This window comes from Nocardia sp. PE-7 (genome assembly GCF_030486425.1).
Lineage (GTDB): Bacteria > Actinomycetota > Actinomycetes > Mycobacteriales > Mycobacteriaceae > Nocardia > Nocardia salmonicida_A.
In genome coordinates this window covers 1492067-1607409 of record NZ_CP129614.1, presented here as the reverse complement: position 1 = coordinate 1607409, position 115343 = coordinate 1492067, and the positions used below count along the sequence as shown (strand labels likewise).

Sequence of the window (115343 nt, the reverse complement as noted above, 5' to 3'; positions counted from 1 at the left end):
GTGTCGACCGCGTCGCGATCCTCGGACCAGAAGCGCGAACGCGACCGGCGCACATACCAATTGGTGAGCGCGTCGGCGAACCCACGCAACTCGTCGGCGGCACCGGCGATGTCGTAGGTCTCCAGCGCCTCGGTGACCACGTCGCGGGTGACCGCGAGCTTGGCGAGGATGTAGCGGTCGAGCACGTTCGGCGAATCCGTGCGCCACACACCGGGCTTGGAGGCGTAGAGCTGCAGGAACGTCCACGCGTTCCACAGCGGCCGCATCGCGTGGCTCACGCCCTCGCGGATGCCGCGCTCGGTGACGATGAGGTTGCCGCCACGCAGGATCGGCGAGCTCATCAGGAACCAGCGCATGGCGTCGGAGCCGTCGCGGTCGAAGACCTCGTTGACGTCGGGGTAGTTGCCCTTCGACTTCGACATCTTCAGACCGTCGTCACCGAGCACGATGCCGTGCGCGGCCACGGTTTTGAACGAGGGCGAGTCGAAGAGTGCGGTAGAGAGCACGTGCAGCGTGTAGAACCAGCCGCGGGTCTGCCCGTTGTACTCGACGATGAAATCGCCGGGGAAGTGGCTGTCGAACCACTCCTTGTTCTCGAACGGGTAGTGCACCTGGGCGTAGGGCATCGAGCCCGATTCGAACCAGCAGTCGAGCACCTCGGGCACCCGGCGCATGGTCGAGTTCCCGGTCGGGTCATCGGGATTGGGCCGGGTGAGCTCGTCGATGTGTGGGCGGTGCAGGTCGGTGGGGCGCACGCCGAAGTCGGCTTCGAGCTGGTCCAGCGAACCGTAGACGTCCACCCGCGGGTAGGCCGGGTCGTCGGAGACCCAGGCCGGGATCGGGCTGCCCCAGTAGCGGTTTCGGCTGATGTTCCAGTCGCGCGCACCTTCGAGCCACTTGCCGAACTGGCCGTCGCGGATGTGCTCGGGCACCCAGCTGATCCGCTGGTTGAGCTCGACCATCCGATCGCGGAACTTGGTGACCGCGACGAACCACGACGGCACGGCCATGTAGATCAGCGGCTGACCGGAGCGCCAGCTGTGCGGGTAGGAGTGCTCGATCGTCTCGTGCCGCAGCAGCTTTCCGGCGGCCTTGAGGTCCTTGATGATCACCGGGTTGGCGTCGAACACCATCAGGCCCTCGTACGGCGGCACCATCGAGGTGAACTTGCCCGCCGGATCGAGTGGCTGGACGATCTCGATGCCGTTGGCCGAGGCGACGTCCATGTCCTCTTCACCGAACGCCGGTGCGAGGTGGACGATTCCGGTGCCGGAGTCGGTGGTGACGTAGTCGGCGGTGAGCACGCGGTGCGAGTTCGGGTGGCCCACGAAGAAGTCGAACGGCGGGGCGTAGGACAGGTCGGCCAGCGCCGCGCCGTCGTACTCGCCGAGCACCTCCGGCTCCTCGCCCAGTTCGCGGCTGTAGTGCGAAAGACGCTCGGCGGCAAGCAGATAGCGCTTGTCATCGGCGCCGCGCACGTGCACGTAGCGCACGTCGGGGTGCACGGCGATCGCGAGGTTGGACGGCAGGGTCCACGGCGTGGTGGTCCAGATCAGCGCGTTCGCGCCGTCCAGCGCGGCGAGGGGGTGCTCGGCGGGGACGGACAGGCGCATGTCGACGGTGACCGCGGGGTCCTGACGCATCTTGTACGCGTCGTCGAGGCGGGTCTCCTGGTTCGACAGCGGCGTCTGCTCGTACCAGCTGTAGGGCAGCACGCGGAAGCCCTGGTAGATCAGCCCCTTCTCGTGCAGCGACTTGAACGCCCACATGACCGACTCCATGAAGTCGAGGTCGAGGGTCTTGTAGTCGTTGTCGAAGTCGACCCAGCGGGCCTGGCGGGTGACGTAGTCGCGCCACTCACCGGTGTAGCGCAGCACCGACGACTTACAGGCGGCGTTGAACTCGGCCAGCCCCATCTCCTCGATCTGAGCCTTGTCGGTGATGCCGAGCTGCTTCTCGGCTTCGATCTCGGCGGGCAGGCCGTGGGTGTCCCAGCCGAAGCGGCGATCGACTTTCTTGCCGCGCATGGTCTGGAAGCGCGGGATCAGGTCTTTGACGTAGCCGGTCAGCAGGTGGCCGTAGTGCGGCAGACCGTTCGCGAAGGGCGGACCGTCGTAGAAGACGAACTCACCCGCACCGTCGCGGTTGTCGATGCTGGCGCGGAAGGTGTCGTCGCGGGCCCAGTAGTCGAGCACCTGGGTTTCGAGCTCCGGGAACGTCGCGCCCGCAGCCGCGCCGAAATCGACCCGGGGGTATGCGCTACCGGTAGTTGTCTCGTCCGCCATCGCGGATTGCTCCTCGTGCCGCCGCGCCGTGAGCGCGGAATGTGGGCACGGGGACGATGTCGGCGCCGGTGCGCCGTACCGCGGTACCACCCCGTTTGCTCGCGCTGTCCCTCGCCGGGGAGCGGCACGAGCCTCTCGTTGTGTGAGCTGTGACGGGCTCACCCGTTCGGTTCTACTGAGCGCCGCGCGCCGTTCTTCCGAAGGCTCCCCGGTGATAGCCGGATCGGCGCCATGTGTAGTTCGATTCTAACCGGGTGCGTCCAGTCGATATTCCGCGCCCAGTCAGTTCCGCCGGGCGTGTCGACCGGGTGGGACCGGTTCGTTCTCGGGTTTTCGGCTGGTCAGCGCGCTCACGAGCAAACTCGCGGCACCGACGACACAGATCAGAATGCACCCCCACGCCCATACCACCGAACCGGTGGCGAGCGCCGCGACGAGCAGTGCGAAGCCGATCGCCGCAAGAACAAGCGTCAAGACGAGCATGGTGACTCCCAAGCCAACCGAGCAGCCCGACGATAACTGGGCATTCCCGAATCACGCGACGCGCTGCGTCGCGCGACTCGGGAACCAGTTTACTTGCCGCCCTTGGCGAAGGAAGCGGGAGCCAGACTGTTGGCCGAACCGTTGGTCTCGCCCGCGAACTCGCCGCCGTCGACCGGCACGGCCGACCCACGGTTCTCGAGCTCTTCCAGCTGCGATTCCAGGTAGGACTTCAGGCGCACGCGGTACTCGCGCTCGAAGGTCTTGAGCTGCTCGATACGGCTTTCCAGCACCGTGCGCTGCTGGGTGATGGTGGCCATGATCTCGGCGTGCTGACGCTCGGCGTCGGCGGTGAGCGCCTCGGCCTTGTCCTTGGCCTGCCGGATCTGGGTGTCGGAGCGGTTCTGCGCGTCGGCCAGCATCGCGTCGGACTTCTGACGCGCATCGGCGATCATCGCTTCCGAACGGGTGCGGGCGTCGCCGACCAGTCGCTCGGAGTTTGCTCGCGCGTTGGAGAGCAGTCCCTCGGCCTCGGTCTTGGCGTCGGTGGTGAGGCGGTCCGCCATCTCCTGCGCCAGGGTGAGCACCTTCGCGGCCTGCATGTTCGCGTCCGGGCCGCTGTTCTGCACCGGCGCCGCGACGGGCATCGGGGCGGGCGGCGCGACCGGGACCGGCTGCGGAACAGGTTCCGGCGCGGGAGGAGGTACCTGCTGCACGGGCGCCTTGACGGCGCTGACCGGGGCAGGTCCGCGGTTGTTCTTGGCGTCGGCCAGCTCGGTGTCGAGTTCGGCGACCCGCTGACGCAGGTCGGCGTTCTCCTCGATCAGGCGCGAAAGCTCCTGTTCGACGAGATCCAGGAAGGCATCGACCTCGTCCTCGTTGTAGCCGCGCTTACCGATCGGCGGTTTGCTGAACGCGACGTTGTGCACATCGGCAGGAGTCAGCGGCATCGAAGGATCCCTTCACGCGTCTTTTGGAGAACTAGCAAGCGGTCTACTCGTTTCATTGTGTCACACGGAGGTCACGGGCTGACCGAGCCTACCCACGATCGACATCAGGATGAAGACGAGGAAGAGCAGGACCATTATCGAAAGATCGAGACGAATCCCCCCAAGATTCACAGGAGGTATCAACCGCCTCAGCAGTTTCACCGGAGGGTCGGTAACAGTGAAGATCACCTCTAGGACGATCACCACTACACCAGTCGGGCGCCAGTCGCGCGCGAAACTGCGAATGAACTCGACGATCACCCGACTGATGAGCAACAGCCAGAAGATGAAAAGCACGAGGTACAGAACCGCGAACAGGGCCACGGCTTCACTCTGCCGCAAAATCGGCAGTGCGCAAAATGGCCGCGCCGCGCAGTGCGCGGGCGGCCATCTCGGTATCGGGTGCGCGTTGTCTATTTCTGGTTGTAGAAGCCGTTTTCGGCGATGCGGCGGCGTTCTTCCGCTGATACGTCGACGTCGGCCGGTGAGAGCAGGAACACCTTCGTCGCGACCTTGTCGAACGAACCACGCAGTGCGAAAGCGAGTCCGGCCGCGAAATCGACCAGCCTTTTGGCATCGGCATTGCTCAGGTCGACCAGGTCCATGATGACCGGATTCCCCTCACGGAACCGTTCACCGATGATCCTGGCCTCGCCGTAGTCGCGTGGACGCAGCGTGGTGATCTTGGACAAGGGACCTCCGTCCTCGAAGATCCCAGGACGCCGCGCGGGCGCGGGCTCGGGGCGCATGCGCTCCTCCAGCCTGCGCTCCTCGGCGTCGGGATCGACCGCGAGCGCACCACGAGTGGAGCCGCGCATACCGGGTGCGACACCGCCTGCCCGGAAGGACCGGCCCGACGACGGTGCCGTTTCGATCCTGGTGGGGCGACGCGGCGTCTCATAGCGATCGTCGGCGTAGGTGTCGGCGACATAGTCGTCACGACGCGCCTGGTAGGCCGACTTGTACGCCGGCTGTGGGAAGTCGTCGGCCTCGTCCTCGAAACGGTCGGAGCCGTACCGGTCTTCGGCATAACGGTCGTAGCCGCGCGGACGGACGCGACCCGCGCGCTCCTCCGCGCCGCGAGGGGCATGATCGTCGACGTAGTCGTCTTCGTACTCATCGAGCGGAACCATGCCGAAGTACGCCTTGAACTTATGCAGGGTACTCATCTGGTCGACCTTCCTTCGGCCCCGGTGGCGGCCGGGTGTTGAAGTTCTTGCTCAGCGCCTCTTCAGCCCAATCGTATGTGTCGAATGTGACTGGTGAGGTTTCTTTGCTACGCCGAGGTTATCGGTCGCGCGCCCATCAAGGCGGTTCCGACACGCACACACGTCGAACCGTGTTCGACCGCAATCTCCAAATCACCCGACATACCTGCAGAAAGGTCGGTGGCGTCGGCGTGTTGCGCAAGCAGCGAAGTGTGCAATGTCGCAAGATTCGCAAACGACACATCACTCGGGGCGTCAAGGGGCGGAATCGCCATCAGACCGGCCAGATGCAAGCCGGGCGCCTTCGCTACCAGGTCGGCCAGGGAGAGCAGATCCGCCGGTGCGACACCCCCGCGTCCGGGGTCGGCGTCCAAGCTCACCTGCAGCAGCACCCGCAGCGGCGCGATACGCTCGCCGGCTGCCAGTGCGTCCTGCGCGGCACGGTCGAGAGCGTTTGCCAGCCGTTCGCTGTCGACCGAAGCCACGGTGTGCGCCCACCGCGCCACCGCGCGTGCCTTGTTGCGTTGTAAACGGCCGATCATGTGCCATTCGACGTCGTCGTAGCCGAGCTGATCGACCTTCGCGGAGGCTTCCTGCTCGCGGGACTCGCCGAATTCGCGGCGGCCGAGGGCGTGCAGGATGGCGACATCGGTGGCGGGAAAGAACTTCGTCACCGGGAGCAGACTGACCGAACCCGCCGGGCGACCCGCCGCTTCGACGGCGGCGTCGATGCGGGCGAGCAGGCCGTCGAGACGAGCTGAGAGCTCCGCGGCGCGTCCCGTTTCGGTCACGCGGCCGAGTCCATCCAGATCACGCCGGCGATGCGGCCGGTGGGGGCGCCGCGGCGGTGGCTGAACAGGGTTTTGTCCTCGATGGTGCAGCGTGGGTCAACCGCGATTCCGCTGACACCCGCCTCGGTGAGCTGTCGGCGGATACCCGCCCGCAGGTCGAGGCCGGGGGTCTTGCGAACGGTGGTGGTCGCGCTGCCGGGGAGGTGTGCTTCGACGTCGGCGCGCATGGCGGCGGGGACTTCGTACTGGCGACCCGAGGCGGCGGGGCCGAGGAAGGCGCCGATGCGGTCGATCCGGGCGCCGACCGAGACCATCGCCTCGAGCACGCGCGGCACGATGCCGATCCGGGCGCCGATGCGCCCCGCGTGGACGGCGGCGATGACGCCCGCCTCGTCATCGGAGAGCAGGATCGGCACGCAGTCGGCCGTGAGCACCACCAGCGCCAGTCCCGGCACGGTGGTGACCAGTGCGTCGGTCACCGGTACCGGTTCGGCGCGCGGGCCGTCGACGATCTCGACGGTGCGCCCGTGCACCTGCTCCATCCACACCAACCGATCAGGGGTGAGGCCGATGCCTTCTGCCAGCCGAACCCTGTTGCGACGCACAGCTTCCGGATCGTCACCGACGTGGTCGCCCAGGTTGAACGAATCGTAGGGCGCGGCGGAGAAGCCACCGGCGCGAGTGGTGGTCACCCGGCGAACGGTCACGGTAGGAGGTGCGGAAGTCATGTGGTCGAGCGTAGTGCCGTGGTGAGGTCGCGCGGTCCACGCCCGGGGTGACGTCGGTCAACCCGGGTACGAGGTCCGCCGGTCATGCCGACGAATCGGCGCCGTCGAGATCGCCGAGCCTGCGGGCGATGCCCGCGCGGCCGGTCAGTCCCAGTTTGCGCAGGACCCGGCCGAGATGGTCCTCGACGGTGCGCGGACTGAGGTAGAGGTGCTCGGCGATGGCCTTGTTCGTGTGGCCGTGAGCGGCCAGCTCGGCGACCTCGCGCTCACGCCTGGTCAGGGCGGCGGGCGCGCCGACTCGCTGGGCGCCTGCGAGCCGACGCTGCGCGGTCGTCACCTCGTCGAGCAGGCGAACGGCGCCGGTCTCGGTGAAAGCCGCACGGGCGGCGGCGAATCGGCTGGTCGCCTCGCCGAAATCACCGCGTCTGCCCGCGATCGCACCGGCGAACAACTCGGCTTGCGCACGGTTGACCACCATCCCGGCACGCGCGAACGCCGCGATCGCCATCTCCGCCGCCGCGGCGGCCGCTGCGGTATCACCGATGGCCGCCGCGTAGTCGGCGCGTGCCAAGGCTGCCGCGCCGACCTGGCTGCCGAGTCCTTCGCCTGCCCGACTCGGCGGCGCTGCATCCGACACCGCGGGGTCGCCGGTGCGACAGGAGACGAGTGTCGGCTCGATGCCTGCGTTCGAGCGCTCGTCCGCGGCCGATGGCGACTCCGCGTCCACCGACGCGTCACCGACCGGGGCAGATGCGTCGGGGATGCGGGTAGGGCGGGCGCTCTGGGTGGTGGCAGTCGCCGCGGCGGCGGCCTCGGCTCGGGTGATCAAGGTGTCGGCGGTCGAGAGATCGCCGATGACAATCGCGGCGTGGGCCGCTCGGGCGAGGTGGGTCGGGTGGAGGGGACCCGGTCGGTCCTCGGTCGGCATCGGGCCGGGGAGGGCTCGGGCGGTATCGGCGAGGGTTGTCTCCACGACTTGTCGCCACCAGCGCATGGTGGGGCGTGGGAGGGCGGCGACGGTGTGCCACTGGGCGGCGACCGCTTCGGGCGCAGCGGTCAGTTGCAGGGTGCGCAGTTTCAGTGCGCCGGCGAAAGAGAGCAGGTCGGGGTAGTGGAAGGTGGTCGCGGCATCGGTGGCTTCGTCGGCGGCCGCGATGGCGTCGTTGAGACGGCCGAGTTTGGCCAGGCAGTAGGCACGGACAGTATGGAGTTCGGCCAGGGCGTAGGTGCGGCCGAAGCGTCGGCTCACCGCGATCGCGCGATCCAGCTGACGTAGGCCGCTCGCGTCGCGGTCGAGGAAGTACGCGCACCAGCCGAACACGGGAGCGGCGTGGACTACTTCGCGCAGTGCGGCGTCGGTGAGCCGGCCGAAGGCCCGGTCGCAGGGATCGTAGAGCTGTGCTGCCTCGACGATTCGCGCGTCGGCGAGCAGCCCGAGGCAGCGCAGAGCGGTCGCGGCGGCGCGCACAGCCGGGTCGTCGATGGCATCGGAGTCGAACAGGGCGGTGAGGCGGTCTCGGCCTTCGGAGTCCTGGTGGTCCTGCATTTCCAGGATCGCGAGTTCCAGTTGCACCGGTCCGTCACCGGGTCGGCGGGGCAGGGTCGCACCGTGGGCGAGCAGTGTTCGTGCCTGATCGATGCGCCCGAGCATGCGCGCGCAGCGGGCCGACAGCAGCAGCGCCTCCAGTTGGTGCCTGCCCGTGGTGGCCGCCGCCGGCTCGAGCGTCTCCCCCGCCTGCGCGGCCGCACCGGACAGCAACTGGGCCCGGCCGAGTGCCAGCGCCTCGGCGAGCGGGTCGTCGGTCGCGGGGGCGACGCGGGCGGCGGCCGAGAGCCAGCGCGCGCTCGCCGCCGGTGCGTCGGCGAGCACCTGTTCGGCGGCCAGTCGTAGTTCGGCGCCCGCGATCTCGTCCGCGCCGAGCAGGGCGTGCTCGAGATGGCGTGCGCGCGAGGGCATCGACGCGTCGCGGGCGCGCAGTGCGAGGGCGGCCCGGCGGTGGGCCATCGCACGCCATGCGTGGCCGGAAACGCGATAGGCGGCGGTGCGGATCAGCGGATGGGCGAACGTCACCGCGCCGTCGCCCACACCGACCACGCCGCGCCCGACCAGGCCGTCCACCGCCGCGACCACCACGGACTCCGTCAGGGCGGCTGTCGCGCACAGCAGTTCGAAATCGGGTGGAACCCCGCACACCGCGATGGCCTGCGCGACCAGCCGCTCGGTTTCCGGGAGTTGGGCCAGTTCGGCGCGGATCGTCCGATCCAGCGCCGCGAAGTCGTTCGACGCGGGGTCGGGTTCCTCGCCGCGCAGCGCCCGGTCCAATTCGCGGTCGGGTAGATCGGCGAGCAGCGTCAGATACAGCGGATTGCCATGGGAGGCACTCAGCAGTCGGGCCCGTCGGCGCGGATCCTCGCCCGGCAGCAGACCGTCGACATCGGCTTCGGTGAACGGCGGAACTCGCACCTGCACGGTCCGCACCCGCGGCGCCCGCACCGACCGGGCGATCGACGGCGGGCAACCGCCTTCGCGGAAGGCGAGCAGCAGCCGGAATCCGCGCACGGGGCGGTTGCGAATCAGAAAGTTCAGCAACCGCAACGATTCGAGGTCCGACCATTGGAGATCGTCGACGACGAGCAGGGTCTGCTTCGCGCCCAGCTCGCGTCGCACCCGGCGAGCCAGGTCGGCACCGTCCGGTGACGATGCCACGATCTCGCTGCTGTCCGGCATGCCTGCCTGTGGTGCGGCCGACGCCTCGTCCGAGCTCTCGTCCAGCTGCTCGACGATGTCGTCGGCGAGGTAGCGCGGCTGGGCCCTGGCGTCTTCGGTGCCGGTGACCATCAGCACTCGACAGTGGGCGGCGCCGACGAACTCGGCGATCAAGCGGGACTTGCCGATTCCGGCCGGACCGTCGACCAGCAGCAACCAGGGCGCGTCGGGGCCGGTGAAAGTCGTGGTCAGTGCGGCGAGTTCGGCGGCGCGGCCGACGAAAGCGCGTTCGAACATGACACTCCGTACCTCACTGGCGAAATCGGCCGTGCACGGCCGGATCAGAGCATAACGGTGCCACCGACCCGGAATTACCGTGGTTTCCCGGATGCTCGGCGGCCCGGGGTGAGGTTGGGTGATCGGGGCCTACACCGCCGAAGGGTCCGCGGTGAGGTTCTGCAGAAAGAAGGTTCGCATGACGTTCACCGGCAAGGGCATGGTTTCACGCTTCTCGCTCGCACTGCTGGCGGTCACGGCACTCGGTGCCGCGGGTTGCTCGGCCATCGACAAGGTCTCCGACGTGGCCAAGGACGCGAGCAAGTCCGACACCGCCCGCTCGAAGGTCGGTGAGTGCATCAACGTGATCTCGGCGTCGATGATCGACTCCAAGACCGAGCCGGTCGCCTGCTCGGCCGAGAACGCCGTCTACCAGGTCGTGCAGGTCCACGACAAGAAGGTCGAGTGCCACGAGGACTACACCTCCTACGAGGAGACCTTCGGCAGCGGCGGCACGGTCGCGTTCCTCTGTCTCGCCCCGAATTTCACAGAGGGCAGCTGTTACAACGAGGGCATGATGACCGGCTACAAGTTCGTGCCGTGCACCGCCTCCGACGCCAGCTTCAAGGTCGTCAGCCGCGTCGACGGTCAGGTCGACGAGCAGCTGTGCGGCGAGGACGCCGACCAGGTGCTCGTGGTCAATGATCCGAAGATCACCTATTGCCTGGGCAGCGCCAAGGGCTGATCCCGCGCACAACGCGAAAGCGCCCGGACTCGACAGGAGTTCGGGCGCTTTCGTGTCTGCGCATGCTTATCGACGCATGAAGTCCGGGACGTTGATCTCGTCGTCGTCGTCGCCGTCGTGCACTTCCGGGTTGTTGACGCGGTTCATGGCCGCCTCCGTCACCCGCTGACGCTCCGACTCCCGGTACCGCTCGGTATCGCGGTAGTTCGGCGCCGCGGCCCGACCACCGGACACCCCGGCCGTGGCGGGCTCGGTGGGACGCGACGGCGCCTCGGACGGACGTCCTTGGCCGATCTCGCCCGCACGGCCCGAACCGATCGGGTTCGCCCCGGTGCGGCTGCTGGTAACCGTGCTGGTCTCGGTATTGCGTCGAGACGGGCCGCCACCGTCGAAACCCGCGGCGATGACGGTGACGCGCACCTCGTCGCCGAGCGAATCGTCGATGACCGTACCGAAGATGATGTTGGCCTCGATGTGGGCCGCCTCCTGCACCAGCGAGGCCGCCTCGTTGATCTCGAACAGGCCGAGATCGGAACCGCCCGCGATCGAGAGCAGCACGCCGTGCGCACCATCCATGGAGGCCTCGAGCAGCGGCGAATTGATCGCCGTCTCGGCCGCCTTCACCGAACGACCCTCACCACGCGCCGAGCCGATGCCCATGAGCGCCGATCCGGCACCCGACATCACGCTCTTGACGTCGGCGAAGTCGACGTTGATCAGACCGGGGGTGGTGATCAGGTCGGTAATACCCTGGACACCGTTGAGCAGCACCTCATCCGCGGAGCGGAAGGCGTCCATCAGACTCACCGCCGCGTCGCCCAGCTGCAGCAGCCGGTCGTTCGGAATGACGATGAGGGTGTCGCACGACTCGCGAAGTAGGTTGATCCCTACTTCGGCCTGGTTCCCGCGCCGCTTGCCCTCGAAAGAGAACGGCCGGGTGACGACCCCTATAGTCAGGGCGCCCAACTTGCGGGCGATACTCGCGACGACAGGGGCGCCACCGGTACCGGTGCCACCTCCCTCGCCCGCCGTGACGAAGACCATGTCGGCGCCCTTGAGCACCTCTTCGATCTCGTCCTTGTGGTCCTCGGCGGCCTTGCGACCGACTTCCGGATCGGCTCCGGCTCCGAGTCCTCGGGTGAGTTCGCGGCCGACATCGAGTTTGACGTCGGCATCGCTCATCAGCAGGGCTTGCGCGTCGGTATTGACCGCGATGAACTCGACTCCCTTGAGTCCTTGTTCGATCATTCGGTTGACGGCGTTCACGCCGCCGCCGCCGATACCGACGACCTTGATCACTGCAAGGTAGTTGTGCGGGGGCGTCATGGGCTCTCGCCTTCCTTCGATCTTAAACCCTCAACCTCAACCATAGGGTTGGCGTTATGTCAAGTATCCGACTGCTGCGGAACGCTATTCGCAGCCACTGCGATCGCGGCGCAGGCGCGCCGAGATGAGAGCCAGAATCTTGTGCCACAAAGAATGTCGCTCACTTTACCGTGACCAGATTCGGACTCGAAACGTCGAACACGGTCCCCTCACGGGTCAGTAGCGGTAACACGACGGCAGCTTTGCGCTCACCGTCGCCCGTGCCGCCCCACACTACCTTCCTGCCATCGCGAAGGCTCAGCGAGACGTCCGAAATCGACCGTGCGACAACCTCGCCCACCTGCACCGACAAGGCGGGCGGCAGGGTGACCAGCACATCCACCGCCGCCCTGGCCGCCGCGGGCCCGGTGAACGAGCCCTCGGTGAGCAGTTTCGGCACCCCGATGGGCAGTTCGGGCTCGATCGCGAATTCGACGCTCTCGGCGTCGATCAGGTGGGCGCCGTCCGGGGCTTCGAAAAACACCACCGGAGTTCGCTCCACGACGGTGACCAGCACTGTCGAGGGGAATTTACGCTGCACTCTGACCGAGCGCACCTTCGGGATCGCGGCCACGCGCTGGGCGATCGCGGTGGTATCGATGCGCAACATCGAACGGCCGTCCGGAATTTCGAGTCGACCTCGCACATCGGCGTCCGGAACCGCCGACAGGCCGTCGATGCGCACGGTGCGCACCGACAGAGCCGGGGTGAACCAGGCCAGGGCCACCAGCAGGGTCACCACGACCACGCCGACCGCCGTCCAGAGACGGTAGCCGTGCCACCCGCGCGCGGCGGGCATCGGCAATCTCACCGGCCGCCGGCCTGCGGCCTGGCCCGCAGGCCGTCGAGGATCTGGCTGCCGAGCATCGTGACATCGCCCGCGCCCATGGTGATCACGACGTCACCGTCGCCCGCGAGCCCCGCGACCTGCTTGCCGACCTTGGACATATCCGGCTGGTAGTGCACGGGTTCGGTGACCGACTGGGCGACCAGCGCGCCGTTGACGCCGGGCAGCGGGTCTTCCCGGGCGCCGTAGACGTCGAGCACGACCACCTCGTCGGCCAGGCTCAACGCGGCGCCGAACTCCGCGGCGAAAGTGGCGGTGCGGCTGTAGAGATGCGGCTGGAACACCACGATCACCCGGCCGCGCTGCAGGCGGGCGCCGTCGCGCGCTTCCTGGGCGACCAGTTGGGCGGCGGCCTCGAGCACCGCGCGGACCTCGGTCGGGTGGTGGGCGTAATCGTCGAAGACGCGCACCCCGTTTTCCCGGCCGGTGAACTGGAACCGGCGATGCACGCCGCCGAATCCCTCCAGGCCCTGCACGATCTCGTCGATATCGGCGCCGGTGGCGCGGGCGGCCAGCAGCGCCGCCAGCGCGTTGAGCGCCATGTGCCTGCCGGGCACCGACAGTCGCAGCGACCGCGGCACGGTTTCGCCGTCGAGCTGGAACTCGACGATGCCGCCCACGTCTCGCGGTTGCCAGTCGAGCAGGCGGGCGCCGACGGGCACCGGAGCGTCGGCCAGATCGCCGGATCCGTAACCGAGAACCTCGATCCCGCGTTCGGCCATGCGCGGCGCGACCCGCTGGGCCAACGCGAGCGAGCCGGGATCGTCGAGGCACACCACCAGCAGGCCGCCGGGTGCGAGCCGGTCGGCGAAGTCGTCGAAGACCTGGATGTAGGCCTCGTCGGTGCCGAAGTAGTCGAGGTGATCGGATTCGATATTGGTGACCACGGCGACGTCCGGGTCGTATTGCAGCAGTGAGCCGTCGGACTCGTCGGCCTCGGCGACGAAGATGTCACCGCTGCCGTGGTGGGCGTTGGTGCCCGCCTCGTTGAGCTCGCCGCCGACCGCGAACGACGGATCGGCGCCGCAGTGCTGCAACGTGACGATCAGCATCGAGGTGGTCGAGGTCTTGCCGTGGGTGCCCGAGACCAGCAGGGTCCGGTGCCCGCGCATCAGCGCGGCGAGCACGGTCGGGCGCATCAGCACGGGGATGTCGCGCCGATTCGCCTCGACCAGTTCGGGGTTGGTCTTCGGGATGGCGGCGTAGGTGGTGACGACGACCGTCGGGCCGCCGGGCAGCAGATCGAGCGCGTCGGCGGCGTGGCCGATGCGGACCTCGGCGCCGCGAGCCCGCAGCGACAACACACCGCGGCTCTCGCGGGCATCGGAACCGGAGACCAGCCCGCCGCGCGAGAGCAGGATGCGCGCGATACCGGACATGCCCGCGCCGCCGATGCCGACCATGTGCACGCGTTGGAGTTCGGGGGGCAGGGCCGCGCCGGTGGAATCCCCGATCTCCTGTTCCGGCTTGCTCATCGGGCGACCTCGGTGACGATCCTGGCCACCGTGTCGGCGGCATCGCGATGGCCTGCGCCTGCGGCGGCGCGGCTCATCTGCGCGAGTCGAGCGTGGTCGAGCAGCAGCGGAATCACCTCATCGATCACGTATTTCGGGGTCAGCTCGGCGTCGGCCACAATTGTGCCACCGCCCTGCGCGACCACTGGTCGGGCGTTGAATTCCTGTTCGCCGTTGCCGTGCGGCAGCGGCACGTAGAAGGCGGGAAGTCCGACCGCCGACACCTCGGCCACGGTCATCGCGCCGGATCGGCACACCACCGCGTCGGCGGCGGCGTAGGCCAAGTCCATCCGCGACAGGTAGGGCACCGCCACATACGGCGCGGGCGCGTCGGCGGTGCTCACCTCCACGCTGTTCTTCGGCCCGTGCGCGTGCAGCACCGAGACGCCGGCGGCCGCGAGTTGCGGTGCGGCCGCGGAGACGGCCTCGTTGAGGCTGCGCGCGCCCTGTGAACCACCGAACACCAGCAGCACCGGTCCCTCGGCGGGCAGTCCGAAGTGCGCGCGAGCCTGCGCTCGCAAGGCGGGACGGTCGAGTTCGGTGATGGAGGCGCGCACCGGAATACCGACGACCTGAGCACCCGCCAGGCCCGAATCCGGGACGGCGGCGAGCACTTTCGCGGCGAGTTTCGCGCCGACCTTGTTGGCGATACCGGCCTTCGCGTTGGCCTCGTGCACGATCACCGGCACCTTGCGCTTGCGGCCGAACAGCCCACCGCGCGCGGCGAGATAGGCGGGCAGTGCCACGTAACCGCCGAACCCGATGATCACGTCGGCCCCCACATCGTCGATCACCGCCCTGGTCGCCTTCACCGAGGCGAGCACCCGGCCGGGTAGCCGCAGCAGATCGGCGGAGGGCTTGCGCGGCAACGGCACCGGCGGGATCAGTTCCAGCGGATACCCGCGTTCGGGCACCAGTTTCGTCTCGAGTCCCCGCTCGGTACCCAAGGCGGTCACCCGGATCGAGTCGTCGAGCCTGCGCAACGCGTCGGCGACAGCCAGCGCGGGTTCGATGTGGCCTGCGGTTCCCCCGCCTGCGACGATCACCGACAACCCGGATCGCGGGTTACTCACCTGGATCTACCTCGTTCTCTCTATCTCGAATCGATCTCGCGAAGGCGTGCGTCATGCGCCGCCACCTCCGCCGGTCCGCCGTTTCACCGGGCGGTGTGGCATCGGGTAGGTCGGCTCCCATGCTCGTGTCGACCGTAGCGAACTCGTGCCGCGGCTCTCCGGCGCGCGTCGCCTGCGGTCGGCGGGCGGCTGGCGGCGAGGGGCCTGACGTGGGCGTTCGGTTCTGGGGCGCGGCGCGACTTTTCGCGGCGCCGGCGGGCTGTACACCTCGGGCACCGGCAGTCGCAGCAGCCTGCTGAGTCGCCCGTCCTGGCCCGCCTTCAACGCCGAGACCGCTTCCGGCTCGTGCCGCGCGGCGCTGGCGATGATGCCGAACATGAACAACGTGATCGCCAGCGACGAACCACCGGCCGAGACCAGCGGCAACTGCAGACCGGTCACCGGCAGCAGCCCCACGACATAGCCGATGTTGATCAGCGCCTGCGCGGTGATCCAGGTGGTGGCGGTGGCGGTGAGCAGCCGAAGGAACGGGTCGACCGAGCGCAGCGCGATGCGGATGCCCGCGTAGACGAACAACGCCAGCAGCGCCAACACCAGCATGCAGCCGAGGAAGCCGAGTTCCTCGCCGATGATCGCGAAGATGAAGTCGTTGTGCGAGTTGGGCAGGTAGCTCCACTTCGCGCGGCTCTGTCCGAGGCCGCGGCCCCAGATACCGCCGTCGGCGAGGGAGTACTTGGCCTGACGCGCTTGATAGTTGGCGCCCTGCGGATCGTCACCGGGGTTGAAGAACGCGCGCACCCGGTCGGAGCGGTAACCGGCCGACAGCGCCAGCACCGACGCGGCCACCAGGCCGGTCACCATGATCCCGACGAACAGCCGCACCGGCAGCCCACCGAACCACAGCAGCGCCATCAGCACGATGCCGAGCGCGATGGTGGTCGACAGGTTCGGTTCGAGCACCACCAGCAGGCACACCAGCAGGCCGGCGGGCACCAGCGGCACGAGGATGTCCTTGAGCGCCGCACCGCGTCGCGAGGCGAGCAGGTGCGCGCCCCACACCACCAGGGTCACCTTGACCACTTCCGACGGCTGGATCGACAGCGGGCCGATGTCGAACCAGCGCCGCGCGCCACCGTGCATCGCGCCGATGCCGGGGATGAGCACCAGCACCAGCGCGAGCACCGAGATGCTGAAGACCGGAAACGACCACTGCCGCAACAGCCGCAGTGGCAGCCGCAACGCCACGTAGAAGGCGATCGCGCCCAGCCCGGCGAACATGGCCTGCTGGATGAACAGCGAGTAGGCCGAACCGCCACCGGCGTAGGCCTCGACGCTCGACGCCGACAGCACCATCACCAGACCGAGCACGGTGAGCAGGGTCGCGATGGTGACGATCAGATGGAACGACGCGAGCGGCCGGGCCAACCAGGCTCCGAAGCGCTCCCCCGCCCAATTCGGCTGTCCCGAACCGCGTCGGGTAGCACCCGCGCTCTTGCCGACCCGACTGCTGTCGACGCTGCCCCGGCTCTTACCCACGCTGCCCCCTCTCGGGCGGTGACGGGTCGGCCGGACGCGCCTTCGTCACAGCGCCCGCCCGATGTCACCGTCTTCCAGTGCCGTCACCGCATCCACGAAGCACCGTCCGCGATGGGTGTAGTCGTCATACATATCCAGGGAAGCGGCCGCGGGCGCGAGCAGGACGGTGTCTCCGGCGCGGGCCAGGCCCGCCGCGGCGCGCACCGCGCGGCCCATGACCGCCTCGGCTCGCTGGGATCTCGACGACTCCATGTCTGCATCGTCTCCCGCATCCAGCTCGATGACCGGGACTTCGGGTGCGTGTCGCGCCATCGCGGCGGCGATCACCGGCGCGTCGGCCCCGAACAACACCGCGCCGACCAGTCGATCACCGATCTCCTCGATCAGGTCGTCGACGCTCGCGCCCTTGAGCAGACCGCCCGCCACCCACACCACCTGCGGGTGCGCCATGATCGCGGCGCGTGCGGCGTGCGGGTTGGTGGCCTTGGAGTCGTCGATGAACTCGACACCACCCAGTTCGCGGACGAACGCGGTGCGGTGCGGGCCCACCTTGTGCTCGGCGAGACCTTCCTTGACGAACTGCGGCGCCACATCGATGGCCCTGGTCAGCGCGGACGCGGCCAGCGCGTCGGCGATGCCCGCGGGTCCCGGCGGGCTGATGTCGCTGGTCTCGGCGAGGATCGCGGCCTTGGTGAAGGCGCGGTCGAGGAGCTTGCCGTCGACCACGCCCAGCTCGCCGTCGGCGGGGACGCCGATGCGGAAGCCGACCGTGCGGCGGGCCTTGGCCTTACGCGCCAGGGCGCCCGCGACCGGATCGTCGAGGCCGACGACGCCGACGCGACCGGTCAGCGCGCGCGCTTTCGCGGCGGCGTAGGCATCGAGACCGCCATGCCAATCCAGGTGATCCTCGGCGACATTGAGCACGACGCCCGCCTCGGGTCGCACCGACGGCGCCCAGTGCAGCTGGAACGAGGACAGCTCGACGGCCAGGACTTGCGGACCGGGGTTGCGGCGCAGTGCGTCCAGGATCGGCAGGCCGATATTGCCGCAGGCCACGCTGGAGATGCCCGCGGCGCGCAGGATCGAGTGCGTCATCTGGGTGGTGGTGGTCTTGCCGTTGGTGCCGGTGATCACCAGCCACTTGCGGACCGGGCCGTAGATGCGGGCCTGATCGACCCACCAGGCGAATTCGACGTCACCCCAGACGGGTACGCCGTCGGTGACCGCCGAGACCAGCACCGGCGAATCCGGTCGCCAGCCCGGGCTGGTGATCACCAGCGCGAACCGGCTCAGGTCGGCGCCTTCGAGTTCGACGCTGGTGGCGATCTCGAGGCCGAGCTCGGCGGCTTCGGCCAATGCCTTGGCGCCGTTGTCGGTGACCACGGGGTGGGCGCCGATATCGCGCAGCGGTTCGATCAGCGAGCGTCCGGAGACGCCCCAACCGGCGACGAGAACGTCACGACCACGCAGGAATTCGAGCATCGGGCCCGGAGAACGCAGGGCGCGGGGCGAGTGTTCGACCATGTCTCTACTCACCCGACCTGTGACAGATATTCGCTGTAGAACAGGCCGAGGCCCACTGCGGCGGAGATGCCCGCCAAAATCCAGAACCGGATGATCACCGTGGTTTCGGCCCACTTACTCAACTCGAAGTGATGATGGAACGGCGCCATCTTGAACAACCGATTGCGCGTGGTGCGGAACACCGCCACCTGCAGCATCACCGACGCCGCCTCGGCGACGAACAGCGCGCCGATCACGGCCATCAGCAGCTCGGTGCGGGTGGTGATCGACAGACCGGCGATCAGACCACCCAGCGCCAGCGAACCGGTGTCGCCCATGAAGATGCGCGCGGGCGCGGCGTTCCACCAGAGGAAGCCGATGCACGCGGCGGCCGCGGCGGCACAGACCAGGGCCAGATCGAGCGGGTCGCGCACGTCGTAGCAGCCGGGGCCGGGATTGGTGGAGCAGGAATTGCGGTACTGCCAGAAGGTGATGATCACGTACGCGCCGAGCAGCAGGCTCATCGAACCGGCCGCGAGACCGTCGAGACCATCGGTGAGGTTCACCGCGTTGGACCAGGCCACGACCAGGAACAGCACCCAGACGACGAAGATGAGCGCGCCCATCGACACCGTGCTCCAGTCGCGTACATACGACAGGTGCTTGCTGGCGGGGGCGAGCCCGTCGGCGCTGCGGAACTGCAGGGCCAGTACCGCGAAGATGACCGCGGCGGCGGTCTGCCCGATGTACTTGCCCGCGGCCGAGAGTCCGAGGTTGCGCTGCTTGCGCAGCTTGATGAAGTCGTCGAGGAATCCGACGACGCCGAGCGCGGTGGTGAGCCCGAGCACGAGCAGACCCGACGCCGTCGGACCTTCCGCGTCGTAGCCGATACCGATCAGGTGCGAGCCGAGATAGCCCGCCCACATACCGATCAGAATCGCGACGCCACCCATGGTGGGGGTACCGCGCTTGGCCTGGTGGCTGGCCGGGCCGTCGACCCGGATCTCCTGACCGAAGCCCTGCCTGGCGAACACCCGAACCAGCAACGGCGTCAACAGGATCGACACCGCCAGTGCGATCCCCGCCGCGAACAAGATCTGCCTCATCGAGCCGTTTTACCTTCCGCTGCCCCGGTCAGGTGCTCGGCGACGGCCCACAGGCCCACCGCCTTCGACGCCTTGACCAGTACCACATCGCCTGCGGCGATCTCGTCGTCGAGCAGCGCGATCGCCGCGTCGATATCGGGAACGAGGATCGATTCCTCGCCCCATGAGCCTTCCATCACCGCTCCCTGGTGCATGCCGTGGGAGGGTCGTCCGGTGCCGATCACGATCAATCGGTCGACATCCAGGCGCACGGCCAGGCGTCCGATCGCGTCGTGTTCGATCACCGAGGTGTCACCGAGCTCGCCCATCTCGCCCAGCACGGCCCAGCTGCGCCGGTTGGCCGGTTTGGCGAGGGTGACCAGCGCTTTGAGCGCCGCGCGCACGGAGTCGGGGTTGGCGTTGTAGGAGTCGTTGATGACGGTGACACCCGCGGGGGTGGTCGTCACGTCCATCCGGCGGACCGAGGCCGCGGTGGCGCCGGACAGCGCCTCGGCCACGGTCGCCAGATCGGCGCCGCATTCGAGGGCGACCGCCGCGGCTGCCAGGGCGTTGCCGACCTGGTGTTCGCCGTGCACCGCGAGCTGGATCGGGATCGATTCGCCCGCCACGTGCAAGGTGAAACGGGCGCGGGCCTGGTCATCGGTGATCACGTCGGTGGCGCGGATGTCGGCGTCGCCGGACAGGCCGACCTTCACCACTCGCGCCTTGGTCCGCGATGCCATGGCCACGACGTTGGGGTCGTCGGCGTTGAGCACCGCGAGGCCTTCGGCGGGCAGTGCTTCGACGAGCTCGCCCTTGGCCTGGGCGATCGCCTCGCGGCTGCCGAATTCCCCGAGATGGGCGGTGCCGACATTGAGCACCACGCCGATCCGGGGCGGTGCGATGCGGGCCAGTTCCGCGATGTGTCCGCGACCGCGCGCGGACAGTTCCAGCGCGAGGAACTTGGTGTCGGGACCCGCGCGCAGGGCGGTCCACGGGTGGCCGAGTTCGTTGTTGAACGAGCCGGGCGGCGCGACCACCGCGCCCAGCGGCGCCAGCACCGCCGCGAGCAGGTCTTTGGTCGAGGTCTTGCCGGAGGACCCGGTGACGCCGACGACGGTGAGCCCGGTCCGTTCGGCCAGCCGCTCGGTGCTCACGCGGGCCAGTTCGGCCAGCGCCGCCAGCACGGCGGCACCGGAACCGTCACCGTCGGCGCTGAGCGCGACCGAACTCGCGGGCACCGAGCCCAGATCGGGCGCCACGACGATCGCGGGCACGCCGACCGGGCGGGCGGCCAGTACCGCGACCGCCCCGGCGGCCACAGCCGCGGCGGCGTAGTCGTGTCCGTCGGAGTTGGCTCCGGGTAGGGCGAGGAACAGATCGCCGGAACCGATTCGGCGCGAATCGAATTCGACCGAACCGGTCACCAGTGCCTGGGGGTCGGGTACGTCGTGCAGCTCGCCGCCGACGACGTCCGCGATCTCCCGCAGTGTCATCTCGATCATGAAACCGTCAAGTCCTCCGAGTCCGTGTGCGGACTGTGTCGTCTCCGTAGGGCATCCAGCGCCGCCGCGACCACCTCGCGGTCGTCGAAGGGATGCTTGACGCCCTTGATCTCCTGCCCCGCCTCGTGGCCTTTGCCCGCGACGAGTACCACGTCGCCCGAACGCGCCCAGTCGACTGCGGCGGCGATGGCCGCCGCGCGGTCACCGATCTCGCGGATCTCGCCGCGATCGGTGTCCGGGAGTTCGTGCGCACCGGCCACCACGGCGGACCTGATGGCCGCCGGGTCCTCGGTGCGTGGGTTGTCGTCGGTGACGATCAACAGGTCGGCGCGGGCCGCCGCGGCGCCCATGAGCGGGCGTTTGGCCACGTCACGGTCGCCACCGGCGCCGAGCACGACGGCCAGCCTGCCGACTCCGGCTTCGGTGAGGTGGCCGCGCAGGGTCGTGACGACCGATTCGATGGCGGCGGGCTTGTGCGCGTAGTCGACGACGGCGAGGAAGTCCTGGCCGTGCTCGACGCGCTGCATCCGGCCCGGCACATCGACAGCGGCGAGCGCCGGGGCCGCCACGGCGGGATCGACGCCGGCCGCGGCGCAGGTGGCGACGGCCAGCAACGCGTTGGCGACGTTGTAACGACCGGGCAGGCGCAGGCGCACCGTCAGTTCGCCGTCGGGTCCGACGGCGGTGAATTCCTGTTCGCCGCCGGTGGTCTTGACCTCGCCGCTGACCTGCCAGGTGGCCGCGCCGGTGGTCGACACGGTGACCGGCTCGACCAGGTCACCGGCCAGGCGGGTGCCCCATTCGTCGTCGACGCAGATCACCGTGGTGCGCGCGGCGACCGGCGAATCCGCGTCGAACAGGCGACGTTTCGCCGCGAAGTAGTCCTCGAAGTCCTTGTGGAAGTCCAGATGATCCTGGGACAGATTGGTGAACGCGCCGACCGCGAAGCGCACACCGTCGACCCGGCCCAGTGCGAGCGCGTGGCTCGACACCTCCATCACGACCGCGTCGACGCCCTGCTCGACCATCGCGGCGAACATCGCGTGCAACTGCGGCGCCTCGGGCGTGGTGAGCGCGCTCGGCACCCGCTGCCCGCCGATGCGGGTCTCGATGGTGCCGATCAGCCCGGTGGACAGTCCGGCCGCGGCCAGACCGGCCTCCACCAGATACGAGGTGGTGGTCTTGCCGGAGGTGCCGGTGATGCCGACGATGCGCAGCCGATCGCTGGGATGGCCGTAGACCTCGGCGGAGAGTTCACCGAGTACCGCGCGTGGCTGCTCGCGCACCAACACGGGTACCGCGACGTCACCGATCAGCTCGGCGCCCGCGGCATCGGTGAACACCGCCACCGCGCCGTTGGCGATCGCGTCGGCGGCGAATCGGGCGCCGTGCGCGTTCGCGCCGGGTAACGCCGCGAACAGGTCACCGGCGCGCACCGCGTTGGATCGTTGCTCGATGCCGGTGACGCTCACCTCGGCGGACGCCGGAGTCGCCGTCGTGGCGCCGGTGAGGTCCGCCACGGCCTGCAGCGACGTCGACATTGGAGTGGTTGGCCGGAGCGCGTGCGGGCTGGACTGCGCGGGCACAAGGCTCCTCTCTGAGAGTGATCGAGCGCGTAGGCGAGACGAGCAGTCAGGTTACCGACGCGCGGTGTCGGTCGGACAACGCGGGTTGAGTTAATTGTTGTTCTCGGCCCGCCCGCCACCGGACTGAGTGGGAGGCAGGCAAGAGGCGGGCAACCAGGGGCCGAGAACTGCGGCACCAGCCGTTATGTCACCGCCTCCAGCACCAGTCGCTTGGGCTCCGGGGACGGCGGCACGCGGTCGCGCTGCAACGCCCAGGAGGCGATGCTGTGGAACAGCGGGGCGGCGGACCCGCCGCCGGTGCCGTCGGAGCTGCGCACGGGCGCGTCGAGCATCATGCCGATCACGTAGCGGGGATTGTCGGCGGGCGCCATCCCGGCGAACGTGCTGTAGAACGACGAGGTCGAATAGCACCGGCACGCGGGGTCGACCTTCTGTGCCGTGCCGGTCTTGCCCGCCACCTGGTATCCCTCGATCGAGGCGGGGACGCCGGTACCCATCTGGACGCCCATCGGGTCCTTCTGCACGGTCGCCTGGAACAGCTCGCGCAGGGTGTGCGCGGTCTGCGGGCTCACCACGCGCACGCCGTCGGGCTGCAGTTCCTCGGTGCGGGTGCCGTCCGGGGCGACCTTGGCCTTGACGATGCGCGGCGGAATCCGCAAGCCGTCGTTGGCGATGGCCTGGTACATGGCGGTCATCTGCAGGGTCGTCATCGAAAGACCCTGACCGATGGGCAGATTCGCGAAGGAGCCGCCGGACCACTGGTCGCGGGCGGGCACCTGGCCGCCGCTCTCGCCGGGCAGACCGACGCCGGTGCGCTGCCCGAGCCCGAACCGGCTGACCATATCGGCGAACCGGTCCTCACCCACCCGCTGGGCGAGCATGAGAGTGCCGACGTTGGAGGACTTTCCGAAGATGCCGGTCGTCGTATAGGGCGCGACGTCGTGTTGCCACGCGTCGTTCACGGTGACGCCCGACATGCGGATCGAGCCCGGCACCTGCAGCACCTCGTCGGGAGTGGTCACGCCGTATTCGATGGCGGCCGCCGCGGTGACGATCTTGTTGACCGAGCCGGGTTCGAACGGTTCGGCGACCGAGGGGTTGCCCATCTTGCCCGAGGCCCAATGATTCGGGCCGAGTGCGGGATTGAAGGTGCCGTCGTTGGCCATCGCGAGCACCTGGCCGGTCTTGGCGTCGAGCACCACCGCCGAGGCCGAGGACGCGCCCGACACCTGTTTGGCCTGTTGCACCTGCTGCTGCACGTAGTACTGCAGGTCCGCGTCGAGGGTCAACTCCACGCCGTAGCCGTTCACGGCGGGCTGCAGGTCGCGGTAGCTACCGGGGATCACCGCGCCGTCGGAGCCCTGGTCGTAGGTGCGTGAGCCGTCGGTACCCGACAGCACCGAGTCCAGCGCCGATTCCAGGCCCATCTGACCGTGCCGGTCGCCGCCGATCGCGCCGACGACATTCGACGCCAGCGAACCACCGGGATACTCGCGCAGGTCCTGGCGTTCGGCACCGACCTCCGGGAATTTGGCGGTGATCTCGGAAGCTACCCGCGGATCGACATTCTTGGCCAGGTAGTGGAACTTCTTGTCGCTGCGCAGTTTGTCGAGCAGTTCCTGCTCGGTGGGTGCGCCGAGCTTCTCGTGGATGAACTTCGCGATGTCCTTCAGCCGCTGCTCGGGATCCGGTGCGCTCGGCTTGAGCTTCTTCGCTTCGGCCAGTTGCTCGCGCACCGTCACCGGCTGGAAGGTCAGGGCTTTCACGGTGAGCGTGAAGGCGAGCTGATTGCCGTGCCGGTCGGTGATGGGACCGCGCACGGCCGCCTCGGTGGCCTTGATGGTGCGCTGTGAGGCCGCCTGCGCCGACAGCGCGGGGGCGGCGAGACTCTGGATGTAGAGCAACTGCAACGCCACCACCGCGAGAGTGGCCAGCAGGGTGACCCGGCCGACGCCGAGGCGAAGGCGGATCGGCCGGTCCGGCGAGAGCGAGCCCGAACGACGGGCCCTCGACGAGACCGGCCCGCGTCGCTGCTGCGACGCGGGCCCGCTCTGCTTCATCGAGGACCATCCTGCGATTCGACGACCTGCGGCTGTTCGCTCGGCGGTCCGGCCGCGGGGGCTCGTTGTCCGGGGGCAGGCGCGGCGACACCCGGCACGGGTAACGGCGCGTCGACCGGGGCCGACGGGTCGGCCACGACACCCGGTGCGGGCGGTGGCGTGTCGGCCGAGACCAGCGGTTCACCCTGACCCGCGACGTCGATCCGATCGGGCACGGTCGTCGAGGCGAGCGGAGCAGGGGCACCGCCCTCCACCGGCGCGGGAACCTCACCGTCCGCCGGAGCGGGGACGGCCGCGTCGACCGGAGCCGGCGCGATCGGGGCCGGGGCGGCCGCCGGCTGCGGCGCGTTCACGGCGGGGGGCGTCGGCGCGGCCGGTGACGCGAGCACGTTCGACGGAACACTGGTGGGCACAGCGCCGCGGGGCGCGCTCGCGGTAGCCGCACCGGGCTGCACGGGCACCACGCGCTCACCCTGCGCCTGGGCGTGGCCCGGCGCCGGACTCGGCGTGGTGGTCGGCGGACCGTTCAGCGGCGGCACCGGCGCACCCTGTGCGGGCGTCGGGTTGCCGATCACGGTGACCTCGCCGTCGGGGCCGAGTATCAGCCGGGCCGGATCCTTCGCGGGGATCATGCCGAGTTCACGTGCGCGAGCAGCCAATTCGGGAGCCGAGTCGGCGGCGGCGACCTCGCGCTGCAGCGCGGCCCGCTCGTCGTCGAGCTTGCGGTTGACCGCCCTGGCGTCACCGAGCTGGTAGCTGTCCTCGGCGGCGCGGGTGGTGAGCAACAGGGTCAGGGCGAGGCCGCAGCCGAGCAGTCCGATGATCGCGGTGACGAACGGGATCCGCCCCGCCATCGTCGAGGACCGTTCGGGCAGTTCGATGCCGTCGAGCAGCTGTTCCCTGGTGCGCTTGCGGGCATAGGCCCGCTGTGCCGCACCGGACTTCACTCGTTCGGCCGCCTCCACGCGCCGGGCAGCCTTGCTCGGCACCGCGACTGTGCTCGTCCGCACGCTCATCGTGTCCCCTCCTGTGTCCTCCCTGACCTCTCCGCGATTCGTTCAGCCGCGCGCATCCGCACCGGCGCGGATCGCGGATTGACCTCGATCTCGGACTCGGTCGCTTTTTCCGCTCCACGGGTCAGCATCCGGAATTCCGGGCCCATGCCGGGCAGTTCGACCGGCAGGTCCATCGGCGACCGGGAGATGATCCGTGGCGCGAGTTCGTGTTTGACCAGTCGGTCTTCGAGCGACTGGTACGACATGACGCAGATCCGTCCGCCCACACGCAGTGAATCCAGCGCCGCGGGCAATGCCTCCCGCAGCGAGTCGAGCTCACCGTTGACCTCCACACGCAGCGCTTGGAACGAGCGCTTGGCCGGATGTCCGCCGGTGCGGCGCGCCGCGGCCGGAATGGTCGCGTAGAGCACCTCGACGAGTTCGGCGCTGGTGGTGAACGGCTTGACCGTCCGCCTGCGCAGCACCTCCGACGCGATCTTGCCCGCGAACCGTTCGTCGCCATAGGTTTTCAGGACCCGGGCCAGATCGCCGTGGCTGTAGGTGTTGAGCACGTCGGCCGCGGTGATTCCGGTGGTCGGGTCCATCCGCATGTCCAGCGGCGCGTCGACGGAGTAGGCGAAGCCGCGCTCGGCCTCGTCGAGCTGCATCGACGACACTCCCAGATCCATGAGAACGGCTGAGACGGAACCGGTTTCGTCCAGTCCCGCTTCGGCCAGCGCCGCCGGGATGCCGTCGTAGCGGGTGTGCACCAGCGTGATCCGGTCGGCATAGGGCGCCAGGCGCTCGCCCGCCATGCGCAACGCGGTGGTGTCGCGATCGAGACCGACCAGACGCGCTTGCGGGTAGGTGCGCAGGAAATGCTCGGCGTGCCCGCCCAATCCGAGGGTCGCGTCGATGTAGACCGCGCCCGGCTCACTCAGCGCGGGGCCGAGCAGATCGTCGGCGCGCTCGAGCAGAACTGGCACATGACGGGGGTTCTCGGCGTCATGGTTCACCTCGACCTCCCGGGATACTGCCTCGCGTCGCAGACAGGTCGCCTTGCCACACAGTGCTTTTCGAATGAGTGCTTGTCGAACGAGTGGGTGATGCGAATGCTTCGAGGTCTCTGACCGGGGCAAGGCACCTGGCGTCGGGGAAGTACGTCAGGGTCCACGCCCGGGCAGAGGCCTCGCAGCACTCGCGTGCTCCGGGTCAGAAGATTCCGCCCAGCGACTCGTCTCCGGCTTGCGCGTAGTCCTCCTCGTGTTCTTCGAGGTAGGTCTCCCACGCCTGCTTATCCCATATCTCGAGGAAGTCGACCGAACCGATCACCACGCAATCCCGCGAGAGGTTCGCATAGCGCCGATGATCCGGCGACAGCGTGATCCGGCCCTGTGCGTCCGGACGTTGCTCGTCGGTGCCTGCCGCCAGCGCTCGAACGAAAGCCCTTGCCTGCGGGTTGCTTCGGGACGCCGACGCGGCTCGCCGCGCGAGCGCGGTGAACTCGTCTTTGGGATACACGGCCAGGCTGTGGTCTTGGCCTTTCGTGACCATCAACCCTCCCGCCAGATCGTCTCGAAATTTCGCAGGCAACGTCAGCCGCCCTTTGTCGTCCAATCGGGGGGTGTAGGTACCGAGGAACATCTCGGCCACCTCCCTACTGGATTCACCTCGCCGTACGGCCTCTCCTGTAGTGCGCGACCCACATTACCCCACTTTCCCCCACTTTCAATCGAAACCCTGAGTGATCCTGCTCCCCGCCAACACAATTCCGCAGGTCATCCCAGCTATCACTGAGATTCGCGGTTATCCGGTGTTCGGGCAACCCGCGCGGGTCGGCAACCTGCGGTTCCGACAACGTTCAGCAAACATCGCAGGTGCGACGTGGGCCGGATGCCCGGGTGGGGGAAGTGTGGGGAGCGGTGGGGAAGGTGGGGGGACGGCCCTGCCCGTGCGCCACCAGCGCGGGGGCCCACAAACGCACGAAGGCGGCGCCACACCCGGTGGTGGGTGTGGCGCCGCCTTCGTGGTCGGCTAGGTCTGAGCTATTCCTGCTCGAACCGTCGTCGGAATCGGTCTTCCATGCGCTCGGAGAAGCCGCCGGACTTGCGTTGGCGACCGCCTCGGGCAGCGGGGCCCGTCGCCGGGCCGCTGCCCGCCGCGGGAGACTCGGTCGCGTCCGGTCGGGCGGCGCGACGCGAGGTGCCGATCATCAGCAGGACACCAGCGCCGAACATGGCGATGAATCCGACGAGACTGATGATCGGGAAACCGCCCGGTTTGAACGGGGCGGCGATGCCGGCGACGAGCAGAAAAAGGCCGACGGCGAACAACGCCGCAGCTTGGAGTCTGCGTCGACTCGACGTGGAGCGAAGACGTCCGCCGCGAACGGACGAGGCGAACTTCGGATCCTCAGCATAGAGAGCGCTCTCGATCTGTTCGAGCATGCGCTGCTCGTGCTCGGAGAGTGGCACGGTACCTCCCCCGGCACTAGGCGTGGCTGGTCGCCTCCGGGTAGGCGACGGGTAGCCGACCTTGGCGGCTATCTGCTCCCCATGATACGAGTTCGATCGGCGGCGTACCACCTACTCGGTCATAACTAAGCGGTCATGTCGCGGCCACGACTCGGCTGCGGGAGGCTCTTAGCCGCGGTTACCAGCGCATCGTCGACGTCGTAGAGGAATGCGCCCACCCGTGAGCAGAACTCGTCGGCTTGTGTGTCGGTGATCGCGCGGTCCAATCCGGCCTCCAACGCGGCCCGTAATTGCGAGTGCGCCTCGAAGTAGTCGGCCCACATCACGAATTCCGGGCTGGCGCGTCTCAGTAACACCCAGGCGCTGCGGGAGCGCGCTCGCGGCGCGCGGTCGGCGCCGGTGAGCGCGATCATCGCGCCCGCGCCACGCAGCGCGGCCAGGTACGCGGTGCGGAACCGCTCTCCCGGTTCGTGCTCCCATGCCGAATCGGTGAGCAGAGCATCGGCCTGACGTAGTAGCCCGCCGGCTCGCCCATCGTGGCCCGCGTGCGCTCGACCATCGTTGTGACCAGCCATCTGCTGCCCCTTTCGCCCCTCGCACTGATCGAACTAACATTCGAACGTTTGAATTGAGATTGAATATAGGGACACCCACCGACAACTTTCCGCGTCCGCGCGCCATCGACGAGAGCCATGACAGCCGTCAAGCCGAATCACACCCCCGCACCCGTCGTCGTCGACCTCAGCGTCGCCGCCCTGCGTGCACGCCTGCACGACGCCCTGTCGGTCTATGTCGCCGCCATGGATTACCCCCGCGGCACCGAACACCATCGCGCCCCGATGTGGACCGAACACACCACAAGGGCGGGCTGGCGGGCGGTGGCCGCGGTGCTGCCCGACGATTCGGGCGGCGTCGACCTGCGCACCGCGCCGATCCTGGCCATCGCCTACGGCTACAGCGGCGCACCGCGGCAGTGGTGGCACCAGCAGGTACAGACCGGAATGCGGCGCTGCGGATGGCCCGACGCCGCCGCCCGCGACCTGCTCGCCGACTATTTCGAACTCACCGAACTGCACGTGCACCCGGCCGCGCAGGGGCGCGGCATCGGGGCGCGGCTGCTCGAGCGACTGCTGGCCGACCGTGCCGAGGCGGCCGTGCTGCTGTCGACGCCGGAAGTCCCGGAGGAGGCGAACCGCGCCTGGAAGCTGTACCGACGGGCCGGATTCACCGATGTGATCCGCAATTTCGTGTTCGCGGGCGATACCCGTCCGTTCGCCATCCTCGGGCGCAGGCTGCCGATGCCGCCCACGCACCCGTGACGACAGTAGTGGTCGGTTCGGGCCACAACGCACTGGTCGCGGCGTGTTATCTGGCGCGAGCCGGGCAGCGGGTACAGGTGCTGGAGCGCGACGAGGTGCCCGGTGGCGCGGTGTCGACGGTGGAGCGGTTCCCGGGGCATCTGGTGGATCGCGGATCTTCGGCGCACATCATGATCCGGCACACCGGGATCATCGAGGAGCTCGAGCTCGAGCGGTTCGGGTTGCGCTATCTCGACTGTGATCCATGGGGGTTCACACCGTCGGACGGTGTGCGCGCGCCGATCGTGTTCCACCGTGATCTCGACGAGACATGCGCGTCGATCGCGGCGGCCTGCGGTGTCGAGGACGCTGACGCGTATCGGCGTTTCGTCGGCGTGTGGGGCGAGCGCAGCGCACGGGTGATGCGCTCGTTCGGTGGGCCGCCGACGCCGGGCAGGCTGCTTCGCTCGTTCTGGGGGCTGGACGCGCGGGCCGGTGGATCGGCGTTGTCGCGGGAGTTCTTGCAGACCGGTGACGCGCTGCTGGACTTCTGGTTCGACGACGAACGGCTCAAGGCTTCGCTCGCGTGGTTCGGCGCGCAGTCGGGTCCGCCGATGTCGGAACCGGGGACTGCGTCGATGGCCGGGTTCGCCGCGCTCATGCATACCTTGCCGCCCGGTCGCGCGGTGGGCGGCAGTGGGGCGCTCAGCGCGGCGTTGATCGCGCGTCTTCGTGCCGACGGTGGCGAGCTGCACACCGGTGACGCCGTCACCTCGCTGCGCCGATCCGGCAGCGGCTGGCAGGTCTCGACCGAGTCGGGCCGGACCCTGCACGCCGACACGGTGATCGCGGGCTCCCACATCCTGTCGACCCTCGACCTGTTGCGCGCGGGCGATTTCGACGCCGCTGTCCTCGACGATTGGCAGCGCCGCATCCGGGTGGGCCCCGGCATCGGCATGGTGGTGCGCCTGGCCACCGATCGGCTACCCGGATACCCCGGGTCCTCCCCCGCCGAATCCGCCCGTGGTCTGCAGTTCCTCGTCTCGGACCGCCGACAGCTTCGCCTGGCCCACGGCGCCGCGCTGGCCGGCTCGCTGCCGCCACGTCCGGTGGTGTTGGCGATGAGTTTCAGCGCGCTCGACCCGTCCATCGCGCCCGCGGGCGAACATCAGCTGTCGCTGTGGTCGCAATGGCATCCCTATGCGCTCGCCGATGGCGGCGACTGGGCAGCACACGCCGAGCACGAGGCCGATCGGATCGTCGCCGAGGTCGAACGGTACGCCCCGGGTTTCACCTCGTCGGTGCGTCGACGATTCACGCAGACGCCGGTCGATCTCGAGCGGGAGATGGGTCTGCGCGGCGGCAATGTCATGCACGTGGAGATGTCGCTCGATCAGATGATGATGTGGCGCCCGCTGCCGGAGTTGTCGGGTCAGCGCGTCCCCGGCGCTCCCGGCCTGTACCTGACCGGTGCGTCCACCCACCCCGGCGGCGGAGTGTCCGGAGCCAGCGGGCGCAGTGCGGCCCGCTTGGTTCTGGGTGATCGCCGTAAGCGCCGCTTCACCCTGCCGTCCAAGCGATGAAAGCGTCCTCGTCGTACCGCCTGAGTCCGTTCGGGTGCACACCGCCGCGAACTCGCTGGGTTCGGGTCGATTCCCGCCGTGCGATTCCCGCTGTCTTCGCGCTGGCACTGGTGCTCGTGCAGATCACCTATCCCTTGAGCGCGGGTGTGGCACGCGATCGGATCACCGTTGCCGTGGTGGCTCTGTCGGCCGCGACGGCCTTGTCGCACGCGGCGACGACCCGCGGATTGCGGTGGGCCTGCGGATTCTTCGTCATCGTGTCCGGGCTCGGGCTCATCGCGGAGATCGTCGGCACCGCGACCGGATTCCCCTTCGGCAGCTATGCCTATGCCGTCGAGCGGCTCGGACCCGCGTTCGCCGATGTTCCGCTGGCGGTGCCGTTGGCGTGGACCGGTGGGCTGTATCCGATCTGGATCGTCGCGAGCATGCTGGTGTCCGACGGGCCCCAGGTCGGGTCGAACGTACGGCGCGTGGGACTGGTCGCCCTCGGTGCGGTCGGCTGGGATCTGTTCCTCGATCCGCAGATGGTCACCGACGGCCAGTGGGCGTGGGCGGTCACCGACGCCGGTCTCCCCGGTCTGCCCCAGATCCCGTACACGAACTACCTGGGCTGGGCGCTCGTCGCCGCGATCATGGCGGTGCTGCTCACCGTGCTCGACCAGCGCCTAGCACCCGCGCGCGACCCCTCGGTGGCGGTCCCGGTCGCGGTGTTCGGGTGGACCTGGCTCGGCTCGACCCTCGCGCACGCGGTATTCCTCGGTCTCCCGGCTTCGGCTATCTGGGGTTTCGCCGGTCTCGGCTTGCTCGGATTCCCGTTGTTCCGGCGTGCGCGGCCATGGGCAACGCGCGTTCTGGATAGCCGACCCCGCCGAGACACACCCCGATTCGGGACGAAAACGCCTGATCGGCACGGGTGAGCGGTGCACGGTGGGCCCGTCGTGTGGGCTCTGGGGCCTGAGCCTGGCACGATGTCAACCGTGCAGCCGAGTCCCGTCGCCGAGATGCCCGCTCCTTCGCCGCGTCGTTCCGTGCCCGCGCGGCGCGTCGCGGCCGTTGCCGTCCTGCTGGCATTGCTCGTGCCCGCGCTGGCCGGGTGCCTGCGGGTGCAGGTGTCGATGGGGGTGTCGTCGAACGACCGTGTGTCGGGGCGGATCGTCGCCGCGGTGGTGCCGACCGGGCCCGAGGACAAGGGACCCCAGCTGAAGGCGCCGGAGTCGTTGGCGGCGAAGGTGCGGGTGGAGAACTACAACCAGGACGGGTACGTCGGCACCCAGGTGTTCTTCGACGACCTGTCCTTCGGCGAGGTCGGCCAGCTCGGCGGGCTCTCGGATCAGACGCAGGGCATGTTCACCCTCGACTTCCAGCGCAATGGCGATCTGGTGAGTCTCACCGGTCGGGTCGATCTGGAATCGGTCCCCCCGCACGGCTCGGATGTGCAGTTCTCCGTGGCGTTCCCGGCCCGCGTCGCCAAGACCAACGGCACCCGCGAGACCACCGACAGCGAGAACACCGTGTCGTGGAAGCTGCCCGCGGGCGAGGTGTCGACCATGCGCGCCGAGGTGAAGTACGCCGACCCCAACACCCGTTCGTTCGCGGGCTGGGCGGGCATCGTCGGCGGCATCACCCTCGCGGTGGCCGCGCTGATCGCGGGACTGGCGTTCCGTGATCGCAACCCCGGCCCGCCGAACGCGCCGCGCGGCGGCTTCTCCCCCTCCGAGATGTGGCGCGAGATCGCCAGTCGCAGACTGGGCCGTTGACGTGGGCGCGGCGGCCCGCTACCTGACCTGGGTCGGCACGGGTCTGGCCGCGCTCGGCGCGACCACCGCCGCCTACAACCTGGTCACCCTGCGCACCCTGCCACGCGGGGTGGCGGGGGTGATCGAACCGGTCACGGTGTGCGTCCCCGCCCGTGACGAAGCCGCCCGCCTGCCCGCGCTGATCGCCGACCTCCGCGCCCAAACCGGCGTCCCCCGGATGAATGTGCTGATCCTCGACGACGCGTCCACCGACGACACCTATGAAGCCGCACTGGCCGCGATCGCCGCGGACGAGCGCTTCACCGTCCTGCGCTCGGCCGCCCACCCCGCCCCCGGCTGGACCGGCAAAGCCGCCGCCTGCGCGCGCCTCGCCGCCCGCACCGACGCGGCCGCCCTGGTCTTCGTCGACGCCGACGTCCGCCTCGCACCGCACGCCGTCGCCGCGGCGGTGACCGAATTACGCAGGCGCTGTGCGGGTTTGGTGTCGGCCTGGCCGATCCAGGAAGCAGGTTCGACCACCGAGCGCTTGGTCCAGCCGTTGCTCGCGTGGTCGTGGGCGTCGACCCTGCCGGTCGGCCCGGCCAATCACAGTCTGCGACCGTCCACCGCCGTCGCGTGCGGGCAGTTCCTCGCCGTCGACGCCGAGGCCTACCGCGCGGGTGGTGGTCACGCGGCCGTAGCGGCCAGCGCCACCGAGGATCTCGACCTCGCCCGTGCCGTGCGTCGCGCAGGCCACCGCACCGCCCTGGTGACCGCGGGCCCGGCCGCCAGAACCCGAATGTATACCGGCCCCACCGAGCTCACCGACGGCTACACCCGCTGGCTGTGGTCGGCCTACGGCGGCCGTCTCGACACCGGCGCGGCCATCGCGATCCTTGCCGCCCTTGCCTATTGGATCCCCCCGCTGGCAGCGGTCTTCGGCCGCGGCCGCACCCGCCGGGCAGGTCTGCTCGGCTACCTGGCCGCCGTCACGAGCCGAATCACCGCCCGCACCATCGAGACCCGTCGAGCGCCTACGGGTCCCGACCTGGCTTCGGCCGTTGCCCACCCGCTCTCGGTGGCCCACTACCTCAGCCTGTGGATCCGCTCGCACCATCGTCACCGCACCGGACGCTTGCGCTGGAAACAGCGCCCCCTGGTCACTCCCGACAACCCGGTCGCCCAACGCGCCTGAGCCCCACCGTCGGACGGTGCGCTCACTCCACTTCGGTGATCCCGATGGTCGGAAAGAAGAAACAGGACCGGCCCGCGTTGTCGGTGGTGCCGAAGACGGCGGCCAGCACAGTGCCCCGACCGGTATCGACAGGCACAGCACGAACACCGCCGACCGGGATCGCGGCGAAGAGGAAGTCACGAATGGCGGTCTCGGCGAGCGGACGCAACTCGACGGGAACCTCGGGCGGCACCATCGCACGCACGATGTCGGCGATCGGACCCATCGAGGCCATCCCGCCCCGCCCGGTGCTGATATTGAGCCAGGCCACCTGCATGCCGGAGGTCTTCGTGGCGGAGGTGTCGGGCGCGAGCCCGTAGGGCAGGAAGGTGAACAGCGTCTGACCGGATTTCACGGCCGAGAGATCGAGCCCGGGGAGCGGGAGGGAATTCGTCGGCCAGGGGCCGGGTACCGCGCCCGCGACCGCCGGGACGAGGCCCGCACCGTCACCGGTGCAGTTCGCGGCGACCGTGGGGTAGAGGAACGGCTGGATCCCCATGGCTTTCAGCGTCTCGACGACGGTTTGGTAGGCAGCGAGCAGATCACCCGGCCCCGCCGCGGGCGTGGCGTTCGGTGCGTCCCTGGTGACAACAGGCGTCACCGGCGCGGCCGGTTCGCCGGCGGCCGAGGGCACGGCCAGCAGCAGCGCGGCGGCGCATGCCATCAGCGAGGTCAGTGTGGTGGAACGACGCGGCATGATCACGACGTACTCCTCATCGACGCAGAGGAGCCCGACGCTACCGCGTGCGAGGAGTGAATCAGGGCAGGTGAAGTAACCCGCCGTTCGGCGCGTCGCAATCTCGCAGCGACCGCAGCTCGATGTCCGCCCGCAACTCGCCGCCCGATCCGGCGACCACCGCGCAGCACTCCCGTGTCACCCGCGTGGACGACCGATCGTCTCGCCCCCCGATCACGACCGTCCGCGGGTCACTGACCACGCCGAACCGGGGCAATTATGACTGCGTCCACGGCCGCCTCCAAGCTCTGCGCTCACGATGATTTCTACCGTTGTGCGCAGTCGTGCATATGCCACATGCTGATTCAGCTCGGGCCACGAACCCGGGGCGCAACCATCCAGAGCGACCGAGAGACCTGGCTCGATGACGTCGCAGCAACCCGCCCGTTTCGGGGTGTGGGTGCTTCTGCCGGGATCGATGGAGGAGATTTTCGTGCTGACCGTGGGCTACCGCCGCCGACATATCGACCAGTGCCGGGTGACAGCGACGGCGTGTCGGGTCTGAGCGCCGCCAGATCGCGAACCCGTCGCTGGCCGGGTGGAGGTCACCGTGCCTCGTTCCACTGTTTTTCGAAGGACTCCCATGACCGCGTCTGCCGTATCCGGCGCCGAGACCGCGCCCTTACCGCCCGGCGACGCTCCCCCCACTGAGCCGGAATCCGCCGACAAGGCGCCCGAGGATCTCCCCCGGATCGCCGGATCGTGGCACCCGTGGCGTTGGGCCGTCGGGGCGGTCGCGCTCGTGGTGGTAGCCCAGTTCGCGCACGGTCTGATCACCAATCCGGGCTGGGACTGGGGCACTTTCGCCCAGTACTTCACCGCGAAGTCGGTGATGGCCGCGCTGAAGGTGACCATCGAGCTGACCCTGTGGGGCACCGTTCTCGGTTTCGTGCTCGGCACGCTGCTGGCGATCGGGCGGGTGTCGAACAATCCCGTCCTGCGGGTGATCGCGTGGACCTACATCTGGGCGTTCCGTTCGATCCCGCTGATCGTGCAGCTGCTGTTCTGGTTCAACATCGCGTACCTGTATCCCCGCCTGTCCGTGGGTATTCCGTTCGGACCGGCCTTCTTCGATTTCGAAGTCAACGGCGTGATCAGTGGTTTCACCGCGGCGGTGATCGGTCTGGCCCTGCATCAGGCGGCGTACTCGGCCGAACTGATCCGTGCGGGTCTGCTCGCCGTGGACGACGGTCAGCTCGAAGCCGCCGCCGCGCTGGGCATTCCGCGCTGGCGGCAATTCCGCACGATCGTGTTGCCGCAGGCGATGCGCTCGATTCTGCCGAACGCGGCCAACGAGGTGATCAGCCTGTTCAAGGGCACCTCGATCGTGTCGGTGATGGCGATCGCCGAGCTGTTCTACCAGGTGCAGGTGATCTTCGGCCGCAACGGCCGAGTGGTGCCGCTGCTCATGGTGGCGACCGTCTGGTACATCGTGCTCACCACCGCGCTGTCGATCGTCCAGTACTACATCGAACGCCACTACGCCAAGGGCGCGCACCGCGAGCTGCCGCCGACACCGTGGCAGCGGGTCCGCGCCAAGGTCGCCGAGATCGCCGCCGGTGCGGCCGCACCCCGAGGAGCAACCCGATGACCGCAGCGGTGCTGGCGCGCGGAATCCGCAAGTCCTACAACGGCACCGAGGTGCTGCGTGGCGTGGATCTGGCGGTGGGCACCGGCGAGGTGGTCGCCGTGATCGGGCCGTCCGGCTCCGGCAAGTCCACGCTGCTGCGGGTGCTCAACCATCTGGAAGCGCAGGACGCGGGCACGGTGCACGTCGACGGTGAGCTGATCGGTTACCGGCAACGGGGCAACATCCTGCGTTCGCTGCCCGACCACGCGGTGCGCGCCCAGCGCAGCCACATCGGCTTCGTGTTCCAGCAGTTCAACCTGTTCCCGCATCTCACCGTGCTCGACAATGTGGTGCTCGCCCCGATCTCGGCGCAGCGCCGCCCGCGCGCCGAGGTGGTCGCCGAGGCGAAACAGCTCCTGGATCGGGTGGGCCTGGCCGATTTCGTCGACGCCTACCCCCGGCGGCTCTCCGGCGGACAGCAGCAGCGCGTGGCCATCGCGCGGGCGCTCGCCTTGAAGCCACGGCTGATCCTGTTCGACGAGCCCACCTCCGCACTCGACCCGGAACTGGTGGGCGAGGTCCTCGCGGTGATCCGCGATCTCGCGCACAGCGGCACCGCCCTGGTGATCGTCACCCACGAAATCGGATTCGCCCGTGAGGTCGCCGACACCGTGGTGTTCCTCGACGAAGGACAGATCGTCGAACAGGGCCCGGCGGCCACCGTTCTCGACCAACCGACACATCCACGCACGCAGGCATTCCTGTCGCGCGTGCGCTGATCATCCCTTCCACGAACAGGTTCGACACTGATGAAGCTCTCCACACTGATCGGCATCGTCGCGGCGGCCACGCTGTTGACGGCAGGCTGCACCGCCGATCCCGAGGCCGCCGACACCGTGCAGGCCGGTGCGGTCACCTACGACCTGTCCCCCGCCCAGGAGGGCAGGGTGCGCGCCGCCAAGGTCGACGCGATCGCCGCCGAGGTGCCCAAGGCCATCCGCGACCGCGGCACGCTGGTGGTGACCGGTCCCGCCGGTTCCGTACCGCCGCTGCGGTTCTACGCCACCGACGACCGGACCGTCATCGGCTCCGAGGTCGACTTCGCCACCCTGGTGGCCGACATCCTGGGCCTGAAGCTCGACATCCAGGTGGCGGACTGGTCGCAGAACTTCGTGCGCGTGGATTCCGGTGAGGTGGACGCGTTCATCTCGAACGTGACCGTCACCGAGGAGCGCAAGGAGAAGTACGACTTCGCCACCTACCGCACCGATACCGTCGCCCTCGAGGTCCCGAAGGACAGCCCACTGACCTACACCGACCGCAAGAGCCTGGCGGGCAAGCGGATCGGGATCGGCGCGGGCACCAACCAGGAACAGCTGCTGGTGAGCTGGAACGAGAAGAACGTCGCCGAGGGTCTGCCCCCGATCGACATCGCCTACTACCAGCAGAGCACCGACTACTACTTGGCGCTGGCTTCCAAGCGCATCGACGGCTACATCGGCCCGAACCCCGCGGCCGTGTACCACTCCGCCACCAGTGACGGCAAGATCATCGCCACGTTCTCGGGCGCGGGTGAGCAGCTGCAGGGCGAGATCGCGGCGCTCACCAAGAAGGACAACGGCCTGATCGGCCCGATCCACAAGGCGCTGCAGCACGCGATCGCCGACGGCAGCTACCAGAAGATCCTCGACCGCTGGGGCCTGGATTCGGAGAAGGTCACCGAGTCGCGGATCAACCCGCCCGGTCTGCCGAAGAAGCCCGCCGCATGAAATTCCTGCTGATGACGCTGATCACCCGGGTGCCAGATCCGGTCACCGGCGTGGTGCCGTCGACCCGCGATCGCCTGCACGAGGTGATCGAACAGGCAAGGCGCGCCGAGGAATTCGGCTACGACGGCTTCGCTGTCGGTGAGCGGCACGAGGATCCGTTCCTGTCCGCCGCTCCCCCGGTGGTACTGAGCCATATCGCGGCGCTCACCTCGCGGATCAGCCTGTTCACCGCGGTCACCACCTTGAGCCTGCTCGATCCGGTGCGCGCGTTCGAGGACTATTCCACCCTGGACAACCTGTCCGAGGGCAGGCTCGAACTGATCATCGGCAAGGGCAACGGCGCGGCACAGGCGCAGCTCTATCACGTCACCACCGAGGATCAGTGGGACCGCAATCGTGAAGGGTACGAACTGTTCCGGAAGCTGTGGGACAGCGACGACGTGACGTGGTCGGGACAGTTCCGGCCCTCCCTCACCGCCGCCAAGGCCCTGCCGCGACCGCTACAGCCGCGATTGCGGATCTGGCACGGCAGCGCGACGAGCAAGGAATCGGTGGAACTGGCCGCGCGCCACGGTGACCCGGTGTTCTCGGCCAATGTCACCAACCCGATCGAGCCGTACGCCGAGCTGATCCGCCACTACCGCGAGCAGTGGGCGCACTACGGTCACGACCCGGCCGACGCGCTGGTCGGCGCGGGCACCGCGGGTTTCCACGTCGCACGCACCTCGCAGGAGGCCGTCGAGGTGTTCCGGCCGCTCTACGAGGCCCGCACCGCCTTGCAGCGCAAGATCGGCAATCCGGTCGTGTTCGAGACCATCGAAGACTTCGTCGCCCGCTCCTCGGCCTTGATCGGCAGCCCGGAGCAGGTGATCGACAAGGTCGGCCGCTATCACGAGCAGTTCGGGCACGAGGTCATCCACCTGTCCGCCGAACGTGACGGCCGCACCGACAACCAATACCTGGACAGTCTCGAACTGTTCCAGGCCGAGGTGGCGCCCGAACTGCGCCGCCGCATCCCCAGCCGTCCCCTGGCCACCGGCCGTCAATTCTCTGGAGTTACCTCGTGATCCGTCCCCGTCATCGCATCGCCGCCCTCGCCGGCGCACTGGCCGCCGCCACCACGGTGGTCGCGTGTGGCAGCGACTCCGGCGGCTCGGGAGGTCAGGCCGGACCGCCGCAGCCCGGCGGCACGCTGCGCTACGGCCTCTCGCAGGCCCCGACCTGCTCGGATCCGGCGCAGTCGGCCAGCAATCAGACCATCTATGTCGCCCGCCAGATCGTCGACTCGCTCACCGATCAGGACCCGAAGACCGGCGCGATCACACCCTGGTTGGCCAAGAGCTGGGAGGTCAGCCCGGACGCGAAGGTGTTCACGTTCAAGCTCGCCGACGGCGTGACCTTCAGCGACGGCACCCCGCTCACCGCGGAATCGGTGCGCGACACCTTCGACTCGACGATCAAGCTCGGCGGGGCGAAGGCCGCGCTCGGCGTCAGCTATCTCACCAACTATGTCGGCACCACCGCCGTCGACAAGCTCACCGCCCGGGTCGAATTCAGCCAGCCGAACGCACAGTTCCTGCAGGCCACCTCGACCCCGCAGCTGGGCATCCTCGCCCAGTCCACCAATGCCAAGCCCGCCGAGGCGCGGTGCGCGGGCGACAACATCGGCAGCGGACCGTTCACCTACGCCAGCTGGAAGCAGGACTCCTCGGCCACGCTGGCCAAGCGGGTCGGCTACAACTGGGGCTCGGCCGTTTTCGGACACCAGGGCGAGGCGTACCTGGACAAGATCGAGTTCACCGTGGTCCCGGAATCGGGTGTGCGAACCGGCAGCCTGTCGTCGGGTCAGCTCGATGCGGTCAGCGACGCGCTGCCGCAGGACGCGCCGCAGATCGAGGCCACGGGCGGGCGGGTGCTGTCCACCTCCAACCCGGGAACCCCCTTCGGCTTCCAGCTCAATGTGACTCGTGGTCCGCTGCGTGACCAGGCCGTCCGTGTGGCTCTGCTGACCGCCCTGGATCGCAAGCAGCTCGTCGACACCGTGCTCGGCCCGCAGTTCAAGTACGCGACCGGCAGCCTGGCCTCGGCCACCCCGGCCTACCTGGATCAGTCGGCCCGGCTCGCCTACGACCCGGCCAAGGCCAAGGCCGCCCTCGATCAGGCGGGCTGGGTGCCCGGCGGCGACGGTATCCGCGCCAAGAACGGTGAGCGCCTGAGCTTCTCGGTGACCTTCAGTCAGGTGTTCGCGGGCAACCAGGCGATTCTGGAACTGGCACAGCAGCAGCTGCGCCAAGTCGGGGTGGATCTGAAGCTCGACCTGGTCTCCGGACCGGAGAGCACCGCGAAGATGAACTCCAAGGACTACGACTCCTTCTACGGCAACTCCACTCGCGCCGACGGTGACATCCTGCGTACCTCGTTCTCGCTGGCCGGTCGCAATCTCAGCGTGCGCGGCCCGATTCCGGCTCTGGACGAGGCCCTGGACAAGCAGCTGGCCACCAGCGACCCCGCGGCGCGCAAGGAACTGCTCGCGACGGTGCAGAAGCTGGTGCTCGACAACGGCCTGTACCTGCCCACGATCGAACTGTCGCAGGCGATCGGCGCGGCCGGGCACACCCAGGACCTGAAGTTCGAAGCCTCGGCGCGCCTGCAGTTCTTCGACACCTGGCTGAGCGGGCACTGATCATGGGCCGATACGTGGGTTCGCGCGTACTGCAGGCGGTCTGGGTGCTGTGGGCGTCGTTCACGATCTCCTTCCTCGTGCTGTACGCGCTGCCCTCGGACCCGGTCTCGATGGCGGCCGACGGTGCCGGTCTCGGCACCCCGGTCGACAAGGCCGCGGTGGCGCAGATGCAGGCCCGCTACGGGCTGGACAAGCCACTGTGGGAGCAGTACGTGACCGCGCTCGGCAACGCCGTCACCGGCGATCTGGGCCGGTCCATCAACACCGGCCAACCCGTCACCGAGGCCCTCGGTGACGCGATACCACCCACGCTCGGGCTGGCTTCTCTCGCACTGCTTTTCGCGGTGATCGGTGGGACGGCGCTGGCCTTCGCGGCTACCTACACGCGACGGCCGTGGCTGCGCAACACCCTGAGTGCGCTCCCGCCACTGGGTGTTTCGGTGCCGACCTTCTGGACCGGTCTACTCCTGCTGCAACTGTTCTCTTTTCGGCTGCACTGGTTCCCAGCCTTCGGCGGGACCGGGGTGCGCGGGACACTGCTTCCCGCGCTGACCCTGGCCTTGCCGATCGGAGCGGTGCTCGCTCAGGTTCTCGCGGCCGGGCTGGAACAGACCTGGCGTCAGCCTTTCACCGACGTAGCGGTGGCCAAGGGCGCCTCGCGGTGGTGGGTCCAGCGCCGCCACATCGCCCGCCTGGCGAGCGTGCCCGCCTTCACGATCGCCGGGGTGCTGGTCGGCACGATGCTCGCGGGGTCGGTGGTGGTGGAGTCGGTGTTCGCCCGCGCGGGCGTCGGCCGACTCACCCAGACCTCAGTGCTCAATCAGGACATTCCCGTGGTCCAGGGCGTGGTGTTGCTCTCGGCGCTGATCTTCGTCGGCGTGAATCTGGCGGTGGACCTGCTCTATCCCCTGCTCGATCCACGCATCACCGGATCGCGGCGCAGTCTTCCGGTCGAGGCGCGAACCGGCGCGGCTGCCGACAGCCCACTGCCGGTCGCCGCGGTCGGCGCGACGTCCGTGGCCGCCGCAGACCTCCGGACTCGCACCACCGACCACGAAGGGACCGAGCATGGTTGACGTTCTAGTGCGACGTGAGGTGGTGGCCGATCGGCCCGTCGCGGCGGCCCGCGTCGCGCCCCGCGGTCGCGGTGCACAGGTCATCCGCTGGACGCGCGGACACCTCGGACTCGCGCTCTCCGGTGTCGTTCTCGTGATCGCCGTCGGGTGGGCCGTGGCGCCATCGGTGTTCGCCTCCGGTGATCCGCTCATCGGGGTACCCGCGGAGAAGTTCCAGGCACCCAGCGCCGCGCACTGGTTCGGCACCGACAATCTCGGACGCGACCTGTACACGCGGATGGTGCACGGTGCGGGGCTCTCGCTCACCGCCACCCTGACCGCGGTCGCGATCGCGTTGGTGGTCGGGTCGGTGCTCGGGCTGCTGTCCGGCGCCGCGGGCGGCATCGTCGACACCGCGATCATGCGGGTCGTCGACGTGCTGCTGTCCATCCCGTCGCTGTTGCTGGCGCTCGCCCTGGTCACCGCCCTCGGTTTCGGAACCCGCAATGTGGCTGTCGCCGTGGGTATCTCGCTGATCGCGAACTTCGCCAGGGTGATGCGGTCGGAGGTGCTGCGGGTGCGGCACGCGCCCTATGTCGAGGCCGCGCACGCCTCCGGGGTGCGGTGGTACGCGGTGCTGTTCCGCCACGTCCTGCCCAACTCCTTCCAGCCCGTGCTCGCCTTGGCCGCCGTCGAATTCGGTATGGCGGTACTGGCCGTGTCGTCTCTCAGCTTCCTCGGCTACGGCACCAAACCGCCGACCCCCGAATGGGGTTCGCTGATCTCGGAAGGCCGCAACTTCCTCGCCTCCGCCTGGTGGCTCACCACCCTGCCCGGCCTCGTCATCATCGCGGTGGTGTTGTCAGCCCAGCGTCTCGGCCGCTTCGCGGGAAGGACCGAAAAACGATGAACGACAAGAAGAACGCAACGCAGCGCGCCGCGACGGACGGACCCTTGCTCCAGGTGGAGGATCTGCATATCGCGTATCGCACCGGCGCGGGGCCGGTCGCCGCGCTGCGCGGGGTGTCGATCGAGGTGGCGCGCGGAGAGGTGGTCGCTCTCGTCGGCGAGTCGGGGTCGGGGAAGTCGACCTTGGCGCACGCGGTGATCGGGCTGCTCGGGGATTCGGCGCAGGTCGTTTCCGGCAAGGTCGAATTCGCCGGTGAGCGGGTCGATCCGGCTGACGAGAAGGCCTTGCGGCGGCTGCGCGGGGCGCGGGTGGGGTTCGTGCCGCAGGATCCGGGCCTGTCGCTCAATCCGGTGCTGCGGGTCGGCGATCAGGTGGCCGAGGCGCTGCTGGTGCATCGGCTGGCCGACCGACGTGGAGCGGGCCTGCGCGCGCTCGATCTGCTGGAGGAAGTCGGGCTGGACCGGCCGGAGGTGCGGGCACGGCAGTATCCGCACGAGTTGTCCGGTGGACAGCGGCAGCGAGTGTTGATCGCGATCGCGCTGGCCTGCGGACCGGAGTTGATCATCGCGGACGAACCGACGAGCGCCCTCGACGCGACGGTGGCGCGGCAGGTGCTGGATCGGCTCGCCGAACGGATCGCGGCACGCGGCACGGCCGTGCTGCTGATCACCCACGATCTGGCCGTCGCCGCCGAACGGGCCGATCGCCTGGTGGTTCTCGAGCAGGGCGAGGTCGTCGAATCCGGCACCACCGCACAGGTGCTGACCCACCCGGCACAGCCGTACACCCAGCGTCTGCTCGCCGCGTCCCCTGCGCTGTCACCCACCGAATTCCGGCCCCTACGTTCCAGAGCGGAAACACCTTTGCTGTCGGTTCATGCCCTGCACAAGCGATTCCACGCGGGCGCGGGCTCCATCACCGCCGTGGACGAGGTGGAGTTCAGCCTCGATCGCGGGGAAACGCTCGCGCTGGTGGGCGAATCCGGTTCGGGCAAATCGACGACCGCGCGGATCGCCCTGCGGCTGACCGAGGCCGACAGCGGAACGGTCACCTTCGACGGCCACAATCTCAGCAGTGCCCGCCGCAATCGCTTGCGCGCGCTGCGTCAACGGTTCCAAGTGGTGTACCAGAATCCGTACTCCTCACTGGACCCGCGCTGGGAAGTCGCCGACATCATCGCCGAACCCCTGCGCGCCTACGGGGTCGGTGACCGCGCCGCCCGCACCGCACGCGTGGCCGAGCTCCTCGAACAGGTGGCGCTGCCCGCGGATTTCACCACTCGCAAGCCCGCCGAACTGTCCGGCGGGCAGCGTCAACGGGTGGCGATCGCCCGCGCGCTGGCCCTGCGCCCCGACCTGCTCGTGCTCGACGAACCGGTCTCCGCGCTCGACGCCTCGGTGCAGGCGCAGATCCTCGACCTGCTCGACGGTCTCCAGACCGAGCTCGCCCTCGGCTACCTGTTCATCTCCCACGATCTGGCCGTGGTGCGCCGCATCAGCGACCGGGTCGCGGTGATGCGCCACGGCCGCATCGTCGAAACCGGGCCGACCGCGACCCTGTTCACCGATCCACAGCACGCCTACACCAAGGAGTTGCTCGCGGCGATCCCGAGACCTGATGTGCGTATCGATCCCCTCGACGGAAAGGACATCAACCGATGAGTGAGCCGACACTGTTCCTCGGCCTCGAAACCGCGGGGACCGGAACCCACCCCGCGTCCTGGCGGCGCGCCGACTCCGAGGCCGAAAACCTGTTCACGGCCGGATATTGGACCGCCGTGGTGTCGTCGGCCGAGCAGCTCGGGTTCGACGCGGTCTTCCTGCCCGACTCGTTCGCCGTCCAGGAGGGCGGCGCCGGCGTGACCCGCGGCCGACTCGACGCCGTCGCGATCGCCGCCCGCACCGCGCCACCGACCGGCCGGATCGGCCTGATCCCGCAGGCCTCGGTCACCCACACCGAGCCGTTCCACGTGTCGAAGGCGGTGAGCGCGCTGGACTTCGCGAGCCGAGGCCGCGCCGGCTGGGAAGTGACGGTGTCCACCGACCAGGTCGAGGCGAAGGCGTTCGGCCGCAAAGAGGTTCAGCAACCCGATTCGCTGTGGCACGAGGCCGACGAAGCGGTCGAGGTGGTGACCAGGCTGTGGGACAGCTGGGAGGACGACGCCGAGATCCGCGAGGTCTCCACCGGCCGGTTCATCGACCGCGACCGCCTGCACTACATCGACTTCGCCGGTGACAACTTCTCGGTGAAGGGCCCGTCGATCACTCCGCGATCGCCCCAGGGGCAGCCGATTGTCACGGTCCGCGCCGACGACGCCGCCTCGACCGAGGTCGCCGTCCGCCGCGCCGACATCATCCGGATCACCGCGCCCGATCTCGCCACCGCGACCGAACGCCGCCTGGCCCTGCGCGCCGCCGTCACCGCCGCCGGCCGCGACCCGGATACGGTGCGGATCCTGTTGGATCTGCCCGTTCACCTGGCTGATTCGGCCGACGAGGCGTGGGCAGCGGTGCGTGAGCTCGACCGGTGGGCGGCACGGTCCGACGCCGCCACCGACCAGTCCCCTCTCGATGCCGGTCTGCTCCACCATGTGGGCACGGCCGCCGCGCTCGACGATCTGCTCGGCGAGATCACGCGGTCCGGCGTGGTCGACGGCGTAGTCCTGCGACCACTGGCCCTGCGCGCCGCGCTGACCGCGCTCACCGCCCACCGCCCTGCTGCCGCACCGCAAAATACCGGCGCGGCGGGCACCCTGCGTGACCGCCTCGGTCTCCCCCGCCCACTCAGCCGATACGCCACGACAGGAGCAGCGCTGTGACCTCGAAACCGCGCAAGCAAGTCCGCCTTGCCGCGCACTTCCCCGGCGTCAACAACACCACCGTCTGGGCCGACCCGGCGTCGAAGTCGCAGGTCGATTTCACGTCCTTCGAACATCTCGCGCGGACCGCCGAACGCGGCCTGTTCGACTTCTTCTTCCTGGCCGAGGGGCTGCGGCTGCGCGAGCATCGCGGGCAGATCCACGACCTGGACGTGGTCGGCAGGCCCGACACGTTCACCGTGCTCAACGCGGTGGCGGCGGTCACCGAGCGGCTGGGGTTGGCCGGCACCATCAACAGCACCTACAACGAACCGTTCGAGGTGGCCAAGCAGTTCGCCTCGCTCGATCACCTCTCCGGCGGTCGGGCCGCGTGGAACGTGGTCACCTCCTCGGACGCGTTCACCGGCGAGAACTTCCGGCGCGGAGGCTACCTCGAACACAGTGAGCGGTATCGGCGGGCCGAACAGGTGGTCGCCGCGACCAGGGCGCTGTGGGACAGCTGGCCCACCGACTCGCTGGTGGTCGATCGGGAGCGCGGCGTCTTCGCCCGCGAGGTTCCCGAGACCACCTTCCGCAGTACGCAATTCGACTTCGCGGCGCCGTTCGTCGTCCCACCGAGCCCGCAGGGACACCCGGTGTTGCTGCAGGCGGGCGATTCCGACGAGGGCCGCGAGTTCGGCGCGAAGACCGCCGACGCGATCTTCACCGGGCACGGCACCCTCGAGGCGGGGCAGAAGTTCTACGCCGATGTCAAAGGTCGGCTGGCCAAATACGGTCGTGCGCACAGTGATCTCCTAGTTCTGCCGGCGGCCACGTTCGTCCTGGGCGACACCACCGAGGAGGCCCACGAACGGGCCCGCGGCATCCGTTACCAGCAGGTGAGCCCGCAGACCGCGATCGCCTTCCTCGAACAGGTCTGGGGCCGTGACCTTTCCGGCTACGACCCCGACGGCCCGCTGCCCGATATCGAGCCCGACGCCGCCGCCGAGATCACCCGGGGCCGGGTCCGGCACGCGAAAGATCCGCTGGCCGTGGCGAAGGCGTGGCGTGAGCAGGCCGAGGCGGGCAACCTCAGCATCCGCGAGCTGATCATCGAGGTCACCGCCCGTCAGCAGTTCATCGGCACGCCGGCCCAGGTCGCCGAGCAGATCGACCAGTACGTGCAGTCCGATGCCTCCGACGGTTTCATCCTCGTCCCCCACCTGACGCCCGCCGGACTCGACGAGTTCGTCGACACGGTGGTCCCCGAACTGCAGGAACGCGGCAGTTTCCGCACCGAATACACCGGCACCACCCTGCGCGACCATCTCGGTCTGCGTCACCCCCACCACACCGTCGCCGAAGGAGCACGCGCGTCATGACAATCACCGTCGAGAACCCGACCGCCACCACCACATTCGCCGACGACTGGGCGCGCTGGCACCATGCCCGCGAAGACGGCCTGCGCGATCCGCTCGGGTGGCTCAGCCTGGCCGGGCTGCACTGGCTCACCGACAGCCCGGAGCGCCTCGACGGTGTCCCCGGCACCTGGTGGGTCACCGACGAGAAGGTGTTCATCACCGCGCAGCCCGCCGACCGGCTCGATGTCGACGGCGAACGGATCGGCGGCGTGCAGATCGTGGTCCCCGTGGAGGGCGCGCCGGGGGTGAGCGTGCTCAACGAGGCGAGGGTCCTCGAGGTGATCCGCCGCTCCGGCAAGTACGCGGTGCGCGTGCACGATCCGGCCGCTCCGACGCTGACCGCGTTCACCGGGGTCTCGGCCTATCCGGCCGACCCGCGCTGGGTCGCGACCGGGCGTTTCACCGCGTTCGACCAGGCACGCACCATCACCACGGGCGCCGTGGTGGACGGGCTGGAGCACCAGCACAGCGCTGCGGGAATCATCGAATTCAAGATCGGCGACAGCCACGAGGCGCTGCTCGCCTTCGGCACTCCCGGCGACCTGAAAGTGCTGTTCACCGACGCCACCAGCGGCGTCACCACCTACCCGGCCGCTCGTTCGCTCGCCGTCGGAGCGGTCGAGGCCGACGGCACCGTGACCCTCGACTTCAATCGGGCGGTGAACTTACCGTGCGCGTTCACCGATTTCGCGACCTGCCCGGTGGCGCCACGCGAGAACCGGCTGCGCGTGGCGATCGAAGCGGGAGAACAGGATCCGAAGCTATGAGCGTTCCGCTGTCGATCCTCGATCTGTCGCCGATCAGCGAAGGGTCCAGTGCCGCACAGGCATTGCGCAATACCGTCGATCTGGCCCAGCATGCCGAGCAGTGGGGATATCACCGCTACTGGCTGGCCGAACACCATTTCGTGTCGGTGGCGAGTTCGTCGTCGCTGACCCTGCTCGGCCTGGTCGCAGCGGCCACCTCACGCATCCGGGTCGGAACCGGGGCGGTGCAGGTGGGCCATCACACGTCCGCCTCGATCGTGGAGGCGTTCGGCACCGTCGACGCGCTGCATCCGGGACGACTCGATGTGGGTCTGGGCCGGTCGGGACATCGACGCAGCCAGTTCGGCGCCGAGACCGCGACCACGAGGGGCGGGCGTCCGGTGCTCGACGCGGTGACCGGACGCACCGAGATCCGCGACGGCGTGGTGGTGCCTCCGCCCTTCGATCCGCGCCGGGTCACCGACCGCTCGAGATTCCTCGCCTCGGCCGAGGCATTGCAGCAACCCGGTGCGGAGTCGTTGGACTTCGCGGACCAGGTGGCCGAGGTGCAGGCGCTGATCGCGGGCCGCTACTTCACCCCCAAGGGGGTGGAACTGCACGCGGTTCCGGGTGAGGGCATCGACGCCGAGGTGTGGTTGTTCGGCAGTTCGGCGGGCGAAAGTGCCGAACTGGCAGGCAAATCGGGGTTGCCGTTCGCGGCGGCCTACCACGTCTCGCCGGGCACCGCGCTGGATGCGGTCGCGGCGTACCGGGCGGCGTTCCAACCGTCGGAGCAACTGGCCCAACCGCGCGTCATCGTGTCGGCGGATGTGGTCGTGGCCGCCGATGACGACACCGCCGGTCATCACGCGAGCAGCTACGGACACTGGGTGCACAGCATCCGCAGCGGCGGCGCCACCGAATACCTCGACCCCGCGACGGCGTCCCCGCTCACCCCGGACCAGCTGCGCCTGGTCGCCGACCGCCTGGCGTCCCAGATCGTCGGCTCGCCCACCACGGTGGTCGAGCGGCTCGACGCGCTCCAAAAGGTCACCGGCGCAGACGAACTGCTGATCACCACCATCACCCATGACCACGCCGACCGCCTCGAATCCCACCGTCTGCTGGCCGAGGCATGGGGACAGCGAGCCGCCCGCGCCGCCTGAACACCTCGACCGACCCCTACCGATGAGGGCGCCCCGAGATGTCGACTCGACTACGGGGCGCCCTCAGGCTGTCTGTCCATCGCCGTTCGCAATCGCCCGAGCAAACGCTCGAATTCCGCGAGCTGGGCGGGCTCGTATTCGGCCAGGATCGCGTCGTGCTCGGCATTGACCGAGCGGAAGAACTCGTCGGCCAGCTGTCGAGCGTTCTCGCTGCAGCGCAGTGTCACCACTCGCCGGTCGGTGTGCTCGCGGCTGCGGGTGATATAGCCGGCCTGTTCCAGCCGGTTCAGCAGGGTCGTCATCGCCCCTGACGTCAGGGTGATCCGCTTGCTCAGCAGCGCGGGAGGCAGCGGCTGCGCGGCATGTTCGGCGGCGGCGATCTCCATCAGCGCGAAGGCGTCGGTGGAGTGCACGCCGAGCGTTTCCCCGAATCGGCGGCCCAGTTCGGTGAAGCTCTTGCCGTAGTCGATGAGCCCCGCGGCGAGTCGCTGCCGCAGCATCACGACATCGCCGGTTTTCCGCTCCACCATCTCGTCCTGAGGCATAGTGCGGACAGAAACCGAGACTCCACCGCTGCGCTTGTGGCTGGGGCTGATCGCCGTCTCGCTCGGCGTCGCGTTGATCGTGGTCGACCTGACGATCGTGAACGTGATCCTCGCGCCGATCGTCGAGGATCTGGGGATCACCTCGATTCAGGCGCAATGGATCCAGGAGTCGTACGCGATCGTTTTCGCGGCGCTACTGCTGGTCGCCGGCCGACTCAGTGACCTCTACGGCGCGCGCAGGCTGTTCCTGGTCGGACTGGCGGTCTTCGGCGCCACCAGCCTGCTCGCCGCGCTCGCACCGAGCGGCGGCCTGCTCATCGCGGCCCGTTTCCTGCAGGGCATCGGTGGGGCGATGATCCTGCCGACCTCACTCGCCCTGGTGAACGCGGCATTCACCGGAAAGGCTCGCGGGCAGGCCTTCGCGATCTGGGGATCCACGATCGGCGCGGCCGCGGCGGTCGGCCCGCTGCTCGGCGGCTGGCTCGCCGACTTCTCCTGGCGGTGGGCCTTCGGCATCAATATCCCGGCGGTCGCGCTGATCACGGTGGCCGTGCTGATCTACCTTCCCGCAGCGCCGAGGAACACCGGTCGCGTCGATTGGCTCGGGGCGGTCCAATCCGCGCTCGGTCTCGGCCTGCTCGCCTTCGCCATGATCGAGGGACGGCACTATGGCTGGCTGGTCGTCGCCGAGCCGTTGAGCATCGGTGAGTTCGTCTGGCGCAGTGGACCTTCACCGGTTCTCGTCGCGTTCGTCGGCGCCGCGCTCGCCCTCGGGCTCTTCTGGCGCAGACAGGCGATGCTCGGCCGGGCCGATGGGCAGCCGCTGGTCGATGTTCGGCTGTTCTCGATCGATTCGTTCCGCCGGGGCAATGTGGTGACACTGATCGTCGGCGTCGGCGAGTTCGGCATCATCGCGGTGCTGCCCCTGTGGATGCAATTCGCTCTCGACTACACCGCACTGCAAGCGGGACTCGCCCTGATGCCGCTCGCGATCGGCAGTTTCGTCGCCAGTGGCGCGAGCTTCTCGCTGACGGCCTCGGTCTCGGCCCTGGGGCAGGTCAGGATCGGCTTGGCACTGGAAGCGGCCGGGCTGGCACTGCTCGGCTTGTTCGCCGCGGCGGACAGCAGTTGGTGGTCGATCGCGCTCGCACTGTTCGTCTACGGCATCGGCGTCGGCTTCGCTACCGCCCAGGTCACCAATATCGTGCTCGCCGACGTGCCGGGTGAGAGCGCGGGTCAGGGCTCGGGAATTCAAAGCGCGGCAAGGGAACTCGGCTCAGCACTGGGCATCGCGGTCCTGACCACGGTGTACTTCAGCACGGTCGGCACCGGCTTGCGCGAGCGACTGACCGATGCCGGGTTGCCCGAAACCGAAGTGCGGCAACTGGAGTCGACCGTCACCGACAGCGCGGGTGCCGCGATCGGAGCTCTCGCCGAGAATCCGCAGACCCTGCTCGTCGCGGACGCGGGCCGCGCGGCCATGGCCGCGGGCATCGAGGTGGCGAGCTACCTGTGCGCGGGCCTGCTCGTCCTCGCGTTGATCACTACCGCCTTCGTCGCACCCGCACGACAGGACTGATACCACCGAGTGCGGGGGTCGCGGACTCGTGCCGTGGCCTCCGCGCTCGTCGAGTTCGCAGCCGTCACACTCTTACCTTCTATACGTAGGCGTATATCAGCGGTATTCTCCAGTTATACGCAGCCGTACACATGGAGGTTCCCGCTATGCGACTACCCGAATCGGCCCACACCGACCAGCCCTGGCGCATCCACGAGATCGCCCCCGACTTCGACGTCGAGGACATCTGGCGATTCCGCACCCCAGGCGGCGGCCCCGACGACTTCCGTGCCCTACTGGCCGCTCTCCAGGCCGAACGCGCCTCCGAGGCCACCGGCATCAGCGGCCTGCTGTTCAAGATCCGCTGGAAGCTGGGCGAACTATTCGGCTGGGACCGCGACGACGCGGGCACCGGCGCCCGAGTCGCCTCCCTCCGCGACCGCCTCCCCGCCGACCTCCGCGACACCGACGTCCCCACCGAGGACAGCCCCCTCACCGGCCTCTACGTCCTCCACAACGAGTACGCCGCCGAAATCGCCAACGGCACGATGCACGGCATCATGCACCTCGGCTGGGTCCCCGACACCACCGGCTACCACCTACAGATGGCCGTCCTGGTGAAGCCCAACGGCTGGTTCGGCCGCTTCTACATGGCCCTGATCAAGCCCTTCCGCTACGGCATCGTCTACCCCGCGATGACCCGCAGCTGGGAACGAATCTGGAACGACCTCGCCGTCACGCGGTAGTCGACGCGTTTCTGCCGGGTGGACAGTCAGGTGCCGTTCATCACCGCGAGCACATCCGGAGCCGCGAAGAAGCGGGTACGGGCTCGGGTTACTTCGACGAGAATCCCCGCCTCCACCAGCTTTTCGACATTCAAGGTCGCGGAGCGGTGGGTGACATCGAGGGCCTTCATCGCGTTGGCGATGCCGATGATCGGCGACCGGAACAGCTCGTCGACCAGGATCGGCAGCAGGCCGGATGAGCGGGCTCGCGCCACCCTCAGCCTGAGTTCGGTACGCAGCGCATCCAGGCGTACGGCGCGGGCGAGGCTGTCGCGAGCCTGCTCCTCGATGACCTCGAGAAAGAAGTCGAACCAGCCGAACCAGTCGCCGTCGGTCGAAACACGCAGCAAACCTTCGTAATACCTGTCCCGTCGTGGCTCGATATAGGACGACAGGTCGAGCAAGGGCCCCGGCAGCAAGCCCCACTCGACCAGGAGCATCACCGCGAGCAACCGGCCGATGCGGCCGTTGCCGTCGATGAAGGGATGGATCGCCTCGAACTGATAATGCACCGCGGCGATCGCCAACAGCGGCGGTAGTTCCCCGTCCGCATGCAGGAATTTCTCGAAGGCATCCAGCCCGAGCCACAGCGATTCCGGCGGCGGCGGAACGTATTTCGCGGTGTCGATCGTGGAGCCGGGAGGGCCGATCCAGTTCTGGCTGCGCCGGAATTCGCCGGGAGTGGCGTAGTCGACGCGAACGCCCGTCATCAGGATCCGATGCGCTTCCCGCAACAGCGACAGACTCAACGGCAAGCGCCTACCCGGATCGAGAACATGATCCATCGCGCTCATGTAGTTGAACACTTCCTGGACGTCACCCCGAGGGTGGGCAGGACGCTCGACCTCATACATCGCCACATCCGACAACGACGCGACAGTGCCCTCGATCCGGCTCGACAACACGGCTTCGCGACGCACCAGCGCCCGGCCGAACAGCTCAGGACTGGGTAGACCACGCCCGAGCCCGGCCAGCTCGCCGACCGCCCGATCCGCACTGGACAGCCTGCGGACGAGCTTCGGAGACATCTGCACAATCGGCGGCAGCGGTGGTGGCGCGAACGCGCGATATCCATTCTCCGCGCGCACCAGGTTCACCTGCTGCGCCGTGGAGAAGTCCTCGATGCGCATCAGCACAAGCCCTCGAATCGGCATTCAGTGATACTTTTCGGCCGAAAGGTATCACTGTAAAGGGTAGAGCTACTTAAGTAGCACCGCCAGCCAGTTGTGCTACTTTTCGCGCGAAAAGTAGCACACGAGCCCGCTTCTACGCGCTCAGCGGGGCCGCGGTTACTCCGTAGCCGAGGTTGGTGAGGACTTCGCTGGTGGCTTTGGCGAAGTTCAGGGTGATGAAGTGGAGGCAGGGGGCGCCTTCGTCGGTGAGGCGTTGGGCCATTTCGGTGGCGATCTGGATGCCTTCGGCGCGGACCGCGGCGCGGTCCTCCTCCGGACCGGTGCCCGCCGCGCGGGTGAGGCGGGCTACGACGTCGGCGGGGACGGGGCGGCCGCTGAGCTCTTCGGCGCGGGCGACGGTGCGCAGGGAGGTGATGGGCATCAGCTCGGGAATGATCGGCTTGGCGCCCTCGATGGGGTCCATGGCGATCACGCGGTCGCGCAGGCGCAGGTAGTGCTCGACGTCGAAGAACATCTGGGTGATCGAATACTCCGCTCCCGCACGGAGTTTCGCGGCCAGGTGGTGGGTGTCGTGGTCGAGGTCGGGCGAGCGGTGGTGGCCCTGGGGGAACGAGGCGACGCCGACGTGGAAATCGCCGAGGTCGCGCACGATGCGAACCAGTTCCTCGGCGTATTCGACACCGCCGGGGTGCTTGGCCCATTCGCCCAGCGGATCGCCGGGCGGGTCGCCGCGCAGGACCAGGACATTGCAGATGCCGGAGTCGGCGTAGGAGCCGATCAGCGAGCGCAGTTCGGCGATGCTGTGGCCGACCGCGGTGAGGTGGGCGACCGGGAGCAGGGTGGTCTCCTGCGCGAGGGCACCGGTGATGCGCACGGTGCGGTCACGCGTGGAGCCGCCCGCGCCGTAGGTCATCGACACGAAGGCGGGATGCATGCGTTCGAACTCGCGGACCGCACGCCACAGCCGAGCCTCGCCCGCCGCGTCACGCGGGGGGTTGAACTCCACGGAGAAGGGCACGTTACTGCCCGAGTGAGTGCGCAGACTCTGCACCACCGAGGGGGTGTTCGAGACGATCGACGGCCGCTGGGCGGGTCGATCTGGGGTCGAACTTCCCCGTCCATTGTCGAAATCCACCGGCTCAGTCTAGTGGGAAGGCAGGACGCTCCGGCACCGACTGGGAATCCGGCCGCCGAACACCGGGCATTGCGTCAAGTCCGATGGACGCGCCGCGGCGACAGAACCCGCCGACACGCCGGGTGTGGGTTGCGTCGCAGCGGCGCTGTGCGCCGGGAGCGCACCGGGCCCGCCCGCGTATCGTTCGAGACAACGCTGGTGACCGCACCACCGAGTGCCCAACCGGTCCCGCTGTTCGCCCACTTCGCCCCTGGAGGCCGCCCTGTCCGCCGGAATCGGTACCCCGCTCTCCCGGTCCGCCGCCGATGCTCTGACCTCGGTCGATCTCGTCGCGCTGACACCGGGAACACCGGCCTTCGTCGCCGCTGTCGAACAGGTGCTGACCAGTTTCTTCGCCACCCGGCGGGAGATCGTCGAGCCGCTGGGACCCGTCTTCATCGATGCCGTCGAGGCGCTGCAACAGTTCGTCGTCCGTGGCGGCAAGCGGACGCGGCCGGGGTTCGCGTGGACCGGCTGGCTCGGCGCAGGCGGCGACCCCACGGGGCCCGACGCCGCCGCGGTACTCACCGCCTGCTCGGCGCTGGAATTGGTACAGGCGTGCGCGCTCGTGCACGACGACATCATCGACTCCTCGCGGACGCGGCGCGGGTTCCCGACCGTGCACATCGACTTCGAGGATCGGCACGAGGCGGCGGGCTGGCCCGGCGACGGCGCCGCCTACGGCTCGGCCGTCGCGATTCTGATCGGCGATCTCGCGCTGGCCTGGGCAGATGATCTGGTCAACGAAGCCGGGTTGAACCCACACGCGCTGGCCCGGTTCGCCCCGGTGTGGGCGCGGATGCGGACCGAGGTGCTGGGTGGGCAGCTCCTCGACATCAACGGCGAGGCCGGCGGCGACGAATCGGTCGAGGCCGCCTTGCGGATCAACCGGTACAAGACCGCCGCGTACACGATCGAACGGCCGCTGCACCTGGGTGCGGTGCTCGCGGACGCCGACGACGCGCTGGTGGACGCGCTGCGGACCTACGGGACCGACGTGGGGATCGCGTTCCAGCTGCGTGACGACCTACTCGGCGTGTTCGGCGACCCGGTGGTGACCGGGAAGCCGTCGGGCGACGACCTGCGCGAAGGCAAGCGGACCGTACTGATCGCCGAAGCGCTGCGCCGAGCCGACGAGGCATCCGCGGACCTGATCAGGACGGGTCTCGGCACCGACCTCGACGATGCCGCCGTCGATCGGTTGCGCACGGTGCTCACCGACCTCGGCGCGGTCGACGAGGTGGAGCGGCGGATCGCCGAACTCACCGAGACCGGGCTCGCCGCGATCGCGACCAGTTCCGCGACGCCGACCGCCAAGCAGTTGCTCCACGCCATGGCGTTGGCCGCCACTCGCCGTGCCGCCTGATAGGAAAAGTGTTGTGGGACAAGCGAATCATGTCGTCGTAGTCGGAGCCGGGTTGGCCGGTCTTGCGGCCGCGCTACATCTGCGGGGCGCCGGCCACGAGGTGACGGTGCTGGAGCGGGCCGATCATCCGGGCGGACGGGTGGGTCGCTACCGGTTCGACGACTACGAGATCGACAGCGGCGCAACGGTACTCACCCTGCCCTCGGTGATCGACGACGCGCTGGCCGCTGTCGGGCACACCAGGCAGAGCGTGGACCTGCGCATCCACCGGCTCACCCCCGCCTATCACGCGCGCTTCGCCGACGGCAGCGCCATCCGCGTCTTCGACGATGCCGACCAGATGGCCGCCGAGGTCGAAAGCGCTTGCGGGCCCGCCGAAGCGCGCAACTACCGGCGACTGCGCGACTGGCTCGGTCGCATCTACGACGCCGAGTTCGACGAGTTCATGAACGCCGATTTCGATTCGCCGCTCGATATGGTGCGCACACCGCGCGCCAGGGCCGCGTTGGTCGCGCTCGCCAAGCTCGGCGGGTTCGGCAAGCTGGGGCCTCGCGTGCGGTCCTACCTGCGTGACGAGCGGCTGACCAGGCTGTTCACCTTCCAAGCTCTGTACGCGGGCATGTCCCCGGATGACGCGCTGGCGGTCTACGGCGCGATCCCGAACATGGACACCTGCCTCGGGGTCTACTTCCCCGAAGGAGGGATGCGCGCCATCACGGCCGCGCTCGCCCAGGCCTTCACCGCCGCGGGTGGTCAGCTCGTGCTGAACGCCGAGGTCGACGGCATCGACTACGGGACGCGCACCGACCGGATCGCGAACACCGGTGGCAAACGTGCCGAAGCCGTTCGCACGACAGACGGCGGCACCTATCCCTGCGACGCGGTGGTGCTCACCGCCGACATCGGCTCACTGCCTCGATTCGGCCTGCAGCATCGCCGCGGCCTGCGCGCTTCGCCGTCCGCGGTGGTCGCCCACGGCACCGTCCCCGCCGAGATCGCCGCGAACTGGCCGGTGCAGGCGCACCACACCATCGAGTTCGGCGCCGCCTGGGCGCAGACGTTCGCCGAGATCGCCGCGCGCGCGGGTCGCGGCCGACTCATGAGCGATCCCTCCCTGCTGCTCACGCGACCCGCGCTGACCGACGCCGACCTGTTCATCGACCGGGCGACCGGCCGCTTCGAACCGCTGTCGCTGCTCGCGCCCTGCCCCAACCTGACCGCCGCCCCATTCGACTGGAACCGCCTCGGCCCGGCCTATCTCCGCGAACTGCTCTCGGTACTGGAACAGCGCGGCTACACCGGAATCGCCGAGCATTTCCACGTCGACCACCTCGACACACCCGTCACCTGGGCCGCCCGAGGAATGATCGCGGGCACGCCGTTCTCGATCGCGCACCTGTTCCGGCAAACCGGCCCCTTCCGGCCACGCAATCTGCCAAGGGGTGTGGACAACGTCGTTCTCGCAGGTTGCGGCACCACTCCGGGGGTGGGTGTGCCCACCACGCTGCTGTCGGGCAAGCTGGCTGCGGCACGAATCACCGGCAGCCGGGCACACGCCGGTACCGACCACCGGGTTAGTGTTCCCACTTGAAGCCGTAAACTGACGGCCGACTTATCAGCTCGCGGTTGCGACCGCCGACCATCCGGGGGGACCGACCGAACATGCCGCCCTCCGAGACGACCGTAGGCACAATGGACAACACGCGCACACTCGAGCGCCAGCGCCACCTACCCGCTCGAACCGACCCCGGCGTTCGGACATGGCTGCGCACCGCAGGTGAGTTCGCCAGGAGCCCCGAAGGCCACGCGGCCCTCATGGGATTCTTCGGCGCGGCCATGATCACCTTCGGTGGCTTCGGCGCGGGCGCTGTCCGCAAACGCGACCCGCTGCTCGAGGCGCTGCACCTGTCCTGGCTCCGGTTCGGCCACGGGTACGCGTTGTCGTCGATCCTGATCTGGATCGGCGTGTTGATGATGATCACGGCGTGGGTTCGACTCGGCCGGATCACCACCAGCAAGGGCGAATCGACGGTCACTCTCAACGAGTTGCGGGCGATCGTCGGAATCTGGATCACCCCACTGCTGTTCGCGGCGCCGATGTTCAGCCGCGATGTGTACTCCTACCTTGCCCAGGGTGCGCTGCTCCGCGACGGTTTCGACCCCTATCAGGTAGGGCCCGTCGCCAATCCGGGTGTGCTGCTGGACAACGTGAGCACGGTCTGGACCACCACCACCGCACCCTACGGTCCCGTGTTCTTGCTGATCGGCCGCGCGATCACCTCGATCACCGGCGACAATGTGATCGCCGGAACCATCGCGCTGCGCTTCGCGATGCTGCCCGGGCTGGCGCTGATGATGTGGGCGGTGCCGTATCTGACCAAGCATCTCGGCGGTAAGCCGACGGTGGCGCTGTGGTTGGCGGTGCTCAACCCGCTGGTGCTGGTGCACCTGATCGGCGGCGTGCACAACGAGATGCTGATGGTCGGGCTGATGTGCGCGGGCGTCGCGCTCGTGCTCGAACGCCACCATGTGGCGGGCATCGTGGTGGTCGCCATCGGCGTCGCGATCAAGGCGACCGCCGGGGTGGCGTTGCCGTTCCTGGTGTGGATCTGGATTCTGCACGAGAAGGAACGACGAGCCGCCGAGCGTCGAGCCGTGGTGGATTCCGATGCCGCGCTCGCCGAAGAGCAGAAACACCCCGACGCTGCCAGACCGTCCCCGGATATGCCGCACCCACTGCTCGTCTTCGCCAAGATCGCTGGTATCGGCGTGGGCGTGTTCGCGCTGGTATTCGGCGCGGCGTCGGTGATCGCGGGGGTCGGCTTCGGCTGGGTCACCGCGTTGCAGGGTTCGAACAAGATCATCAACTGGCTTTCGTTACCGACGATTCTCGCGCACATGGTCACCTGGGTGACCCCGCTGGATCGCGACGCGGTGCTGCAAGTAACCCGTCCCCTGTGCCAGATCGCCATGGTGGTGTTGCTCGTCGCGACATGGTGGCGGTTCCGCCACAGCGAGCGTGAGGCCGTGATGGGCATCATCATCGCCTTCGTCGCGATCGTGCTGCTCTCCCCCGCCGCGCTGCCCTGGTACTACTCGTGGCCGTTGGCGCTGGCCGCCGCGTTCGCCCTGTCGACCACGACGTTGATGTGGCTGGTGGGAATCTGCACGTGGTTGATGCTGGTGTTCCAGCCGGACGGGTCGATCGGGCTCTACAACTTCTGGCACGTCGCGCTGGCGACGTTCGCCGCCGTGGTCGCGGCGGTGTCGCTGAAGACCGTTGATCCGCTGCGGCTGCGTTCGGCCACGTCGAAGGCCGTGGCCGGTAAGCCTGCGCCGCCCGTCCGGGCATGAGTCGTGCGCGGGAGCGCCGGGCATGACCGCGTACTCGGTACTTCCCGAGGCCCTGCCGCCGAGCGGCGATCTCGACGCGGCGTACGCGAGTTGTCGGCGGATCGCGGCTGAGCACGGGCGCACGTACTACCTGGCGACCGCGCTGCTCTCACCGGAGCGCCGGCGGGCCGTGCACGCGCTGTACGCGTTCGCGCGAATGGTCGATGACATCGTCGACCACGCCGACAACCACGCCCGTGTCCTCGACCCGCGCGACGGCGCACGACAGGTCGTCGATGTCTCCCCCGCCGCGCATCTCGACCTCGTCGAGAGACAACTGCGCACGGCCCTGGCACACCGTGGCGTCGCCACCGCCGACACGCGCCGCCGCCAGATCGTCACTGCGGCCGCCGACACCATCGCCCGCTACGACATCGCGCACGGCCACATCTGGACGTTCCTCGACGCCATGCGCATGGATGTCCCCGGCACGGCCACCCACCGCATCCGCTACGCCACGATGAGCGAGCTGCGCGAGTACATGCGCGGATCCGCCGCCGCTATCGGCCTGCAACTGCTGCCGGTCCTCGGCACCGTCGTCCCCGTCGCCCAGGCCGAACCCGCGGCCGCCGCCCTCGGCGAAGCCTTCCAGCTCACCAATTTCCTGCGCGACGTCGCCGAGGACCTCGATCGCGACCGCATCTACCTGCCCACCGACGAACTGCGGGCATTCGGCGTGGACGAAGCCCACCTGCGCGCCTGCCGCCATCGCGGCCACACCGACGCACCCCTGCGACGCGCGCTCGCCCACCTGATCGCCGTCAACCGCGACATCTATCGGCAAGCCGTGCCCGGCGTCGCCCTGCTCGCACCCCGGGTACGCCCGGCGATCGCCACCGCGGCCACCCTCTACGCCGAGATCCTCGACCGGATCGAAGCAGCCGATTACCAGGTCTTCACCAGCCGGGCCACGGTCCCCCACCGTCGCCGACTCCTGGTCGCCGCCAAAGGCTTGACCACACCCACCGGCCACCGCTGGTCGCCGGTCGAGAAACCGGATCGAGGCTGCCGTCGACTACCGCTGTGGTGAACCCGTTCGATCCGGTCCGACGATCAGAAGGGTTCGGCGTGGGCGCGGCGGACTACCTCGCGGGCCAGGTGGCCGTGCAGAGCGTCGACCGGGCGGCCGGGGAGGGAGGGGTCATCGGTGTAGAGCCACTCGAGGATGTCCTCGTTGCTGTACTTGCCGTCGCGCATCACGGTGATCACGCCGGGGAGCATGCGGACGATCTCGTCTTCGGAGTCGAAGAAGCGGGCGGGAATGCCGGGGATGCCGTTGCGGCGGATCGCGAGGATCTGGTGGTCACGCAGCAGTTGGTGCACCGAGGTGACCGGGATACCGAGGATGTCGGCCGCCTCGGGGAGCGAGACGATGGTTTCGGTGTCGGGCAGCACGTCGTTGCTGCAGGGGAAGGCACTCACTCGCACAACGGTAGTACGTGTCGAGGCGCACGCATCGTCTGGCATGCCCACACCGCCCGGTTACCATCGTGGTGGCCGCACACGGCGGCCGGTTGAATGCCGGAGGACATCACTTGATCGGCCAGATGCTGGAAGGGCGCTATCGCATCGATGCGCCGATCGCTCGTGGCGGGATGTCGATGGTCTTCCGCGGGACCGACACCCGGCTCGATCGCCCCGTCGCGATCAAGGTGATGGACCCGAAGTTCGCCGGCGACCCCCAGTTCCTGAGCCGCTTCGAGTTCGAGGCGCGCGCGGTGGCCAAACTCAAGCACGCGTCCCTCGTCGCGGTCTACGACCAGGGTGTCGACGGTGAATACCCGTTCCTGATCATGGAATTAGTCGAGGGCGGCACGCTGCGTGAGCTGCTGCGCGAACGCGGGCCGATGCCGCCACACGCCGTGCGGGCCGTGGCCGAGCCGGTGCTGCGCGCGATCGGCACCGCCCACGACGCCGGCCTGGTGCACCGCGACGTGAAGCCGGAGAACGTGCTGATCTCCGACGCGGGCGAGGTGAAGATCGCCGATTTCGGCCTGGTCCGCGCCGTCGCGGCGGCCAACACCACCTCCGCGAGCGTGATCCTCGGTACGGCCGCCTATCTCTCCCCCGAGCAGGTCACCACCGGCACCGCGGACGCGCGCAGTGATGTGTACTCCTTCGGCGTCCTGATCTTCGAACTGCTCACCGGGCGGGTGCCGTTCACCGGCGACAACTCGCTGTCGGTGGCGTATCAGCGGGTCGAGAACGATGTACCCGCGCCGAGCAACTTCATCGGTGGCGTGCCGCCCGAATTCGACGCACTCGTCGCCAAGGCGACCTCCCGCGACCCCGCGCAGCGTTTCGCCGACGCCAACGAGATGGCGGCGAGACTGCAGTCCATCGCGATGGAGCTGAACCTGCCGCCGTATCGGGTGCCCGCACCCCGGGATTCGGCCGAACATCTCAGCGAGAGCTATCAGACCGGCGCCGCGCATCATCCCGGCGAGCGCCCGGTCACCCCGCCGCCGATCGCCGCGCACCATTCCCACGCACCGGAGCCGCACCACACCAGGGTGGTGACCGCGCCGCGCCCACGGCCGGAGGAGTACGCCCCCGCGCCCGCGGCGACCGCGTTCGGCACCGGCGACAGCCATGCTCGCCGAACAGGCCTGGTATGGGTGGGCATCGTCGTCGCGCTGACCCTGTTGGTCGGCATCGGCGGCTGGTGGGTCGGCGTCGGCCGCTACAGCTCGGTGCCCCCGATCGCGGGCATGGACTCCGAGCGGGCCGTCGCCGTGCTGCAAGAGGCCGGTTTCGAAACAGAGCTGCGACAGAAAGCTTCCGACACGATTCCGGTGGGCGGGGTGGTCGGCACCGATCCGTCGGCCGGGTCGCGGGTGACCAAGAGTTCCACGATCGCGGTGCTGATCTCGAACGGCAAACCGCGAGTGCCCGATATCAAGGCGGGCGATCAGATCAGCGCCGTCAACCAGGCGATCCGCGACGGCGGCCTGCAACCGATCGACGCCGGTGAAGCGGCCAGTACCGCACCGAAGGGCTCACTGGCCAAGGTGGAGCCCGCGCCGGGCACGATCCTGCCGATGGGCGGTCAGGTGAAGGTGTACCGCAGCAAGGGATCTCAGCCGGTGAACGTGCCCGATGTGCGGGGCAAGACCGCCGAGGAGGCAGCCAGCGCGCTGACCACCGCGGGCCTGGTTGTTCGCGATACGCGCGTGCAGTTCGACAAGAGCATCGAGGGCGACAAGGCCATCGCCACCGAGCCCGCCGTCGGCGCCACCCTGCAATCGGGCGACACCGTGACGCTGATCCTGTCGAACGCGGTGAAGGTGCCCAATGTGATGGGTCAAAGCGTCGGCAGCGCCCGTTCCAAGCTGCAACAGCTCGGGCTACGGGTGGAGGTCAAATCCCTCACCGACTCCGACAGTTCGCTGGTGATCGGCCAGGTTCCGGGCTTCAACTCGAATGTGGAGGCGGGCAGCGTCGTAACGCTCACCGCCCTGCCTTGAAGGGGCAAGGATCCCGAGAAGGATAAGGAAAAGCCCGGGCGCGGTCCTCGCTGACCGCCCCCGGGCTCGCTGCGCGCACCCCGAGTCCGCCATGACCGCACTACCGACCACGTACGACCGACCTCGAGGAGGGTCCGCCGCGCAGCGGCGGTTCGCGGCCGTCCCGCTGTTGCGGTGCCGTTGCGTAGGCGACGAAGGAGCAAGCAACGGCACCGCAACAGCGGGACCGCCATGGCCGCGAACTCGAGCGCGCCAGCGCTCCAGAACTACCGCAGCATCTCGGCTACCAGGAACGACAGTTCCAGGGACTGCTGGGTGTTCAGGCGCGGGTCGCAGGCGGTTTCGTAGCGGCCGCCGAGGTCGAGATCGGAGATGTCCTGGGCGCCGCCGAGGCACTCCGTGACGTTCTCGCCGGTCAGCTCGATGTGCAGGCCGCCGGGGTGGGTGCCCAGCGCGTGGTGGACCTCGAAGAAGCCCTGGACCTCGTCGACGATGCGGTCGAAGTGGCGGGTCTTGAACCCGGTGGACGACTCGTGGGTGTTGCCGTGCATCGGGTCGCACTGCCAGATCACCTGGTGGCCGGTGGCCTGCACCTTCTCGATGATCGGGGGCAGCACATCGCGCACCTTGCCGTTGCCCATGCGCGCGACCAGGGTGAGTCGGCCCGGCTCGTTGTTCGGGTCGAGCCGCTCGACGTATTCCACGGCCAGATCCGGCGTGGTGGTCGGCCCGATCTTGAGGCCGATCGGGTTCGCGAGGAGTTCGGCCAGCGCGATGTGGGCGCCGTCGAGCTGACGGGTGCGCTCGCCGATCCACAGGAAGTGCGCGGACAGGTCGTAGAGCAGCGGTTCGCCGGTTTCGGACTCGCTCAGCCGCAGCATGGCGCGCTCGTAGTCCAGGACGAGGGCCTCGTGTGAGGCGTAGATGCGCGCGGTCTTCAGGCTCGGGTCGTTGACCTGACAGGCGGCCATGAAACGCAGCCCGCGGTCGATCTCCTCGGCGAGGGTCTCGTAGCGCGCGCCCGCGGGCGACTGGGCGACGAAATCGCGGTTCCAGTCGTGCAGGCGGTGCAGGTCGGCGGTGCCCGCGCTGGTCAGGGCGCGGACCAGGTTCATCGCGGCGCTGGCATTGGCGTAGGCGCGGACCAGTCGGGACGGGTCGTGGCGGCGCAGCGCCTCGTCGGCGACGAGGGAGTTGACCATGTCACCGCGGTAGGAGGTCAGGCCGAGCGCGTCGGTGTCGGAGGAGCGCGGCTTGGCGTACTGCCCGGCGATCCGCGCCACCTTCACCACCGGCATGCTCGCGCCGTAGGTGAGCACCACGGCCATCTGCAGCAGCGTGCGGATATTGCCGCGGATGTGGGGTTCGGTGTTGTCGGCGAAGGTCTCCGCGCAGTCACCGCCCTGCATGAGGAACGCCTCGCCGCGGGCCACCTGGGCCAGCTGCGCCTTGAGGTCCTCGACCTCGGCGGGCAGGCAGATCGGCGGCACGCTCTCGAGCACGGTGCGCATGGTCGCGGCCTCGTCGGCGTCCCACGACGGCTGCTGCAGGGCCGGGCGGGCCAACGCAGCATCGAGGCGACCGCGCAACTCGTCGGGCAGCGGTGGCAGTTCCGGCAGGCGGTCAATGGGTACGTCGACGGTCCAGGTCACCAGTTAAGAATACGGCCCCGGGCAACGGGCGAATATCCGGCGTACCTGCGCCGGGCACCGCAGACCCGTGCGCGGTGCGCGCGGGGCACCGACATAGGGTTTCGTCAACCCGTCGTGGGTCCCTCGCCCGTCGTGTCGGACCCCCGCCAGCAACCTACCGACACGAAGAGGCGATCTCCCTGCGATATTTCTACGACTCGGAATTCATCGAGGACGGCACGACGATCGATCTGATCTCGATCGGCGTCGTCTGCGAGGACGGGCGCGAGTATTACGCGGTGTCCACCGAATTCGATGCGAAGCGGGCAGGTCCGTGGGTGCGCAAGCACGTGCTGCCGAAGCTGCCGAGTGCCGGGTCGCCGCTGTATCGCACCAGGGAACAGATCCGCGACGACCTGTTCAAGTTCTTCCTTCCGCGGCCGAGTGTGCAGCCCGAGCTGTGGGCCTGGGTCGGCGCGTACGACCACGTGGCGCTGTGCCAACTGTGGGGTGACATGACCGCGCTGCCCAAGGGCATGCCGCGCTACACCAACGAACTGCGCCAGCACTGGGCCGTGAACGGCAGCCCCGCCCTGCCGCCCATCCCCGACGACGCGCACGACGCGCTCGCCGACGCCCGCCACAACCTGGCCAAATTCGAGGCCATCGAGACATACCGGCGCACCCCGCGGCTGTAGGAACAAAACGAAGGCCCCGAGTCGAATTCGACTCGGGGCCTTCGCGCTACGTGCGGTTCGGTCAGTGACCGGACGGCTCGCTGTTGTTGGCGATCGCCTGCTGTTCGGCGAGAACGGCGAGCATCCGGTGCTCCTCGCTCTCCTCGATCTCGACCCAGCGCTCGCCCTCGGCCTTGGGGTCGGCCTTGAGGAAGCTACCGGTGCCCGGCTTGCCCGCCGAACCCAGCTTGTTCATCTTCTTGGGCACCGGGGCGCCCTGGTATTCCAGCGGGATGGCATGGCCGTGTGCGTCGACCCCGCCCAGCGGCTGGTGCACCTCGATGTACTCACCGTGCGGCAGACGCTTGATCACGCCGGTTTCGATGCCGTGCTCGAGCACCGCCCGGTCACTGCGCTGCAGACCGATGCAGAACCGATAGGTGATGAAGTACGCGATCGGCGGCAGCAGCAGCACGCCGATACGACCGATCCAGGTGGTCGCGTTCAGCGAGATGTCGAACTTCAGCGCGATGATGTCGTTGACGCACGACAGCGTGAGCACCACGTAGAACGCGATGGACATCGCGCCGATCGCGGTCCGCACCGGCACGTCGCGCGGACGCTGGAGCAGGTTGTGATGCGCCGTGTGGTCGTTGGTGAGGCGCTTCTCGATCCACGGGTAGGCGATCAGCAGCGTGAACACCAGACCCATGATGAGCGCGACCCAGAACACCGCCGGGATCGTGTAGTTGCCGATGTAGATCTCCCACGGCGGCATCAGACGCGCCATACCGTCGGTCCACATCATGTAGAAGTCGGGCTGCGAACCCGCCGACACCTGAGAGGGGTTGTACGGACCGAGGTTCCAGATCGGGTTGATCTGCAGGACACCGCCCATGATGCCGACGATGCCGAGGGTGAACGCGAAGAACGCGCCCTGATCGGCGGCGAACACCGGGATGATGCGCGCGCCGACCACGTTGTGCTCGGTGCGGGCCGGTCCGGGGAACTGGGTGTGCTTCTGGTACCAGACCAGCGCGACGTGCGCGCCGATCAGCGCCAGGATGATGCCGGGCAGCAGCAGCACGTGCGCGATGTAGAGGCGCGGGATGATGATGTCGCCGGGGAAGTCGCCGCCGAACATCAGCCAGTGCAGCCAGGTACCCACGACCGGGACACCGATGGTGATGCCCGAGAACGCGGCGCGCAGACCGGTACCGGAGAGCAGATCGTCGGGCAGCGAGTAGCCGAAGAAGCCTTCGAACATCGCCAGGATCAGCAGCAGCGAGCCGATCACCCAGTTCGCCTCACGCGGCTTGCGGAACGCGCCGGTGAAGAAGATGCGGAACAGGTGGATGATGATCGACGCCGCGAACAGCAGGGCCGCCCAGTGGTGGATCTGCCGGACGAACAGACCGCCGCGCACCTCGAAGGAGATGTTCAGCGCGGTCTCGTACGCCCGCGACATGCCCACGCCGCGCAGCGGCTGGTAGGCGCCGTCGTAGACCACGTGGGTCATCGACGGGTCGAAGAACAGCGTCAGGTACACACCCGACAGCAGCAGGATGATGAACGCGTAGAGCGCGATCTCACCCAGCAGGAATGACCAGTGGGTCGGGAAGACCTTGTTGATCGACCGCTTGACGAACGCGGCGGCGCGATACCGCTCGTCCATCTCGTTTACCTGGCTCATGAACGACGCTCCCAGAAGGCCGGGCCGAGCGGCTCGATGAAGTCGCCCGCGGCGACCAGGAAGCCCTCGGAGTTGACGGTGATCGGCAGCTGAGGCAGTGCGCGGGCGGCGGGACCGAAGACCGGCTTTGCCCACTCGGTCGCGAGGAACTGCGACTGGTGGCACGGGCACAGGATCCGGTTGGTCTGCTGCTCGAACAGCGAGGTGGGGCAGCCGAGATGGGTGCAGATCTTCGAGTAGGCGAAGTAGTCGCCGAAGTTGAAGCTCTCCTGACCCTTGCGCTTGATCGCCTTCTCGGCGTCTTCGGTGCGCAGGCGGATCATCATCACGGCGTTACGGATGCCGCGCAGCGACTGCAGCGTCTCGTGCGAATCCCCGCGCCACTTCTCTTTCCACGGGAACACGGTCTCCATCGAGCCGGCGTCGAGATCTTCCGGGCGCACCAGGACGACGTCTTCCGGGCGACCGGTGTCGCGGCGGATGTAGATGGTCTCACCCGGGTAGTCCGGGGTCCAGCCCGAGACCCACAGCGGCGACTTGTCGCGCTTGGCCCACGGGTTCTTCACCATGCCGCCGACGAACACCAGCAGTGCGCCGATACCGAGCACGCCGACGCCGGCGCCCGCGGTACCGAGCATCATCTTGCGGCGACCGAGGGTGGAGGTGTCGAGCGCGTCCTGCAGCTCAGCTGCCAGGGTGCGCCGCTCGACCTCGTCCGACGGGCCGTCGTGGCGCTGCTGGATGGAGATCTCGGCGGGGATGAACCGCTTGCGAATCAGCACGACCGCGATGCCGATAACCAGCACCGAGATGCCGAAGGTCAGGCCGACGAGCGGGGTGAACAGCGAGTAGGCGCTGTGGCCCTCGTCGCCGTAGCCCTTCCACTCCCACGGCCAGAACAGGAAGACACCGATGAGCGCGGCGGCGGCGAGGCCGGAGACGGCGAACCAGAACGTGACCGCACGTTCGGCGCGCTTCTCGGCCTTGGTGCCGGGCACCGGCCACCGCTCGTTGCGGTAGACGACATCGACATCGTCGCGATTGGTACCGAGCTCGACCAGCTCGTCACGCGACATCGCGTCCAGTTCGTCTTCGGTGGGTTCGCGACCCATGTCGCTGTGCTCCTGTCCACTCATGGCTGCATCCAATTCGTCATGCTCGGGCGCGCTGCGTGGTTACGCTGCGCTGCCGCCTCCGCGCGCTGACCGATCATGACCGCGATCCGATCCACATCGCGGCGCCGACCACTGCGGTGATGCCGATGACCCAGATCGCCAAACCTTCGGTCGCCGGACCGAAACCGCCGAGGTCCCAGCCGCCGGGCGACTTCTCCTCCGCGGAGTTCTTGACGTAGGCGACGATGTCGCGCTTCTCCTCCGAGGTCAGCTGCCGGTCGGAGAACTTGGGCATGTTCTGCGGGCCGGTGACCATCGCCTGGTAGATCTGCTGCTCGCTGGCCTCGGCCAGCGGCGGCGCGAACTTGCCGCCGGAGAGCGCACCACCGCGACCGGTGAAGTTGTGGCAGGAGGCGCAGTTCATGCGGAACAGCTCCGAACCACGGGCGATGTCGTCGCCGCGCAGCGATTCCTGGGCGATCTCACCGTTGGCGTCACGGATCACCGAGGGGCCACCACCGTTGGCGGCGACATAGGCGCCGATCGCGTCGGTCTGGTGCGCGTCGAACTTCTCCGGCTTGCGCACCGCCTGGGCACCGTTGACGGCCATCGGCATGCGGCCGGAGGAGACCTGGAAGTAGACCGCGGCCTCGCCGACACCGATCAGGCTCGGACCACGATCGGCGACACCCTGCAGGTTCGCGCCGTGGCACGTGACGCACGAGGTCTCGTAGAGCTGCTTGCCCTCGCGAATGAGCGCGGACTGGTCCTCGTGCGCGGTCGCGACCTGGGCCTGCGGGGTGAGCGCGGTAGCCAGGAAGCCGGCTCCGACCAAGCCGATCATCAGCGCGAGAGCACCCGCGATACGACGGCGGGCGCGGCGCTGCTTACGCGCCTTGGCGGCCTGTGCGTCCTGCCCGGCGCCGGGGCCGGCGGGCTCTTGGGCCGACGGGGGAGATGAACTCATCTGTGTCCCTTTGGAGTAGACGGAACCGACTTGTGCAAATGCTGTGTGCGCCGCGCGCTAACGGACGAAGTAGATCGTGGCGAACAGCCCGATCCAGACGATGTCGACGAAGTGCCAGTAGTACGACACCACGATCGCGGCGGTGGCCTGGGCGGGGGTGAACTTGCTCAGCGTGGTGCGGACGAGCAGGAACACGAACGCGATCAGACCGCCGATGACGTGCAGACCGTGGAAGCCGGTGGTGATGTAGAAAACCGAGCCGTACGAGCTGCCGGCGATCGAAGTTCCCTCCTCCACCAGGTGGTAGTACTCGTAACCCTGCCCGGCGACGAAGAACGCGCCCATCAGCAGGGTGATCGTGTACCAGCGACGAAGGCCGAACACGTCGCCCTTCTCCGCGGCGAACACGCCCATCTGGCACGTGAACGAGGACGCGATCAGAACGGCCGTCACCGGAATCGCGAGCTTCATGTTCAGCTCGGTCGGCTCCGGGGGCCAGTTCCCGTGCGCCTGCGCGCGAGCAACGAAGTACATGGCGAACAGTCCGGCGAAGAACATCAGCTCGCTGGACAGCCAGATGATGGTTCCGACGCTGACCATGTTGGGCCGGTTCAGCGAATGCACACGCTGAGTAATGGCCGATCCTGGGGTGCCTACTGCGGTCGTCACGGGGTAAGTATGACTCTTCGTAGTACGACACATGTACCCGGGTACGAAAGTTTGTGGCGCCAGTCGGAAAACCCACGCACAGAGGGGGTCTACGACGTCCGTCGGCGTGTTGGCGACGATCGCGCGACAACCCATTGTGACAGCGTTGGATGTGGATAGGCTGAGACGAGGAGGCGACGATGGTCGTGGTGCGGATGTGGCGGCGACTGTTCGGTGGGTCGGCGCGGAAGTTGGACCCCGAGCGTGAGGATCTCGTCGTGGTCGCATCGAGTTTCGACGATGTCGAGGCTTGTTCTACCGCGCTGGACCGCGCCACTGAGCTGGATCGGGAGGCCGACGCGGTGTTGCGCCATCATCTGCGGCTGCCCGCGGGCCAGATCGAGGCCGCGTGCGAGATCGCCGGATACGACGGATACGAACGCGCCGAGGCCACCGCCACCGCGCCGGACCTGGTTCCGATCATCTTGCAGCGGGTACAGCGGCTCGATCCGCTGACCTGTTCGCAGGAACGCTCGCGAATGGCCGGGCTCGCCCAGCGCCACGACGGCGTGGCCGACGGTTGGGACGCGCTGCAGCCGCCGCGCACCGCCCCGTAAACTTGTCCGACGGCGCAAATGTCCTTGCGCCACCTCCGCCTGCCCGATCTACTGTGGCGCAACGGTGTCGTTTAAGGAGAAGCAGAGCAGATGAGCGTGCGCAGCTGGCCCCAGGTGCTCGGAACCCTCGCCGACGGTGGCGACCTGGCCGCGGACGACACCACCTGGGTGATCGACGAGATCTTCACCGACAACGCCACCGCGGCCCAGATCGCGGCGTTCGGCGTCGCCATGAAGATCAAGGGCCCGACGCCGACCGAACTGGCGGGCATGGTGGCCGGGATGCTCGGGCACGCGCGCCTGGTTCGCATCGACGGGGACGCGGTCGACGTCGTCGGTACCGGCGGCGACCGTTCGGGGTCGGTGAACATCTCGACCATGTCCTCGGTGGTCGTGGCCGCGGCCGGGGTGCCGGTGGTCAAGCACGGGAACCGAGCGGCTTCGTCGAAGGCCGGTGGCGCCGATGTGCTCGAAGCGCTGGGGGTCAAGCTCGCGCTCGGACCCGAGTCGGTGGCGCGGTCGGTGCGCGAGACCGGGATCGGGTTCTGTTTCGCGCCGCTGTTCCATTCCGGACTGCGTTTCGCCGGGGCCGCGCGCAAGGAGATCGGCATCCCGACCGTGTTCAACGTACTGGGACCGCTGACCAATCCGGCACAGCCGAGGGCCGGGCTGATCGGGTGCGCGTTCGCCGATCTCGCGCCCGTGATCGCGGGGGTGTTCGCGGCGCGCGGAGCGAGTGCGCTGGTCGTGCGTGGGCGCGACGGGCTCGACGAGATCACCACCTCCGACCTCACGGATGTGTGGGTGGTCAGTGGCGGGCGGATTCGTCAGACGGTGCTCGATCCGACGCGGCTCGGCATCGTCAGGGTGGATCTGGACGACCTGCGCGGCGGGGACGCCGAGGCCAACGCCCGCGTCGCCCGCGATGTGTTCGCGGGAACGCCGGGGCCGGTGCGTGACGCGGTGCTGTTGAACTCGGCCGCGGCGATCGTGGCCTACGACCTCTCCCGCGGGGTCGGCGATGTCGATTCCGATCTCGACGCGGCGCTGGTCGGCGGGCTCGAGCGCGCCGCCGCTGCCGTCGACAGCGGGGCGGCGGCCAAGTTGCTGCAGAGCTGGGCCGAACTCACCCAGGTGCTCGACGAGCGCTGAGCCCGAGGGCTCACTCCCCCAGCGAGAATCCGGCTTCCACGTCGGCGCTGGAATAGGACTTGAAGGCGATGTGGGTGGTGGTGCGCACCACGCCGTCCACCTTGTCGATGCCCGAGGTGACCACCTCCGCGATGTGCGCGTGGTCGCGGACGCGCACGATCGCGATCAGGTCCACGTCGCCCGCGCAGGAGTACACCTCGGCGACTCCTTCGGTGTCGGCGAGGGCCTGCGCGGTCTCGGGGATGCGAGAGTTCTGCGCCTGGATCATCACGATCGCGGTAATCATGGGATCACTCTAGAACTTCCGGCCCCTCGGTGGCCGCTTTGAACCGTCGCATCAGGTCATAGCTCTTCACACCGGGCGCCGACTCCACCGAGCTGGACACGTCGACACCATAGGGCCGATGCCGGGCGATCACGGCGGCGACATTGTCCGGGTCGAGGCCGCCCGCCAGCACGACTCGCCCTGGCTGCGCGCGCACCCAGTCGGGGAACTCCTCGAAGACACCGGAGCCCGCGCTGGCGTCGTAGAAGAAGTATTCGCTGGCCTGCTCGGGGGCGGGCGGGTTCGAAGAACAGAAGGCCAAATTCGGCAGGTCGGCCCACTGGTAGAGCTGCACGACGTCGAACGCGTCGGCCACCTCGGCGACCTCGCGCGCCTCGAGGGCGACGGCGAAGGTCGTGATGCGACCGCGTGCGTAGTCGGCGAGGGCGCGCGCCTGCGCGGGGGTGCGGTAGCGCTTGCTCTTCGTCGTCACCATGACGCCGATCGCGGAGTACCCGAGCTCGATCGCCCAGTCGATCTGCTCCTCGGTGGTCAGACCACACACCTTCACGAACATCCGCCGCTGCTCCTTCATTCACAGGACCCCGCACACGGAATCCGGGTCCATGATCCCAGGACGCCGCAGCGCACCGCCGAGTAGTGCCTCGACCGGGCCGAGTCGTGCGGCCGATCTCGGTTCGTCATCGTTCGGCGAGGTACTGCTCCTGCTCGCTCTTGGTGGTAGCGGCGGTACGCGCGAGTTGCGCCCACCCCACCCATCGCGCCGCACCGTGCAGCGGTTCGCGGTAGCCGTCGCTGGTCCGCACGATCCGCGCGCCGGGTTTGGCAAGCCAGCGAGCGATGACGCCGACTTCCTCCGGTGGGGCTCCGCGCAGGGGTGGGGTGTGGTCGTCGAGGTCGACGATCACATCCTCGACGAACAATGCCGCTTCCGGCGTATTCACCCGAAGGGACTCGCCCAGTGGACGCTGGGTCCCGTTACCCGACGACGCGATGCCCAGGTCGGGAATGACTGTTTCGGCGGCGGCGACGATCTGATCGACAACAGCCATCGGCGGGGTGCCGCGGGCCGCGGTGCCCGCGGCGGCGAGGCGACCGTAGCGGATGACGGAGAATTCCCAGCCGCCCGCGCCGTCGGGCAGCGCGATGATGAGTTCCGCGAGGCGAGCCAGGGCCGCGAGACGCTGGGTGCGGTGCAGTTTCGTGACAACGGCGGCGGTGCGGTCACGCAGGCGCGCAGCTGCCTCGAAATGCTCTGCGGTGGAATGGGTTTCGATGCGATCGATCATCGCGCGCAGCAAGGTGTCGGCCCGGCCGGTGAACAGGTCGCGCACCGCTTCGGCGGCCGGAGCGTAGCTCGTCGCGTCGTGGTCACCGTCGTGGCGGGCGGCGGGACAGCCGCCGACTGCCGCGGGTGGGCAGGTGTGTTTCGCCGTGCGGGTGAGGCGAGTGGCGCAGGTTCGCATCCCGGCGAATTCGGCGATCGTCGACGCTACATCGACCGCGTCCATCCGAGAGTTGAACGGCCCCAAGGCTGTTCGGGTCGGGGTGCGCACGGCTACCAGCCGTGGGAAGGCCTCGTCGCTGAGCGTGAGCCACCACCCACGCCGGGGAAACTTCGAGCGGCGGTTGTACGGCGGGGCGTGCGCGGCGAGCAGCCGGAGCTCGCGCACCCCCGCTTCGAGGCCGTGCGCGCACACCACATGGTCGACCCGAATCGCCAGGGCCACCATCTCTTTCATGCGGCCTCGGGTCTCCGAACCGGTGAAGTAATTGCGCACGCGACGGCGCAGATTCACCGCCGTCCCTATATAGAGGACTTCCTCCGACGGTCCACGGAAGAGATAGACGCCGGGCGCGGCGGGCAAGTCGGTCGCGAAAGTGCGCTTGGCACGCTGGGTTCCGGTGACGCCGGGCAGATAGTCGAGCAGTTCGGACAGGCTGTGCACGCCCTGATTGCCGACCCGCCCGATCAACGCGTGCAGGACGTCGACGGTGGCGCGGGCGTCGTCGAGCGCGCGGTGCGTCGGTGTGGTCGACGCACCGAGGATCTGCGCCAGCACCCCGAGCCGCGCCGACGGGGCTTCGTCCCGGGTGAGCACCCGCCGCGCCAATTTCACGGTGCACAGCACCTGCGGATTGGGCCACGTGATGTCCTGACGCGCCGCGGCCGCTTTGAGAAACGCGGTGTCGAATCGCGCGTTGTGCGCCACCAGCACCGCCCCCGCCGCGAACTCGAGGAACCCCGGCAACACCCCCTCGATCCGCGGCGCGTCGTACACCATCGCCGTGGTGATCCCGGTGATCTGCACGATGGCGGGCGGGATCGCGTACCCCGGATTCACCAGTGTCGCGAACTCCCCCAGCACCTCTCCCCCGCGCACCTTCACCGCCCCGATCTCGGTGATCGCGTCCCGATCAGCGCTGGTCCCGGTCGTTTCGAGGTCGACGACGACGAAAGTGGTGGCATACAGCGGGGTATCGAGCTCGTCGAAGGCCAACTGCCGGGCGGCAGCCGGGAGCGGAACGGGATCGGGCACGGCGAGCAGCGTAAGGCGAGGGTCCGACAAGCTCGCCGCGTCGAACGACTCGGCGGTGACCGGTCATCCCGAGGTTCGGCCGCGGCCCACGATCTCCGGGGCGCCGGCGAGGTACGCGTCCCGGCTCAACCGCCCTGCGGCGCGTTCGGGAGGGACGGACGCGGTGTCGGCCAGGGTTTTCCGGTCGGCCAACGGTCCGACGGGAACTTCGGCAGACTCGGCAACGGCCGAAGGTAGCTGGGCGGCAACCGGTAATAGGACCGCGGGTAGGTCGTTGTCCGCGAGGTCGATCCGGTCGACGGCGAGTCGGAGCCCCCGGCCACAGCCAGCACGCCGTGCCACACCAGCGCCACGAGCGCCAGCGCCGACCAGACCACATGTTTACGCTTGACGCCGCCACCCTTGTTCCTCGCGCGATACGGCCGGGACGCGTCGGCAGACGCCGGGACCGGTGTCGGGTTCTCGTTCGGTATCTCCGCCAGCAGTGCCCGCACATCCGGTCCGTACGCCGGATCGAGTTCCGCGGCCCGCCGCAGCCACCGCTCGGCCTCTACCCATCGGCGCCGTTGGAAGGCATGGTTGCCCAGCAGGTAGATGGCCTCGACGTTGTCCGGATCCAAGCGCAGCGCGTGCTCGATCGCCGCCCGCCCGGCCGCCGCACGCTTGCCGATCGTGCGGGCGTCCTGCCACAGCACGCGGCCGCGGACCACGTGGAATACCGCGTTCTCCGGCGCGATCTCGATGGCGCTGTCGATGGCCGCGAGCGCGGCGTCCCGATCGCGGTGCTGCAGCGTCGTCGCGAGGATTCGGTAGCTGTCGGCCGACCAGGGGTCGAGCTCGACGCATCGACGCGCCGCGCGCACCGCCTCGTCCGCGTGGGCGGTGGCGGCGGTCGGGTCGGCGTCGACACGCTCACCCAGGAGCCCGTATTCGCCCAGCGCGAGGATTCGCCACGCGAACACGTTGCCGGGGTGCGACCGCAGCGCGGCCCGAGCGGCGTCGGTCGCCGCGGCGTTCACACCGGATCTCAGCCAGGAGTACGCCAGCTGCGCCTGGGCGTCGCTGTTGTCGGGTTCGGTCGCCAGCACCGGCGCCAGCTCCGCTCGCGCCGCCTCGAACCTGCCCAGGTCGATCAAGGCGGCGGCGCGGTCGAGTTGTTGTTCGCTCATCGGCGTCTCAGCGCCGCTTCATCCGTCTGAGGTAGGTCGCGAGTTCGTCGTAGCTGCCATCGCCGTTGGCGAATTCGACGACGTTGCGGGCGGATTCGAACCAGGCTCCGGTGCTCGGCCGGATCTGGGCCAGCGCCGCCCGCACGTCGGCCATGCCGATCGGGCGGACCTCGCCCGATCGCATCGAGTCGGCCATGGCCAGTTGGGTGGCCGAGGTGCAGACGTGGGCGAGATCGGCACCGGAGAGGCCGTCGGTGTGGGCCGCGAGGGCATCGAGGTCGATGCCTGCCACGGGGCGGTCGCGCAGGTGGTAGTGCAGGATCGACTTGCGGGCGGCGAGGTCGGGCAGGCCGACGAAGATCATCCGGTCGAAGCGGCCGGGCCTGCGCAGTGCGACGTCGACATCCCACGGATGGTTGGTCGCGCCGAGCACGAACACCCCCTCATTACTGTGGGTGGCCGAATCCATCTCGGTGAGCAACTGGTTCACGACCGTGCGCATGGTCGTCGAGGCCTGCATCTGGCTGCGTTTGTGGCCGAGCGCGTCGACCTCGTCGAGGAACAGCACGCACGGAGCGTTGCGCCGGGCCATCTCGAAGATGCTGTGTACATTGCGTTCGCTGGCGCCGGTGTAGATGTCGAGGATGTCGGTGATCTCGATCGGATAGAAGTTGGCGCCGAGTTCGCCCGCGACCGCCGAGGCGATGAAGGTCTTGCCGCAACCGGGCGGGCCGTAGAGCAGCAAGCCGCCGCGCGCGGAGGTGCCGAACGCCCTGGCCAGTTCCGGATTGCGCAGCGGGCCGAGCAGGGTGAGGTCGAGTTGCTGTTTCACCTCGGACATGCCGCCGACATCGGCCAGGCGCAGGCTCGGACGTTCGACGGTGGCGGCATCGCCATCGGTGACGAACTCGGTGGGGACGCCGTGCACGAATGCCGGTTCGATGATGTCGCCGACCTCGTCCTCGGCGGCGGCCCAGTCGAAGTCCGGCTGAGCGGCGGCCGAGCCGGACGCGGGGGTGGCGGGGGCGGCCATCGAGGTGGCGGCCGGCGCTGGAGAACCACCGGACAACGCTGTCGTGCAGCGCATCATCAGGGCCAGGACCTGGGCATTCCCCGGTTCGTGGCCGAGCGCTGTCCCGCAGTGGGCCAGCGCGTCGGCATAACGCTCCCGCTCGATCAGCAGCTCGATAACGCACACGCGCAGCGCGAGCACCCCCGGCCTGCGATCCAGCATCGTCAGCATGTCGGTCAAAACCTGGTCGTCGGCCACCCGCGCCCCCTTCGAACTGCGAACATTCGGCCGTACCCTAACCGCCACAACGGCTTTCCCGCCAAGCGGCGCGCACGCCAATACCACGGAGCAGCCCGTCCCGCGACCCGACACAAAGCAAACCCGCGAAGTCCGAAGCCGACAATTCGGCGCGAGACTTTCGTTCTGATGCGAACAAAATGACCGAGATCAAACTCAATAGTGACCGGGCTCACATACTTATCGAATTCACATGAGTTCATCAGATTTCAACGGGTAAGCAGCCTTACCAATCCGTGCGCGTCGCGGCTTACGGCGCGCCGCCCGCGAGGCGGACCCTACGGCGAACCGGCGATGATCACCGCGAGCATGCGCCACCTGCGGATTTGCCGATTTCAGAGGCGAAAACCACCGCGTGAGCCCTATTGGCGACGCGCCGGTAGCGCGCGAAAATCGCGATCGCCGCGACCTGGCGTTATCGTTTCGTGATCGCATGTGACCCAGCTCGCACGCTTTCCCCGGTGATATCACCCGGAATCCCCATTGGACCGATGTCCGACTTTACAAACCCCCGTGATGTCTTCGTAACCTTTTCGAGACCTCACGGAGTCCCGCCGATCGGAAATGGTCAGCGAGACGAAGCCCGCCGCGTCAAACGGACACGGCGTCGTGGGGCAGATTGGAAGTTCCGCATCATGGCGAACAACACCGTCAAGCGTCAGGCGCAGCGTGCCGTTGCCGTCGGAGCCGTCGGCGCTGCCACCATCGGCGCGTTCCTCCTGCCGGCCGCCCCGGCATCGGCCACCCCGGTGACCGTGCCCGGCATCGGCACGTTCGAGGTTCCGAACGAGATTCCGCTGCCCCAGGGTGTGCCCGGTATCGAGATCCCGGCCGCACCGCAGGCCTTCACCGCACCGCGCGCCACCGCCGCCGACATCGCCCTCGATGCCGCACTGAGCAAGATCGGCTCGCCCTACGTCTACGGCGCCGCGGGCCCCAACGCCTTCGACTGCTCGGGTCTGGTCCAGTGGGCCTACTCCCAGGCGGGCATGGACATTCCGCGCACCAGCGACGCCCAGCTGGGTGCGGGCACCCCGGTCTCGATCGACGAGCTCCAGCCCGGCGACATGGTGTCGTTCTACGGCGGCGGCCACTCCGGCCTCTACGCGGGCGACGGCAACGTCGTGCACGCCTCCACCGCGGGCACCCCGGTCCAGATCGCGTCGCTGTCGTCGATGCCGTTCGCGGGTGCGCGCCGCTTCTGATCTGCCGGGCACGGTGCGTCGTTCGCGGGGAAGGGCGCACCGAAGCCGCAGTGATCGTCCGGGTGTATGCGCCGTCCACTGGGTTGGACGGCGCACGTACCTTTTACTGGACACGAATGCATGCGGTTCCGTAACCTGATCGAGACCTTCTCGGCTGACGAGGAGATCGCGCTCAGGTATTGCGCTGTATCGGCGGACAACGAGAGAACGGGGCACGGGCCACTGTGACTGCACACCACCGGAATGCGCACGCTACGCGTGGTTTCGCCGGAACCCTTTCCGCCGCGATCCTGGTGTGCGCGATCTACACCGCCGGTCCCTCCGGCGCCGACCCCGTCGCCCTGCCGACCACCGCGACCGACGCCATCTCCCGGATGGTCGACCTCTCGCGCCAGTCCGAACAGCTCAACCAGCAAGCGCTCACCGCGCAGATCGACCTCGACGCCAAGCTCGCGCTGCAACGCGACGCCGACGACAAGGTCGCCGCCACCTCCGCGGTCGTCGAGGCCGCCCGCGCCGAGGTGCGCAAGTTCCAGCCGATGATCGACCGCACCGCCGTGGCCGCCTACACCGGCGTGCGCACCAACAGCATGTTCGCCGTGCTGTCGAGCGGTTCACCGCAGCAGTTGCTGGACAAGATGTCGACGCTGGACGTACTCGCCCAGCAGACCACCGAGACGGTCCGCCAGTTCAAGCAGGCCGCCGATGCCGCCACCGCGGCCGACACCGTCGCCCGCACCGCCGCCGAGGCCGCGCATGCCGCGACCACCGCCGCCGACGCGGTGCGCGCCGATGTCGAGCGCAAACGCCAGGATCTCGCCGCGTCGACCACCTCCGTGGTCGAGGCGTGGAGCCAGCTCTCGGCCCGGGACAAGTCGACCCTGGCCGGTTCGCCGTTCCCGCCCGGCTTCGACCGTGATTCGTTGCTGGCGGGCCTGGTTCCCGGCAGCGGCACCAGCGCGCTGGCCGCCGCGCTCACCCGCGTCGGCGATCCCTATGTCTGGGGCGCCACCGGGCCCGACCAGTTCGACTGCTCCGGACTCGTGCAGTGGGCGTTCAAGCAGGTCGGCAAGAACGTGCCGCGGACCAGTTCCCAGCAGGCGGGCTACGGCACGCCGGTGTCCAAGGACGAACTGCTGCCCGGCGACGTGATCCTGTTCTATCCCGACATCACTCACGTCGGCATCTACGCGGGCAACGGAATGATGGTGCACGCCTCCACTTTCGGTGTGCCGGTCGCTGTCGCGCCGATCAACACCACCCCGTATCACTCGGCCCGGCGATACTGAGCCGGACCGGTGACCGATCCGTTCCCCCGTTCGGGCCTGCGTTCGTGGTTCTCGTCGAACGGCCGCCTCGAATTCTGCATCACGCTCGCCTCGGTGACGCTGCTGACCGGAGCGTGCGTCGCACTGATCCTGCTGCCGCGCAACGCGGGCTCACTACAGCTGGCCACCGACGAGGCCGAGGTGCTCGACACCTCCGAGGGCCTCGACAATCCGCGGCTGAGCCCGGTGCGCCGCGAGCTACAGCCCTACGGCCCGATCCTGGTCCGTGAAGTCGCCGACGGTGCCACCTCGCCGGCACTACTGGTGGCCCATCCCAGCCATCGTGCCGACCTCGATGTCCTCGAACAGCAACTGGGCCAGGCCATTTCGGATGTGAGCGCGGTGTGGGGCACCGACTGGAATCGCGCGCCCGTCGTGGTCGTGGCGAGCACGCCCGCCGAATTCACCGCGCTCACCAGGTCCGCGGGCGCCACCGGCACCGACGTGGCCGCTGTGTCGCTCACCGGGTCCTACGCTCCGGGCACCCAGCCCACCGACCAGCGCATCGTGTTCAACCCCGACGCGCGGCGGCGGGTCGGCGCCGAGGGCCTGGCCACGCTGCTGCGCCACGAGCTCACCCACCTCGCCACCAGAGCCGACACCACCGACGGCGCGCCGTTGTGGATGTTGGAAGGCTTCGCCGAGTACGTCGCCCAGCGCGATCAGAAAACCACCTTCTCCCAGATCGCGCCCACGCTGACCACCCGGTTGCGCGCGGGCGCCCTGCCCAGCGAGTTCGTCGCCGATGCCGACTTCACCGGTGTCGACGCGGCCTACGCCTACGAAAGCGCATGGAGCACCTGCGCGTTCCTCGCCGACCGCTACGGCACCACCGCCCTCACCACGTTGTACAAGCGGCTGGCGACCGGCCCGCAGTCCCCCGCGGCGCAGGACGCCGCGTTCGCCGCCGAGCTCGGGGCCTCGCGCGCCGAGGTGCTCGACGGGTGGCGGGCCTGGTTGCGCGGTCGCGCTGCATGACGAGCGCGGGTACGCCTGACCACGTCCGCCCACCTGTCAGCCGACCGATTAGGTTGTTCTCTTATGGCCCGAACTCTGCTGGTTACCAACGATTTCCCGCCTCGGCCGGGCGGAATCCAGTCGTATCTGCAGGCATTGTCGAATCAGCTGCCGACCGAGGACCTGGTGGTGTACGCACCGCGCTGGCGCGGTGACAGCCATAAGAAGTTCGACGCCGCGCAGAAGTTCCAGGTAGTGCGTCATCCGACCACGCTGATGCTGCCGACCCCCGCGGTCATCAAGCGGGCGAGCGCGCTGCTGCGCGAACACCGGTGCGACACCGTGTGGTTCGGTGCGGCCGCACCCCTGGCGGTGATGGCGCCGATACTGCGACGCGCGGGCGCCGAGCGCATCCTGGCCAGCACCCACGGTCACGAAGTGGGCTGGTCGATGCTGCCCGGTTCGCGCCAGGTGCTGCGTTCGATCGGCGAGCACACCGATGTGGTGACCTATGTCAGCAAGTACACCCGTGGCCGCTTCGCCTCGGCGTTCGGCCCGCGCGCGGCGCTCGAGCACCTGCCGCCGGGCGTCGACCCCACCGAATTCCGGCCCGACCCGGCGGCCAGGGAAGAGCTGCGCGCCCGCTACGGACTCGGCGAGCGACCGACCGTGCTGTGCCTGTCGAGGCTGGTCCCGCGCAAGGGCCAGGACATGCTGATCGTGGCGATGAGCGAGATCCGCGAGCGCGTCGACGGCGCGGTGCTGGTGATCGCGGGCGGTGGACCGTACGAGACGCGGCTGCGCGCGCTGGCCGAGGCCCTCGGCGTGCAGGACAGCGTGGTGTTCACCGGGCGGGTGCCCTCGGGCGAGCTGGCCGCCCATCACACGATCGCCGATGTGTTCGCGATGCCGTGCCGCACGCGCGGGGCGGGCCTCGACGTCGAGGGTCTGGGGATCGTGTTCCTCGAGGCGTCGGCCTCCGGGGTCCCGGTCGTGGCCGGCGATTCCGGCGGCGCCCCCGAGACCGTGCGCGAGGGCGAGACCGGCATCGTGGTGCACGGCCGGTCGGTCTCGCAGATCAGCGATGCCATCGTCGAACTGCTCACCGACCGGGACAAGGCCGCCCAGATGGGCGCCGCGGGCCGCGCCTGGGTGGAGCAGAACTGGCACTGGGACCGGCAGGGCGCCCGCTTGCGGGAACTGCTGCGGTGACACCCTGCCCGGACCCGGTGTGGCGTCCACTACGCTCAGCCGGGTGAGCAGTATCCAGGTCGCTGATCAGACCTTCCTCGCCGCACCGGGCGCCGCGATCGCCGAGGTGCTGAGCGCCGCAAACAACTGGCGCCGCTGGTGGCCCGATCTGCGCCTCGACGTGCGCGAGGATCGCGGCGACAAAGGCATACGCTGGACGGTGGCGGGCGCGTTGACCGGCACCATGGAGGTATGGCTGGAGGCAGTCCCCGAGGGGGCGATCCTGCACTACTTCCTGCACGCCGAACCCGCGGCCGAACCGAAGTCGGCGCGCGCGCTGGCCGCGGCCAATCGGTCCCGCCGGGTCGCGGGCCGCGCCATGGCGTTCGAACTCAAGGCACGGCTCGAAGCCGGTCGACCCGCAGGCGTCGCACCCGCGGTCGCCGCCCCCTGACGCACGTTCTCGGCGCGCCTTCGCCGATGGACCGACCGGTAAGGGTGCGACAAAGGAGAACCGCGGCACCAGCCGCCATAAACCAGAGAAGAGGGCTTGGGCGCCATGGCTGACCGGACTCAGAGATCGATCCTGATCGACGCACCGTCGCAGCAGGTGATGGCCGTCATCGCGGATCTGGAGTCCTATCCGGAGTGGGTGGCTGCCGCGAAGTCGGTGGAGGTCATCGAGCGGGACCCGCAGGACCGCGCGGCCACCGCCCGGTTCGTGCTCGACGCGGGCGTCGTCAAGGACACCTACGTGCTGTCCTACACCTGGCGGGACGACGGCAAAGCCGTGTCGTGGCGCCTGCTCAGCGGTGACCTGCAGAAAGCCCAGGACGGCAGCTACGAACTGCTCGACCGGCCCGGCGGCGGCACCGAGGTGGTCTACGAGCTCACCGTCGACCTGAACATCCCGATGATCGGCATGTTCAAACGCAAAGCCGAGAAGGTCATCACCGATACCGCGCTCAACGAGCTGAAGAAGCGGGTCGAAGGCTGAGCGCCCCGGGCGGTACCCGCGTCGAACTGTTCGTCGGCAAGGGTGGTGTCGGGAAGACGACGCTGGCCTGCGCGACGAGCATGGCCTATGCCCGCTCGGGTCAGCGTGTGCTGATCGCCTCGCTGGATCAGGCCCATTCGCTCGGCGACGCGCTCGGTTTCCGTTTCCCGCACGATCCGGGCACCGTCGCCGGAGTGGCCATGGTGGCACCCGGTATCGAAGTGATCGAGATCGACTCCCTCGCCCTGCTCGAAGACCGTTTCCGCGATGTGGTGGCGATGCTGGCCACGGGCGGCGGCCACGATCACGGCTTCGACCTGGCGGCGCTCGACCCGGCCGAACTGACCGGACTGCCCGGTGTGCAGGAACTGTTGATGCTGGTCGAGATCGGCCAGTACGCCGAGGAGAACGACTGGGACGTCATCGTCGTCGATTGCCCGCCCTCGGCCGACATGCTGCGCATCGTCACCGCCCCCGACACGATGCTCAACTACCTCGAACGGCTCTGGCCCGAGCACGCGCGCACGATGAGCGCGATCGGGCTCGACCTGCGCAAGGCGGTGCTCGCGGCCGCGGTCGAACGGATCGTGGTGGCGGTGACCCAGGTTCGCGACCTGCTCGCCGACCGCACTCGCACCAGCGCCCGCCTGATCACCGGCCCCGAACAGGTCGCCGTCGCCGAGGCGCGACGGGTGCGGTCGGCGGCCGCGCTGCTCGGCCTGCGGATGGACGCGGTGGTGGTGAACAAGGTGCTGGCCCCGGTGCCGCCGCCCGGCGACGACGCCCACCCGGCCGTGCACTGGTACCTCAACCGCCGCGCCGAGCAACTCGAAGTGGTGGCCCGGCTCCACGAACAACTCACCGACGTCCCGATTCTGATCGCCCAGCACGCCGGTGCCGAACCGGTGGGGGTGAATTCGCTGTCGGCGTTCTCGCATTCGGTCGACACGCCGCCCGCCCCACACGCGCAGGGCACGGAATCGGGGGAACCGGTGGTTCGATGGGAGTCCGGCTCCGGTGTCGACTCCGTGTACGCGATGCGGATGCGGCTACCGGTGGTCGATCCCGGCACCTTGCGGCTGGGCCGAGTGGAGGACGATCTGATCGTGGGAGCCGACGGGGTACGCACACGCGTACGGCTCGCGCCGGTGCTGCGCCGCTGCACGGTGGCGGGCGCCGAACTCGATACCGGTCACCTCGTGGTCCGCTTCCGGCCCGATCCGCGGGTGTGGCCCGCCGATCCGAACTACACGAAGGCCACCGCAGATGAGCACTGACTCCCAGTCCGAGCGTCACGGCCACGACGGCTTCGCCGAGTTCACCGAGGAGCTGCGCCTACTCTCCGAAGTCCTACTCGCCCGCGTCGAACCGGTGCTGCGCCGCACCGCCGCCGACGGCCGAGCCGACCTGGGCGGCTGCGCCTGGTGCCCGGTCTGCGCGGCCGCGGCCCTGGTGCGCGGCGACCACCACGACGTCGTCGCGGCCCTCGCCGAACACGGCACCTCCCTGGTGACGGTCCTGCGCGAAGCCCTCGCGGGCATCCCCGTGGAACCGGTCCTGCCCCCGGAGTGGGCCGATCACGCTGCGGGCCACCCGGATTCGACCGACGGCCCCGGCGCCCGAGTACGTGCGGCACGCCCTGCTCCCGATCCCACCGCAGCGGGTCCCTCGGGTGAGCACCCCGCATCCGGCCAGCGGGAGCACGCCGCCGCCGCGCAAGCCGACGCCGACGGCGGTCCGAGGCGGGGCACGTCCCGCAAGAACGCTGCCGGCGCCCCGCGCCCGCGCCGGGTCGACGAGTACTCCGCGCCACGCACCTCCCGCACCCCGCAGGCCCCCCACATCGCCCCCGAATCGGCCGATGCCGTCGCGAACGCGTCGGGCACAGGCGCTTTCGCCACCACCGAGGATCGTTCGGCCACCGCTCGCGCGCCACGCTCGCACTATGTCGACATTCCGGTGACGATCCGGGGATGACCAGCCGGATCGACCCTCAACACCTGCTCACCGTCGGCATCGACGTGGGTGGCACGAACATTCGCGCCTCGGTGGTCGACGCCGAGGGCGAGGTGCTCGACACCGTGCAGGCGCCGACCCCGCATTCGGCGCGGGCGCTCGAGGACGCGATCGACCGCTCGGTGCGCGAGCTCGCCCGGCGCCATCCGATCGCGGCGGTCGGGCTCGCCGTCGCCGGTTTCATCTCCACGGATCAATCGACGGTCCTGTTCGCCCCGCACCTGCCGTGGCAGAACGCCCCCGTCGCGCAACGGCTCACCGCGCGTCTGGGCCTGCCGGTGCTCCTCGAACACGACGCGAACGCCGCGGGCTGGGCCGAGTACCGCTTCGGCGCGGCGGCGGGCGGGCAGACGGTGGTGCTCGTCGCGATCGGCACCGGCATCGGCGCCGCGCTGCTCATCGACGGTCGGCTCTATCGCGGCAGCCACGGCATCGCCCCCGAACTCGGCCATCTCCAGGTCGTCCCCGAGGGCCGCGCGTGCCCCTGCGGCAAACACGGCTGCTGGGAGCGCTACTGCAGTGGAACGGCGCTGGCCGACACCGCCATCGAAATGCTCGCCACCGACCCCGTGCGCTCGGTGCTGGCCCGGGACGTGATCCGCGATCCCGGCTCGCTCACCGGCCGACGGGTCGCGAACGCCGCCCAGGACGGCGACCCGCTGGCGGTGCGGGTGATGGCCGACTTCGCCCGCTGGCTCGGACTCGGCCTCGCTTTCGTCAGCGATCTGTTCGATCCCGACCTCGTGGTGATCGCGGGTGGCGTGAGCAGTTCGGCGCCGCTGTTCCTCGACGAGGCCCGCGAACACTACGCGAGCGCGGTCACCGGAGCCGGGCATCGGCCGCTGGCCAGACTGCGTACCACCCAGCTCGGAGAGGCAGCGGGAATGATCGGCGCAGCGGAGTTGGCCAGGGCGGCGATCGACACGCCGGTGGCCGGTCGCGCAGCGAGATAAGGGTCACAGGCATGTGCTCCAGCTACCATCCTGGGTTGGTTGTGACCTGCGACCAGCGGTAAAGTCGTTGTCCGACGAGGCTCTACACAATTATCCCGGTCCCTGGGGAAAGGACGCCATGTTCTACTGGCTGCTCAAGTTCGTTCTCGTGGGACCGTTCATGCACATGTACAACCGGCCCGAGGTCGAAGGGGTCGAGAACATCCCGACCGACGGCCCGGCCATCATGGCGGGTAATCACCTCTCCTTCTCCGACTGGCTCTTCGCTCCCCTGCTGAGCCCGCGCCGGATCAACTACCTGGCCAAGGCCGAGTACTTCACCACCCCCGGCTTCAAGGGCCGCCTGCAGAAGTTCTTCTTCAGCGGCACCGGCCAGTACCCGATCGACCGCAGCGGCGCCTCGGCCGCCGAGGACGCGCTCAACGCGGCCACCAAGCTCCTCGACGAGGGCCGACTGGTCGGCCTGTACCCCGAGGGCACCCGCTCCCCCGACGGCCGCCTCTACAAGGGCAAAACCGGCATGGCGCGGCTCGCGCTCGAGACCGGCGTCCCGGTGATCCCGGTCGCGGTGATCGGCACCGACAAGGTGAGCCCGCCCGGACCGTTCAAGTGGCGTCGTCAGAAGGTCACCCTGAAGTTCGGTGCGCCCCTCGATTTCTCGCGCTACGAGGGCATGAGCGGCAACCGCTTCGTCGAGCGCGCCGTCACCGACGAGGTGATGTACGAACTGATGCGCCTCACCGGCCAGGAATACGTCGATGTCTACGCGCACAGCCTCAAGAAGGGCGTCGCCCCGACCGACAACCAGCTCGACGCCACCCGGATTCCCGAGACCAAGGCGAGCTGAGCCGAAACCTGGTCACGCGCTGATCGACTGGACGGTCTGCGCGATCGACTGTCGTTGCCCGGACACCCGCGCGCCCGATTGATACCCTGTGCCAGGCACGAGCCGATGGGCGGGTGGGCCACCAGAGGTGGCGGGCGTCGGCGGACAGCGAGGTAGGCATGGCCGGAGGCGAATCCGACGAGGGTCGCGTCATGGCGTTCACCCGCCGTACGACACCGCGCGACGGCAATCCACCCACCGGCCGGGTAGTACGCAGCGCCCGCTTGGCCGCGGTCCCGGTCGCCTACGCGGGTCGGCGCATCGCAGGCTTCGGCAAACGCGCCGCGGGCCGCGACCCCGCCGACGTGGACCGCGACATCCGCGTGCGCACCGCCGAACACCTCTTCCAAGTGCTCGGCGAACTCAAGGGCTGCGTCGCGAAACTGGGCCAACTCCTCGGCCTGCTCGAACTCGGGCTTGCTCCCGATCTGGCCGAGCCGTACCGCCAAGCCCTGGCTCGCTTGCACGATTCGGCGCCCGCGATGCTGCCCGGCGCGGTCCACGCGGAACTCGCCGCCCATCTGGGCCCGCACTGGCGCTCGCTGTTCCTCGAATTCGAGGACCGCGCCTCCGCCGCCGCCTCGGTCGGCCAGGTCCACCGCGCTCGCTGGCACGACGGCACCCAGGTGGCGGTCAAGGTGATGTATCCCGGTTCCCGCCGCGCGGTACTGGCCGACCTGCAAGCTCTGCGTCGCGCGACCCCGCTGTTCACCGCGCTGCTGCCCGGCGCCGATACCCGCCCGGTGGTCGAGGCGCTGTGCGACGAGATCCGCGACGAACTCGACTACGCCCGTGAGGCCGTGAACCAGCGCGCCTTCGCCACCGCGTTCGCCGACGACCCTGACGTGGTGGTGAGCCGGGTGATCGCCCAGCGCGGCGACGTCCTGGTCACCGAATGGCTCGACGGCGTTCCCCTGTCCCGGTTGATCGTTCGCGGCAACGCCGACGAACTCGATCGCCTCGGCGTGCTCATCATGCGCTTCTTGTTCTCCGCCCCCGCCCGCGCCGCCCTGGTCTACGGCGACCCCCACCCCGGCAACTTCCTTCGCATGCCCGACGGCCGCCTCGGTGTCGTCGACTTCGGCGCCTGCACCCCGTGGCCCGCCACCTTCCTCGACGTGGCGAGCGATATCGGCGCTGCCGTCATCGCCGACTCCCCCGCCGACCTCGAGGCCGCCATGCGCCGCCACGGCTTCGTGGCCCCTGGCCGCGAGCTCGACATCACCACCGTCGCCGCCCGCCTGCAACCGGTCCGCGAAGCCCTCCTCGCCCCCACCTACCCGCTCTCGGCCGCCTGGCTGCGCGAACAGGTCCGCCTGGCCACCGACCTGCGCCTCTCCAACGTCCTGCGCCAACTGACGATGCCCCCCGGCCACACCCCCATCCTCCGCTCCTTCCTCGGCGGCGTAGCGGTCCTGTGCCAACTCCACACCGCCGTCCCCCTCCGCGCCGAATGCACCCGCTGGTACCCCGAAACCGCCGCCGCAGCAGGGCTCTAGACACTCAGCCGAGTTCGGCCCGTCGTACGGCATCGTTCATGTTCCGTTGCCTTGCCAACGACCGGGTGTTACGACCGATGGCGCACCGTGAGGCTCATGGCTGTCTCGGATTTCGCGATGTCTCGGCGCACACTGCTGCGCGCCACCGCACTCGGTGTGGTGACTGCTCCTGCCCTGGTGGCCTGCGGTGACGACGGGCCCACGCTGGTGCGGGCCCGGCCCGCGCTCACGCACGGGATCGCCGTCGGTGATCCGCGTAGCGACGGCGCGCTGATCTGGGCTCGGTCGGATCGGCCCGCCACGCTGGTGGTGGAGACCTCGGCGACCGAGAAGTTCAGCGACGTCAAGCGATTCACCGGGCCGCTGCTCACCCCGGCCACCGATGGCACCGGGCGCGTGCGGGTGAACGGCCTGCCCGCGGGGCAACTCGTGCACTACCGGGTGCGCCTCGACGGGGAGGACGGGGCGAGCTCGGAGACTCTCACCGGCGTCTTCCGCACGGCGCCGACCGCGCCCTCCGACATCTCGCTGCTGTGGTCCGGTGATGTCGCCGGCCAGGGTTTCGGCATCAACCCCGACCTCGGCGGCATGAAGGTGTTCTCCACCATGGCCGCCCGCGACCCGCACCTGTTCCTGCACTCCGGCGACTGCATCTACGCCGACAACGCCCTCGCGGAGTCCGTGACGCTGCCCGACGGCCGGGTCTGGAAGAACATCACCACCGAGGCGAAGAACGCTCCCGCGCAAACCCTCGACCAGTTCCGCGGCAACTACGCCTACAACCTCACCGACGACAACTACCGCCGGTTCAACGCCACCGTCGCCCAGATCGTCCAGTGGGACGATCACGAGACCACCAACAACTGGTCGCCCGGCGGGACGGTCGCCGCCGACAAGGGCTACACCGAGCGCAGCATGGACACCCTCGCGACGCGGTCCTGGCAGGCCTTCCACGAGTGGATGCCCTTGGAGCCGAAGGAAGCCGTCGACGGCCGTCTCTACCGCAAGATCTCCTACGGCCCGCTGCTCGACGTGTTCGTCCTGGACATGCGCGCCTACAAGGACGCCAACACGGCCAATACCGCGCCCCGGGGTCAGATCCTCGGCGCCGCCCAGATCGCGTGGCTCACCGAGGGTCTGAGGGATTCCACAGCCACCTGGAAGATCGTGGCCGCCGATCTGCCGCTCGGCGTTGTCGTGCCCGACGGCAAGACCGCCTTCGAAGGCCCCGCCAACGCCGCCCCCGGCGCACCCTCGGGTCGCGAGGCCGAGATCGCCCAGGTGCTCTCGGCGATCAAGGCGAACAGGGTCGCCGATGTCGTCTGGCTCACCGCCGACGTCCACTACACCGCCGCGCACCACTACTCTCCCGCCCGCGCCGCCTTCACCGATTTCGACGAGTTCTGGGAGTTCGTCTCCGGCCCGCTCAACGCCGGCGCGTTCGGCCCCAACCCCCTCGACCCCACCTTCGGGCCCGAAGCGGTCTACGTCCACGCGCCGCCCACGCCCAACGCCTCCCCGCTGGACCCGGAGTACCAGCACTTCGGTGAGGTGAGAATCGACGGACGCACCGGAGAAATGACCGTCAACTTGTGCGACGCGACCGGAAAAGTCCTGTTCACCAAGCAACTCGCGCCCACGCGGAAATAGGTGCGAAGTACCCTGCGCAAGAACCGCCCACCTGTGGTTAGCTATGCGGTCATGGGCACGCCGCATACCGTCATCTCCGAAGAATATCTCCCCACCGACACGGCGGATGTCGTTCGCACTGTGCGTGATTCACGCGGTCGGTCGGAACGGTTGACGGTGCGCGGCGGTGAACAGACCGAAGAGTCCTTCGGCCTGGCCGATCAGCGCGGCGTGCTCTCCCTACGCAAGATGAACTCGGTGCTCGACATCAACCTGGGCAGGCGCACCGTGCGGGTGCAGGCGGGCGCGAAGCTGTCCGAGATCGACCGCCGCCTCGGCGCGCACGGTCTCGGCCTGCCGGTGGTCGGCGATCATCGCGACATCACCGCGGGCGGGTTCGCCTCCGTCGGTGGGGTGAGCACCGCCTCGCACCGCTACGGCATGTTCATCGACCAGATCGTCGACCTCGAGTACGTCGACCCCGACGGCCGGATCGGCACCTGCGGGCGCGGCCATCACACCGAGCGTTTCCACCGTCTTCTGGGCGCGGGCGGTCGCGCGGGCATCATCACCGCCCTCACTCTCGATGTGGTCGAGGTCGACAAGGACCACACCATGCTCACCACCGACGCCGACCGGTTCCTCGACTTCGACTCCTTCGTCGAGCACGCCACCAACGAGATCACCAACCCCGGCAGCGCGGCCCTCCAGGTCGGCCGCTGGGTCGACACCGCCCCGCTGAAGGTGGCACGCCCTGTCGGTGCCGGCCAGGTGACCCTCGGCGCCGTGCGCTTCGGTCAGTGGTCGAGTCTGTATCCCACCGCCCCCACCCGTGGCCTGCGGGCCCGGCGTGAGGTCGGCACCCGTACCCGCAAGTCGTTGGGCGCCATCGCGTCCGCGGCGGGCGGACGCGCGGGCATGCCGGTCCGCAACGCGGCGGCGGGCGCGCTGATGTTCGCGCCGAAGGTGCTCACGATGCGCGATGCCGAGTACCTGGCCGACACCGTCATCAATTCCTCCGAGCGCGGCCCCGCCTACCGGGTGGGCGTGTTCGCTCCCCTGGCCAACTACGGTTCGGTCTTCTACGGCCTGCACGACCTGTTCTCGGCCCACCGGGAACGCTCGGGCTGCTTCACCGTCATCTCCGCGATGACCTACGGCGTGCGCTCGGAGTACCTGCGCGCCGAAGCCGCCGCCCGTGGCCTCACCCCCGCCGACTACGGCCTGATCACCTTCACCTGCCGCCTGCGCCCTTCGGCCCTGCCCTCGGAGCAGCTGCGCGAGATCGTCTCAGGCATCGACGACATCTGCCGCTCGGAACAGGCCTTGCGCTACAGCGTGTAGCTGACAGACGAAGAAGGCCCTCACCTGAAACGGTGGGGGCCTTCTTATTTCGCGCAACGCAACCCCGCGGGGTCGACCTCGGGGAGGCATCGCGAGCGCAGCGAGCGTCGCGGCCGCCCCGAGGAAAAACGACCCGAGACAATGCACCGCAGGTGCGAGTCTCGGGTCGTTTTTCGTCAGGGCAATCAGGGCCGCGACTCGAGCGCGCCAGCGCTCCGATAATTCAGTGCTTTTCGGCACCCAGGTAGTACTCGAACACCAGGCCGGCTGCGGCGGCGAGCACGAGCACCACGCCGAGGCCGATCAGCCAGAACTGGAAGAACGCCAGGCCCAGCGCGGTGACCGAACCAGCGGCCGCGAGCAGGATGGGCCAGAAGCTACCGGGCGAGAAGAAGCCCAGGTCACCGGCGCCGTCCACGATCTCGGCCTCTTCGTAGTCCTCGGGCCGCAGGTCGATGCGGCGCGCGACGAACCGGAAGTAGGTGCCGATGATCAGCGACAGGCCCGCGGTCAGCACGATCGCGGTGGTGCCTGCCCACTCGATGCCGGTGCGCGACTGCGCGGTGAAGAACCCGTAGACGATGCCCACCAGGATGAAGAAGGCCGTGAGCAGTTCGAAGATCCGCGCTTCGATCCTCATATCAGAATCCTCACTTGCTCTCGTTCACCGAAGCGCTCTTGGCATCGCGCTTGGTGTTGAAGGGGTACGTGGAGGTGGCCACCGGCGACTCGCCGATCGATGCCAGCGCCTCACCGTTGGTCTTGCCCTCGATGCGCGCCTGCATGTACTTGGCGTACTTCTCCGGCGTCACCGCGCGGACCTCGAAGTTCATCATCGAGTGATAGGTGCCGCACATCTCGGCGCAGCGGCCGACGAACGCGCCTTCCTTCTCGATCTCGGAGATCTGGAAGACGTTGTCGGACTGGTTTTCCTTCGGGTTCGGCATCACGTCGCGCTTGAACAGGAACTCCGGCACCCAGAAGGCGTGGATCACGTCGGCGGCGGCGAGCTGGAACTCGATGCGCTTGCCGGTCGGCAGCACCAGGACCGGAATCTCTTCGCTGGAGCCGTAGGTCTCGACCTTGTCGTAGTGCAGGTACGAGAGGATGTCGTTGGCCGGCTTGCCGTGCAACGGACCCGGCTGCGGGTGACCCTTGTCGTTCTTCAGCTCTCGGTACTCGGCGAGCTGCTCTTCGTTCAGCAGCTCTTTCTCGGTGTCGATGCCGTTCCAGGTGAGACCGCCGACATTGTTGATGTTGCGGTAGCCGAACTTCCAGTTCCACTGGAAGGCGGTCACGTCCACGGTGACATCCGGGTTGTCGGTCTTCTCGTGCACGTAGTTCTGCACGACCACGGTGAAGTAGAACAGCACCGCGATGATCACGAACGGGATCGCCGTGTAGGTCAGCTCCAGCGACACGTTGTACCCGGTCTGACGCGGGAACTCCGGGGAGTTCTTGCGCTTGCGGTGGAAGATGATCGTCCAGAAGGTCAGACCCCAGACCAGCACGCCCATGGCGAGCGCGGCCAGCACCGACCAGGTCCACAGCTCGCGCATCCGGGTGGCCTGCGGGGTGATACCCGATGGCCAGCCGAACCGGAGCCAAACATTGTCGATCGAGCAGCCCGAGACGAGCATCGCGGTGATCCCCAAGGACACCGCCAGCCCGGCCCGCCGAAGGATCCGGCCCTGCCGACCCTTAACGGGTCGTGCCCCGATCTCTTCGCTCGCCTTGTGCGCCACGCTCACGCCTTCCTGGTCGCCACACATTCCGACACATTGCGTCGTCCGGGCGGCGATTCGCCCGTTCGACACCTCTTCAAAGCAGTTTCAGGCCGTCCCGAAGTATTGCCGCTGTGACGCCTGCACACCTGAGAAGGACCTGAGTACTACGCAGCGTAGACCAAAGCGGGCACTGTCTTGTCGCGGGGTCACTTTCGACACTCCGCCGTGACCGCCTGGATCGTCGCGACCTGGGGTTTGACTCTTATCCGGTTGCCGCGCACCCCGAGCGAGCGGGCGAGCGCGGCGTGTCGGGCAGGTGTGCGGCATACTCGGACACAGCGTTTCGGCCCGTTTGTGGCCACCCCATCATCGAACGAGAGAAGGTTGGGCGACACCGTGTGCGGACTGCTCGGATTCCTGACAGCTGACACCGCGACGACCGCGGTGGTCGATCAGGTGTACGACGCGCTGCACTGCCAGCGGCATCGCGGCCCGGACGAGAAGGGCACCTGGCACGACGATCACATGATCTTCGGGTTCAACCGCCTGTCCATCATCGATATCGAGCACTCGCACCAGCCGCTGCGCTGGGGCCCCGCGGACAACCCGCAGCGCTACGCGATGACCTTCAACGGCGAGATCTACAACTACCTCGAACTGCGCGAGCAGCTGGCCGCCGAGCACGGCGCCGAATTCCCCGAGGGCAAGATCTTCGCCACCGACGGCGACGGCGAGGCCATCGTGGCCGCCTTCCACTTCTGGGGCCCCGAGGCCGTGCGCAAGCTGCGCGGCATGTTCGCCTTCGCGATCTGGGACACCGAGACCTCGGAGCTGTTCCTCGCGCGCGATCCGTTCGGCATCAAGCCGCTGTTCATCGCGACCGGCCCCGGCGGCACCGCCTTCGCCAGCGAGAAGAAGAGCCTGCTGGAACTGCTGAGCCCGCTCGGAGTGTCCGACGAGCTGGACCCGCGCGCACTCGAGCACTACACGGTGCTGCAGTACGTGCCGGAGCCCGAGTCGCTGCACCGCAATATCCGCCGCCTCGAATCCGGCAACTACGCCACGGTGAAGGTCGGCCAGGAGCCGGTCGCGACCCGCTACTTCCGCCCCGACTTCCGCGTTCGCCCGTTCGCCGGGGGGTCGGAGAAGGCCCGCTACGCCGAGATCGCCGCGGCGCTCGAGGACTCGGTCGCCAAGCACATGCGCGCCGACGTCACCGTCGGTTCGTTCCTGTCCGGCGGCATCGACTCCACCGCCATCGCCGCGCTGGCCATGCGCCACAACCCGAAGCTGATCACCTTCACCACCGGCTTCGAGCGCGAGGGCTACTCCGAGGTCGACGTGGCCGCCGAGAGCGCCGAGCTGATCGGCGCCCGCCACATCGTCAAGGTGGTCTCCCCCGCCGAGTTCGCCGCCGCGATTCCCGAGATCGTCTGGTACCTCGACGATCCGGTCGCCGACCCCGCCCTGGTCCCGCTGTACTTCGTGGCCAAGGAAGCCCGCAAGCACGTCAAGGTGGTGCTCTCCGGCGAGGGCGCCGACGAGCTGTTCGGCGGCTACACGATCTATCGGGAACCGTTGTCGCTCAAGCCTTTCGAGTACCTGCCCGCCGGTGCGCGCAAGCTGCTCGGCAAGCTCGGTGACAAGATCCCCGACGGCAGGCGCGGCAAGTCGCTGCTGCAGCGCGGTTCGCTGCGCCTCGAAGACCGCTACTACGGCAATGCCCGCAGCTTCAACGACGCCCAGTTGCGCGCGGTCCTGCGCGACTTCCGTCCCGAGTGGACCCACCAGGACGTCACCGCCCCGATCTACGCCCAGTCCGCGGGCTGGGACCCGGTCGCGCGCATGCAGCACCTCGACCTGTTCACCTGGCTGCGCGGCGACATCCTGGTCAAGGCCGACAAGATGACCATGGCCAACTCCCTGGAACTGCGCGTGCCGTTCCTGGACAGCGAGGTCCTTCGCGTCGCCGAGGGCATCCCGTTCGACCAGAAGATCACCAAGGAGACCTCGAAGTACGCGCTGCGCCAGGCTCTGGACGGGATCGTGCCCGATCACGTCCTCAACCGCGCCAAGCTCGGCTTCCCGGTCCCGCTGCGCCACTGGCTGCGCGGCACCGAGCTCTACGACTGGGCCGAAACCCAGATCGCCGAGTCCCAGACCGATCACCTGCTGAACAAGCCGGCCATCCTCCAGATGCTCCGCGACCACAAAGCGGGCCTGTCCGACCACAGCCGCCGCCTCTGGACCGTCCTGGTCTTCATGGTCTGGCACGGCATCTTCGTCGAGGACCGCATCAAGCCCGAGATCCAAGAACCGGTCTACCCGGTCTCGCTGTAAACCCACGAAAACGCCCCCTGGCTCGAAAGAGTCAGGGGGCGTTCGTGTTCGGTAGGTCAGAGCAGTGAAGACAGTTCGTCGGCGGCGTCGCTGCCGTAGGCCTTGGTGAGGCGCTCGAGCGCGTCTTCGGTGTTGAGGGTCCACTCCTGGGTGCCGGTGGTCTCCAGGATGAGCACGGCGATCAGAGAGCCGAGCTGGGCGGCGCGTTCCAGGCTCAGGCCGGCGCGGTGGGCGGTGAGGAAGCCCGCGCGGAAACCGTCGCCGACGCCGGTCGGGTCGACCTTGGCCACCTCGGGCACCACGCCGACGCGGACCTCGGTGCCATCGGCGTCGACCACGAGCACCCCTTCCGAGCCCAGCGTGGTGACGCGGATGCCGACCTTGGCGGTGATGTCGGCTTCGCTCAGACCGGTCTTCTGCTGCAGCAGGGCCCACTCGTACTTGTTGGTGAACAGGTAGGCCGCGCCGTCGATCAGTTCGCTCGCCTGCTCGCCGTCGAGGCGGGCCAGCTGCTGGGACGGATCGGCGGCGTAGGCGATGCCCTGCGCCTTGGCCTGGCGGGTGTGGGCGACCATCGCGTCGGGATCGTTCGCCCCGACCAGCACCAGGTCGACGTCATGCGCGGCGGCGATCGCGGCGATGTCGATATCGCGCGCCTCGCTCATCGCACCCGGATAGAACGACGCGATCTGCGCCATCGTCTCATCGGTGGTGCACACGAACCGCGCGGTGTGCGACGTCGCGGAGACATGCACCGCGGAGCAGTCGACGCCGCTGTTCTCCAGCCACTGCCGGTACTCGGCGAAATCGGCGCCGACGGCACCGACGAGCACCGGGCGCTGCTTGAGCAGCCCCATCGCGTAGGCGATGTTGCCCGCCACTCCGCCACGGCGGATCTGCAGATCGTCGACGAGGAAGCTCAGGGACACATGATCGAGTTGATCAGCGAGCAGCGCATCGGCGAACCGGCCGGGAAAGCGCATGAGGTGATCGGTGGCGATGGATGCGGACACGGCAACAGGCACGAGGCAGGGCCCCTTCGACGCTAGAGGTAGGAAAACAAAGAAGTCCGGGATCACCGGATCCCGGACTTCCACGTTAGCAAGCGCTACCGCCTGTGGTTCACCTGTTCGCCACCTCGCCACGCAACCACCATATTCCCGGGCGTGGCCAGGACGGCGCCGCTAACTCGCAGCGCCGTACGTCAGTTGAAGCTGTCGCCGCAGGCGCAAGAACCCGTGGCGTTCGGGTTGTCGATGGTGAAGCCCTGCTTCTCGATGGTGTCGACGAAGTCGATCGAGGCGCCGTCGATGTACGGGGCGCTCATGCGGTCGACGGCCAGCTTCACGCCGGAGAACTCGACGACGATGTCACCGTCGAGAATGCGATCGTCGAAGAACAGCTGGTATCGCAGACCGGCACAGCCACCGGGCTGCACGGCGATCCGCAGGGCAAGGTCGTCACGACCCTCCTGGTCGAGCAGCGCCTTCGCCTTGATGGCGGCAGCGTCGGTCAACGTCGCACCGTGGGTCTCGGTGGCGGTCTCGTTCTGCACAGTCATGGACACTCCTAGTTCGACTCAGCCCGTCAACGGACCTCAGGTGCACAGCGCACGACTGATTCCAACGCTGTCGCAGCAACTGCTATTCCTATTTTGCCACCCTCGGCGCAGCCAGTAGACGCCACCTGGGTGCTTGTGCCCACACTACGCCCTGTGACGGCGTGATCTGTGTCGTAGCCCGCGCGAGATGAGACCGGGCTCACCGCTGAGCGGACCGCATTTCCCCCTGCTCGACATCATCGAATAGCCTGGTGAACGTGAAATTGTTTCGTCGCGACGAGTCCAGCACCATCGACGAGTCCGTCGACCCGTCGGTGTCGGGCTCCGAACAGGCCGCCGCCACCGCTTCGACCACCCCCGGTAAGGGCAGGCCGACGCCGAAAAGGCGTGAGGCCGAAGGCAAGCGGCGCGGCCCGGTCGCGCCCGCCCCGCTGACCGCCAAGGAAGCCCGCGCCCGCCGCAAGGCCGTCAAGGGCACCAAACAGGACCGCAAGGCCGCCGCGGCCGACCGCCGCGCCGCCGTGCAGGACCGCCGCGCGCGCATGCTGGCCGGCGAGGACAAGTACCTGCTGCCCCGCGATCAGGGCCCGGTCCGCGCGTATGTGCGCGACCTGGTGGACGCCCGCCGCAACCTGGTCGGGCTGTTCATGCCGATGGCGCTGGTGCTGATTCTGTCGATGTTCGTGGCCCCCGGCCTGCAGACCATCGTCACGCTCGCGATGCTGGTGATGATGGTCTTCATGATCATCGAGGGCTTCGTGCTCGGCAAGATCGTGAGCAACCGGGTGATCGAACGCTTCCCCGACACCACCGATACCGGATTCAAGCTCGGCTGGTACGCCTTCGTGCGGGCCTCCCAGATCCGCAAGATGCGCGCTCCGAAGCCCCGGGTCGGCCCCGGCGACGCGGTCTGACGTTCGTCTCGACTCCTCGATGCCGTCTCATCCCTCCGGATGGGGCGGCATCGTTGTTTTCAGTGGTGACCGGTCCGGATGTAGTCGGCATAACCTGCGATGGCGTCGAGCTCGGCGTCCATACGCTGGGCGTCGCGGTCCACGATCCCGGTGGCTCCGGCGGTGCCGCGACCGATCACGACGGCGAGTCCGATGATGACGGCGAAGACGATCAGAAAAGTAAGCATGGCAGTAATTTTGCGCTCGATGATTTTCAGCCGAAAGTGGCTGTTCTGTCATTGTGCGTAAAGATTCAGCCAGCTACGATGAGGCATGCTCTCGAAGGTTGCCGTGGTCCTCAGCGACCGGCTCGCCATGTTCGAATTCGGCGTGGTCTGTGAGGTTTTCGGCCTCGATCGCACCGCCGACGGCCTGCCCGGCTTCGATTTCCGGGTCTGCGGCGCCGACCCCGGCACGCCGCTGCGCTCCACCACCCCCGGCATCTCCGTCACCCCCGAGTTCGGCCTCGACCAACTCGCGAAGGCCGACCTGGTCGCCATCCCCGCCTCCCCGATCGACCAGTACGACGACCGGGTGCTCGACGCGGTGCGCGGCGCCGCCGCCGCGGGCGCGACCGTGCTCACCGTCTGCTCGGGCGCCTTCCTGGCAGGCGCGGCCGGTCTGCTCGACGGCCGCAAGTGCACCACCCACTGGCGTTATGTCGACCGCCTCGCGGCGATGTTCCCCGATGCCACCGTCGACCCCGACGTCCTGTTCGTCGACGAGGGCAACCTGATCACCAGCGCGGGCACCGCCGCGGGCATCGACGCCTGCCTGCACCTGGTCCGCCGCGAGATCGGCACCGCCGCCGCCAACGGCATCGCGCGCCGCATGGTCGTCCCGCCGCAGCGCGACGGCGGTCAGCGCCAGTTCATCGAACAGCCGGTCCCCGAGTGCAGCTCCATCGGCCTGTCCACCACCTTGGCGTGGCTCACCGAGAACCTCGCCCACCCGCACACCGTCGACGAACTCGCGGCCCGTTCCAGCATGTCCACCCGCACCTTCGCGCGCCGCTTCGCCGCCGAGACCGGGACCACCCCGGTCAAGTGGCTCACCACCCAGCGCGTCCTGTTCGCCAAGCAACTGCTCGAAACTACCGGCATGCCCCTGGAGCGAATCGCCGACGAGTCCGGCTTCGGCTCCGGCGCCCTGTTACGCCACCACTTCCAACGCCAGGTCGGCCTCGCCCCCACCGAATACCGTCGCCGCTTCGGCGCGGCCGGCTGAGCCGACGGTCACTCCGCCGCGGAATTCCGCGTTCCGCATCGGCTTCGGCGACGGTTTGGAGCGGCGCGGTGCGGCGCTGTCGGGATGCTGTGATGCCGCACAATCGGCTTGACTCGATCAGCGGAAACTGGTCGGCTAGCAGGGTGTTTGACGCTGGGTGGGGTAGTTTTCGTCGGCTGAGCAGAGCTCTCACGATCGTCGCGGCGGCCGTGGTCGTGTCGTCGGTCGGCACGGACGCGGCTGTCGCCGTGCCGATCGCGGCACCGGTGACGCGGACGCCCGCGGGCGGTGTCGAGGATCTGATCGTGCCGTCGAGCATGGGCCCGATCAAGGTCCAGGTGCAGTGGGCGGCGCGCGGCGGCAGTTCGGCGCTGTATCTGCTCGACGGTCTGCGCGCCCCCGCCGACCACAGCCAGTGGACCACCGACACCGACGCACTGCGCCAATTCGCCGGGGACGACGTCACTTTGGTGTTCCCGGTCGGCGGCAACTCCAGTTTCTACACCGACTGGTACCGGCCGAGCAGCACCAACGGCCAGAAGACGACCTACAGGTGGGAAACGTTCCTCACCCGCGAACTGCCCGACTTCCTGGCCGGATACGGCGTCTCCCGCACGAACAACGGCATCGTCGGCGTCTCCATGGGCGGCAATGCCGCCGTGACACTGGCCGCCCACCATCGCGACCAGTTCCGGTTCGCCGGATCGTTCTCCGGGTTCCTCAACCCGGCGGCCCCGATGTGGAACCCGGTGATCCGCGCGGCCATGTTCGATGAGGGTCGTTTCAATATCGACGACATGTGGGGCGCCGCGGGCGATCCCGCGTGGAGTCGCAACGACGCCACCGTCCAGGCCGAACTGCTGCGCGGCCTGCCGATGTACGTGACCAGCGGCAACGGCGTCCCCGGCCCCCTCGACCTCCCGGGCGGCGTCGGTAACACGATCAACGCGGCCGCGATCGAGGCATTCGCCGTGATCACGGCGAGCACCTTCCGCGACCGCACCGCCGCCCTCGGCATCCCCGCCCGCGTCGACTTCACCAACGGCACCCATACCTGGCCGTACTGGCAACAGTCTCTCGCTACCGCCCGCCCGATGATCCTGGAAGCTCTTTCCGTTTCGTAGTCGGGGAGTTACCCCTGTTCCCGCGACATCGGCGGGCGGCTACGGTGCTCGGATGTCCACTCGCATCCTCGTTCTCGGCGGTGCGCGGTCCGGCAAGTCGGCCTACGCCGAAGCCCTGCTGACCGACGCGCCCGCGGTTCGTTATCTGGCTACCGCTGTTCTCGACGCCGCCGATCACGACTTCGCCGACCGGATCGCCGTCCACCGCGATCGTCGTCCCGCGCACTGGACCACCGTCGAGAACACCGAACCCGCAACGGTTCTCGCCACCGAGACGCCCGCGACACTGCTCGACGACATCGGCACCTGGATCACTGCCCGCCTCGACGCCCGCATGGCGTGGGATGCTCCGCGCGGCACCGTGGCCCCGGACTGCGACGAGCTCGTCGCGGCCGTCGCGGCCTATCGGCAGCGGCTGGTGATCGTCTCGCCCGAGGTCGGGATGGGTGTCATCCCCGCGACCCGCTCGGGGCGGCTGTTCCGCGACGAGATCGGCACCCTCAACCAGCGTCTCGCGCACGCGTGTGATGAGGCCTATCTCATCGTCGCCGGGCTGCCGATTCGATTGAAATGAGCCGGGTCGGTCGGCGCCGCGCACCGTGATCCGGGCAAGATGAGCGTCGAACACCATGTACCACCTCCGAAAGGCTTGCCAGTGACTCACGGATTCGACCCGGTCGCGGCCCCGGATGCGCAGGTGCGCGCGGCGGCCGAGCAGCGCCAGACGCAGCTCACAAAACCGGCCGGATCGCTGGGACGGCTCGAGGAACTCGGCAACTGGGTCGCCGCGTGCCAGGGAGTGTGCCCGCCCGCGCAGTTCGAACGCGCCAGGGTGGTGCTGTTCGCGGGCGATCACGGGGTGGCGAAGCACGGCGTCTCGGCGTATCCGAGTGAGGTCACCGCGCAGATGGTGGCCAATTTCCTGGCGGGCGGCGCGGCCGTGAACGCACTGGCCGCAGTGGCGGGCGCGACCGTGCGGGTCGTCGATATCGCCGTCGACGGCGACACCGAGCCCTCGGTGTCCCAGCACAAGGTGCGCCGCGCGAGCGGTTCGATCGACCGTGAGGACGCCCTCAGCGAGGCCGAGGTCACCGCCGCGCTGGCCGCGGGCCGGGCGATCGCCGACGAGGAGATCGACGCGGGCGCCGATCTGCTCATCGCCGGTGACATGGGTATCGGCAACACCACCCCTGCCACCGTTCTCATCGCCATCCTCACCGGCACCGAACCCGTCGCCGCCGTCGGTCGCGGCACCGGCGTCGACGACAAGGGCTGGATTCGCAAGGTCGCCGCGATCCGCGACGGCATGCGCCGCGCGCGACCGGTGGCCACCGACCCGGTCGACCTGCTCCGCGTCGCCGCGGGCGCCGACTTCGCCGCGATGGCCGGTTTCCTCGCCCAGGCCGCCATCCGCCGCACCCCGGTCCTGCTCGACGGCGTCGTGGTGACCGCCGCCGCCCTGGTCGCCGAAGACCTCGCCGCGGGCGCGAAAGCCTGGTGGCTGCCTGCCCACCGCTCCACCGAACCCGCCCACGACCTGGCCTTGAAGCACCTGCGCCTGACTCCACTGATCGATCTCGAGATGCGTCTCGGCGAAGGCTCCGGCGCCCTCACCGCCCTGCCGATCCTGCGGGCCGCCGTCGCCACCCTCGCCGAGATGTCGACCTTCGCCGACGCGGGCGTGAGCACATCGGCCGAGGAATCGGACACCGTCGACCTGGCCAAGTGAGCGAACCGAACGCGGGGGAATCCTCGTGAACGCGCTACGGCTGGCCGTGTCCTGGCTGACCGTCGTTCCGGTTCGAGGCCCGGCAACGGTGGACCGGCGGACAGCCGGGCACGCGATCACGCTCGCCCCGGTGATCGGCCTCGCGCTCGGAGCCTGCACGGCTGCTGTCCTCTGGCTGCTGGTCGGCGCGGGTCTGACCACCCTTCTCGCAGGTCTGCTCGCCGTCGGCCTTCTCGCGCTGCTCACCCGGGGCATGCATCTGGACGGGTTGGCCGACACCGTCGACGGCCTCGGCAGCTACGGCCCGCCCCAGCGCGCCCGCGAGATCATGAAGTCCGGCGGTGCGGGCCCGTTCGGCGTCGCCGCTGTCGTTTTCGCCGTCGCCATCCCATCGGTGGCGTTGGCGACCCTGGCCGATCAGCAGCGCTGGCTCGCGATCGTCCTCGCCGTCGCCGCGGGCCGAGTGGCCGTCGTCCTCGCCTGCCGCACCGGCATCCCCGCCGCCCCCGACGCGGGTTTCGGCGCATTGGTCGCGGGCACCCAGCCGCGCGCCGCCGTGCTGATCTGGCCGGCGCTCGCCGCGATCACCGCCGTCTGGGCGGTACCAGACAACCTCTGGCTCGGCCCGGTGGTGGTGATCGCCGCCCTCGCGCTGACCGTCGCGATCACCCGCCACTGCGTCCGACGTTTCGAGGGCCTCTCCGGCGATATTCTCGGCACTGTCGTGGAAATCACGGTTTCGATTGCCGCAGTAGGCTTCTCGCTGGAGTTATAGCTGCTCGCACGGTTACCGCAAACTCGGACTGGTCACAAGTCCAAGATATCGGCAATTGTGTGCTCCCACAGACCGTCCGGTCAACGGTACTCGGGTGCGTCGCCAGCACACCGGTGGCAATACAGTGGACCGCATGTCATCCGAGCGCCTCTACTTCCGCCAGCTGCTGTCCGGCCGGGACTACGCCGTCGGCGATCCGATCGCCACGCAGATGCGCAACTTCGCGTATCTGATCGGCGACCGGGAGACCGGCGAGACCCTTCTGGTCGACCCCGCCTACCAGGCAGCCGACCTCGTCGACGTCGCGGAGGCCGACGGCATGCGCGTGTCCGGCGTGCTCGCCACTCACCATCATCCCGACCATGTCGGTGGCACCATGCTCGGATTCACCCTCGGCGGCGTGGCCGAACTGCTCGAGAAGACCAGCGTCCCGGTGCACGTCAACAAGCACGAGCTCGAATGGGTCGCCCAGACCACCGGCATCGCCCCCAGCGACCTGACCGGCCACGACCACGGCGACAAGGTGACGGTCGGCGCGTTCGACATCGAGTTACTCCACACGCCCGGCCACACGCCGGGCAGCCAGTGCTTCCTGTTCGACGGCCGCCTCATCTCCGGCGACACCCTGTTCGTCGACGGCTGCGGCCGCACCGACTTCCCCGGCGGCGACTCCGACGAGATGTTCCGCAGCCTGCGCCGACTCGCCGCCCTCGACGGCAACCCGGTCGTCTACCCCGGCCACTGGTACTCCGAAGCCCCGAGCAGCGCACTGGCTACTCTGCGCGACAGCAACTACGTCCTGCGCCCGAAGTCCCTGGGCGAGTGGCAAGCGTTGATGCCGGGATAGCCACACACACGCACAATCCCAAGTCCGCCATGACCGCACTCCCAGCCCCCACCCGCGACCCCTAGGGAGCGGCGGCCACGAAGTGGCCGGTCCGCGGCCGGGTCGCCGGTCAGGCGCCGTTGCGTACGCGACGAAGGAGCAAGCAACGGCGCCTGACCGGCGGCCCCTCAGGGCCGCGGACACGCGCGCGCCAGCGCGCCAACAAACACAGCACAAGCTGGGACTACCGAACCCCCGGTCCCGACCACCTCCGCCTACAGCGTCCGCATCCACCCATGCGTATCGGCGAACGTGCCACGCTGGATTCCGGTCAACGTATCGCGCAACGCCATCGTCACCTCACCGGGCTCCCCACCGCCGATGGCGAACTCACCGTCACCGGATTTCACCCAGCCGACCGGCGTGATCACCGCGGCGGTCCCGCACGCGAAGACCTCACTGATCTCACCGGACTCGGCGCCCTTGCGCCATTCTTCCACCGAGATCTTGCGCTCCTCCACCGAGTAGCCGGAATCGGCGGCCAGGGTGAGCAACGAGTCGCGGGTGATGCCGGGCAGCAACGAACCTGACAGTTCGGGAGTCACCAGGCGTGCCTCGGAGCCGGTGCCGAACACGAAGAACAGGTTGTTGGTGCCCATCTCCTCGACGTAGCGGCGCTCGCAGGCGTCCAGCCAGACGACCTGGTCACAACCCTGATCGGTGGCCTGCGCCTGCGCGAGCAGCGACGAGGCGTAGTTGCCCGCCACCTTCGCCTCGCCGGTGCCGCCGGGGGCCGCGCGCACGTATTCGGTCGACAGCCACACCCGCACCGGCTTCACACCGCGCGGGAAGTAGGCGCCAGCGGGCGAGGCGAGCAGCAGGTACTTGTACGCCGAGGCGGGCTTCACGCCGAGGCCCGCCTCGGTGGAGAACATGAACGGCCGCAGGTACAGCGAGTCCTCGCCACCGGCGGCGGGCACCCAGTCGGCGTCGACGTCGAGCAGCTGGCGCACGGATTCGATGAACAGTTCCTCGGGTAGCTCCGCCATCGCCATGCGCGCGGCCGAGCGGCGGAAGCGCGCGGCGTTGGCATCGATGCGGAAGGTCGCGATCTCGCCGGAGGGCTGACGGTAGGCCTTGAGCCCTTCGAAGATCGCCTGACCGTAGTGGAACACCATCGTCGCCGGGTCCATCGAGAGCGGGCCGTACGGTTCGACGCGCGCGTTGCCCCACTGGCCGTCGGCATAGTCGATCGAGACCATGTGATCGGTGAAGAACCGTCCGAAACCGGGGGCCGCCAGTACCTCTGTCCGCTGCTGCGCCGAAATGGGCGCGGGGTGCGGAATACGGGTGAACTGTGCGGCGACTGTCATGGTGCGATCCTATCCGGGCAGATTCGATGCTGTCTCGCCCCCACTACGGGGGAGTTACTTGGTCTTGGTGTCGACGAACGGCGGCTTCACGACCGTGGCGCGCAGCTTGCGTCCGCGCACGTCGACCTCCACCTCGTCGCCGGGTTCCAGCGTCGCGTCGGTGTCGAGCAGCGCCAGCGCGATGCCGACCTTCAGCGACGGTGAGAACGTCCCCGAGGTGGTCTCGCCGACCGGCTCGCCATCGCGCAGCACTGTCTGGCCTTGGCGCAGCACGCCGCGATCCAGCGCCTTGAGCCCCATCAGCGTGCGGCGCGGGCCGTCGGCCTTCTCCTGCTCGAGTGCTGCCTTGCCCCAGAATTCCGGCTTCTTCCAGCCGACGGCCCACCCGGTGCGGGCCTGGTTCGGGGTGATGTCGAGGGAGAGTTCGTGCCCGTGCAGCGGGTAGCCCATCTCGGTGCGCAGGGTGTCGCGCGCGCCGAGTCCGGCCGCCTGGCCACCGGCCGCCTCGACCTCGGTGATCAGCGCCCGGAACACCGGCTCCGCGTCCGCCCACTTCGGCAGCAGCTCGTAGCCGTGCTCACCGGTGTAACCGGTGCGGCACACGCGCACCGGGCGGCCTTCCCACTCGGCGTCGGCGTAGGCCATGTACTCCATCTCGGTGGGCAGGCCGAGGGCGGTCAGCACCTCGGTGGCCTTGGGCCCCTGCACCGCGAACACCGCGTAGTCGCGATGCTGGTCGGTCACCGTGATCCCCGCGGGCGCCGCCTTCCGCAGCTCCGCGACGACCGCCGCCGTGTTCGCCGCGTTCGGCACGAGGAACACCTCGTCGTCGCCGACGTAGTAGGCGATCAGGTCGTCGATCACGCCGCCGTCTTCGGCACAGCACAGCGTGTACTGCGCCTTTCCCGGCCGGATCCGGCCCAGGTCGTTGGTCAATGCCGAGTTCACGAACGCCGCGGCGCCGGGCCCCGACACCGTCGCCTTGCCGAGGTGGCTCACGTCGAACAGTCCGACCGTGGTGCGCACCGCGGTGTGCTCGCCGACCGTGCCGCCGTACTGCACGGGCATCTCCCACCCGCCGAACGGCGCGAAGGTGGCTCCGAGCTCGACATGTACGGCGTGGATGGGGCCCTCGAGCAGCGCGGTGTCGGTCATGGGCCGAAGTTTATCGGTCGCGCGCGGCCGGTCGAACCGGCACCATGCCCCTGCAATTGGGGGGCGTTCCGCGGGGTTCGATTTCCGTGCTTCGGTGCGAAGATCGACGTCATGATCGTTCGCACAATCACCGCAGGCACCGTGTTGGTCGCCGCTTCCTTGTTCGTCGCCGCACCCGTCGCGCAGGCCGATACCGGCAGCGCCGATTCGGCTTCCTCCTCGATCAATATCGGCTGCCTCATCCAGTCGCTCCAGGGGATACCGCCCACCGCCGATTGCAACCCGCCCTCGATTCCGGCGCAGTAAGTACGGCGTTCTTCACCGACGGCGCGCCGCGCCTGCCATCGAGGGGTGCAGGGGTGGCGCGGGTCGAGTCCAAAGAGCGTGATGCCCAACGGCTGTAGGGTTCATACCGTGAGTGATTTGCCCCGAGCTCGGTTCGGCCATGTCGCCCGGATGGACGACACGATGAGCCGCGCGGTATCGCGTATACCGGAATCCGCAGTCGATCGCGGCATGCTGCGGTTGACCCGATCGGCCAACACCGGCGGCCTCTGGCTCGCGGTCGCGGCGGCGCTCGCGGTGAAGCCGGGTCCGCCGCGCCGCGCCGCGCTACGCGGCGTCATCGCGCTGGGTGGCAGCAGTTTCGTCGTGAACCTCGTGCTCAAGACGCTGATCCCGCGACGGCGGCCGCCGGCCGAACTGATGCCGCTGGGCCGCAGGCTGGTCGCCGCGCCCGCGTCGTCGTCCTTCCCGTCCGGCCACAGTGCCAATGCCGCCGCCTTCGCCACCGCCGTCGCCCTGGAGAGCCCGCGGGCCGCGCTCGCCATCGCGCCGGTGGCCGCGGCCGTCGCCTATTCCCGCATCCACACCGGCGCGCACTGGCCGTCCGACGTGCTGGTCGGCGCGGGCGTCGGCACCGCTATCGCGCTGACCACCCGCCGCTGGTGGCCGATCCGCGAATCCGACGAGGCCGACGCGCACGTCGTGCACGGCGCACCGATCCTCGCCGACGGCAAAGGCCTTCTGCTACTGGTTAATCCGCGCTCGGGCGACTCCAGCTACGACCCCACCGACGACATCGCCGAGATTTTGCCCGCCGCGACGCTGGTGCGCACCGAACCCGGTCGTGACGCCGTCGAGCTCCTGCAAGAAGCCCTCGACGCCGCTGTCGGCGGCGCGGCCGACGCCGACGACCGCACCACGGTCCTCGCGGTCGGCGCGGCAGGCGGCGACGGCACGATCGCCGCGGCGGCCGCCGTCGCGGTCGGCAACGACCTGCCCCTGGTCGTCATCCCCGCGGGCACCCTGAATCACTTCGCCCGCGATCTCGGCGTCTACGACCTGCGCGAGGTGGCCGACGCCACCGGCACCGGTGAAGCCGTCGAAGTCGACATCGCCGCAGTCGGATTCGACACCCCCGACGGCCCGTACACCCACCACTTGATCAACACCGCGAGCATCGGCGCCTACCCGGAGCTGGTGCGCCTGCGCGAGAAGTGGGAAGACCGCTGGGGCAAGTGGCCCGCCTTCGCCGCGGCTCTCGTGGTCACCCTGCGCCGTGCCGAGCCGATCCACATCCGGCTCGACGACCGCTGGCACGACATGTGGTTCCTGTTCATCGGCAACGGCCCCTACCACCCGCACGGCGCCGTCCCCGCCTTCCGTTCGCGCCTCGACGAGGGCCTGCTCGATGTCCGCTGGCTCCGCGCCGACGTCCGCTTCTCGCGCACCCGCGCCGTCATCGCCCTGATGCTCGCCGCCATCGGCCACAGCCGCGTCTACGGCGAACGTCAGATGCACGAACTCACCGTCACCTCGAGAACTCCTGTCGCCGTGGCCGCCGACGGCGAAGTGGTCGGCATCGCAACCACTTTCCGGTTCTCCGTCGCGGGTCGGATCCCGGTCTACCGCCGCAACGAGGACAACCCCCGCTGGGAGAACCGCCCGCGACCGCACCACCGCCGCCCTCTGGCCTGGCTCACCGACCGCCGACGCTGACTTCTTCACAAACCCGTCTCGTCTCGATCACCATCGCCCACAACAACCTTGCGCCCCGGGCCACCGGTACCGAGGATGGATGGATGAGCTCGCCGGACGGTGGACGTCCGATCACCGCAACCGAAGCCGATCGCCGCTGGGACCCGTGGACCCCGAGCGTGGTCGCCGCCCGCCTGGCGACCTGTCCCGTGCGGTGGGCCGTCGCGGGCGGCTGGGCCCTCGACCTGTTCGCCGGCGGCATCTCCCGCGCCCACGACGACATCGAAATCACCGTCCCCCGAGCGGATTTCCCCCATATCGCCGCCGAATTTCCCGAATACGAGTGGGACATCGTCGGTGACGGCGAGTTGTGGCCCTATCCCCTGGCCGAGAACCGCCTCGACCTCCACCAGACCTGGCTCCGCGATCCCTTCACCGGCGCCTTCCACCTCGACGTGTTCCGCGAGCCGCACGACGGCGATACCTGGATCTGCCGCCGCGACCCCGCCATCACCCTCCCGTACGCCGAACTCATCCGCACCACCACCAACGGCATCCCGTATCTGATTCCCGAGGTCGTGCTGCTGTTCAAAGCGAAAGCCAACCGTCCCAAGGACTACAGCGACTTCCACCGCGTCGTCGGGCTGCTCCCGGAGCACCGGCTCACCCGCCTGAACTCGTGGGTGACCCTGCTCTACCCGGATCACCCGTGGTCGACCGAGATTCAGTCGGCCATCCGACACCAATCTCTTCGATAGTCGGCCCAATCCTGCGGCGTGGCGGCGAAATCCACGTACATCGCCACACCGAAGTTCGCCCGGCTCACGTCGGCCCGGGTCAGACCGAGCCGGATGCCCCGCACCGCCGCGGCGACGGTCTCGGCGGCTCCGCGATGTCCTCGGTCGTCGGCCCAGAAGGCGGGGGCGCCCATCAACAGGTCGACGCCATCGGGTGTCACCTCGGCGGCCAGCTCGGTCTGCTGCGCCACATACCCGCTGTACAACGCTCGCGTCGGCATCGCCGTGTCGTAGGACATCACCGCCACCTGATCGGATCGACGCGCCACCTCGGCGAAATAGTCTTGGCTCCACCATTTTCCGTGATCGGCCACGGCCGACCCCAGCGAATGCAGACCCGGAAGTGGATCGATCACCGGCGCCGATACCGACAGCCGCACCCGCGCCGCGGACGTCACCGAATGTGTCGCGTCGAGCAGCGCCAGAAATCCCGGCGATCCCGATCGAATGGGTTCGAGGTCGTAGTGCACGCCGTCGAACCCGTAGTCGAGTACGCGCCGCGCCGACGCCACCACTCGCGCCCGCGAGGCCGCCGATTCCACATCCAGTCCGTCGAATTCGGGCTGCACGATGTCGCCGAGCCACGACTGCACCCGAATTCCCGGTAATCGCGCGTGCACCGCGTCGACGAACCATCGCGCACGCGGAGCCAGATCGTCGCGCAGACTCCCGTCGTGCTCCAACGGACCCGTGTGGACATACAGATCCCTAACTCCGGTACCGGCCAGCAACTTCGCGAGCCCGTCGATATCGGCGTCGCTCTTGCGCCCGTCCACCCAGGCATGCCCGAGCCAGACCGCGTCCTTACCCCGGGTCCGCGCCTGGTCGGCCTGATCGCCGATGTTGTGCACCAGCAAGGCCGTGACCACCCCCGCCACCGGCAACGACACCCCGACGACCACCACGAGCGCGATCACCGCACCCCGCGCCCACCACGACCACGCCCGCCATCTCCCCCGCATCACTCCCCCTTGTTCGAGATCCCCCGATACTACTGACACGTACCGACAAGCAAACTTCCGACAAATCACCCGCCCGTGAAACACTGTGCGCCGCTGAACAATTGAATGGAGCACAATGAAATACGTCGCAACCCTCGCTGCCGCCGCCATCGCGGCCTTCGCGTTCGCGATCGCCACACCGACCGTGGCCGCCGCACAGCCCTCGAAGTGCCACGGCTCGTACACCCCGTGCCTTCCCATCGTCAGTGATGTCGACTGCGAAGGCGGCAGCGGCAACGGGCCCGTCTACACCGGCCGCGTCACGGTGATCGGACCCGACGACTACGGCCTCGATCGTGACGGGGACGGCATCGGCTGCGAGTGAACAGCCCGAGGGGCGTGCGATGAACGACATCGCATGCCCCTCGGGATCACCTACTCAGCGGTTGCCTTCAGGCCCCCAGCCCTGGTCACCGGGCTTGCCCAGATCAGGACCATCGGGGTAACCGGGACCACCGGACCCCGGACCACCGGCGCCCGGGCCGCCGTAGCCGGGCCCACCAGTGCCCGGACCACCGTAGCCGGGCCCACCCGCACCCGGACCACCGTAACCGGGCCCACCAGCGGGTCCGCCGTAACCCGGACCGCCGTACCCCTGTCCACCTTCGGGACCGCCGTAACCGGGGCCGCCGTAACCCTGCCCGCCTTCGGGACCGCCGTACCCCGGCTGCCCACCGAATCCACCGGCGGGCCCGCCGTATTGCTGCGGGTAGCCCGGCTCAGGAGCCTTCGCCGCGCCGGCGACCGGCCCACCGGTGACGACCCGGTACGCATAGGTCGAGGCGATGATCGTCAACGGGATGGTGACGAGCAGACCGATGCCGCAGAGCAGCGCGCCGACGACGTTGATACCGAACAGCGCCAGCGCCAGCAGCAGCAGCGGACCCGCGTTGCTCGAGATCGCCGCGAAGCTCGACTTGATCGCGGTGACACCGTCCTGGTCGCGGTCGATCACGAATTGCATTGTCCACCAGGTGAAGAACGCGATGACCAGGCCGGGAAGAATGCACAGCAGCAAGCCGATGCCGGTCGCCAGACCCACCAGCAGGCCGGCCACGATCACCGCACCCACATTGGTGAACTGGAAGAACGCCCCGAATCCGGGCTTGTTCCCATCCGTTTCGTGCAGCGCGCCACGCACGAATGCCGCCGAGATCAGATAGCCGATCACGGTGCTCACGATGGTGCCGATGATCTGCCAGAGCCCGAACCCGAAACTGACACCGCCGTCATAGTCGGTGTCGGTGTTGTTGCCGAGGCCGAACAGGAAGCTGATCACCGCCTGGATCAGGAAGGAGACGACCACCATCCCGATCCAGACGAGCGCGTTGTCCTTGAATTTCGTCCACCCGTACCCGATGGCGTCACCGACACTGAGCGTCGGTCCCGCCGGGGGGTAACCGGGTTGCTGCTGTCCATATGTCATCCGAATCGCTTCCCCTCATCGTTCGAGACGGCCGATGCCGCTCATATGAGTACTCCGATCCGACGTCACGGTCACGCCGACACAGCCGATCATGACATATGGAAAACGCTACTTGTCGGTGTTCTCCCGCTTCGGGAGTTTCCAGCCGGGACGAGGAAAATGGCAGGTGTAGCCATCGGGGTAGCGAATCAGGTAGTCCTGATGCTCGGGCTCGGCGTCCCAGAACGCACTCGCCGGGGTCACCTCGGTGACGACCTTGCCCGGCCACAGGCCGGAGGCGTCCACATCGGCGATGGTGTCGAGCGCGATACGGCGCTGCTCGTCGTCGAGATAGAAGATCGCGGAACGGTAGCTGTCACCGAGATCGTTGCCCTGCCGATCCTTGGTGGTCGGATCGTGGATCTGGAACAGGAACTCGAGCAACGCGCGGTAGTCGGTCCGCGCCGGGTCGTATTCGATCTCCACGGCCTCGGCGTGGCCCGGATGGTTGCGGTAGGTCGGATTGTCGTTGGTTCCGCCGGTGTAGCCGACCCTGGTGGCCAGCACGCCGGGCTGACGACGAATCAGATCCTGCATACCCCAGAAGCATCCACCGGCCAGAATCGCCTTACGAGTGTCGCTCACACATCCTCCTTCATAGGGCTCTACGGTCGCACGAATCGGCCACAACCGCCTCTATGGAACACCGGTTTCAGCGACGGAATTCCCGTCAGTATTGTTCCGGCCAGCGTTACCTCAGCAATGTCCACGTGCACTTTCATGTCAGGCGAAGCAGGAGGAATACGGCGCAATGCCACGGTTTGTCATTTCCCAGTGTTTGGCGATCGGATTGGCGGCAGCAGCTCTGATGGGGACGGCGGTGGGGAGCGCGGGGGCGCATCCCGGTGCCGACGACACCATCGCGCAGAACGCGGCGCCCTGCGAGGAGGTACGGCAGGCACGTCAGAACAACCGGGGAGTCCGCGCGGCGACCCCGGCGGCGGCCGGCCAGATCGACGCGGTGTTGATCACCGCGAAGACCCGTACCCCGATCGCGGGCGGAAGGATCGTCCTCACCGGCATCGACGCGTGCGGCGACAATATCCACCGGCACATGTCCACCGGCGCCACCGGCCAGGTGAGCTTCCGCGGACTGCTACCGGGGCGCTACCAGCTCACCGCATACCGCAACGACTCGTCGGCGAAGTCGATCACCAGGGCCGATGTCGAGTTGTCGACGCCCTCGCTCAAAACGATCCAGTTCACCGCGGGTTCCGCCGACTGATCGAGGCGGGCGGGCCGGGCAGTCGCTGCCCAGCCCGAAACCCGATGACCCCCAGCGCGGTCGCGTGTCCCGTGATACAACTCACCCCAGAACGAAAAGGGGTGGTTTCCGCATGGAACCGACAGCCGAACAGCGGGCCGCGCTGGGCATGATCTGCGATACGTTTCTCCCTGGCGGGGGGCCCGGATTGCCCGCCGCGACCGAGATCGGCGCGGTCGACACGATCTTCCGCATCCTGGGGCGCAACCCCCGCGAAGCCGAGCAGAAGCAGCTGGCAACGCTGTTGGGGCTCTGGGATTCTCGTGCGTTCGGCCTGATCACGGGCAGTGGCCTGCGCCGGTTCTCCACACTCTCGCAGGAGCGACGCGAGGCCGCCCTGCTGCGCCTGGCCGATTCCGGCCTCGCCCCGGCCCGAGCGATCTTCCAGGCCCTCAAACAAGCGTCTCTGCTGGCCTACAACGTGAGCCCCGGCCCCACCGGGAGCAACCCGCTGTGGAAGGAGATCGGTTACCCGGCGCCGGTGGGCCGCCTCGCGAGCGCCCCGAAGCCGCCGCTGTCCCCACTGCGGTTCACCGAAGCCACCGCGCTCGACTGCGATGTCGTCGTGGTCGGCTCCGGCGCCGGTGGTGGCGCCGCGGCGGCGGTGCTGGCCGAATCGGGCCTGAACGTGATCGTGCTCGAGCGCGGAAACTACTACGACGACCAGGATTTCGGCAACGGCGAACTCGACGCGCTGACCAGCCTGTACTCACCCGGTCCCGCCGCATCGGCGGAAGGCCAGATCACCCTCGTCGCCGGTTCCTGTCTGGGCGGCGGCACCGTGGTCAACTGGAGCACCTCGCTGCCGACACCCGACTCGGTGCGCGCCGAATGGGCCGAGTCCGGCGTCCCACAGTTCGCCTCCGACGAGTTCGGCGACGCGCTGGCCGCCGTGCAGAAGCGGATCAGCGTCACCGACGCCAAATCACCGCTCTCGGCGCGCGACGGCATTCTCGAGCGCGGCGCGCGTGCGCTCGGCTGGGATGTGGATACCCTGCCGCGCAACGTCAGCGATGCCTGTGACGCCGGGATCGAGTGCGGACGTTGCGGTTACGGCTGCCGCGTCGGCGCCAAGCAGTCGGCGACCAAGACCTGGCTCGCCGACGCGGCCGAGCACGGCGCGCGCCTGGTGGTCGACGCCGACGTCCGCGCGATCACCGTGAAAGCGGGTCGGGCCGAATCGGTGTCGGCGGTCACCGCCTCCGGGGTCGAGATCACGGTCCGCGCCAAGGCGGTCGTGGTCGCCGCGGGCGCGATCCAGACGCCGGCGCTGCTGCGACGATCGGGTCTGCGCAACAAGAACATCGGTCAGCATCTGCGCCTGCATCCGGCCGCCGCGGTGTTCGGTTTGTTCGAGGAGGAGATCCGGCCGTGGGAGGGCGCGCTCCAGGCCCGGATCAGCAGGCACCACGCGAACCTCGACGGCAACGGGTACGGCGTCATCTACGAGACCGGCCCCAACCACCCCGGCCTGGCGACCGGGTTCATGAGCTGGCGCGGTGCGGCCGAATATCGCTCTCGCCTGCTCGATTTCGCGCGAACCAGCTCGGTCGGCGTCATCACCCGCGACCGGGATCCCGGCACCGTGTCGATCGACAGCAGCGGCGAACCGGTGGTGAAGTACAAACTCTCCGCCTACGACGCCAAGCATCTGCACACCGGCATCGTCGGCGCGGCCTCGGTACTCGAAGCCGCGGGCGCGCGACAGATCTACTCGGGACATCAGGCGGGCGTTTCGTTCGAGCCGGGAACGCGCGGCTCGCTGGCGGAGTTCGGCGCCGCCGCCGAGAAAGCGGGCTACGGACCCGGCCAGTGTTCGATGGGCGCCCTGCACATCATGGGCTCGGCCAGGATGGGCGGCACGCCGGAGCTCTCGGCGACCGATCCGGACGGCGCCACCTGGGATGTGCCCAACATCGTGGTGGCCGACGGGTCGAGCTTCCCCACCGCACCCGGTGTGAACCCGATGGTCAGCATCGAGGCGATCGGCTACATGAACGCGAAACGGCTCGCGGCCCGGCTGAGCTGAGACCTGCGCCGCCGACGATCCTCGGGCCGTCGGCGGCGACCGTGCCGATCACATCGCATCACGCGCCTGGATCCGTGTGATGCGAGGCTCCGATGTGTAGTGGACACGTAATGTGGTCGGTACATATGTGGTGAATCCGCCGGGGCCGGCGGGGTGAGTTCACGGAAGGGCTGAGATGGACAAGGCGACCCAGTTGGTCGAGTTCGAGACCATGCTCCTCGGCCGTCACAGTCTGCGATCACGCCGAGGGCCCGACGCCATGGACCGCAGCGCCTATATCTTGCTCAGCCGGCTGCGGATGGGTGGACTGATGTCCATCGGGCAGCTCAGTGACGCACTGGGTTTGGACGCCTCGACCCTCAATCGGCAGACCGCCGCCATGATGCGCACCGGAGTGCTCGAGCGGATTCCGGATCCCGAGGGCGGGATGGCGCGGAAATTTCGGGTCACTTCCAAGGGCGAGCGCCGGTTGAACGCCGAACGGGCCTTGATCGTCGACGCTCTCGATTCGATCCTCGCCGACTGGCCCGCCGAGGATATCGCCGCCTTCGTCGGCTACCTGCGGCGATTCAACATCGATATCGAACGCCGGTCCGGCGAGTACTGGCCACGGCCGCTCGCGACCCTGCCCGCCGACCACTAGCGCGACTGCGACCCACATCACGATTCCTCGATCGAGTTCACGCGCCCAGCAATGTGTACTATACACAACTAGTGCAGCATGCATGTCTTGTGCTCTGTACATAACTTGCTGGTCGACAGGAGCGGTACGTGGGGATTTCGGAGAAGACGGCCCGGCCCGGAGTGGTCGTGGGCGTGCTCGCCTTCGGCGGCACCGTCGCCGCGATTACACAGACGGCGGTGGTGCCGATCATCGGGCAACTCCCGGCACTGCTCCACACGAGCGCGGCGAACGCGTCCTGGGTGATCACGGTGACGCTGCTCGTCGGAGCGGTGTTCACCCCGGTCGCGGGCAAGCTCGGCGACCTGTACGGAAAACACCGCATGCTGCTGGTCTCCGGGGGATTCCTGATCGTGGGCGCCGCGGTGGCCGCCATGTCCTCCTCGCTGGTCCCGATGTTGATCGGACGCGGCATCCAGGGCATGGGGGTCGGCTTGATTCCGTTGGGCATCAGCCTGATGCGCGATGTGCTGCCCGCCGAGCGGCTCGGATCCTCGATCGCGCTCATGAGCGCGTCGCTCGGCGTCGGTGGCGCGTTGGGTCTGCCGGTGTCGGCCGCGGTCGCGCAATACGCGAGCTGGCGGGTCCTGTTCTGGGCCGCGGCGGCGCTGAGCGCCCTGATCGTGGTGCTCATCGCGACCCTGGTGCCGGCCGAGGCGAAGCGGGGTGACGCGGGTGGCCGGTTCGATTTCGTCGGCGCGGTGGGACTCGGCGCGGGACTGGTATTCCTGCTCCTTCCGGTGTCGAAGGGCGCCGGGTGGGGCTGGACCAGCGCCACGACGCTCGGACTGTTCGCCGCCTCGGTGGTGACGCTGGCCGCATGGGGGTGGTGGGAATCGCGGACTTCCGACCCGCTCGTCGATCTGCGCACCACGGCGCGACCGCAGGTGCTGCTGACCAATGCCGCATCCGTGCTGGTCGGCTTCGCCATGTACGGCCAGGCGCTGATCGTGCCGCAGTTGATGCAGTTGCCCGCGGCCACCGGCCACGGCATGGGACAAACCATGCTCGGTATGGGTCTGTGGATGGCGCCGGGCGGCCTGATGATGATGGCGTTGTCACCGGCGGGCGCGAAACTGTCGGCCGCGCGCGGACCCAAGGTCACCCTCGCGGTCGGGGCGCTGATCATCGCCCTCGGCTATGGCTCCTCGGCCGTGTTGATGGGGTCGACCTGGGGCCTGATGACGATGGTCTGCATCACCAATATCGGTGTCGGCCTGGCCTACGGCGCCATGCCCGCCCTGATCATGGGCGCGGTGCCGCTGTCGGAAACCGCCTCCGCCAACAGCATCAACACGCTGATGCGCTCGCTCGGCACGTCGGTCTCGGCCGCCGTCGTCGGTGTGGTGCTGGCCAATATGACGACCGACTTCGCCGGGCACGCGGTGCCTTCGGAGGCCGGTTTCCATGTCGGCCTGCTGATCGGCGCCGCGGTAGCGCTCGTGGCGGCGGGTATCGCCCTGACCATTCCGCGCCGATCGGCCGAGCCCACCGATCTCGATACCGAACTCGCGACACTGTCAGCGCGGCCGGTGTCGGTGGCGAAAGCCTAGGACCGTTTGATCCCGGCGAGCACCGCCCGTAGGACGTCCAGGTCCGGGGCGGTGGTCAGCTGGTTGCGGGGTGCTCTGGCGCGGAGTCGGCCCTCG

At 68.7% G+C, this 115343-nt stretch carries 106 protein-coding genes and 1 riboswitch (2 of these 107 running past the window's edge); of the genes, 57 read left to right on the top strand and 49 right to left on the bottom strand.

All coding sequences use genetic code 11. The annotated features are described in order from the left end of the window. The 8 genes from ileS to QX204_RS07500 all read right to left on the bottom strand — a co-directional run. On the bottom strand, positions 1–2285 hold the 5' portion of the coding sequence (gene ileS / locus QX204_RS07535) for an isoleucine--tRNA ligase (protein ID WP_301905839.1). The gene continues 850 nt to the left of window position 1, outside the view; the window shows 2285 of its 3135 coding nt (coding positions 1–2285); it begins with the start codon at positions 2283–2285; the stop codon falls past the left edge of the window. Positions 2286–2567: 282 nt separating this feature from the next. Further along, a complete protein-coding gene (locus QX204_RS07530) occupies positions 2568–2768 on the bottom strand; it encodes a hypothetical protein (protein WP_056816428.1) in 201 nt (66 codons plus the stop codon). A gap of 89 nt (positions 2769–2857) precedes the next feature. Further along, positions 2858–3715, bottom strand: a complete 858-nt coding sequence (locus QX204_RS07525) for a DivIVA-like cell division protein Wag31 (RefSeq protein WP_301905838.1) — start codon at positions 3713–3715, stop codon at positions 2858–2860. A 60-nt stretch (positions 3716–3775) separates the two neighbouring features. Beyond that, positions 3776–4078, bottom strand: coding sequence for a YggT family protein (locus QX204_RS07520; RefSeq protein ID WP_056816435.1), 303 nt, complete (start codon positions 4076–4078; stop codon positions 3776–3778). A gap of 89 nt (positions 4079–4167) precedes the next feature. Next, positions 4168–4923 carry a cell division protein SepF gene (locus QX204_RS07515; protein ID WP_301905837.1) on the bottom strand — a complete coding sequence of 252 codons (756 nt, stop codon included), beginning with the start codon at positions 4921–4923 and terminating at the stop codon, positions 4168–4170. Between the two features lie 107 nt (positions 4924–5030). After that, positions 5031–5753 carry a YggS family pyridoxal phosphate-dependent enzyme gene (locus QX204_RS07510; RefSeq protein WP_301905836.1) on the bottom strand — a complete coding sequence of 241 codons (723 nt, stop codon included), beginning with the start codon at positions 5751–5753 and terminating at the stop codon, positions 5031–5033. Continuing rightward, positions 5750–6481 (bottom strand): peptidoglycan editing factor PgeF, encoded by a 732-nt coding sequence (gene pgeF / locus QX204_RS07505; RefSeq protein WP_301905835.1) that lies wholly within the window; start codon positions 6479–6481, stop codon positions 5750–5752. The genes QX204_RS07510 and pgeF overlap by 4 nt, the downstream gene beginning before the upstream one ends. An 82-nt stretch (positions 6482–6563) precedes the next feature. Then, a complete protein-coding gene (locus QX204_RS07500; protein ID WP_301905834.1) occupies positions 6564–9485 on the bottom strand; it encodes a helix-turn-helix transcriptional regulator in 2922 nt (973 codons plus the stop codon). Between the two features lie 178 nt (positions 9486–9663). Here QX204_RS07500 and QX204_RS07495 point away from each other — a divergent pair, with 178 nt between their 5' ends. Beyond that, a complete protein-coding gene (locus tag QX204_RS07495; RefSeq protein ID WP_301905833.1) occupies positions 9664–10209 on the top strand; it encodes an LppU/SCO3897 family protein in 546 nt (181 codons plus the stop codon). Between the two features lie 66 nt (positions 10210–10275). Here the strand turns inward: QX204_RS07495 and ftsZ are convergent, their stop codons facing one another. The 15 genes from ftsZ to QX204_RS07420 form a co-directional block, all read right to left on the bottom strand. Continuing rightward, on the bottom strand, positions 10276–11535 hold the full coding sequence (gene ftsZ / locus QX204_RS07490; protein ID WP_301905832.1) for a cell division protein FtsZ: 1260 nt from the start codon (positions 11533–11535) through the stop codon (positions 10276–10278). A 160-nt stretch (positions 11536–11695) separates the two neighbouring features. Beyond that, positions 11696–12373 (bottom strand): cell division protein FtsQ/DivIB, encoded by a 678-nt coding sequence (locus QX204_RS07485; RefSeq protein ID WP_301905831.1) that lies wholly within the window; start codon positions 12371–12373, stop codon positions 11696–11698. 8 nt (positions 12374–12381) lie between these two features. Next, positions 12382–13896 (bottom strand): UDP-N-acetylmuramate--L-alanine ligase, encoded by a 1515-nt coding sequence (murC, locus tag QX204_RS07480; protein WP_301905830.1) that lies wholly within the window; start codon positions 13894–13896, stop codon positions 12382–12384. After that, positions 13893–15008, bottom strand: a complete 1116-nt coding sequence (murG, locus tag QX204_RS07475; protein WP_301905829.1) for an undecaprenyldiphospho-muramoylpentapeptide beta-N-acetylglucosaminyltransferase — start codon at positions 15006–15008, stop codon at positions 13893–13895. The genes murC and murG overlap by 4 nt, the downstream gene beginning before the upstream one ends. Positions 15009–15059: 51 nt before the next feature. Further along, positions 15060–16433 (bottom strand): putative lipid II flippase FtsW, encoded by a 1374-nt coding sequence (ftsW, locus tag QX204_RS07470; RefSeq protein ID WP_301907944.1) that lies wholly within the window; start codon positions 16431–16433, stop codon positions 15060–15062. A gap of 156 nt (positions 16434–16589) precedes the next feature. Further along, positions 16590–18026 (bottom strand): UDP-N-acetylmuramoyl-L-alanine--D-glutamate ligase, encoded by a 1437-nt coding sequence (gene murD, locus QX204_RS07465; RefSeq protein WP_301907943.1) that lies wholly within the window; start codon positions 18024–18026, stop codon positions 16590–16592. 50 nt (positions 18027–18076) lie between these two features. Then, positions 18077–19153: a phospho-N-acetylmuramoyl-pentapeptide-transferase gene (mraY, locus tag QX204_RS07460; RefSeq protein WP_301905828.1), complete on the bottom strand. Its 1077-nt coding sequence runs from the start codon at positions 19151–19153 to the stop codon at positions 18077–18079. Next, positions 19150–20637: a UDP-N-acetylmuramoyl-tripeptide--D-alanyl-D-alanine ligase gene (gene murF / locus QX204_RS07455; protein WP_301905827.1), complete on the bottom strand. Its 1488-nt coding sequence runs from the start codon at positions 20635–20637 to the stop codon at positions 19150–19152. The genes mraY and murF overlap by 4 nt, the downstream gene beginning before the upstream one ends. Beyond that, complete coding sequence (locus QX204_RS07450; RefSeq protein WP_301905826.1) at positions 20634–22178, bottom strand: UDP-N-acetylmuramoyl-L-alanyl-D-glutamate--2,6-diaminopimelate ligase; 1545 nt, start codon at positions 22176–22178, stop codon at positions 20634–20636. Before QX204_RS07450 ends, murF begins: the two co-directional genes overlap by 4 nt. A gap of 227 nt (positions 22179–22405) precedes the next feature. After that, positions 22406–24283: a peptidoglycan D,D-transpeptidase FtsI family protein gene (locus QX204_RS07445; protein WP_301905825.1), complete on the bottom strand. Its 1878-nt coding sequence runs from the start codon at positions 24281–24283 to the stop codon at positions 22406–22408. Further along, the gene (locus QX204_RS07440; protein ID WP_301905824.1) at positions 24280–25299 is read right to left on the bottom strand and encodes a cell division protein FtsL; all 1020 of its coding nucleotides are present in this window, start codon (positions 25297–25299) and stop codon (positions 24280–24282) included. Before QX204_RS07440 ends, QX204_RS07445 begins: the two co-directional genes overlap by 4 nt. Further along, positions 25296–26294 (bottom strand): 16S rRNA (cytosine(1402)-N(4))-methyltransferase RsmH, encoded by a 999-nt coding sequence (gene rsmH / locus QX204_RS07435; RefSeq protein ID WP_301905823.1) that lies wholly within the window; start codon positions 26292–26294, stop codon positions 25296–25298. The genes QX204_RS07440 and rsmH overlap by 4 nt, the downstream gene beginning before the upstream one ends. A 196-nt stretch (positions 26295–26490) precedes the next feature. Then, entirely contained in the window at positions 26491–26922 is a 432-nt protein-coding gene (gene mraZ / locus QX204_RS07430; protein WP_056816815.1) for a division/cell wall cluster transcriptional repressor MraZ, read from the bottom strand. Between the two features lie 401 nt (positions 26923–27323). Then, positions 27324–27752, bottom strand: coding sequence for an SCO2097 family morphological protein (locus tag QX204_RS07425; protein WP_056816472.1), 429 nt, complete (start codon positions 27750–27752; stop codon positions 27324–27326). 125 nt (positions 27753–27877) lie between these two features. After that, positions 27878–28327 carry an SAV_6107 family HEPN domain-containing protein gene (locus QX204_RS07420; protein ID WP_301905822.1) on the bottom strand — a complete coding sequence of 150 codons (450 nt, stop codon included), beginning with the start codon at positions 28325–28327 and terminating at the stop codon, positions 27878–27880. A 117-nt stretch (positions 28328–28444) separates the two neighbouring features. On the opposite strand from QX204_RS07420, the gene QX204_RS07415 reads away from it, so the two are divergent. The 5 genes from QX204_RS07415 to QX204_RS07395 all read left to right on the top strand — a co-directional run bounded on the left by QX204_RS07415 (position 28445) and on the right by QX204_RS07395 (position 33564). Next, positions 28445–29071 (top strand): GNAT family N-acetyltransferase, encoded by a 627-nt coding sequence (locus QX204_RS07415; RefSeq protein WP_056816480.1) that lies wholly within the window; start codon positions 28445–28447, stop codon positions 29069–29071. Beyond that, the gene (locus QX204_RS07410) at positions 29068–30633 is read left to right on the top strand and encodes a phytoene desaturase family protein (protein WP_301905821.1); all 1566 of its coding nucleotides are present in this window, start codon (positions 29068–29070) and stop codon (positions 30631–30633) included. Before QX204_RS07415 ends, QX204_RS07410 begins: the two co-directional genes overlap by 4 nt. Further along, positions 30630–31550: a carotenoid biosynthesis protein gene (locus QX204_RS07405; protein ID WP_301905820.1), complete on the top strand. Its 921-nt coding sequence runs from the start codon at positions 30630–30632 to the stop codon at positions 31548–31550. The genes QX204_RS07410 and QX204_RS07405 overlap by 4 nt, the downstream gene beginning before the upstream one ends. 84 nt (positions 31551–31634) lie before the next feature. Beyond that, positions 31635–32390, top strand: coding sequence for an LppM family (lipo)protein (locus QX204_RS07400; protein WP_301907942.1), 756 nt, complete (start codon positions 31635–31637; stop codon positions 32388–32390). Between the two features lies 1 nt (position 32391). Next, positions 32392–33564 carry a glycosyltransferase family 2 protein gene (locus QX204_RS07395; RefSeq protein ID WP_301905819.1) on the top strand — a complete coding sequence of 391 codons (1173 nt, stop codon included), beginning with the start codon at positions 32392–32394 and terminating at the stop codon, positions 33562–33564. Between the two features lie 22 nt (positions 33565–33586). On the opposite strand, the gene QX204_RS07390 is transcribed toward QX204_RS07395, so the two are convergent. Next, positions 33587–34300 (bottom strand): hypothetical protein, encoded by a 714-nt coding sequence (locus QX204_RS07390; protein ID WP_301907941.1) that lies wholly within the window; start codon positions 34298–34300, stop codon positions 33587–33589. A gap of 370 nt (positions 34301–34670) precedes the next feature. After that, a riboswitch (SAM riboswitch) is annotated at positions 34671–34764 on the top strand. A gap of 158 nt (positions 34765–34922) precedes the next feature. Between QX204_RS07390 and QX204_RS07385 the strand changes: the two genes are divergently transcribed. The 12 genes from QX204_RS07385 to QX204_RS07330 are packed head-to-tail and all read left to right on the top strand — an operon-like array spanning position 34923 to position 48456. Next, entirely contained in the window at positions 34923–35930 is a 1008-nt protein-coding gene (locus QX204_RS07385) for an amino acid ABC transporter permease (protein ID WP_301905818.1), read from the top strand. Continuing rightward, the gene (locus QX204_RS07380) at positions 35927–36688 is read left to right on the top strand and encodes an amino acid ABC transporter ATP-binding protein (protein ID WP_301905817.1); all 762 of its coding nucleotides are present in this window, start codon (positions 35927–35929) and stop codon (positions 36686–36688) included. Before QX204_RS07385 ends, QX204_RS07380 begins: the two co-directional genes overlap by 4 nt. Before the next feature lie 30 nt (positions 36689–36718). Then, on the top strand, positions 36719–37678 hold the full coding sequence (locus QX204_RS07375) for an ABC transporter substrate-binding protein (RefSeq protein WP_301905816.1): 960 nt from the start codon (positions 36719–36721) through the stop codon (positions 37676–37678). After that, positions 37675–38745: an LLM class flavin-dependent oxidoreductase gene (locus QX204_RS07370; protein ID WP_301905815.1), complete on the top strand. Its 1071-nt coding sequence runs from the start codon at positions 37675–37677 to the stop codon at positions 38743–38745. The genes QX204_RS07375 and QX204_RS07370 overlap by 4 nt, the downstream gene beginning before the upstream one ends. Next, the gene (locus tag QX204_RS07365) at positions 38742–40361 is read left to right on the top strand and encodes an ABC transporter substrate-binding protein (RefSeq protein WP_301905814.1); all 1620 of its coding nucleotides are present in this window, start codon (positions 38742–38744) and stop codon (positions 40359–40361) included. The genes QX204_RS07370 and QX204_RS07365 overlap by 4 nt, the downstream gene beginning before the upstream one ends. Before the next feature lie 2 nt (positions 40362–40363). After that, on the top strand, positions 40364–41437 hold the full coding sequence (locus QX204_RS07360) for an ABC transporter permease (RefSeq protein WP_301905813.1): 1074 nt from the start codon (positions 40364–40366) through the stop codon (positions 41435–41437). Then, positions 41430–42326 carry an ABC transporter permease gene (locus QX204_RS07355; RefSeq protein WP_301905812.1) on the top strand — a complete coding sequence of 299 codons (897 nt, stop codon included), beginning with the start codon at positions 41430–41432 and terminating at the stop codon, positions 42324–42326. Before QX204_RS07360 ends, QX204_RS07355 begins: the two co-directional genes overlap by 8 nt. After that, positions 42323–43987 (top strand): dipeptide ABC transporter ATP-binding protein, encoded by a 1665-nt coding sequence (locus QX204_RS07350; protein WP_301905811.1) that lies wholly within the window; start codon positions 42323–42325, stop codon positions 43985–43987. The genes QX204_RS07355 and QX204_RS07350 overlap by 4 nt, the downstream gene beginning before the upstream one ends. Beyond that, positions 43984–45144 (top strand): LLM class flavin-dependent oxidoreductase, encoded by a 1161-nt coding sequence (locus tag QX204_RS07345; protein ID WP_301905810.1) that lies wholly within the window; start codon positions 43984–43986, stop codon positions 45142–45144. Before QX204_RS07350 ends, QX204_RS07345 begins: the two co-directional genes overlap by 4 nt. Next, positions 45141–46505 carry an NtaA/DmoA family FMN-dependent monooxygenase gene (locus tag QX204_RS07340; protein ID WP_301905809.1) on the top strand — a complete coding sequence of 455 codons (1365 nt, stop codon included), beginning with the start codon at positions 45141–45143 and terminating at the stop codon, positions 46503–46505. Before QX204_RS07345 ends, QX204_RS07340 begins: the two co-directional genes overlap by 4 nt. Further along, complete coding sequence (locus QX204_RS07335; RefSeq protein WP_301905808.1) at positions 46502–47311, top strand: DUF1684 domain-containing protein; 810 nt, start codon at positions 46502–46504, stop codon at positions 47309–47311. The genes QX204_RS07340 and QX204_RS07335 overlap by 4 nt, the downstream gene beginning before the upstream one ends. Further along, positions 47308–48456, top strand: a complete 1149-nt coding sequence (locus QX204_RS07330; protein WP_301905807.1) for an LLM class flavin-dependent oxidoreductase — start codon at positions 47308–47310, stop codon at positions 48454–48456. Before QX204_RS07335 ends, QX204_RS07330 begins: the two co-directional genes overlap by 4 nt. Before the next feature lie 50 nt (positions 48457–48506). Here QX204_RS07330 and QX204_RS07325 read toward each other — a convergent pair whose 3' ends face one another. Next, the gene (locus tag QX204_RS07325) at positions 48507–49001 is read right to left on the bottom strand and encodes a MarR family winged helix-turn-helix transcriptional regulator (protein WP_301905806.1); all 495 of its coding nucleotides are present in this window, start codon (positions 48999–49001) and stop codon (positions 48507–48509) included. 1 nt (position 49002) lies between these two features. Between QX204_RS07325 and QX204_RS07320 the strand changes: the two genes are divergently transcribed. Both QX204_RS07320 and QX204_RS07315 read left to right on the top strand, forming a co-directional pair. Continuing rightward, positions 49003–50580, top strand: a complete 1578-nt coding sequence (locus tag QX204_RS07320) for a DHA2 family efflux MFS transporter permease subunit (RefSeq protein WP_301905805.1) — start codon at positions 49003–49005, stop codon at positions 50578–50580. A gap of 146 nt (positions 50581–50726) precedes the next feature. Beyond that, positions 50727–51305, top strand: coding sequence for a DUF2867 domain-containing protein (locus QX204_RS07315; RefSeq protein WP_301905804.1), 579 nt, complete (start codon positions 50727–50729; stop codon positions 51303–51305). A gap of 26 nt (positions 51306–51331) precedes the next feature. Here the strand turns inward: QX204_RS07315 and QX204_RS07310 are convergent, their stop codons facing one another. After that, positions 51332–52498, bottom strand: coding sequence for a Fic family protein (locus tag QX204_RS07310; protein WP_301905803.1), 1167 nt, complete (start codon positions 52496–52498; stop codon positions 51332–51334). 112 nt (positions 52499–52610) lie between these two features. After that, positions 52611–53531, bottom strand: coding sequence for a methylenetetrahydrofolate reductase (locus QX204_RS07305; protein ID WP_301907940.1), 921 nt, complete (start codon positions 53529–53531; stop codon positions 52611–52613). Positions 53532–53946: 415 nt separating this feature from the next. On the opposite strand from QX204_RS07305, the gene QX204_RS07300 reads away from it, so the two are divergent. The 4 genes from QX204_RS07300 to QX204_RS07285 all read left to right on the top strand — a co-directional run bounded on the left by QX204_RS07300 (position 53947) and on the right by QX204_RS07285 (position 59440). Further along, entirely contained in the window at positions 53947–55017 is a 1071-nt protein-coding gene (locus tag QX204_RS07300) for a polyprenyl synthetase family protein (RefSeq protein ID WP_301907939.1), read from the top strand. Positions 55018–55030: 13 nt separating this feature from the next. Continuing rightward, positions 55031–56608 (top strand): phytoene desaturase family protein, encoded by a 1578-nt coding sequence (gene crtI, locus QX204_RS07295; protein WP_301905802.1) that lies wholly within the window; start codon positions 55031–55033, stop codon positions 56606–56608. Positions 56609–56709: 101 nt separating this feature from the next. Beyond that, positions 56710–58371, top strand: coding sequence for an alpha-(1->6)-mannopyranosyltransferase A (locus QX204_RS07290; protein WP_301905801.1), 1662 nt, complete (start codon positions 56710–56712; stop codon positions 58369–58371). 22 nt (positions 58372–58393) lie between these two features. Continuing rightward, positions 58394–59440: a phytoene/squalene synthase family protein gene (locus QX204_RS07285; RefSeq protein ID WP_301905800.1), complete on the top strand. Its 1047-nt coding sequence runs from the start codon at positions 58394–58396 to the stop codon at positions 59438–59440. 23 nt (positions 59441–59463) lie between these two features. Here QX204_RS07285 and QX204_RS07280 read toward each other — a convergent pair whose 3' ends face one another. After that, complete coding sequence (locus QX204_RS07280) at positions 59464–59832, bottom strand: Rv2175c family DNA-binding protein (protein ID WP_301905799.1); 369 nt, start codon at positions 59830–59832, stop codon at positions 59464–59466. Positions 59833–59957: 125 nt separating this feature from the next. On the opposite strand from QX204_RS07280, the gene pknB reads away from it, so the two are divergent. After that, complete coding sequence (gene pknB, locus QX204_RS07275; RefSeq protein ID WP_301907938.1) at positions 59958–61877, top strand: Stk1 family PASTA domain-containing Ser/Thr kinase; 1920 nt, start codon at positions 59958–59960, stop codon at positions 61875–61877. 266 nt (positions 61878–62143) lie between these two features. Here pknB and QX204_RS07270 read toward each other — a convergent pair whose 3' ends face one another. Further along, positions 62144–63529, bottom strand: a complete 1386-nt coding sequence (locus QX204_RS07270) for a class II 3-deoxy-7-phosphoheptulonate synthase (RefSeq protein WP_301905798.1) — start codon at positions 63527–63529, stop codon at positions 62144–62146. A 179-nt stretch (positions 63530–63708) separates the two neighbouring features. Here QX204_RS07270 and QX204_RS07265 point away from each other — a divergent pair, with 179 nt between their 5' ends. Next, positions 63709–64206: a polyadenylate-specific 3'-exoribonuclease AS gene (locus tag QX204_RS07265; RefSeq protein ID WP_056816848.1), complete on the top strand. Its 498-nt coding sequence runs from the start codon at positions 63709–63711 to the stop codon at positions 64204–64206. Between the two features lie 61 nt (positions 64207–64267). Here QX204_RS07265 and QX204_RS07260 read toward each other — a convergent pair whose 3' ends face one another. From QX204_RS07260 to QX204_RS07245, 4 genes are all read right to left on the bottom strand, one after another. After that, positions 64268–65878, bottom strand: a complete 1611-nt coding sequence (locus QX204_RS07260; RefSeq protein ID WP_301905797.1) for a cytochrome bc1 complex cytochrome b subunit — start codon at positions 65876–65878, stop codon at positions 64268–64270. Further along, positions 65875–67014, bottom strand: coding sequence for a cytochrome bc1 complex Rieske iron-sulfur subunit (locus QX204_RS07255; RefSeq protein WP_301905796.1), 1140 nt, complete (start codon positions 67012–67014; stop codon positions 65875–65877). Before QX204_RS07255 ends, QX204_RS07260 begins: the two co-directional genes overlap by 4 nt. 73 nt (positions 67015–67087) lie before the next feature. Next, entirely contained in the window at positions 67088–67960 is an 873-nt protein-coding gene (locus QX204_RS07250) for a cytochrome bc1 complex diheme cytochrome c subunit (RefSeq protein ID WP_301905795.1), read from the bottom strand. Positions 67961–68017: 57 nt separating this feature from the next. After that, the gene (locus QX204_RS07245; protein ID WP_301905794.1) at positions 68018–68629 is read right to left on the bottom strand and encodes an aa3-type cytochrome oxidase subunit III; all 612 of its coding nucleotides are present in this window, start codon (positions 68627–68629) and stop codon (positions 68018–68020) included. Between the two features lie 179 nt (positions 68630–68808). On the opposite strand from QX204_RS07245, the gene QX204_RS07240 reads away from it, so the two are divergent. Next, positions 68809–69225, top strand: coding sequence for a hypothetical protein (locus QX204_RS07240; protein WP_301905793.1), 417 nt, complete (start codon positions 68809–68811; stop codon positions 69223–69225). A 90-nt stretch (positions 69226–69315) separates the two neighbouring features. Further along, positions 69316–70377 carry an anthranilate phosphoribosyltransferase gene (gene trpD / locus QX204_RS07235; RefSeq protein ID WP_056816551.1) on the top strand — a complete coding sequence of 354 codons (1062 nt, stop codon included), beginning with the start codon at positions 69316–69318 and terminating at the stop codon, positions 70375–70377. Positions 70378–70387: 10 nt separating this feature from the next. Here trpD and QX204_RS07230 read toward each other — a convergent pair whose 3' ends face one another. The 5 genes from QX204_RS07230 to QX204_RS07210 all read right to left on the bottom strand — a co-directional run bounded on the left by QX204_RS07230 (position 70388) and on the right by QX204_RS07210 (position 75642). Next, complete coding sequence (locus tag QX204_RS07230; RefSeq protein ID WP_056816554.1) at positions 70388–70663, bottom strand: Lrp/AsnC family transcriptional regulator; 276 nt, start codon at positions 70661–70663, stop codon at positions 70388–70390. A 4-nt stretch (positions 70664–70667) separates the two neighbouring features. Continuing rightward, positions 70668–71219, bottom strand: a complete 552-nt coding sequence (locus tag QX204_RS07225) for a phosphoribosylanthranilate isomerase (protein ID WP_301905792.1) — start codon at positions 71217–71219, stop codon at positions 70668–70670. 124 nt (positions 71220–71343) lie between these two features. Then, the gene (locus tag QX204_RS07220) at positions 71344–73203 is read right to left on the bottom strand and encodes a DEDD exonuclease domain-containing protein (protein WP_301905791.1); all 1860 of its coding nucleotides are present in this window, start codon (positions 73201–73203) and stop codon (positions 71344–71346) included. A 125-nt stretch (positions 73204–73328) separates the two neighbouring features. After that, positions 73329–74372 carry a tetratricopeptide repeat protein gene (locus QX204_RS07215; RefSeq protein ID WP_301905790.1) on the bottom strand — a complete coding sequence of 348 codons (1044 nt, stop codon included), beginning with the start codon at positions 74370–74372 and terminating at the stop codon, positions 73329–73331. 7 nt (positions 74373–74379) lie between these two features. Next, a complete protein-coding gene (locus QX204_RS07210; protein ID WP_301905789.1) occupies positions 74380–75642 on the bottom strand; it encodes an ATP-binding protein in 1263 nt (420 codons plus the stop codon). Between the two features lie 674 nt (positions 75643–76316). Here QX204_RS07210 and QX204_RS07205 point away from each other — a divergent pair. The 13 genes from QX204_RS07205 (at position 76317) to QX204_RS07145 (ending at position 89686) form a co-directional block, all read left to right on the top strand. Continuing rightward, positions 76317–76886 carry a C40 family peptidase gene (locus tag QX204_RS07205; protein ID WP_301905788.1) on the top strand — a complete coding sequence of 190 codons (570 nt, stop codon included), beginning with the start codon at positions 76317–76319 and terminating at the stop codon, positions 76884–76886. A 224-nt stretch (positions 76887–77110) separates the two neighbouring features. Next, a complete protein-coding gene (locus QX204_RS07200; protein WP_301905787.1) occupies positions 77111–78175 on the top strand; it encodes an NlpC/P60 family protein in 1065 nt (354 codons plus the stop codon). A 9-nt stretch (positions 78176–78184) separates the two neighbouring features. After that, positions 78185–79192 (top strand): peptidase MA family metallohydrolase, encoded by a 1008-nt coding sequence (locus tag QX204_RS07195; protein WP_301905786.1) that lies wholly within the window; start codon positions 78185–78187, stop codon positions 79190–79192. A gap of 63 nt (positions 79193–79255) precedes the next feature. Next, on the top strand, positions 79256–80383 hold the full coding sequence (locus QX204_RS07190) for a glycosyltransferase family 4 protein (protein ID WP_301905785.1): 1128 nt from the start codon (positions 79256–79258) through the stop codon (positions 80381–80383). Between the two features lie 43 nt (positions 80384–80426). Continuing rightward, the gene (locus QX204_RS07185; RefSeq protein WP_301905784.1) at positions 80427–80816 is read left to right on the top strand and encodes a polyketide cyclase / dehydrase and lipid transport; all 390 of its coding nucleotides are present in this window, start codon (positions 80427–80429) and stop codon (positions 80814–80816) included. Between the two features lie 105 nt (positions 80817–80921). Then, positions 80922–81359: an SRPBCC family protein gene (locus QX204_RS07180; RefSeq protein ID WP_301905783.1), complete on the top strand. Its 438-nt coding sequence runs from the start codon at positions 80922–80924 to the stop codon at positions 81357–81359. Then, positions 81356–82636, top strand: coding sequence for an ArsA family ATPase (locus QX204_RS07175; RefSeq protein ID WP_301907937.1), 1281 nt, complete (start codon positions 81356–81358; stop codon positions 82634–82636). Before QX204_RS07180 ends, QX204_RS07175 begins: the two co-directional genes overlap by 4 nt. After that, positions 82626–83336, top strand: coding sequence for a hypothetical protein (locus QX204_RS07170; protein WP_301905782.1), 711 nt, complete (start codon positions 82626–82628; stop codon positions 83334–83336). The genes QX204_RS07175 and QX204_RS07170 overlap by 11 nt, the downstream gene beginning before the upstream one ends. Then, entirely contained in the window at positions 83333–84328 is a 996-nt protein-coding gene (locus QX204_RS07165; protein ID WP_301905780.1) for an ROK family protein, read from the top strand. Before QX204_RS07170 ends, QX204_RS07165 begins: the two co-directional genes overlap by 4 nt. A 118-nt stretch (positions 84329–84446) precedes the next feature. Further along, positions 84447–85175, top strand: coding sequence for a lysophospholipid acyltransferase family protein (locus QX204_RS07160; RefSeq protein ID WP_056816594.1), 729 nt, complete (start codon positions 84447–84449; stop codon positions 85173–85175). Positions 85176–85333: 158 nt separating this feature from the next. Continuing rightward, positions 85334–86713 carry an ABC1 kinase family protein gene (locus tag QX204_RS07155; protein ID WP_301905779.1) on the top strand — a complete coding sequence of 460 codons (1380 nt, stop codon included), beginning with the start codon at positions 85334–85336 and terminating at the stop codon, positions 86711–86713. Between the two features lie 96 nt (positions 86714–86809). Then, the gene (locus QX204_RS07150) at positions 86810–88363 is read left to right on the top strand and encodes an alkaline phosphatase D family protein (RefSeq protein WP_301905778.1); all 1554 of its coding nucleotides are present in this window, start codon (positions 86810–86812) and stop codon (positions 88361–88363) included. Positions 88364–88414: 51 nt separating this feature from the next. Continuing rightward, positions 88415–89686 carry an FAD-binding oxidoreductase gene (locus QX204_RS07145; RefSeq protein ID WP_301905777.1) on the top strand — a complete coding sequence of 424 codons (1272 nt, stop codon included), beginning with the start codon at positions 88415–88417 and terminating at the stop codon, positions 89684–89686. 223 nt (positions 89687–89909) lie between these two features. Here the strand turns inward: QX204_RS07145 and QX204_RS07140 are convergent, their stop codons facing one another. Together QX204_RS07140 and QX204_RS07135 are read right to left on the bottom strand one after the other, a co-directional pair. Then, the gene (locus QX204_RS07140) at positions 89910–90326 is read right to left on the bottom strand and encodes a cytochrome c oxidase subunit 4 (protein WP_101463622.1); all 417 of its coding nucleotides are present in this window, start codon (positions 90324–90326) and stop codon (positions 89910–89912) included. Positions 90327–90336: 10 nt separating this feature from the next. Next, positions 90337–91431: an aa3-type cytochrome oxidase subunit II gene (locus QX204_RS07135; RefSeq protein WP_301907936.1), complete on the bottom strand. Its 1095-nt coding sequence runs from the start codon at positions 91429–91431 to the stop codon at positions 90337–90339. A 378-nt stretch (positions 91432–91809) separates the two neighbouring features. On the opposite strand from QX204_RS07135, the gene asnB reads away from it, so the two are divergent. Then, positions 91810–93753, top strand: a complete 1944-nt coding sequence (gene asnB, locus QX204_RS07130) for an asparagine synthase (glutamine-hydrolyzing) (RefSeq protein WP_301907935.1) — start codon at positions 91810–91812, stop codon at positions 93751–93753. 56 nt (positions 93754–93809) lie between these two features. Here asnB and QX204_RS07125 read toward each other — a convergent pair whose 3' ends face one another. Continuing rightward, positions 93810–94778 (bottom strand): carbohydrate kinase family protein, encoded by a 969-nt coding sequence (locus QX204_RS07125; protein ID WP_301905776.1) that lies wholly within the window; start codon positions 94776–94778, stop codon positions 93810–93812. A 179-nt stretch (positions 94779–94957) separates the two neighbouring features. Continuing rightward, positions 94958–95314, bottom strand: a complete 357-nt coding sequence (locus QX204_RS07120) for a HesB/IscA family protein (protein ID WP_067459056.1) — start codon at positions 95312–95314, stop codon at positions 94958–94960. A gap of 314 nt (positions 95315–95628) precedes the next feature. Here QX204_RS07120 and QX204_RS07115 point away from each other — a divergent pair, with 314 nt between their 5' ends. Beyond that, on the top strand, positions 95629–96228 hold the full coding sequence (locus tag QX204_RS07115) for a DUF3043 domain-containing protein (protein WP_301907934.1): 600 nt from the start codon (positions 95629–95631) through the stop codon (positions 96226–96228). A gap of 59 nt (positions 96229–96287) precedes the next feature. Here QX204_RS07115 and QX204_RS07110 read toward each other — a convergent pair whose 3' ends face one another. Beyond that, positions 96288–96455, bottom strand: coding sequence for a hypothetical protein (locus QX204_RS07110; protein ID WP_301905775.1), 168 nt, complete (start codon positions 96453–96455; stop codon positions 96288–96290). An 85-nt stretch (positions 96456–96540) separates the two neighbouring features. On the opposite strand from QX204_RS07110, the gene QX204_RS07105 reads away from it, so the two are divergent. The 6 genes from QX204_RS07105 (at position 96541) to QX204_RS07080 (ending at position 101969) form a co-directional block, all read left to right on the top strand. Continuing rightward, positions 96541–97494: a helix-turn-helix domain-containing protein gene (locus QX204_RS07105; protein ID WP_301905773.1), complete on the top strand. Its 954-nt coding sequence runs from the start codon at positions 96541–96543 to the stop codon at positions 97492–97494. Between the two features lie 143 nt (positions 97495–97637). After that, positions 97638–98618, top strand: coding sequence for an alpha/beta hydrolase (locus tag QX204_RS07100; RefSeq protein WP_301905772.1), 981 nt, complete (start codon positions 97638–97640; stop codon positions 98616–98618). A gap of 52 nt (positions 98619–98670) precedes the next feature. After that, entirely contained in the window at positions 98671–99192 is a 522-nt protein-coding gene (gene cobU / locus QX204_RS07095) for a bifunctional adenosylcobinamide kinase/adenosylcobinamide-phosphate guanylyltransferase (protein ID WP_301905771.1), read from the top strand. A gap of 81 nt (positions 99193–99273) precedes the next feature. Next, on the top strand, positions 99274–100347 hold the full coding sequence (cobT, locus tag QX204_RS07090) for a nicotinate-nucleotide--dimethylbenzimidazole phosphoribosyltransferase (protein ID WP_301905770.1): 1074 nt from the start codon (positions 99274–99276) through the stop codon (positions 100345–100347). A gap of 25 nt (positions 100348–100372) precedes the next feature. Continuing rightward, the gene (locus QX204_RS07085) at positions 100373–101122 is read left to right on the top strand and encodes an adenosylcobinamide-GDP ribazoletransferase (RefSeq protein WP_301905769.1); all 750 of its coding nucleotides are present in this window, start codon (positions 100373–100375) and stop codon (positions 101120–101122) included. Between the two features lie 133 nt (positions 101123–101255). Beyond that, the gene (locus QX204_RS07080; protein WP_301905768.1) at positions 101256–101969 is read left to right on the top strand and encodes an MBL fold metallo-hydrolase; all 714 of its coding nucleotides are present in this window, start codon (positions 101256–101258) and stop codon (positions 101967–101969) included. 254 nt (positions 101970–102223) lie between these two features. On the opposite strand, the gene QX204_RS07075 is transcribed toward QX204_RS07080, so the two are convergent. Both QX204_RS07075 and gcvT read right to left on the bottom strand, forming a co-directional pair. Beyond that, the gene (locus QX204_RS07075) at positions 102224–103321 is read right to left on the bottom strand and encodes a branched-chain amino acid aminotransferase (protein WP_301905767.1); all 1098 of its coding nucleotides are present in this window, start codon (positions 103319–103321) and stop codon (positions 102224–102226) included. A gap of 54 nt (positions 103322–103375) precedes the next feature. Then, entirely contained in the window at positions 103376–104476 is a 1101-nt protein-coding gene (gcvT, locus tag QX204_RS07070) for a glycine cleavage system aminomethyltransferase GcvT (RefSeq protein WP_301905766.1), read from the bottom strand. 111 nt (positions 104477–104587) lie between these two features. On the opposite strand from gcvT, the gene QX204_RS07065 reads away from it, so the two are divergent. The 3 genes from QX204_RS07065 to QX204_RS07055 all read left to right on the top strand — a co-directional run bounded on the left by QX204_RS07065 (position 104588) and on the right by QX204_RS07055 (position 107214). Next, complete coding sequence (locus QX204_RS07065) at positions 104588–104782, top strand: hypothetical protein (protein WP_301905765.1); 195 nt, start codon at positions 104588–104590, stop codon at positions 104780–104782. Positions 104783–104890: 108 nt separating this feature from the next. Further along, positions 104891–106477: a bifunctional phosphatase PAP2/diacylglycerol kinase family protein gene (locus QX204_RS07060; protein ID WP_301905764.1), complete on the top strand. Its 1587-nt coding sequence runs from the start codon at positions 104891–104893 to the stop codon at positions 106475–106477. An 83-nt stretch (positions 106478–106560) separates the two neighbouring features. Beyond that, positions 106561–107214, top strand: coding sequence for a nucleotidyltransferase domain-containing protein (locus QX204_RS07055; RefSeq protein WP_301905763.1), 654 nt, complete (start codon positions 106561–106563; stop codon positions 107212–107214). On the opposite strand, the gene QX204_RS07050 is transcribed toward QX204_RS07055, so the two are convergent. After that, the gene (locus QX204_RS07050; RefSeq protein WP_301905762.1) at positions 107181–108215 is read right to left on the bottom strand and encodes a glycoside hydrolase family 18 protein; all 1035 of its coding nucleotides are present in this window, start codon (positions 108213–108215) and stop codon (positions 107181–107183) included. The two genes, QX204_RS07055 and QX204_RS07050, sit on opposite strands and share 34 nt — an antisense overlap. Positions 108216–108330: 115 nt before the next feature. Here QX204_RS07050 and QX204_RS07045 point away from each other — a divergent pair, with 115 nt between their 5' ends. Further along, positions 108331–108579, top strand: coding sequence for an excalibur calcium-binding domain-containing protein (locus QX204_RS07045; protein WP_301905761.1), 249 nt, complete (start codon positions 108331–108333; stop codon positions 108577–108579). Positions 108580–108633: 54 nt separating this feature from the next. On the opposite strand, the gene QX204_RS07040 is transcribed toward QX204_RS07045, so the two are convergent. Beyond that, on the bottom strand, positions 108634–109680 hold the full coding sequence (locus QX204_RS07040; protein WP_301905760.1) for a DUF2189 domain-containing protein: 1047 nt from the start codon (positions 109678–109680) through the stop codon (positions 108634–108636). 108 nt (positions 109681–109788) lie between these two features. Continuing rightward, the gene (msrA, locus tag QX204_RS07035; protein WP_301905759.1) at positions 109789–110304 is read right to left on the bottom strand and encodes a peptide-methionine (S)-S-oxide reductase MsrA; all 516 of its coding nucleotides are present in this window, start codon (positions 110302–110304) and stop codon (positions 109789–109791) included. 223 nt (positions 110305–110527) lie between these two features. On the opposite strand from msrA, the gene QX204_RS07030 reads away from it, so the two are divergent. From QX204_RS07030 to QX204_RS07015, 4 genes are all read left to right on the top strand, one after another. Further along, a complete protein-coding gene (locus QX204_RS07030) occupies positions 110528–110944 on the top strand; it encodes a carboxypeptidase-like regulatory domain-containing protein (protein WP_301905758.1) in 417 nt (138 codons plus the stop codon). Between the two features lie 112 nt (positions 110945–111056). Next, positions 111057–113012 carry a GMC family oxidoreductase gene (locus tag QX204_RS07025; protein WP_301905757.1) on the top strand — a complete coding sequence of 652 codons (1956 nt, stop codon included), beginning with the start codon at positions 111057–111059 and terminating at the stop codon, positions 113010–113012. 175 nt (positions 113013–113187) lie between these two features. Beyond that, a complete protein-coding gene (locus QX204_RS07020) occupies positions 113188–113655 on the top strand; it encodes a MarR family winged helix-turn-helix transcriptional regulator (RefSeq protein WP_301905756.1) in 468 nt (155 codons plus the stop codon). Between the two features lie 128 nt (positions 113656–113783). After that, positions 113784–115247: an MFS transporter gene (locus QX204_RS07015; protein WP_301905754.1), complete on the top strand. Its 1464-nt coding sequence runs from the start codon at positions 113784–113786 to the stop codon at positions 115245–115247. Here QX204_RS07015 and QX204_RS07010 read toward each other — a convergent pair. Beyond that, a protein-coding gene (locus QX204_RS07010; protein WP_301905753.1) for a DUF742 domain-containing protein crosses the window boundary here: on the bottom strand, positions 115244–115343 show its end. Its footprint extends 275 nt past the window's final position; 100 of the gene's 375 nt are visible here — the last part of the coding sequence; its start codon lies off the right edge, out of view; the stop codon is at positions 115244–115246. The genes QX204_RS07015 and QX204_RS07010 overlap by 4 nt on opposite strands.

Excerpts from the sequence above, each read along its gene's own strand:
- QX204_RS07450 (WP_301905826.1), bottom strand. The coding sequence starts at position 22,178 with ATGTCGACGTCGCTGCAGGCCGTGGCGGACCTCACCGGCGCCACGACG.
- QX204_RS07165 (WP_301905780.1), top strand. The coding sequence starts at position 83,333 with ATGACCAGCCGGATCGACCCTCAACACCTGCTCACCGTCGGCATCGAC.
- ftsZ (WP_301905832.1), bottom strand. The coding sequence starts at position 11,535 with ATGACGCCCCCGCACAACTACCTTGCAGTGATCAAGGTCGTCGGTATC.
- QX204_RS07400 (WP_301907942.1), top strand. The coding sequence starts at position 31,635 with ATGCCCGCTCCTTCGCCGCGTCGTTCCGTGCCCGCGCGGCGCGTCGCG.
- QX204_RS07215 (WP_301905790.1), bottom strand. The coding sequence starts at position 74,372 with ATGAGCGAACAACAACTCGACCGCGCCGCCGCCTTGATCGACCTGGGC.
- pgeF (WP_301905835.1), bottom strand. The coding sequence starts at position 6,481 with ATGACTTCCGCACCTCCTACCGTGACCGTTCGCCGGGTGACCACCACT.
- QX204_RS07285 (WP_301905800.1), top strand. The coding sequence starts at position 58,394 with ATGACCGCGTACTCGGTACTTCCCGAGGCCCTGCCGCCGAGCGGCGAT.
- murC (WP_301905830.1), bottom strand. The coding sequence starts at position 13,896 with ATGAGCAAGCCGGAACAGGAGATCGGGGATTCCACCGGCGCGGCCCTG.
- QX204_RS07440 (WP_301905824.1), bottom strand. The coding sequence starts at position 25,299 with ATGAGCGTGCGGACGAGCACAGTCGCGGTGCCGAGCAAGGCTGCCCGG.
- trpD (WP_056816551.1), top strand. The coding sequence starts at position 69,316 with ATGAGCGTGCGCAGCTGGCCCCAGGTGCTCGGAACCCTCGCCGACGGT.
- QX204_RS07155 (WP_301905779.1), top strand. The coding sequence starts at position 85,334 with ATGGCCGGAGGCGAATCCGACGAGGGTCGCGTCATGGCGTTCACCCGC.
- QX204_RS07515 (WP_301905837.1), bottom strand. The coding sequence starts at position 4,923 with ATGAGTACCCTGCATAAGTTCAAGGCGTACTTCGGCATGGTTCCGCTC.
- QX204_RS07380 (WP_301905817.1), top strand. The coding sequence starts at position 35,927 with ATGACCGCAGCGGTGCTGGCGCGCGGAATCCGCAAGTCCTACAACGGC.
- QX204_RS07105 (WP_301905773.1), top strand. The coding sequence starts at position 96,541 with ATGCTCTCGAAGGTTGCCGTGGTCCTCAGCGACCGGCTCGCCATGTTC.
- QX204_RS07110 (WP_301905775.1), bottom strand. The coding sequence starts at position 96,455 with ATGCTTACTTTTCTGATCGTCTTCGCCGTCATCATCGGACTCGCCGTC.
- mraZ (WP_056816815.1), bottom strand. The coding sequence starts at position 26,922 with ATGTTCCTCGGTACCTACACCCCCCGATTGGACGACAAAGGGCGGCTG.
- QX204_RS07025 (WP_301905757.1), top strand. The coding sequence starts at position 111,057 with ATGGAACCGACAGCCGAACAGCGGGCCGCGCTGGGCATGATCTGCGAT.
- QX204_RS07205 (WP_301905788.1), top strand. The coding sequence starts at position 76,317 with ATGGCGAACAACACCGTCAAGCGTCAGGCGCAGCGTGCCGTTGCCGTC.
- QX204_RS07445 (WP_301905825.1), bottom strand. The coding sequence starts at position 24,283 with ATGAAGCAGAGCGGGCCCGCGTCGCAGCAGCGACGCGGGCCGGTCTCG.
- QX204_RS07040 (WP_301905760.1), bottom strand. The coding sequence starts at position 109,680 with ATGACATATGGACAGCAGCAACCCGGTTACCCCCCGGCGGGACCGACG.
- QX204_RS07360 (WP_301905813.1), top strand. The coding sequence starts at position 40,364 with ATGGGCCGATACGTGGGTTCGCGCGTACTGCAGGCGGTCTGGGTGCTG.
- QX204_RS07020 (WP_301905756.1), top strand. The coding sequence starts at position 113,188 with ATGGACAAGGCGACCCAGTTGGTCGAGTTCGAGACCATGCTCCTCGGC.
- QX204_RS07495 (WP_301905833.1), top strand. The coding sequence starts at position 9,664 with ATGACGTTCACCGGCAAGGGCATGGTTTCACGCTTCTCGCTCGCACTG.
- QX204_RS07080 (WP_301905768.1), top strand. The coding sequence starts at position 101,256 with ATGTCATCCGAGCGCCTCTACTTCCGCCAGCTGCTGTCCGGCCGGGAC.
- QX204_RS07250 (WP_301905795.1), bottom strand. The coding sequence starts at position 67,960 with ATGAGTTCATCTCCCCCGTCGGCCCAAGAGCCCGCCGGCCCCGGCGCC.
- cobU (WP_301905771.1), top strand. The coding sequence starts at position 98,671 with ATGTCCACTCGCATCCTCGTTCTCGGCGGTGCGCGGTCCGGCAAGTCG.
- QX204_RS07260 (WP_301905797.1), bottom strand. The coding sequence starts at position 65,878 with ATGAGCCAGGTAAACGAGATGGACGAGCGGTATCGCGCCGCCGCGTTC.
- QX204_RS07315 (WP_301905804.1), top strand. The coding sequence starts at position 50,727 with ATGCGACTACCCGAATCGGCCCACACCGACCAGCCCTGGCGCATCCAC.
- QX204_RS07330 (WP_301905807.1), top strand. The coding sequence starts at position 47,308 with ATGAGCGTTCCGCTGTCGATCCTCGATCTGTCGCCGATCAGCGAAGGG.
- QX204_RS07370 (WP_301905815.1), top strand. The coding sequence starts at position 37,675 with ATGAAATTCCTGCTGATGACGCTGATCACCCGGGTGCCAGATCCGGTC.
- QX204_RS07420 (WP_301905822.1), bottom strand. The coding sequence starts at position 28,327 with ATGGCTGGTCACAACGATGGTCGAGCGCACGCGGGCCACGATGGGCGA.
- QX204_RS07240 (WP_301905793.1), top strand. The coding sequence starts at position 68,809 with ATGGTCGTGGTGCGGATGTGGCGGCGACTGTTCGGTGGGTCGGCGCGG.
- QX204_RS07050 (WP_301905762.1), bottom strand. The coding sequence starts at position 108,215 with ATGCGGGGGAGATGGCGGGCGTGGTCGTGGTGGGCGCGGGGTGCGGTG.
- QX204_RS07325 (WP_301905806.1), bottom strand. The coding sequence starts at position 49,001 with ATGCCTCAGGACGAGATGGTGGAGCGGAAAACCGGCGATGTCGTGATG.
- QX204_RS07405 (WP_301905820.1), top strand. The coding sequence starts at position 30,630 with ATGAAAGCGTCCTCGTCGTACCGCCTGAGTCCGTTCGGGTGCACACCG.
- QX204_RS07065 (WP_301905765.1), top strand. The coding sequence starts at position 104,588 with ATGATCGTTCGCACAATCACCGCAGGCACCGTGTTGGTCGCCGCTTCC.
- QX204_RS07150 (WP_301905778.1), top strand. The coding sequence starts at position 86,810 with ATGGCTGTCTCGGATTTCGCGATGTCTCGGCGCACACTGCTGCGCGCC.
- pknB (WP_301907938.1), top strand. The coding sequence starts at position 59,958 with ATGCTGGAAGGGCGCTATCGCATCGATGCGCCGATCGCTCGTGGCGGG.
- QX204_RS07145 (WP_301905777.1), top strand. The coding sequence starts at position 88,415 with ATGGGCACGCCGCATACCGTCATCTCCGAAGAATATCTCCCCACCGAC.
- QX204_RS07350 (WP_301905811.1), top strand. The coding sequence starts at position 42,323 with ATGAACGACAAGAAGAACGCAACGCAGCGCGCCGCGACGGACGGACCC.
- murF (WP_301905827.1), bottom strand. The coding sequence starts at position 20,637 with ATGATCGAGATGACACTGCGGGAGATCGCGGACGTCGTCGGCGGCGAG.
- QX204_RS07415 (WP_056816480.1), top strand. The coding sequence starts at position 28,445 with ATGACAGCCGTCAAGCCGAATCACACCCCCGCACCCGTCGTCGTCGAC.
- QX204_RS07045 (WP_301905761.1), top strand. The coding sequence starts at position 108,331 with ATGAAATACGTCGCAACCCTCGCTGCCGCCGCCATCGCGGCCTTCGCG.
- QX204_RS07385 (WP_301905818.1), top strand. The coding sequence starts at position 34,923 with ATGACCGCGTCTGCCGTATCCGGCGCCGAGACCGCGCCCTTACCGCCC.
- QX204_RS07335 (WP_301905808.1), top strand. The coding sequence starts at position 46,502 with ATGACAATCACCGTCGAGAACCCGACCGCCACCACCACATTCGCCGAC.
- QX204_RS07525 (WP_301905838.1), bottom strand. The coding sequence starts at position 3,715 with ATGCCGCTGACTCCTGCCGATGTGCACAACGTCGCGTTCAGCAAACCG.
- QX204_RS07140 (WP_101463622.1), bottom strand. The coding sequence starts at position 90,326 with ATGAGGATCGAAGCGCGGATCTTCGAACTGCTCACGGCCTTCTTCATC.
- QX204_RS07375 (WP_301905816.1), top strand. The coding sequence starts at position 36,719 with ATGAAGCTCTCCACACTGATCGGCATCGTCGCGGCGGCCACGCTGTTG.
- QX204_RS07355 (WP_301905812.1), top strand. The coding sequence starts at position 41,430 with ATGGTTGACGTTCTAGTGCGACGTGAGGTGGTGGCCGATCGGCCCGTC.
- QX204_RS07310 (WP_301905803.1), bottom strand. The coding sequence starts at position 52,498 with ATGCCGATTCGAGGGCTTGTGCTGATGCGCATCGAGGACTTCTCCACG.
- QX204_RS07290 (WP_301905801.1), top strand. The coding sequence starts at position 56,710 with ATGGACAACACGCGCACACTCGAGCGCCAGCGCCACCTACCCGCTCGA.
- QX204_RS07255 (WP_301905796.1), bottom strand. The coding sequence starts at position 67,014 with ATGAGTGGACAGGAGCACAGCGACATGGGTCGCGAACCCACCGAAGAC.
- QX204_RS07225 (WP_301905792.1), bottom strand. The coding sequence starts at position 71,219 with ATGTTCGTGAAGGTGTGTGGTCTGACCACCGAGGAGCAGATCGACTGG.
- QX204_RS07230 (WP_056816554.1), bottom strand. The coding sequence starts at position 70,663 with ATGATTACCGCGATCGTGATGATCCAGGCGCAGAACTCTCGCATCCCC.
- QX204_RS07190 (WP_301905785.1), top strand. The coding sequence starts at position 79,256 with ATGGCCCGAACTCTGCTGGTTACCAACGATTTCCCGCCTCGGCCGGGC.
- QX204_RS07345 (WP_301905810.1), top strand. The coding sequence starts at position 43,984 with ATGAGTGAGCCGACACTGTTCCTCGGCCTCGAAACCGCGGGGACCGGA.
- QX204_RS07485 (WP_301905831.1), bottom strand. The coding sequence starts at position 12,373 with ATGCCCGCCGCGCGCGGGTGGCACGGCTACCGTCTCTGGACGGCGGTC.
- QX204_RS07055 (WP_301905763.1), top strand. The coding sequence starts at position 106,561 with ATGAGCTCGCCGGACGGTGGACGTCCGATCACCGCAACCGAAGCCGAT.
- murD (WP_301907943.1), bottom strand. The coding sequence starts at position 18,026 with ATGCTCGAATTCCTGCGTGGTCGTGACGTTCTCGTCGCCGGTTGGGGC.
- QX204_RS07180 (WP_301905783.1), top strand. The coding sequence starts at position 80,922 with ATGGCTGACCGGACTCAGAGATCGATCCTGATCGACGCACCGTCGCAG.
- QX204_RS07390 (WP_301907941.1), bottom strand. The coding sequence starts at position 34,300 with ATGCCGCGTCGTTCCACCACACTGACCTCGCTGATGGCATGCGCCGCC.
- mraY (WP_301905828.1), bottom strand. The coding sequence starts at position 19,153 with ATGAGGCAGATCTTGTTCGCGGCGGGGATCGCACTGGCGGTGTCGATC.
- QX204_RS07170 (WP_301905782.1), top strand. The coding sequence starts at position 82,626 with ATGAGCACTGACTCCCAGTCCGAGCGTCACGGCCACGACGGCTTCGCC.
- QX204_RS07120 (WP_067459056.1), bottom strand. The coding sequence starts at position 95,314 with ATGACTGTGCAGAACGAGACCGCCACCGAGACCCACGGTGCGACGTTG.
- QX204_RS07075 (WP_301905767.1), bottom strand. The coding sequence starts at position 103,321 with ATGACAGTCGCCGCACAGTTCACCCGTATTCCGCACCCCGCGCCCATT.
- QX204_RS07500 (WP_301905834.1), bottom strand. The coding sequence starts at position 9,485 with ATGTTCGAACGCGCTTTCGTCGGCCGCGCCGCCGAACTCGCCGCACTG.
- QX204_RS07530 (WP_056816428.1), bottom strand. The coding sequence starts at position 2,768 with ATGCTCGTCTTGACGCTTGTTCTTGCGGCGATCGGCTTCGCACTGCTC.
- QX204_RS07160 (WP_056816594.1), top strand. The coding sequence starts at position 84,447 with ATGTTCTACTGGCTGCTCAAGTTCGTTCTCGTGGGACCGTTCATGCAC.
- gcvT (WP_301905766.1), bottom strand. The coding sequence starts at position 104,476 with ATGACCGACACCGCGCTGCTCGAGGGCCCCATCCACGCCGTACATGTC.
- QX204_RS07030 (WP_301905758.1), top strand. The coding sequence starts at position 110,528 with ATGGGGACGGCGGTGGGGAGCGCGGGGGCGCATCCCGGTGCCGACGAC.